Annotated in this window: 96 protein-coding genes, 1 rRNA gene and 1 riboswitch (1 of these 98 running past the window's edge); of the genes, 39 read left to right on the top strand and 58 right to left on the bottom strand. The window is 53.7% G+C overall.

Translation table 11 applies throughout. The features are described from left to right. Positions 1 to 51, top strand: the final stretch of a protein-coding gene (locus FBY13_RS11850; RefSeq protein WP_063878046.1) for a tartrate dehydrogenase. Its footprint begins 1,020 nt before the window's first position; 51 of the gene's 1,071 nt are visible here — the last part of the coding sequence; its start codon lies off the left edge, out of view; its stop codon occupies positions 49 to 51. A 1-nt stretch (position 52) separates the two neighbouring features. Here the strand turns inward: FBY13_RS11850 and FBY13_RS11845 are convergent, their stop codons facing one another. The 4 genes from FBY13_RS11845 to FBY13_RS11830 form a co-directional block, all read right to left on the bottom strand. Beyond that, positions 53 to 1,384 carry a glycoside hydrolase family 28 protein gene (locus FBY13_RS11845; protein ID WP_096011406.1) on the bottom strand — a complete coding sequence of 444 codons (1,332 nt, stop codon included), beginning with the start codon at positions 1,382 to 1,384 and terminating at the stop codon, positions 53 to 55. Between the two features lie 37 nt (positions 1,385 to 1,421). Then, positions 1,422 to 2,237 carry a carbohydrate ABC transporter permease gene (locus FBY13_RS11840; RefSeq protein ID WP_063878044.1) on the bottom strand — a complete coding sequence of 272 codons (816 nt, stop codon included), beginning with the start codon at positions 2,235 to 2,237 and terminating at the stop codon, positions 1,422 to 1,424. Beyond that, entirely contained in the window at positions 2,237 to 3,109 is an 873-nt protein-coding gene (locus tag FBY13_RS11835) for a carbohydrate ABC transporter permease (protein WP_109716749.1), read from the bottom strand. Before FBY13_RS11835 ends, FBY13_RS11840 begins: the two co-directional genes overlap by 1 nt. 86 nt (positions 3,110 to 3,195) lie before the next feature. Beyond that, positions 3,196 to 4,527 (bottom strand): extracellular solute-binding protein, encoded by a 1,332-nt coding sequence (locus tag FBY13_RS11830; RefSeq protein ID WP_096011534.1) that lies wholly within the window; start codon positions 4,525 to 4,527, stop codon positions 3,196 to 3,198. A 526-nt stretch (positions 4,528 to 5,053) separates the two neighbouring features. Between FBY13_RS11830 and FBY13_RS11825 the strand changes: the two genes are divergently transcribed. After that, positions 5,054 to 5,653 carry a GNAT family N-acetyltransferase gene (locus FBY13_RS11825; protein WP_096011405.1) on the top strand — a complete coding sequence of 200 codons (600 nt, stop codon included), beginning with the start codon at positions 5,054 to 5,056 and terminating at the stop codon, positions 5,651 to 5,653. Positions 5,654 to 5,665: 12 nt separating this feature from the next. After that, entirely contained in the window at positions 5,666 to 6,757 is a 1,092-nt protein-coding gene (locus FBY13_RS11820) for an ABC transporter ATP-binding protein (protein WP_063878041.1), read from the top strand. A gap of 22 nt (positions 6,758 to 6,779) precedes the next feature. Here FBY13_RS11820 and FBY13_RS11815 read toward each other — a convergent pair whose 3' ends face one another. Beyond that, entirely contained in the window at positions 6,780 to 7,898 is a 1,119-nt protein-coding gene (locus tag FBY13_RS11815) for an ROK family transcriptional regulator (RefSeq protein ID WP_096011404.1), read from the bottom strand. Next, positions 7,895 to 8,770 (bottom strand): BadF/BadG/BcrA/BcrD ATPase family protein, encoded by an 876-nt coding sequence (locus FBY13_RS11810; protein ID WP_145394224.1) that lies wholly within the window; start codon positions 8,768 to 8,770, stop codon positions 7,895 to 7,897. The genes FBY13_RS11815 and FBY13_RS11810 overlap by 4 nt, the downstream gene beginning before the upstream one ends. Positions 8,771 to 9,043: 273 nt before the next feature. Between FBY13_RS11810 and FBY13_RS11805 the strand changes: the two genes are divergently transcribed. The 3 genes from FBY13_RS11805 (at position 9,044) to FBY13_RS11795 (ending at position 14,031) form a co-directional block, all read left to right on the top strand. Further along, positions 9,044 to 10,204 carry a Gfo/Idh/MocA family protein gene (locus FBY13_RS11805; RefSeq protein WP_063878038.1) on the top strand — a complete coding sequence of 387 codons (1,161 nt, stop codon included), beginning with the start codon at positions 9,044 to 9,046 and terminating at the stop codon, positions 10,202 to 10,204. A gap of 564 nt (positions 10,205 to 10,768) precedes the next feature. Further along, positions 10,769 to 11,374 (top strand): hypothetical protein, encoded by a 606-nt coding sequence (locus FBY13_RS11800; RefSeq protein WP_145394223.1) that lies wholly within the window; start codon positions 10,769 to 10,771, stop codon positions 11,372 to 11,374. A gap of 266 nt (positions 11,375 to 11,640) precedes the next feature. Continuing rightward, entirely contained in the window at positions 11,641 to 14,031 is a 2,391-nt protein-coding gene (locus FBY13_RS11795; RefSeq protein WP_145394222.1) for a glucose/quinate/shikimate family membrane-bound PQQ-dependent dehydrogenase, read from the top strand. A 48-nt stretch (positions 14,032 to 14,079) separates the two neighbouring features. Here the strand turns inward: FBY13_RS11795 and FBY13_RS11790 are convergent, their stop codons facing one another. The 3 genes from FBY13_RS11790 to FBY13_RS11780 all read right to left on the bottom strand — a co-directional run bounded on the left by FBY13_RS11790 (position 14,080) and on the right by FBY13_RS11780 (position 16,861). Then, a complete protein-coding gene (locus FBY13_RS11790; RefSeq protein WP_063878035.1) occupies positions 14,080 to 15,300 on the bottom strand; it encodes an MFS transporter in 1,221 nt (406 codons plus the stop codon). A 109-nt stretch (positions 15,301 to 15,409) separates the two neighbouring features. Next, positions 15,410 to 16,306: a LysR family transcriptional regulator gene (locus tag FBY13_RS11785; protein ID WP_063878034.1), complete on the bottom strand. Its 897-nt coding sequence runs from the start codon at positions 16,304 to 16,306 to the stop codon at positions 15,410 to 15,412. 186 nt (positions 16,307 to 16,492) lie between these two features. Continuing rightward, the gene (locus FBY13_RS11780; protein WP_014606915.1) at positions 16,493 to 16,861 is read right to left on the bottom strand and encodes a helix-turn-helix domain-containing protein; all 369 of its coding nucleotides are present in this window, start codon (positions 16,859 to 16,861) and stop codon (positions 16,493 to 16,495) included. A gap of 235 nt (positions 16,862 to 17,096) precedes the next feature. Between FBY13_RS11780 and FBY13_RS11775 the strand changes: the two genes are divergently transcribed. The 3 genes from FBY13_RS11775 (at position 17,097) to FBY13_RS11765 (ending at position 20,245) form a co-directional block, all read left to right on the top strand. Then, on the top strand, positions 17,097 to 17,756 hold the full coding sequence (locus tag FBY13_RS11775) for a response regulator (RefSeq protein WP_063878033.1): 660 nt from the start codon (positions 17,097 to 17,099) through the stop codon (positions 17,754 to 17,756). Then, positions 17,753 to 19,102, top strand: coding sequence for a HAMP domain-containing sensor histidine kinase (locus FBY13_RS11770; protein WP_109716756.1), 1,350 nt, complete (start codon positions 17,753 to 17,755; stop codon positions 19,100 to 19,102). The genes FBY13_RS11775 and FBY13_RS11770 overlap by 4 nt, the downstream gene beginning before the upstream one ends. A 276-nt stretch (positions 19,103 to 19,378) precedes the next feature. Then, entirely contained in the window at positions 19,379 to 20,245 is an 867-nt protein-coding gene (locus FBY13_RS11765; RefSeq protein ID WP_063878031.1) for a nucleoside-specific channel-forming protein Tsx, read from the top strand. A 77-nt stretch (positions 20,246 to 20,322) separates the two neighbouring features. Here the strand turns inward: FBY13_RS11765 and yjdN are convergent, their stop codons facing one another. Beyond that, the gene (yjdN, locus tag FBY13_RS11760) at positions 20,323 to 20,760 is read right to left on the bottom strand and encodes a VOC family metalloprotein YjdN (RefSeq protein ID WP_063878030.1); all 438 of its coding nucleotides are present in this window, start codon (positions 20,758 to 20,760) and stop codon (positions 20,323 to 20,325) included. 564 nt (positions 20,761 to 21,324) lie between these two features. On the opposite strand from yjdN, the gene FBY13_RS11755 reads away from it, so the two are divergent. Then, positions 21,325 to 22,869, top strand: a complete 1,545-nt coding sequence (locus FBY13_RS11755; RefSeq protein ID WP_109716757.1) for a methyl-accepting chemotaxis protein — start codon at positions 21,325 to 21,327, stop codon at positions 22,867 to 22,869. A gap of 366 nt (positions 22,870 to 23,235) precedes the next feature. After that, positions 23,236 to 24,648: an MFS transporter gene (locus FBY13_RS11750; RefSeq protein WP_172897555.1), complete on the top strand. Its 1,413-nt coding sequence runs from the start codon at positions 23,236 to 23,238 to the stop codon at positions 24,646 to 24,648. A 43-nt stretch (positions 24,649 to 24,691) separates the two neighbouring features. On the opposite strand, the gene FBY13_RS11745 is transcribed toward FBY13_RS11750, so the two are convergent. The 3 genes from FBY13_RS11745 to FBY13_RS11735 are packed head-to-tail and all read right to left on the bottom strand — an operon-like array spanning position 24,692 to position 28,526. Continuing rightward, a complete protein-coding gene (locus FBY13_RS11745; protein ID WP_145394221.1) occupies positions 24,692 to 26,002 on the bottom strand; it encodes a cytochrome c in 1,311 nt (436 codons plus the stop codon). An 11-nt stretch (positions 26,003 to 26,013) separates the two neighbouring features. Continuing rightward, positions 26,014 to 27,798, bottom strand: coding sequence for a GMC family oxidoreductase (locus tag FBY13_RS11740; RefSeq protein ID WP_063878026.1), 1,785 nt, complete (start codon positions 27,796 to 27,798; stop codon positions 26,014 to 26,016). Positions 27,799 to 27,800: 2 nt separating this feature from the next. Continuing rightward, on the bottom strand, positions 27,801 to 28,526 hold the full coding sequence (locus FBY13_RS11735) for a gluconate 2-dehydrogenase subunit 3 family protein (RefSeq protein WP_096011396.1): 726 nt from the start codon (positions 28,524 to 28,526) through the stop codon (positions 27,801 to 27,803). A 273-nt stretch (positions 28,527 to 28,799) separates the two neighbouring features. Here FBY13_RS11735 and sbmA point away from each other — a divergent pair, with 273 nt between their 5' ends. After that, positions 28,800 to 30,047, top strand: coding sequence for a peptide antibiotic transporter SbmA (gene sbmA, locus FBY13_RS11730; RefSeq protein WP_145394220.1), 1,248 nt, complete (start codon positions 28,800 to 28,802; stop codon positions 30,045 to 30,047). A 585-nt stretch (positions 30,048 to 30,632) separates the two neighbouring features. Here the strand turns inward: sbmA and FBY13_RS11725 are convergent. Continuing rightward, entirely contained in the window at positions 30,633 to 30,842 is a 210-nt protein-coding gene (locus FBY13_RS11725) for a DUF1471 domain-containing protein (RefSeq protein ID WP_096011394.1), read from the bottom strand. A gap of 214 nt (positions 30,843 to 31,056) precedes the next feature. After that, positions 31,057 to 32,244 (bottom strand): MFS transporter, encoded by a 1,188-nt coding sequence (locus FBY13_RS11720; RefSeq protein WP_063878022.1) that lies wholly within the window; start codon positions 32,242 to 32,244, stop codon positions 31,057 to 31,059. A 104-nt stretch (positions 32,245 to 32,348) separates the two neighbouring features. Between FBY13_RS11720 and FBY13_RS11715 the strand changes: the two genes are divergently transcribed. After that, positions 32,349 to 33,314 (top strand): AraC family transcriptional regulator, encoded by a 966-nt coding sequence (locus FBY13_RS11715; RefSeq protein ID WP_063878021.1) that lies wholly within the window; start codon positions 32,349 to 32,351, stop codon positions 33,312 to 33,314. Here FBY13_RS11715 and FBY13_RS11710 read toward each other — a convergent pair. From FBY13_RS11710 to gltP, 4 genes are all read right to left on the bottom strand, one after another. Beyond that, positions 33,311 to 34,855: a PAS domain-containing methyl-accepting chemotaxis protein gene (locus FBY13_RS11710; RefSeq protein ID WP_145394219.1), complete on the bottom strand. Its 1,545-nt coding sequence runs from the start codon at positions 34,853 to 34,855 to the stop codon at positions 33,311 to 33,313. The genes FBY13_RS11715 and FBY13_RS11710 overlap by 4 nt on opposite strands. A gap of 323 nt (positions 34,856 to 35,178) precedes the next feature. Then, positions 35,179 to 36,612 (bottom strand): PTS N-acetylmuramic acid transporter subunit IIBC, encoded by a 1,434-nt coding sequence (gene murP / locus FBY13_RS11705; protein WP_145394218.1) that lies wholly within the window; start codon positions 36,610 to 36,612, stop codon positions 35,179 to 35,181. Further along, positions 36,612 to 37,523: an N-acetylmuramic acid 6-phosphate etherase gene (gene murQ, locus FBY13_RS11700; RefSeq protein ID WP_145394217.1), complete on the bottom strand. Its 912-nt coding sequence runs from the start codon at positions 37,521 to 37,523 to the stop codon at positions 36,612 to 36,614. Before murQ ends, murP begins: the two co-directional genes overlap by 1 nt. Positions 37,524 to 37,683: 160 nt before the next feature. Beyond that, the gene (gltP, locus tag FBY13_RS11695; RefSeq protein WP_063878018.1) at positions 37,684 to 38,985 is read right to left on the bottom strand and encodes a glutamate/aspartate:proton symporter GltP; all 1,302 of its coding nucleotides are present in this window, start codon (positions 38,983 to 38,985) and stop codon (positions 37,684 to 37,686) included. A 584-nt stretch (positions 38,986 to 39,569) separates the two neighbouring features. Between gltP and acs the strand changes: the two genes are divergently transcribed. From acs to actP, 3 genes are all read left to right on the top strand, one after another. After that, a complete protein-coding gene (acs, locus tag FBY13_RS11690) occupies positions 39,570 to 41,525 on the top strand; it encodes an acetate--CoA ligase (protein ID WP_096010459.1) in 1,956 nt (651 codons plus the stop codon). A gap of 129 nt (positions 41,526 to 41,654) precedes the next feature. Then, on the top strand, positions 41,655 to 41,984 hold the full coding sequence (locus FBY13_RS11685) for a DUF485 domain-containing protein (RefSeq protein ID WP_063878016.1): 330 nt from the start codon (positions 41,655 to 41,657) through the stop codon (positions 41,982 to 41,984). Beyond that, positions 41,981 to 43,636 carry a cation/acetate symporter ActP gene (actP, locus tag FBY13_RS11680; protein WP_096010460.1) on the top strand — a complete coding sequence of 552 codons (1,656 nt, stop codon included), beginning with the start codon at positions 41,981 to 41,983 and terminating at the stop codon, positions 43,634 to 43,636. The genes FBY13_RS11685 and actP overlap by 4 nt, the downstream gene beginning before the upstream one ends. Positions 43,637 to 43,702: 66 nt before the next feature. Here the strand turns inward: actP and FBY13_RS11675 are convergent, their stop codons facing one another. The 3 genes from FBY13_RS11675 to FBY13_RS11665 form a co-directional block, all read right to left on the bottom strand. Further along, on the bottom strand, positions 43,703 to 44,248 hold the full coding sequence (locus FBY13_RS11675) for a YfaZ family outer membrane protein (RefSeq protein ID WP_063878015.1): 546 nt from the start codon (positions 44,246 to 44,248) through the stop codon (positions 43,703 to 43,705). A gap of 185 nt (positions 44,249 to 44,433) precedes the next feature. Next, on the bottom strand, positions 44,434 to 45,129 hold the full coding sequence (locus FBY13_RS11670) for an LrgB family protein (protein WP_063878014.1): 696 nt from the start codon (positions 45,127 to 45,129) through the stop codon (positions 44,434 to 44,436). Beyond that, the gene (locus tag FBY13_RS11665; RefSeq protein ID WP_063878013.1) at positions 45,122 to 45,547 is read right to left on the bottom strand and encodes a CidA/LrgA family protein; all 426 of its coding nucleotides are present in this window, start codon (positions 45,545 to 45,547) and stop codon (positions 45,122 to 45,124) included. The genes FBY13_RS11670 and FBY13_RS11665 overlap by 8 nt, the downstream gene beginning before the upstream one ends. Before the next feature lie 100 nt (positions 45,548 to 45,647). Here FBY13_RS11665 and FBY13_RS11660 point away from each other — a divergent pair, with 100 nt between their 5' ends. After that, positions 45,648 to 46,550 carry a LysR family transcriptional regulator gene (locus tag FBY13_RS11660; RefSeq protein WP_145394216.1) on the top strand — a complete coding sequence of 301 codons (903 nt, stop codon included), beginning with the start codon at positions 45,648 to 45,650 and terminating at the stop codon, positions 46,548 to 46,550. A 66-nt stretch (positions 46,551 to 46,616) separates the two neighbouring features. On the opposite strand, the gene FBY13_RS11655 is transcribed toward FBY13_RS11660, so the two are convergent. The 4 genes from FBY13_RS11655 to soxR form a co-directional block, all read right to left on the bottom strand. Then, positions 46,617 to 48,269 (bottom strand): Na+/H+ antiporter, encoded by a 1,653-nt coding sequence (locus FBY13_RS11655; RefSeq protein ID WP_063878011.1) that lies wholly within the window; start codon positions 48,267 to 48,269, stop codon positions 46,617 to 46,619. A 144-nt stretch (positions 48,270 to 48,413) separates the two neighbouring features. Continuing rightward, on the bottom strand, positions 48,414 to 49,763 hold the full coding sequence (locus tag FBY13_RS11650) for an NCS2 family permease (RefSeq protein ID WP_145394215.1): 1,350 nt from the start codon (positions 49,761 to 49,763) through the stop codon (positions 48,414 to 48,416). Between the two features lie 360 nt (positions 49,764 to 50,123). Further along, positions 50,124 to 50,789 (bottom strand): glutathione S-transferase family protein, encoded by a 666-nt coding sequence (locus FBY13_RS11645; RefSeq protein WP_063878009.1) that lies wholly within the window; start codon positions 50,787 to 50,789, stop codon positions 50,124 to 50,126. Between the two features lie 39 nt (positions 50,790 to 50,828). Then, entirely contained in the window at positions 50,829 to 51,314 is a 486-nt protein-coding gene (gene soxR, locus FBY13_RS11640) for a redox-sensitive transcriptional activator SoxR (RefSeq protein WP_063878008.1), read from the bottom strand. 164 nt (positions 51,315 to 51,478) lie between these two features. On the opposite strand from soxR, the gene soxS reads away from it, so the two are divergent. Then, complete coding sequence (soxS, locus tag FBY13_RS11635; RefSeq protein ID WP_063878007.1) at positions 51,479 to 51,904, top strand: superoxide response transcriptional regulator SoxS; 426 nt, start codon at positions 51,479 to 51,481, stop codon at positions 51,902 to 51,904. A gap of 246 nt (positions 51,905 to 52,150) precedes the next feature. Beyond that, positions 52,151 to 52,432 (top strand): YjcB family protein, encoded by a 282-nt coding sequence (locus FBY13_RS11630; protein ID WP_063878006.1) that lies wholly within the window; start codon positions 52,151 to 52,153, stop codon positions 52,430 to 52,432. 52 nt (positions 52,433 to 52,484) lie between these two features. On the opposite strand, the gene FBY13_RS11625 is transcribed toward FBY13_RS11630, so the two are convergent. Both FBY13_RS11625 and FBY13_RS11620 read right to left on the bottom strand, forming a co-directional pair. Next, positions 52,485 to 53,435, bottom strand: a complete 951-nt coding sequence (locus tag FBY13_RS11625) for an ATP-grasp fold amidoligase family protein (RefSeq protein ID WP_096010463.1) — start codon at positions 53,433 to 53,435, stop codon at positions 52,485 to 52,487. Positions 53,436 to 53,443: 8 nt separating this feature from the next. Continuing rightward, the gene (locus FBY13_RS11620; protein WP_096010464.1) at positions 53,444 to 54,700 is read right to left on the bottom strand and encodes a polysaccharide biosynthesis C-terminal domain-containing protein; all 1,257 of its coding nucleotides are present in this window, start codon (positions 54,698 to 54,700) and stop codon (positions 53,444 to 53,446) included. Positions 54,701 to 55,224: 524 nt separating this feature from the next. Here FBY13_RS11620 and FBY13_RS11615 point away from each other — a divergent pair. Further along, positions 55,225 to 55,620 carry a transposase gene (locus tag FBY13_RS11615; protein ID WP_063878003.1) on the top strand — a complete coding sequence of 132 codons (396 nt, stop codon included), beginning with the start codon at positions 55,225 to 55,227 and terminating at the stop codon, positions 55,618 to 55,620. 912 nt (positions 55,621 to 56,532) lie between these two features. Here FBY13_RS11615 and FBY13_RS11610 read toward each other — a convergent pair. Both FBY13_RS11610 and FBY13_RS11605 read right to left on the bottom strand, forming a co-directional pair. Further along, on the bottom strand, positions 56,533 to 57,492 hold the full coding sequence (locus tag FBY13_RS11610) for a DMT family transporter (protein ID WP_063878002.1): 960 nt from the start codon (positions 57,490 to 57,492) through the stop codon (positions 56,533 to 56,535). Between the two features lie 76 nt (positions 57,493 to 57,568). Next, on the bottom strand, positions 57,569 to 58,396 hold the full coding sequence (locus tag FBY13_RS11605) for an AraC family transcriptional regulator (protein ID WP_145394214.1): 828 nt from the start codon (positions 58,394 to 58,396) through the stop codon (positions 57,569 to 57,571). Between the two features lie 126 nt (positions 58,397 to 58,522). Here FBY13_RS11605 and FBY13_RS11600 point away from each other — a divergent pair, with 126 nt between their 5' ends. Together FBY13_RS11600 and FBY13_RS11595 are read left to right on the top strand one after the other, a co-directional pair. Further along, complete coding sequence (locus FBY13_RS11600; RefSeq protein ID WP_063878000.1) at positions 58,523 to 59,041, top strand: isochorismatase family protein; 519 nt, start codon at positions 58,523 to 58,525, stop codon at positions 59,039 to 59,041. Between the two features lie 72 nt (positions 59,042 to 59,113). Continuing rightward, positions 59,114 to 59,707 carry a DUF1349 domain-containing protein gene (locus tag FBY13_RS11595; RefSeq protein WP_145394213.1) on the top strand — a complete coding sequence of 198 codons (594 nt, stop codon included), beginning with the start codon at positions 59,114 to 59,116 and terminating at the stop codon, positions 59,705 to 59,707. A gap of 90 nt (positions 59,708 to 59,797) precedes the next feature. Here FBY13_RS11595 and ssb1 read toward each other — a convergent pair whose 3' ends face one another. Then, a complete protein-coding gene (gene ssb1 / locus FBY13_RS11590) occupies positions 59,798 to 60,349 on the bottom strand; it encodes a single-stranded DNA-binding protein SSB1 (RefSeq protein ID WP_063877998.1) in 552 nt (183 codons plus the stop codon). Between the two features lie 224 nt (positions 60,350 to 60,573). On the opposite strand from ssb1, the gene uvrA reads away from it, so the two are divergent. Together uvrA and FBY13_RS11580 are read left to right on the top strand one after the other, a co-directional pair. After that, entirely contained in the window at positions 60,574 to 63,402 is a 2,829-nt protein-coding gene (gene uvrA / locus FBY13_RS11585) for an excinuclease ABC subunit UvrA (RefSeq protein ID WP_063877997.1), read from the top strand. A gap of 227 nt (positions 63,403 to 63,629) precedes the next feature. Further along, on the top strand, positions 63,630 to 64,694 hold the full coding sequence (locus FBY13_RS11580) for an NAD(P)-dependent alcohol dehydrogenase (protein ID WP_063877996.1): 1,065 nt from the start codon (positions 63,630 to 63,632) through the stop codon (positions 64,692 to 64,694). A gap of 38 nt (positions 64,695 to 64,732) precedes the next feature. Here FBY13_RS11580 and FBY13_RS11575 read toward each other — a convergent pair whose 3' ends face one another. From FBY13_RS11575 to dnaB, 6 genes are all read right to left on the bottom strand, one after another. Next, a complete protein-coding gene (locus FBY13_RS11575; protein ID WP_063877995.1) occupies positions 64,733 to 65,056 on the bottom strand; it encodes an MmcQ/YjbR family DNA-binding protein in 324 nt (107 codons plus the stop codon). Between the two features lie 2 nt (positions 65,057 to 65,058). Then, positions 65,059 to 65,475 (bottom strand): secondary thiamine-phosphate synthase enzyme YjbQ, encoded by a 417-nt coding sequence (locus FBY13_RS11570; RefSeq protein ID WP_063877994.1) that lies wholly within the window; start codon positions 65,473 to 65,475, stop codon positions 65,059 to 65,061. Positions 65,476 to 65,601: 126 nt separating this feature from the next. Continuing rightward, entirely contained in the window at positions 65,602 to 66,795 is a 1,194-nt protein-coding gene (locus FBY13_RS11565; protein WP_145394212.1) for an amino acid aminotransferase, read from the bottom strand. 41 nt (positions 66,796 to 66,836) lie between these two features. Continuing rightward, on the bottom strand, positions 66,837 to 67,451 hold the full coding sequence (locus FBY13_RS11560) for a YitT family protein (protein ID WP_145394211.1): 615 nt from the start codon (positions 67,449 to 67,451) through the stop codon (positions 66,837 to 66,839). A 185-nt stretch (positions 67,452 to 67,636) separates the two neighbouring features. Further along, complete coding sequence (locus tag FBY13_RS11555; protein ID WP_063877991.1) at positions 67,637 to 68,128, bottom strand: Lrp/AsnC family transcriptional regulator; 492 nt, start codon at positions 68,126 to 68,128, stop codon at positions 67,637 to 67,639. 126 nt (positions 68,129 to 68,254) lie between these two features. Then, entirely contained in the window at positions 68,255 to 69,661 is a 1,407-nt protein-coding gene (gene dnaB / locus FBY13_RS11550) for a replicative DNA helicase (RefSeq protein WP_063877990.1), read from the bottom strand. A 96-nt stretch (positions 69,662 to 69,757) separates the two neighbouring features. Between dnaB and FBY13_RS11545 the strand changes: the two genes are divergently transcribed. After that, positions 69,758 to 70,741 carry a quinone oxidoreductase gene (locus tag FBY13_RS11545; protein WP_063877989.1) on the top strand — a complete coding sequence of 328 codons (984 nt, stop codon included), beginning with the start codon at positions 69,758 to 69,760 and terminating at the stop codon, positions 70,739 to 70,741. A 181-nt stretch (positions 70,742 to 70,922) separates the two neighbouring features. On the opposite strand, the gene pspG is transcribed toward FBY13_RS11545, so the two are convergent. The 3 genes from pspG to traF all read right to left on the bottom strand — a co-directional run bounded on the left by pspG (position 70,923) and on the right by traF (position 73,718). Then, positions 70,923 to 71,189, bottom strand: a complete 267-nt coding sequence (pspG, locus tag FBY13_RS11540) for an envelope stress response protein PspG (RefSeq protein WP_063877988.1) — start codon at positions 71,187 to 71,189, stop codon at positions 70,923 to 70,925. 162 nt (positions 71,190 to 71,351) lie between these two features. Then, entirely contained in the window at positions 71,352 to 72,347 is a 996-nt protein-coding gene (gene dusA / locus FBY13_RS11535) for a tRNA dihydrouridine(20/20a) synthase DusA (protein ID WP_145394210.1), read from the bottom strand. Between the two features lie 99 nt (positions 72,348 to 72,446). Beyond that, complete coding sequence (traF, locus tag FBY13_RS11530; protein WP_063877986.1) at positions 72,447 to 73,718, bottom strand: conjugal transfer protein TraF; 1,272 nt, start codon at positions 73,716 to 73,718, stop codon at positions 72,447 to 72,449. Positions 73,719 to 74,156: 438 nt separating this feature from the next. Here traF and zur point away from each other — a divergent pair, with 438 nt between their 5' ends. Further along, positions 74,157 to 74,678: a zinc uptake transcriptional repressor Zur gene (zur, locus tag FBY13_RS11525; protein ID WP_063877985.1), complete on the top strand. Its 522-nt coding sequence runs from the start codon at positions 74,157 to 74,159 to the stop codon at positions 74,676 to 74,678. A gap of 106 nt (positions 74,679 to 74,784) precedes the next feature. Here the strand turns inward: zur and FBY13_RS11520 are convergent, their stop codons facing one another. The 4 genes from FBY13_RS11520 to FBY13_RS11505 form a co-directional block, all read right to left on the bottom strand. Beyond that, on the bottom strand, positions 74,785 to 74,997 hold the full coding sequence (locus FBY13_RS11520; RefSeq protein ID WP_014606944.1) for a CsbD family protein: 213 nt from the start codon (positions 74,995 to 74,997) through the stop codon (positions 74,785 to 74,787). A gap of 171 nt (positions 74,998 to 75,168) precedes the next feature. Then, positions 75,169 to 76,491 carry an MATE family efflux transporter DinF gene (gene dinF / locus FBY13_RS11515; protein WP_145394209.1) on the bottom strand — a complete coding sequence of 441 codons (1,323 nt, stop codon included), beginning with the start codon at positions 76,489 to 76,491 and terminating at the stop codon, positions 75,169 to 75,171. 110 nt (positions 76,492 to 76,601) lie between these two features. After that, a complete protein-coding gene (gene lexA / locus FBY13_RS11510) occupies positions 76,602 to 77,216 on the bottom strand; it encodes a transcriptional repressor LexA (protein WP_063877983.1) in 615 nt (204 codons plus the stop codon). A 106-nt stretch (positions 77,217 to 77,322) separates the two neighbouring features. Continuing rightward, on the bottom strand, positions 77,323 to 77,691 hold the full coding sequence (locus tag FBY13_RS11505) for a diacylglycerol kinase (RefSeq protein ID WP_063877982.1): 369 nt from the start codon (positions 77,689 to 77,691) through the stop codon (positions 77,323 to 77,325). Positions 77,692 to 77,819: 128 nt separating this feature from the next. Between FBY13_RS11505 and plsB the strand changes: the two genes are divergently transcribed. After that, a complete protein-coding gene (gene plsB / locus FBY13_RS11500) occupies positions 77,820 to 80,246 on the top strand; it encodes a glycerol-3-phosphate 1-O-acyltransferase PlsB (protein ID WP_096010471.1) in 2,427 nt (808 codons plus the stop codon). Between the two features lie 128 nt (positions 80,247 to 80,374). Here plsB and ubiA read toward each other — a convergent pair whose 3' ends face one another. The 3 genes from ubiA to psiE form a co-directional block, all read right to left on the bottom strand. After that, positions 80,375 to 81,259: a 4-hydroxybenzoate octaprenyltransferase gene (gene ubiA, locus FBY13_RS11495; RefSeq protein ID WP_145394208.1), complete on the bottom strand. Its 885-nt coding sequence runs from the start codon at positions 81,257 to 81,259 to the stop codon at positions 80,375 to 80,377. Positions 81,260 to 81,270: 11 nt separating this feature from the next. Continuing rightward, on the bottom strand, positions 81,271 to 81,783 hold the full coding sequence (gene ubiC / locus FBY13_RS11490) for a chorismate lyase (RefSeq protein WP_145394207.1): 513 nt from the start codon (positions 81,781 to 81,783) through the stop codon (positions 81,271 to 81,273). An 83-nt stretch (positions 81,784 to 81,866) separates the two neighbouring features. Then, on the bottom strand, positions 81,867 to 82,277 hold the full coding sequence (psiE, locus tag FBY13_RS11485) for a phosphate-starvation-inducible protein PsiE (RefSeq protein WP_063877978.1): 411 nt from the start codon (positions 82,275 to 82,277) through the stop codon (positions 81,867 to 81,869). 662 nt (positions 82,278 to 82,939) lie between these two features. Here psiE and FBY13_RS11480 point away from each other — a divergent pair. Both FBY13_RS11480 and FBY13_RS11475 read left to right on the top strand, forming a co-directional pair. Beyond that, entirely contained in the window at positions 82,940 to 83,752 is an 813-nt protein-coding gene (locus FBY13_RS11480; RefSeq protein ID WP_145394206.1) for an alkaline phosphatase family protein, read from the top strand. A gap of 406 nt (positions 83,753 to 84,158) precedes the next feature. After that, positions 84,159 to 85,784, top strand: a complete 1,626-nt coding sequence (locus FBY13_RS11475; protein WP_063877976.1) for a Na/Pi cotransporter family protein — start codon at positions 84,159 to 84,161, stop codon at positions 85,782 to 85,784. Between the two features lie 49 nt (positions 85,785 to 85,833). On the opposite strand, the gene panS is transcribed toward FBY13_RS11475, so the two are convergent. Together panS and lysC are read right to left on the bottom strand one after the other, a co-directional pair. Next, entirely contained in the window at positions 85,834 to 86,754 is a 921-nt protein-coding gene (panS, locus tag FBY13_RS11470; RefSeq protein ID WP_096010474.1) for a ketopantoate/pantoate/pantothenate transporter PanS, read from the bottom strand. 117 nt (positions 86,755 to 86,871) lie between these two features. Further along, a complete protein-coding gene (gene lysC / locus FBY13_RS11465) occupies positions 86,872 to 88,224 on the bottom strand; it encodes a lysine-sensitive aspartokinase 3 (RefSeq protein ID WP_145394205.1) in 1,353 nt (450 codons plus the stop codon). Positions 88,225 to 88,338: 114 nt separating this feature from the next. Beyond that, positions 88,339 to 88,531, bottom strand: a riboswitch (Lysine riboswitch). A 399-nt stretch (positions 88,532 to 88,930) separates the two neighbouring features. Here lysC and pgi point away from each other — a divergent pair. From pgi to FBY13_RS11440, 5 genes are all read left to right on the top strand, one after another. Further along, entirely contained in the window at positions 88,931 to 90,577 is a 1,647-nt protein-coding gene (pgi, locus tag FBY13_RS11460; protein WP_109716782.1) for a glucose-6-phosphate isomerase, read from the top strand. Between the two features lie 564 nt (positions 90,578 to 91,141). Further along, on the top strand, positions 91,142 to 91,390 hold the full coding sequence (gene yjbE, locus FBY13_RS11455; protein ID WP_063881076.1) for an exopolysaccharide production protein YjbE: 249 nt from the start codon (positions 91,142 to 91,144) through the stop codon (positions 91,388 to 91,390). 193 nt (positions 91,391 to 91,583) lie between these two features. Further along, on the top strand, positions 91,584 to 92,231 hold the full coding sequence (locus FBY13_RS11450) for a YjbF family lipoprotein (protein ID WP_063877971.1): 648 nt from the start codon (positions 91,584 to 91,586) through the stop codon (positions 92,229 to 92,231). Further along, positions 92,228 to 92,971, top strand: a complete 744-nt coding sequence (locus tag FBY13_RS11445) for a capsule biosynthesis GfcC family protein (RefSeq protein ID WP_145394204.1) — start codon at positions 92,228 to 92,230, stop codon at positions 92,969 to 92,971. The genes FBY13_RS11450 and FBY13_RS11445 overlap by 4 nt, the downstream gene beginning before the upstream one ends. Next, a complete protein-coding gene (locus FBY13_RS11440) occupies positions 92,971 to 95,061 on the top strand; it encodes a YjbH domain-containing protein (protein ID WP_145394203.1) in 2,091 nt (696 codons plus the stop codon). Before FBY13_RS11445 ends, FBY13_RS11440 begins: the two co-directional genes overlap by 1 nt. A 32-nt stretch (positions 95,062 to 95,093) precedes the next feature. Here the strand turns inward: FBY13_RS11440 and metH are convergent, their stop codons facing one another. Beyond that, positions 95,094 to 98,777, bottom strand: a complete 3,684-nt coding sequence (metH, locus tag FBY13_RS11435; RefSeq protein WP_145394202.1) for a methionine synthase — start codon at positions 98,775 to 98,777, stop codon at positions 95,094 to 95,096. A 192-nt stretch (positions 98,778 to 98,969) separates the two neighbouring features. On the opposite strand from metH, the gene iclR reads away from it, so the two are divergent. Next, positions 98,970 to 99,800, top strand: a complete 831-nt coding sequence (gene iclR, locus FBY13_RS11430; protein ID WP_063877967.1) for a glyoxylate bypass operon transcriptional repressor IclR — start codon at positions 98,970 to 98,972, stop codon at positions 99,798 to 99,800. 145 nt (positions 99,801 to 99,945) lie between these two features. Here iclR and FBY13_RS11425 read toward each other — a convergent pair whose 3' ends face one another. After that, positions 99,946 to 101,124 carry a serine hydrolase gene (locus FBY13_RS11425; protein ID WP_145394201.1) on the bottom strand — a complete coding sequence of 393 codons (1,179 nt, stop codon included), beginning with the start codon at positions 101,122 to 101,124 and terminating at the stop codon, positions 99,946 to 99,948. Positions 101,125 to 101,709: 585 nt separating this feature from the next. Between FBY13_RS11425 and FBY13_RS11420 the strand changes: the two genes are divergently transcribed. From FBY13_RS11420 to uxuR, 3 genes are all read left to right on the top strand, one after another. Continuing rightward, entirely contained in the window at positions 101,710 to 103,239 is a 1,530-nt protein-coding gene (locus FBY13_RS11420) for an MFS transporter (RefSeq protein WP_145394200.1), read from the top strand. A 123-nt stretch (positions 103,240 to 103,362) separates the two neighbouring features. Further along, on the top strand, positions 103,363 to 104,625 hold the full coding sequence (gene uidC, locus FBY13_RS11415; RefSeq protein WP_145394199.1) for a glucuronide uptake porin UidC: 1,263 nt from the start codon (positions 103,363 to 103,365) through the stop codon (positions 104,623 to 104,625). A gap of 209 nt (positions 104,626 to 104,834) precedes the next feature. Then, positions 104,835 to 105,605: a Uxu operon transcriptional regulator gene (gene uxuR / locus FBY13_RS11410; RefSeq protein ID WP_145394198.1), complete on the top strand. Its 771-nt coding sequence runs from the start codon at positions 104,835 to 104,837 to the stop codon at positions 105,603 to 105,605. On the opposite strand, the gene aceK is transcribed toward uxuR, so the two are convergent. From aceK to FBY13_RS11380, 6 genes are all read right to left on the bottom strand, one after another. Continuing rightward, the gene (aceK, locus tag FBY13_RS11405; protein ID WP_145394197.1) at positions 105,563 to 107,362 is read right to left on the bottom strand and encodes a bifunctional isocitrate dehydrogenase kinase/phosphatase; all 1,800 of its coding nucleotides are present in this window, start codon (positions 107,360 to 107,362) and stop codon (positions 105,563 to 105,565) included. The genes uxuR and aceK overlap by 43 nt on opposite strands. A 58-nt stretch (positions 107,363 to 107,420) precedes the next feature. Then, positions 107,421 to 108,722: an isocitrate lyase gene (gene aceA / locus FBY13_RS11400; RefSeq protein WP_063877961.1), complete on the bottom strand. Its 1,302-nt coding sequence runs from the start codon at positions 108,720 to 108,722 to the stop codon at positions 107,421 to 107,423. Between the two features lie 17 nt (positions 108,723 to 108,739). Next, a complete protein-coding gene (gene aceB / locus FBY13_RS11395; protein ID WP_145394196.1) occupies positions 108,740 to 110,338 on the bottom strand; it encodes a malate synthase A in 1,599 nt (532 codons plus the stop codon). A gap of 262 nt (positions 110,339 to 110,600) precedes the next feature. Then, positions 110,601 to 111,530, bottom strand: coding sequence for a homoserine O-succinyltransferase (gene metA, locus FBY13_RS11390; RefSeq protein ID WP_063877959.1), 930 nt, complete (start codon positions 111,528 to 111,530; stop codon positions 110,601 to 110,603). Between the two features lie 158 nt (positions 111,531 to 111,688). Then, positions 111,689 to 112,426 carry a substrate-binding domain-containing protein gene (locus FBY13_RS11385; protein WP_145394195.1) on the bottom strand — a complete coding sequence of 246 codons (738 nt, stop codon included), beginning with the start codon at positions 112,424 to 112,426 and terminating at the stop codon, positions 111,689 to 111,691. Next, positions 112,395 to 113,465, bottom strand: coding sequence for an ABC transporter substrate-binding protein (locus tag FBY13_RS11380; protein ID WP_145394194.1), 1,071 nt, complete (start codon positions 113,463 to 113,465; stop codon positions 112,395 to 112,397). The genes FBY13_RS11385 and FBY13_RS11380 overlap by 32 nt, the downstream gene beginning before the upstream one ends. A gap of 687 nt (positions 113,466 to 114,152) precedes the next feature. On the opposite strand from FBY13_RS11380, the gene FBY13_RS11375 reads away from it, so the two are divergent. Then, positions 114,153 to 114,368, top strand: coding sequence for a DUF1471 domain-containing protein (locus tag FBY13_RS11375; protein WP_063877956.1), 216 nt, complete (start codon positions 114,153 to 114,155; stop codon positions 114,366 to 114,368). 589 nt (positions 114,369 to 114,957) lie between these two features. On the opposite strand, the gene rrf is transcribed toward FBY13_RS11375, so the two are convergent. Next, positions 114,958 to 115,073: ribosomal RNA gene (gene rrf / locus FBY13_RS11370) — 5S ribosomal RNA — on the bottom strand. Positions 115,074 to 115,343: the final 270 nt, after the last annotated feature.

The following is a 115,343-nucleotide window of genomic DNA, read 5'->3' as shown; positions in this document are numbered from 1 at the left end:
GGCAGCGCCGACACGCAGCAGTTGGGTGCCGCGATCGCGGCGGCGCTGTAACTTATTCTGCCAGCAGCACGACGCTGTCCGGATGCCAGCCTGACGGCAGCGGCTCAGGCCGCTGAATCGTCAGGTTGTTCAGTTGCAGGTTCTCTACGCCTCGTGCAAACAGTCCCGGCAGGCCGCCGGGATAGCGCTCAACACCGTAAGCGTCGCCGGTGGTTTTATCCAGCCGGTAAGCGTTATCCAGCCCCATCCCCGTCGGGGAATCCGGGTTACAGGGTGGACGCACATCGTACTGTCCCTGCACACCCTGCGCGACACCTTGTCGCAGCTGTAAATGGTTGATAGTGATATCACGTATCCAGCCGGGCTGCGCCGCATGCAGGTTGATCGCGCCCTCTGCCACACCGCTGAGATGAGTAAACTGGATCTGTTCAACGATCCCAGGCGGCACCAGCGGATCGCGGGTGCGCACCGAGATAAACAGCGGATCGGCTTTGCCCCAGTGGCAGGCGGCAACATGGTGACAGTTAAAGGTGATAGCGCTGAACAGCACGCGCCGAATCGCCCCACCATCGCGTGACACAATGCCGATACCGCGGTTGGAATCAAACAGGGTACAGCCTGAAACGGTAATATCTTCAATATCGTCCCAGGTTTCCGTACCAATCTTAAAGGCACAACTGTCGCTGCGTAGCAGGCAGTTGCTGACCGCTATCCGTCGGGCCGGTCGGCGCAGGCCTGCAGGCTTAAAGGTGGTTTTGATGCAAATCGCGTCATCGGCGGCACTGAAGTAGCTGTTGCTGATAAAAACCGCCTCGCAGCTGTCGATATCCAGTGCATCGGTGTTGGGCAGCGTCATGGCGTTATCGATGGTCAAATGGTCAATGTGCACATGGCGGCAACTGACAAGATGCACCGTCCACATCGGCGCATGGATAACGCTGATGTCCTTCAGCGTGACCTGCTCGCAATCTTCAAACACAATCATGCGCGGCCTGTCGGGTTTTGGCACCCGGTAGCCCTGTTCGTCAGGGTCCACCGCAAACCACGCTTCGGCGTCCCCTTCAATACGGCCTTTACCACTCACCGTCAGGTTACGCTGCCCCAGGGCATACAGCAGGACATTGTGGGATTTTTCTGCACAGCTGAGCGTTTTGCACTGTTGATAGTCAGCCAGATGACGGCTGGCAATCAGGACCGCACCGGCTTCAAGGTGCAGGTCGAAATCAGAAGGAAGGTGCAGACTGCCGCTGCGATAACGGCCAGGCGGCAGCGTAAGTCGCCCACCGCCAGCCGCAGCAATCTGATCAATCGCCCGTTGCAGAACACGCGTATCCGGGGTTTCACCGTCCGCTACGGGGTGAAAGTCGGCAAGGGAAAGATGCATCATCCAGCCTTAGTTAAAGAGGAATTACCGGGTGGGTTTACTTCACCGCACCTTCCGTTACGCCGCTGATAAACTTACGCTGGAAAAACAGGAAGACCACGATAAGCGGCATAATGACGATCATCGCGCCTGCCATCAGTACCGGAATATCAATGGTGTTTTTGTTCTGAAAAAACATCATGCCAATGGGCAGGGTTCTCAGCTCATCTTTGTTAACCAGAATCAGCGGAATCAGGAATTCGTTCCACGTCCAGATAAACAGCAGCAGCGCCAGCGTCGAGATCGTAGGCCAAATCGCCGGGACTAAAATACCCCAGAGGATTTTGACACGCGGCGCGCCATCCATCACCGCGGCTTCCACCAGCTCTTTGGGGACCTGCTGAAAAGCGCTGGCAATCATCAACGTGGTAAACGGCAACGACAGCGCGATTTGCGGCAGAATCAGGGCCAGATAGGTATTGGTCAGCCCCATCCAGTGCAGTTCGTGATAGAGCGGAATAATAAAGGCTTCACTCGGCAGCACCATGCCCAGCGCCAGCATGCCCGCCACCACTTTTTTGCCGGGAATCTTCAGTAGGGCAAAGCCAAATCCGGCCAGAATGCCCAGTAAAATACTGCACAGCACCACCGGGAACACCACCAGCACCGAGTTCATGAAGTAAACGTTAAAGTGCCCCTGCTGCCAGGCGGTGATGTAGTTTTTCACATTCAGTGAGGCGGGCAAATGAAAGACGCCCTGAAACAGCTCCATCTGGGTTTTAAACGAGGTCATAAACGCCATCAGAAACGGCATGATGGTCATCAGCGCCACTATCCAGATCAGCGCACGGGAAAGGATCGGGGTGCTTTTCATCAGTAACGTTCCTTCAATGCCAGATGAATCAGGTAGTTAATCCCTAACACAATCACCATACTGAACACGGCAACCGATGAGGCATAGCCGAAGTAGTGCAGATCAAAACCCTGCTTGTACATAAAGATGTTGGTCACCATGGTGGATGTGCCGGGACCGCCCTGCGTCATGACATACACCAGATCGAAGGCCTTCAGACTGGCGATCACCGTCAGCAACAGCGCGATGCGCAACTCAGGGCGCAGTCCCGGCAGCGTAATGCGCATAAACTTCTGACGACGCGAGGAACCATCCAGATCGGCCGCTTCAAGCAGGGACGGGTCCATGCGTTGCAGGCCCGCCATAAACAGCACCAGACAGAAACCAAAAAAGTACCAGGTGGCGACCATGCCAACGGCCGGCAGTGCCCAGGTAAAATCACCGAGCCAGGACATCGCCAGCTGCGGCAATCCAACGGCACGCAGGAACTGATCGATGGGGCCAAAGGCCGGGTTATACAACCAGCGCCAGACCACGCCCAGAACCGCCATCGGCATGATATAGGGCAGGAAGAACAGGATGCGCAGTACGCTGCGTTCGGTATTGTTACGCGTGTCATACAGAAAGCTGCACAGCAGCAGCCCCACGCTGATGGGCAGCAGCGTATAAAACAGCATCAGGATGGCGTTATTACCAAGGGCAATCCAGAAGACCGGATCGCTGAACATGCGCAGGTAGTTACTGACGCCCGCGAAAACCGGCAGGGAGGTTCCATCCCACTCGGTAAAGCTGATCCCCAGTGAAGCCAGCAGTGGCAACAGCAGAAACAGCCCATAAACCAGCACTGCGGGAAGAAGATAGAGAAAATTACGCCAACTGCTTTGATTCAACATAACCGTACTCGTCGTAGTGAGATCGACATTCAGGCCCGGCAGGTTCGCTGCCGGGCGACCGGCAGGTTCGCTGCCGGGCGACCGGCTTAGTGTTTCAGGGTTTTCATATAACGCTGGTAGTTGTTATCGAAGTTAATAACCATCTGCTCTGCCGTCTGTCGGCCCGCCAGTAACAGCTGAACGTTTTGATTCAGTTCGGCGTTCATGGTTGGGGTTGCCCAGTCGACGTAGTGGCCCAGGCCATCATAGGCATTGAGCGCCAGCCACACCTGCCAGGCTTCGCCCAACAGTGGGTTATCCGCCGGAATTTTTGCGTTTTTATTGGTGCTGGCTGGCAGGAAACCGACGTTCAGCCACCGGTTTGCCATGCTGTCTGACACCATATAGTTGATAAATTTGGCGGCGGCATCCTGCTGCGCTTTGCTTTTCGCCATGCTGGTCATCGAGAAGGCCAAATCGGTACCGCCGACCATTAACGGCTGTTTAACGCCGTCACCGGCTGGCATCGCGGCAAAATGGATATCTTTGTTGTCTTTGAACTGACCCAGATACCAGGTTCCACTGACCAGGAACGCAGACTGTCCGTTCTGGAACAGCGTCGCGGCATCATCATGGCCAATGCCCTGATAGCCCGGGAACAGATAACCTTTGTCAGCCCAGCTTTTCATCATCGTGGCGGCTTTCGTCAGTTTTTCATCTTTGAAAGTGCCGCCTACGTCGTAAATCAAATCATCCAGTTTTTTGCGGTCACTGCTTTCAATTTGTGCTTCCCACAGTGTACTGAGCAGCTGCTGTCCCATATTGCCGTCTAACAAACCCAGCATCATCGGCGCAGTGCCTTGCTGTTTGAGTTTTGCCATCGCGGCGTCCAGTTCGCTCAGGGTTTTCGGTACTGCAATACCGGCTTTATCCAGCAGCGCCTTGTTGTAGTACAGGCCGACCATCTCACCAAGGCTGGCCACACCGTACAGCTTGCCACTACCAAACTGGCCACTGTCAGACCAGCGGTTGCGTTTGAGAATCGAGTCCGGGAATTTTTGGGTCCAGCCATATTCGGCTGCATAGCTGTCCAGCGGCAACAGCAGTTTGTCTTTGACCAGCGAACCCATATCGCCGCCGCCCTGATTCACCTGGGCAATCTGCGGACCTTCACCGGCGGTCAGGGCCAGCTTCAACGGAATGCGCGTGTCTTCAAAGGAGTGCACGGACCGGTTGATGACGATGCCGGGGTTTTGCTGGGAAAAGGCTTTAATACCTTCGTCAACTGCCGCCGTTTGCTGAGGATAACTGTAGATATCCCACTCATTAAGAGTGACGGTGCTGTCGGCATGAGCAACGCTGCCCATCAGCAAGCCCGCCGCCAACAGGCTACGAACCGAGGTGCGAAAACGGAACGAACGAACTGAGGAATCAGACATCATGCTCACTTTCTCCAATACAGGATGGACATCCTTTCTTCACAGGGTCTGCAATCCTGCAGACTGTAGCCGCATAAATCACCTTCTCACTCATAGTTACTTTAATAAAAAAATAAAGTCAAACATCCCACGGAGTGAATTACCAGGTTGTGAGCCTGCGCAAAAAAACACAATGGCGGGCCTGCAGTCAGCATAAGCACGGGCTAATCAAGGTGGATTTAGCGCATTATCCGTGCCCGTTCGCCTCCAGGCAGCAGGATAAACCACGCCTAAAGTGGCGTAATAACTTGCTGATAAAAAATATGAAAATCCTATGACGCTCACATTTTTAACTTTTTATTTACCCTGCCAATTCCTGACAGGCAGGCTGCTGCCCGCCACAGAAGCCCACAGAGACTGGTCTGGTCAGCCATTAATGCCAACGCCGATGCCGGTTTGGGATAACAGGGTAATTATTCCATCTTGAAAACTAAGTCAGCTTTCATTACCGTGAGGTTGTTCAACTACTGACCTGTGAGAGATGACGATGGCGAATCAAGGTGTCATTCGTCCGGCCACCGAGTCGGACTATCCAGCGCTTTACCGCATCTGTCTGGAAACCGCCAATGCCGGTAAGGATGCCCGTAACCACTATTCCGATCCCGAGTATCCCGGGCAGCGTTTTGCGGTGCCCTATGCCCGTTTTGCGCCGGATTTTGCTTTTGTGCTGGAGGTAGAGGGTGAGGTGATGGGCTATGTCGTCGCCGCGCCAGATACCCGCGCCTTTGAAGCGCAGCTTGAGCACCACTGGTGGCCTCAGCTTCAGGATAAATACCGCGATCGCACAGCCAGCGCCCCTTATGACAGCAAAATTCTCGACAGCATTCGTCAACCCGATCGTGCCGATGCGCAGTTAGTGGCGCAGTGGCCCGCCCATTTGCATATCAATCTGCTGCCGCCGGTACAACAGGGCGGCTGGGGCCGCAAGATGATCGCGCATGAACTGGCTGCGCTGCGGCAAGCCGGCGTAAAAGGCGTCCATCTTGGCGTCAGCCTGCAAAATGAACAGGTTTGCGCTTTTTATCAACGCATGGGATTCAGCCACATCCTGCGCAGCAACGCCATTTATATGGGCCAGTTACTTTGAGTGAGGGAGTTTATGACCAGCCTGCGCTTGCAGAATGTTAAGAAGTCCTATGACCATATCGATGTGATTCACGGCGTCGATTTGACGATAAACAGCGGCGAATTTGTGGTGTTCGTGGGGCCATCCGGCTGCGGTAAATCGACCCTGCTGCGGATGATCGCCGGGCTGGAAGAAATCACTGACGGAAAATTGTTGATAGAAGACAAAGACATGACCCAGCAGCCCGCGACCGAACGCGGTATCGCCATGGTCTTTCAGTCTTATGCGCTTTATCCCAACATGACGGTGCGTGGCAATCTGGCTTACCCGCTTGAGGTCATGAAAAAGTCCAAAGCAGAGATTGCTCAGGCCATCGAACACACCGCGGCGCGGTTACATCTGACCGAACTGTTGGATCGCCTGCCGCGTGCGCTTTCCGGTGGTCAACGCCAGCGCGTGGCGATTGGTCGGGCCATTATCCGCCATCCGCGCATCTTTCTGTTTGATGAGCCGCTCTCCAACCTGGATGCCGAGCTTCGTCTGCAAATGCGCATCGAGATAGCCCGCCTGCACGCCTCGCTGGGCAACACCATGATTTATGTTACCCATGACCAGTCAGAGGCGATGACGCTTGCCGATCGGATCGTGGTCCTGCGTAAAGGGCGAATCGAACAGGTTGGCGCGCCGTTAGACCTCTACAGCGATCCGGACAACCTGTTTGTGGCCGGTTTTATTGGCTCGCCGAAGATGAATTTCCTCCATGCCGAGGTCACCGCCACCGGTCAGGGTGAAGTCCAGCTACGTGTGCCGGACCTGAAGATGTCGCAACTGGTGCTGAAGATTGCTGCGCCCTGCCGTGAAGGCCAGCGCGTAACCCTGGGCATTCGCCCGGAGCACATGCAGCCCGCCGCCAGTACGCCGCCAGCGCTGCAGTTTAGCGGTACGCTGTCCTTTGCCGAAATGCTGGGGCATACCAATTATCTTTATCTGGATGTGGGCATTGAGCAGATGTTGGTTGTCGAGGCGCGCGAGGCACAACGGCGGGATTTAGGCGTGGAGGTCAGGCTGGGACTGTCGGCAGACCACTGCCTGCTGTTTGATGAGCAGGGGCAGCGTCTGCGTTAAACCGGATGGCGCTTCGGCGCCTTCAGGTCACGGGTTCTTCATCTGCCTGAGCCGCCAGCAGATCGAGCAGCATATTGACGGCAAAGCCTGCCGCGCCCAGCGCCCACATGCGGTTTGATTCCGTCAGAAACTGTAGCGGTGTCATATGGGGAGTGAGCTTCAGGCGGTAAGCCTGAAAACTCTGGGTGATGTGGTCCAGCAGAATACGCGAAGCCATATGCGGCTCCATCGCCAGATACACCACATCGGGATCGTAGGCCACCGACAGGTTGGCCAGCGAAATACCCAGTTCACGTCCGGCCTCCTCGAGGGCGGTCAGCACCTCGGCTGTGGGCCGCTGATCCAGCGCCCGCAAGGTTAATGGGCCGTCCGCATCATCCTGGGAGACACGCTGCAAGATAGCCTGGGACGATGCCACATCTTCAAGCAGCCGCAGCGACCCATCACCGACCAGACCGTTACCGATCTCACCGGCTTTGCCATGCCGCCCGCGATAGAGCCGACGGTTAAGAATAATGCCTGCGCCGATGCCTTTACCGTAGGTGGCGATGACCGCCGACTGTGCGTTGCCCAACTGGCCAAACACCAGCGTCGCCATCGCCATGGCGTTGGCATCATTTTCGATAAACACCGGCAGGGAAAAGCGCGTTTCCAGCATCTGCGCGATAGGGACATTCTCCCAGTCCAGCACCTTGGAACGAATACAGTAGCCGTTTTCGGCATCGACTAAACCGGATAAGGCCAGGCCGATCGCCCCCACGTGCTTCTCTTCAACGCCGCGTAAAAATTTGGCCAGCGCATCGCCCAGCTGACGTGGCGTGATCGCGCCGGAAGGCATCTGCTGTTCACCCAGCAAATTGCCGCTGAGGTCTGTCATCACAATCAGGTTACGTTCGGCGTTAAGCTGAATACCAATGACGCTGGCGCGGTCAGGATTGAGCCCCAGCAGGGTTTTAGGCCGCCCCATCGACACCCGGCGCAATCCCAGTTCCTGCACGATTCCCTGCGCCAGCAGGCGATTAGTCGCCTGAGAAACGGTCGACATGCTTAGCCCGCTCCGGACCTTCAGGTCGGACTGGCTAACAGGCGCATGTTCCACAATCAGTCTCAGAATGCGCGCGGTGACGTTTGGAGCGATCATAAAGTCCTCAGATTTGACCGTGCCATCATTAATGCCCCGTCCAGGGCATCGTATTGCGCGGCGACCAGCCGGGCCTGAATATCCCTTGTCAGCCAGGGCTGAATCGGTGCCGCCAGGCCACCCATGAGGGCCACCCGGCCCTGGCTAATCGCGGAGAGGCGACTCACCATTAAGCCAATATCGTTAGCAGTTTGACGCAGTAAATCAATAGCATGCCGATCGTCCGCCTGCGCGGCGGCAAAAATCTCAGGCACCACGCGCGCCCAGTCGGCAGGCATGGCATCTCGCGTCCACAACAACATGGTTTCCGGGCTATGGTTAAACTGCGCCATCAGGCTATGGGTGAAGTCCGTGCTGTCGATAATCGCTTCATGAGCCAGCAATGCCAGCCGTAGCGCCCGTCGCCCCAGTTCTGCCCCTGAGCCTTGATCGGACAGTGCGAACCCCCAGCCACCCAGCAGCGTGAAGTGCTCGCCGTCCCACGCAGCGCCCTGGCTACCGGTGCCGATAATAAAGACCGCGCCGGGGGCCGCCGCATGCGCACCGGCACAGGCGATCTCGACATCGCTGACCACCTGACATGCCGCGCAGGCGGGCTGCCATTGCGTCAGGCGCGCCTTAACCGAGGCCACATTCGCCCCCGCTAACCCTGCCACCAGCGAGGTCTGCGTCAGCGCCTGTGACGCCAGCCCCGCCTGAGACAGCACTGCGGCAATGAGCTGTTCAACGCAATTCAGAGCAGCATCAAACTGTGACCAGACGTTGGCGGGGCCGCCAACGGCCTGCGCCAGCACGTTGCCATGACTGTCGGTCAAGCGGGCGCGACACTGCGTGCCGCCGCCATCAATGCCAAGGAGATAGTGTGATTGCACGCGCTTCCTCCCGCCGTAACTCATCTCGATTCTGTAATCTGCGAACGATAGGTGAAAAAAACTTAAATCGCAATAACAAATAAATATAGGGAAAAAACAATAACTATTTATTATTTAAAATCAATGAAATAAACAAAAATACGCACGCAAATCACACAACCCGTTATTGACATTAGTTTTTCCGTCGTAATAAGTTGGTAGCCAGTCTTTCAATCATTACGTCCCGTCAGCGGCGTACTCACCGTTGTCAGAATTCAGGATCAGGGGTTTACCATGAAAGTAGGCATTATTGGTCTCGGCTTTCGTCTTTCTCATGTTGTTAAAGAGTTTCACAAAGCTGATACCGAATTTTCGCTGGTAGGGTATTACGATCCAGCACCGGCCGGTTTGCCGAATCTGCACAGTTTCGGTATCGATCCCGGCAACGCATTCGATTCCGTTGAGGCGCTGCTGCAACACGGTGGCTTTGATTTGCTGCTGGTTGGCTCGCCTAACTTTATGCATCTTGAGCATGTCACACAGGCGCTGGCAGCAGGCTATACTGTGTTTACTGAAAAGCCTGTCGTGATTAACGAAGAACAAACGATGGCGATGGCAAAACTGGTTCAGCAATATGGCGAAGACCGTATTCTGGTTGGACTGGTGCTGCGTTACTCACCGCTTTATCACGACCTGCTGGCTGCACGTGACGATCGTCGCCTGGGTGAAATCACCTCGATTGAAGCGACAGAACATATCAAGCCTTATCATGGCGCGTTCTTCCAGCGCGACTGGCGCAGACTCGAAAAATATGCCGGTCCTTATATTCTGGAAAAATGCTGTCACGACATCGATCTCTACCAGGGATTAATGCAGGAGCGCCCCGTTCGGGTGGCCAGCTTTGGCGGACGCAAATCCTTTACGCCTCAGCATGCACCGCAAGGGGCGATAACCGAGCAGTCTGAGATTTACCACACTAAGCCCAGCGGCTGGTCGAGTACCGACGCGGTATTTAGCAGCGATGCAGATATTGTCGATTACCAGACCGCCCTGATTGAATATGCCAGTGGCGCAACGCTCTCTTTTCACGCCAACCTTAATGTACCGGACGAATTCCGCCGGTTCTGCGTGATAGGCACTGACGGCATGGCGGAAGGTGATTTTGTACGTAACTATTTTCGCGTGCACAACGCACGCACCGGTGAAAAAGAGGTGGAAACCGCTTACAGCGGCAATGCCTACGACGGCCATTACGGTGCCGATGCCTTGATGGCAGAAGAGATCGTTAAGCACATCAAGCAGGGAACGCCGCTAAAAGTCTCCGTCGTTGACGCACTGGAAGCCGGCCTGACGGCCATTAAGATTGATGAAGCGCGTAAAACCCGCAGCGTCGTTGATCTGACCGAAAGCTGGAAACGTTTTGACGCCAACCTGGGAAAAACGGGAACGCACTAGTTCCCTCCTGATATCTCACTCCCCCGAGACCATCAGGTTATTCATAGCTCGACTGACTGGCACCTTACTTAAACCGGCCTCAGGCCGGTTTTTTTATTCCTTCTTTTTACCCCGCCTTCCGCCTTGATGACCGCCGTTCCCCCTGCATCAGGTGCGCTACACCGGCTTCTTTTCATGATGATGACGGCGTGGGGGCGTATTAAAAAAACCGTCAGCTCTGCTGATAAGTTTACTCAGGATAAGATAAAGCCGTAAACGAAACGGTAAATGAAGCAGAAAAATGGCCGTTTCTGCTGGTCATCTTGTCGCGTTTATTACAGGTTTTTAGCAGAAACATCCTGTGTGATTAATTAACAGTTCCATCGGGTAATCACGTTAGAAAAGACCATTCAACGTTATCATTAGAGTACATATAAATTTAAATAAGGGGGAGAGAAAAAAGCGCTGATTAATATATAAAAAACGTGTATTGCCAGGAGAATCGCGTATATTAATCGCCGGACTTTCCTCTGGTTATGCAAAAAATATAAATCACAGCAAACGTTAAATAGTTTCGATGAGATAATGAAAAATAGCTTATATAACCCCTATATTACTGAGCCTATTCACCACGTCACGAGTCAGGTGGCCGGTATTTGCTACCATCTTCCTAATTCTGACTACCCGCAGCCTGCGCAATGGATACTTAACGATGACAACATTATTTCATTACACAACCACCTTGCGACTGAAGCGGCATTAATCATTATTCCCCTTTGGGATTCACAGTTAGAAGAATGGATTTATCACCCCGAGCGTTATTTACATTTGCAGGATGCGCGGGTGCGTATCGGTATTAATTATCGCAACCTGAAGACCCATCAGGAAAAATTACTGGAATTAACTAACGCTTATCGTTTCTGGCTTTTTGATTTTGCACCACCTGGCGCAGACTGTCATTTGGTGGAATCCTTTCCTTTTTCTGCAATTGTCTTAAGTCATACATTCTTTAATGACAACTATCGGAAATTCACCTTTCCTTTTTTTATTGAATCATTACGTGGAAAAGGTGCCAGGATAATCGTGCGGGGATATGAACCGACGTTAACAGCAGAACAACTCGCGGCATTAAACATTTGTGGCTGGCAATTACAACGCGCATCAGGCGATCTCATTCCTTTTACGCTTTAACCTTTCTTATCCCCTGGTACTATTGAATCATATCGGCAAGAACCATTAACTCCGTCTAAAGTGTTGCCTGAGGTCTCTTGTTAAGAGCTTTAAGCCAAAAAAATCAAAACTCATACCAGTTTTGCTATAACATTTAACAGATATGGATCATCAAGCGTCACGGAAGAGCGAAATAAGCATACCTTTCATCTTTTGTACTTTATGACTGATAACAATCTATCTGATTGTTTTCTTGTGTTTTATGGCAACGAAATGAGGTCAACATTATGGGGAAAAACTCCTCATCCTTTAGCGTGGTCCGTTTTTTAACGGTGCTGTTCGCCGTGCTAACGGGTGCGTTCATGTTAATTGGTGGTATCTGGTTAGCCACGATCGGTGGTTCCTGGTACTACATCATTGGCGGTGCAGCCATGCTGCTTACCGCTTTTCTGCTCTGGCGACGTAACAGTGCTGCCCTGCTGGTGTATGCACTTTTACTGCTGGCAACGCTGGCGTGGAGCGTGTGGGAAGTCGGTACCGATTTCTGGGCGCTGGCACCGCGTACCGATGTCCTGGTGATCTTTGGTGTCTGGTTAGTCTTGCCCTTTGTCTATCGGAGCTTATATAGCCCAGGTAAAGGTGCGTTGGGTGCCATGGGCATCGCCCTGATTGCCAGTGCAGCCGTGCTAACCTATGCCGTCTTTAATGACCCGCAAGTGGTGAATGGTGCAGTGCCTGCGACGGCCGATAATGCCCCTCAGGCCCAGCCGCTGAGCAACATTGCCGATGCTGACTGGCCGGCTTATGCGCGCGATCAGCAAGGTACGCGCTACTCGCCGCTCAAGCAGATCAATCATGACAATGTGAAAGAATTGCAGGTGGCCTGGCAGTTCCAGACCGGCGATCTGAAAAAACCTAGCGATCCGGGTGAAATCACCGATGAAGTGACGCCAATCAAGATTCGCGACACGCTTTATCTTTGCTCACCGCACCAGATTTTGTTCGCGCTGGATGCGGCAACCGGTAAGCAAAAATGGAAGTTTGATCCCGGCCTGAAAACCAATCCCACCTTCCAGCATGTAACCTGTCGTGGTGTGTCCTATCACGAGTTCCCGGCAGCGAAGGATGCGTCCAATACTCAGCCAGCGCTGTGCTCGCGTCGCATCTATTTGCCTGTCAATGATGGTCGTCTGTTTGCGCTGGACGCGGACACCGGTGAACGCTGCCCGGCCTTTGGCAATAACGGTGAGCTGGATCTTCAGCATCAGCAGCCGGTCACTACGCCAGGCCAGTATGAGCCAACCTCGCCGCCGGTTATCACCGACACCACCATTGTGATGGCCGGTGCCGTCACCGACAACTACTCGACCCGTGAACCCTCAGGCGCTATCCGTGGCTTTGATGTGAACACCGGTAAGCTGCTGTGGGTGTTCGATCCGGGCGCGAAAGATCCTAATGCGATTCCGGCGGATGAGCATACGTTCACCATGAACTCACCTAACTCATGGGCACCTGCGGTCTACGATCCGAAGCTGGATATTGTTTACCTGCCAATGGGTGTGACTACGCCCGATATCTGGGGCGGCAACCGCACCCCAGAGCAGGAACGCTATGCCAGCAGCGTGCTGGCGCTGAACGCGACCACCGGTAAGCTGGTCTGGTCGTATCAGACCGTCCACCACGACCTGTGGGATATGGATCTGCCCTCGCAGCCGACGCTGGCCGACATTACCGATAAAGACGGTAAAACGGTTCCGGTTATCTATGCTCCCGCCAAAACAGGGAACATTTTTGTTCTGGATCGCCGTACGGGTAAAACCGTGGTGCCCGCCCCGGAAACCCCTGTACCCCAGGGTGCCGCTAAAGGCGACCATGTAGCCGCGACTCAGCCTTACTCTGAACTGACCTTCCGTCCGAAGCAAAACCTGACGGACAAGGACATGTGGGGCGCGACAATGTATGACCAGCTGGTGTGCCGCGTGATCTTTAAGCGTCTGCGCTATGAAGGTCCGTTCACCCCACCGTCTGAACAGGGCACCCTGGTTTTCCCAGGCAACCTGGGCATGTTTGAGTGGGGCGGCATTTCAGTTGATCCACATCGTCAGATTGCGATTGCAAACCCAATGGCGCTGCCGTTCGTGTCGAAGCTGATTCCACGCGGTCCGGGTAATCCAGAAGAGCCACAAGAGGGCGCTTCTGGCGGTTCAGGTACTGAAACCGGTATTCAACCGCAGTACGGCGTGCCCTATGGCGTTGAACTGAATCCGTTCCTGTCACCGTTCGGTCTGCCGTGTAAACAGCCTGCCTGGGGTTATGTTTCGGCGGTTGACCTGAAAACGAACGAAGTGGTCTGGAAGCAACGTATTGGTACCGTTCGTGACAGCTCGCCGCTGCCGCTGCCATTTAAAATGGGCATGCCAATGCTGGGCGGTCCGGTCGCCACAGCGGGTAAAGTGTTCTTTATTGGCGCAACCGCGGATAACTACCTGCGTGCCTACAGCACTGATACCGGTGAGCTTCTGTGGCAGGCGCGCCTGCCAGCCGGTGGTCAGGCAACACCGATGACGTATGAAGTCAACGGCAAGCAATACGTGGTGATTGCTGCCGGTGGTCATGGTTCATTTGGTACCAAGCTGGGCGATTACGTGATTGCCTATGCGCTGCCCGACCAGAAGTAACTAACCCCTGAACAGAGGCGGACTCCGGTCCGCCTTTTTTTATGCCTGCTATCCACCTGCCCCTTTTCCTTTTGCCTGTCGCTGGTTCAGCCAGGCGCATAACCCCATCACCACACAGGTCGCCAGAAACACGGGCCGCATTCCCCATGCCCCGCCGATGATCCCACCAAACAGCGGACCACTCACCTGCCCGATATACTGCGCCGATGTCGAATAGCCGAGCATGCGCCCCACCTGGGTGGCGGGAACATGGTGGCGGATAATAGCGGTAATGCAGGGCATCAGACCGCCTAACGCGATCCCCATCAGGAAGCGCAGCGGCAGGAGTTGCCAGGCATCGGTAATAAAAGCCTGAGGGATCAGTAACAGCGCGCAGCCAAGCAGACCCGCGCGTAATACCCGCCAGTGCCCAATGCGGTCAGCCAGCTTACCGGTATAAGGTGCCGAAATAATGCTGCCCAGTGCCGCCGCGGCCATCACCAGGCCCGACATCAGCGTGATGGCATGATCCTGATGTAAAAACTGACCGATATACAAGGTAATCACCGGCTCGATCGACATGTTGGCAAACACCAGCAGCATGGCGGTGAGCCACATCAGCCTGACCACCGTCCGGTTAAAGGGGGCAAGGGCTACGACCGGTTGGGAACGGGCGCTGTCTACTTTGCGCGTCGGTGCCGGTTCTTTAAGTAAAAACGTGGTGGCGAGAAAAGCCACGAAAATGACCGCACCGGTAAGCCAGAACGTGGCCCGAATACCGATCAGCGGCGGCAGTACGCCCCCCAGCAACGGGCCAATCACGTTACCGGCCATCATGCCGGATGCCAGCATGCCCAACGCCCATCCGGTATGAGATTTAGGCGTTTGCGCGGCAATCAGGATGGTGGAACCGGATGAGTAGCCCCCGAGTAATCCTGCCAGTAAACGTAACGCCACCAGCTGCCATACGGTGGTTACCATGCCAATCAGTGCCATCGCAACCGCCATTCCCAGGCTCGCCCGGATCAGCATCAGCTTGCGCCCATAGCGATCGCCCAACCTGCCCCACAGCGGGGCGGTCAACGCCGCGCTGAGAAAAGTGGCACCATAGGCAACGCCGGACCAGCGCGCCATGGCCGCCGGTTCCTGTACCCCCAGTTGTTGCACATACAAAGGTAAAAAAGGTAACAGTAAGGTCATGGCGACAAGGGTCGTAAAAGAGCCAAAGACGCAAACCCATACGTTACGTTTCCAGTGGCGAAAAGCAGGTGCCTCAGACGTCATTTCCATGCGATATCCCCATCGAGTTCAGGGACTCAGGCTAACAATGGTGACGAGGCAACAACAGTCGGCGCGTGATATTTGCTGACTGGCATAGTTTGTTGCTGTACTGCAACAATCAGCGTCCGCCCAGTTGATCGATCAGGATGTCGCACAGCAGGCTAACGGGCGAGGCAGGCGCGATGTCCTGATGCATCAGCAGATAACTTTGTAAGCGATCCATCTGCCACTCAGGCAGAACCTGAACAATCTGCCCCTGGGTCAGCGCCTCCTGCACCATGTAGGAGGGCAGATAAGCAATCCCGTTTCCCGCCAGCGCCGCATTCAGCAGCGCCATGCTGTTATTGGCCCGAAAACGGCTACGCACGTCCACCGCCAGGCGCAGCTTGTCGCGACGAAACGGCAGCGCGGCAGTATGCGCCGGGCCGTGAAACATCAATAAATCATGACGAGGTAACAGACGGGGATGCGAGATGGCAGGATGCTGAGCCAGATAAACCGGTGCGGCATACAGCCCCCAGTGGATATCGCTTAATAGCCGAAAGTTGCCCTGGCGGGGCGCATGGGCGCGAATAACAATCGCCACATCCACCCCGTCGCCAATCGTCTCGTCGTTATTATCCGTCAGGCTGAGATCGACATTGATGTGCAGATGACGGCGCAGAAAGCGATTAAGCAGCGGCACAATACACTGGCAGCCAAAGGTGACGGGCGCCTGTAAACGCACATTCCCGACGGGATTTTGGTGCGCCTGTTGCACAAAATCCTCGGCCTGATGCAGTTCATCCAGCATACGTACACAAAACGGATAGTAAGCCTGGCCCAGTTCCGTCAGCGTCATCCTGCGGGTGGTTCGCTGCAGCAGCCGAATGCCCAACCGTTGTTCCAGCCCGGCGATTTCCCGACTGATATGGGACTTCGATACGCCGAGCACGCGCGCGGCTTCCGTAAAGCTTTTAAGCTCGACCACGCGCGCAAACAACATCATGGCGATCAGGTTATCGCTGTTATTCATCGGTTTCCTACGGGCCAGAACGGCGGCTGCGGGTTATGGCACAGCAATGACGCCATGCATCTGGCAGTAAGAATAAAGCAACGGCGGGAAGGCTAACAGCGTCAGTAGCGGAAAAGGCGTGCGGGACAGCCCTGGCGATGCATGGACATTCCCACAGGCTAGCGGATGGGAATGTCCATACAGTGACTAACTTGCCATAGCATAGGGAAATAATAAACGATCGGGCTCCACCCGGCGCTGGCGGCGCAGCTGGCCTGGCGTCACCATAAAATAGTTTTTAAACGTCCGCGTATAGGCCTGCTGGGTATCAAACCCATAGCTCATCGCCACCTGTAAAATCGCCTCGTTACTGTTGAGCAGCGTTAAGGCCGACTCGGTCAAACGACGCTGACGAATATACTCGGCCAGTGAGAAGCCGGTGTGCTGGCGAAATAAACGCTGCAGATGCCAACGGGAATAGCCCGCCCGGCGCGCCACTTCGTCCAGATGCAGATCGTGTCCTAAATTGCTTTCTATCCATTCCAGCAAACTACGAATAAACTCGCGCTGATTCATGGTGTTCTCCTGGTTAAAGCAGATGTGCAGGGAACACACTTTAGCGCGCTAAATTTATCCCTTAATTAGCGAAAACTTAGCGCAGAATTAGCAAAGCGGTAAAATCGTCCGTTTCAGGGTGCATTATCACCCTCTGACCGGGCGCGCAACGGCATTTTGCTGCACTCGCCATGCCAATAATTCTGCGCTAATAATCCAGCGCTACACTGTTGCCATTTTTCGGGGGGCGTCATCCATGCGCGTGTTGTTGGTCGAAGATGATGAAATGATCGGCGCAAATCTGCAGCAGGCGCTGGAAGCGGCAGGCTGGTCAGTCGACTGGGTGCGCGATGGCGTTTACGCGCAAAACGCCTGGAGCGAAGGTGGCTACAGCTGCGTACTGCTCGATCTCGGCTTACCCCGCGACGACGGTTTGCAGGTGCTGCGGCGCGCGCGGGCGCGCGGCGATGCCACGCCGGTTTTAATTCTTACCGCCCGTGATACGGTCGCCCAGCGGGTGCAGGGCCTGGATTACGGTGCGGATGACTATCTGCTTAAGCCTTTTGATCTGCAGGAAGTGATGGCCCGAATGCGGGCAATTACCCGCCGCCATCATGGCTCTGCCGATTCGCTGCTGGGCAGCGGTGATGTTCAACTGGATATGCTGACACGCGAAGTGCTGTACAAAGGGCAACGTGAGCAGTTAACCGCGCGTGAATATGCCCTGCTCTATGCGCTGCTGGAACGGCCCGGTGCCATCCTGTCACGCGAGCAGTTGGAAAACCGTATTTATGGCTGGGGTGAAGAAGTCAGCAGTAATGCAGTGGATGTCTTAATCCACGGGATGCGGCGCAAGCTGGATAATGATGTGATCCGCAATGTGCGCGGACTGGGTTGGCGGGTACCGGCAATATGAAAATTTTTATGCGATCGTTACGTAATAAATTACTCAGTACGTTACTGGTGATTCATTTGCTGATGATTGGCGGCGTGGCCTGGTACTTTTTCAGCTGCTACGGTGAAATGGTTGGCGTCATCAAGGATGAGCAGTTAGCCAAGCTGGCTGATGCCTGGTCAGTGAACCGCGAAATCCCCCCGCTGATGCCGCTTATTGCGCCCGCACACAAGATTAAAAGCGCCTTCGTGATTCAGCTATGGGACGCCAAAGGCCAGTTACGCTCCAGCTCCTGGCCTGAACTGCATGCGCCGCTGCAGGCTGAAAACGGCTATAAAGATGTGCAGATTGGCGGTTGCCACGACTGCGAATGGCGCATTTACACCCGCTCCGGCCAGCCGGGCAGCGAGATAAAAACCATTCAGGTGATGCTCAATCTCAGCTACATGAAAGAAATGATGGTGAGACGGGCGCTGTCAGCCATTATTCCGCTGATTTTAATGATGCCGCTGTCGTTGCTGGTGATCTGGCTGGTGGTACGCAAAATCACCCGGGATTTGCGTGTTGCCTCGCGTGAAATTGCCGCGCAGGACGCTCATCACCCACACAGCGTTTCCCCTGAAAGCCTCCCGGACGAAATTCAGCCGCTGGTCGCCGCCTATAACTCTTTGCTGGATAAGCTACGTGCCGCCTGGTCTTCACAGCGTCAGTTTATGGAAGATGCTGCTCACGAACTGCGGACGCCGGTCACGGCGGTCACGCTGCAGCTGGAAAACCTGCGTCAGCACATTCAGCCTGGCGAGGCCAGCCGCCAGTTTGCGCAACTGGAATCCGGCGTCACCCGTACACGTCACCTGGTCACCCAGTTGCTGAATATGTCGCGCTGGGAAGATCAGTCCGTCGTTGCCAGCGTGGAAAATATCGCGCTGGAAGATGTGCTGAAAGAGAGCATTGAGCAGCTCATGGTCGTGGCCGATAAGCGCGGTATCGATATCGGCTTTAGCGGAACCACGCACTACCATTTGCAGGCCGGACGTTCAGAGCTGCGGAGCCTGTTTGACAACCTGATCGGCAACGCCATGTTGCATACGCCCGAAGGCAGCCTGGTGGATGTCCTGCTGCATCGGGTGGCGGGACAAACCGTGGTGGATATCGTTGATAACGGCCCGGGTATGCCTGAGTCCTTTATCGAACGCGCGTTTGACCGTTTTGCCCGCTCACCCGATGTAAAAGCACAGGGGAGCGGTTTAGGTTTGTCGATTGTGCGCAGTGTTGCGCAGAAACATCAGATCCACGTTGCCCTGTCCAACTGCCTGACTCCGCAAGGTGACCGCTGCGGTTTTCAGGTGCGCGTCACCTTTCCTTAATCCCCGTCGTTCGAACCGGAACCCGACAACGTAAACGGTTGCCTGGTTCCGTTCGCCCCCAGCAATATTGTGATTCAAGTCACAATATTGCTGAATTGTTATGCAACACATTTTGACAAATGTGATCAAAAGCTATTTTCTATCTCATTGTAAAAGGCACGCTATGCTAACTAAAAAAATGCGGCCCAGATACTTCACCGCCCAACCTTTGGGATTGATTTCCAAACAGCGCGCAAACGATTGTCTTGCGCATAAGAAACCAGTGGTCAAAATACAATGAAATTTAAAACGTTAATGGCAGGTGCCCTGCTGGCAGGCTCCTTAAACGGTGCAGTGCAGGCTGCAGAAAACGATCCCCAGTACGTTTCCGACTGGTGGCATCAAAGCGTCAACGTGGTGGGCAGCTACCACACCCGTTTCGGACCGCAGTTCAATAACGATGTGTATCTGGAATACGAAGCTTTCGCGAAAAAAGACTGGTTTGATTTTTACGGCTACGTTGATCTGCCAAACTTCTTTGGCGCGGGCAACAGCAATGCTAACGGCATTTTCGACCACGGTTCGCCGCTGTTCATGGAAATTGAGCCACGTTTCTCGATTGATAAACTGACCGGCACCAGCCTGGCCTTTGGTCCGTTTAAAGAGTGGTATTTTGCGAACAACTATATCTACGATATGGGCCGTAACAGCGCTAACCGTCAAAATACCTGGTATATGGGTTTGGGCACAGATATCGATACGCACAGCGATATCGGCCTGTCACTTAACGTCTATGCCAAATACCAGTGGGAAAACTACGGTGCGGCGAATGAAAACAGCTGGGATGGCTATCGCTTCAAAGTGAAATACTTTGTGCCGATCACGACCCTGTGGGGCGGTAATCTTGGCTATGTTGGCTTTACCAACTTCGACTGGGGTTCAGACTTACGCGATAAGTCGGGCCCGATTCGCACCAGCAACGCTATCGCCTCCAGCCATATCTTGTCACTGGGTTACGCTCACTGGCACTTCTCAGCCGTTGCACGTTATTTCCATAACGGCGGTCAGTGGGGAGCCGGTCAGGAGTTAGGATTTGGTGACAGCGCGTCTGAAATCAAGTCTACGGGCTGGGGTTACTACCTGGTTGCTGGCTATAACTTCTGATTGCTGGCACGACCCTAAAAAAACGTTGAGGCCTTCCTGAAGAAGGCCTCTCGTCTTTTCAGGCTTCATGCCGTGCATTACGCGTCGGATTTCACCACGTTGATGCGCCATGGGATATTGAATTTATCAATAAACATAGCAAAGCCGTTTGACCAGAAGGTTTCCTGCCACGGCGTGGTGACTTTCCCGCCCGCAGACAGCTTCTCAAACCAGGCTTTACCCTGCTCTGCATCGTCTGTGGCCAGACTCACGGCATAGCCCGCATGTTCTGAGGCCGGTGGCTGGTACGGATTACCGTCACTCATCATCAGCTCGCCCTGACCAATACGCAGATGGGCATGCATAATCTTTTCAGGTGGCAGCGGCGGTGCGGATCGATCGCCGACCTGTTCGCCCTGCTCCGGATTATCGCCAAAGGTCATTTTTTGCAGCAGTTGTCCACCCGTTGCCTGCAAATAGAATTCCATCGCTTCTTCACAGCGACCATAGAGAAACAAATAGGGACATACTTGCATTATTACCTCGATACCGGTGAGTAAAGTCTTTCTTATACAGAGATAATAAGTGTAGACGACAGGTCGGGGATAACGATGATAACCGGGAAAATCTTCATCATTCGGATTATTTACCTGGCAGATAAAAGCGTTTCCCCCTGATATTTTTACAACCAGAACAGGGCCAGAAAAAAAGAATAGTTTGTCTTGAATAACCTTTCGGTATTGTTTTATTCGCAATAATCACTATTTATTACTTCTGATAAAGCCTTTATTTATAGCCAGTTAAAGAAAAAACCGTTCGCCAGAATAACGAACTTCGCCAGAGCTGTTCCATTTAAACCGTTTTTCTTACTTCAGGCACCAGCCTGGCTGGCCCTGAAATTTTCAGACTCAGTAACGTCATACGCTAAATAAGCGAAGCGGTAAGACAGACAGCTGCTTAATTATATTGAATCAGCTGGTTCATTATTTTGCTCATGTTTTATACACATTATTCTTTATTCCTTTCAGTACCTTCCTGCTAAATATTTACCACCCAAGTGCCGATAACTGTGTTCTTAATTCATTATTCGGAACTGTGTAATGTCGTTAAAAAAATCTTCACTCCTGGTTCTCTCGTTCCTGTTGATTCTTTTCCTTATCAGTATATCGGTCAGCATCTGGTTACTGGCTCGCAGTAACGCATCATTGAATGCCGTGAATAAAGAAATCCGTGTGGTGCTATCGGTTATCGATCCCATCAATCACAGCCGCACGTTACGCGTACGCCTGATGGAGTACATGAAGGAGATTGAGAGTGACGGCCCTCAGGCCACCTCGTCGCTGGACAGCGTGAAAAGCGTGGCCGCAAAAGCCGATGCGGCCTTCCAGGCTTATCTGAGTGCGCCGCGTATTCCCGGTGAAGAGGCCGACGCCGACCGCTATCGCCAGGCCTATTTGGCTTACCGCAATCAGGGAATTCAGCCTTTAATTGAAGCCGCCGAAGCCCGCGATCAGACGCGCTTTAAAAACCAGATCGCCAACGTAGTGCGCCTTGACCGGCAGTATGAAATTGTCCTGGACCAGGTGCTGGCCCAGCATGAGGCTTACGCGAAGAAACTGAACACGGATGCCCAAAGTAACTTTTCATCCGGGATCACACTGCTCATGGTATTTGGCCTGTTATTCCTTGCCATCATCATTGCGATACTGATCTTTGTGAGACGCTATATCTTATCGCCGCTGAATAACGCAAAAGCGCACTGCAGCGAGATTGCGGCAGGCGTGCTCGATCATCCGGTGCCGGTCAACGTCGGCTCACGGAGCGAGATTCAGCAACTGATGGGTTCAATGGAGCAGATGCGGACGTCCCTGACGGACATCATTATCCGGGTACGTCACTCTACCCACGCGGTGTCCTGTGCTTCCCAGGAAATTGCCAGCGGAAATATCGATCTGGCGTCCCGTACCGAACAGCAGGCCGCAGCGCTAACCGAAACGGCGGCCAGTATGGAGCAGTTGGGGGCAACGGTTAAACAGAACACGGACAACGTGTTTGAAGCCTGCCGTCTGGCCAATGAAGCGGTACAGAATGCGGAAACCGGCGAGAACGTTTCTCAGCAGGTGATCGTGTCCATGGCAAAAATCAACGAAAGCTCGAAAAAGATCGAGGACATTACCAGCGTCATTAACAGCATTGCCTTTCAGACCAATATTCTGGCGCTGAACGCGGCAGTCGAAGCGGCGCGCGCCGGTGAGCAAGGCCGAGGGTTTGCGGTGGTCGCCGGGGAAGTACGCAATCTCGCGCAGCGCAGCGCCGTGGCCGCCAAAGAAATTGAAGGCCTGATTGCCGAATCGGTCGCAACGATACGCGTCGGGTCTGATCAGGTCAGCCGCACCGGCGAAGCGATGAATGCCATTATCGCCTCGGTCAGCCGGGTTAACGAACTGATGGACCACATATCCACCGCGTCCGATGAGCAGCATCACGGTATCAGCCAGATTGAAAAGGCGGTAACCGAGATGGATGGCGTCACTCAGCAAAACGCCGCGCTGGTCCAGGAATCGGCTGCCGCTGCCGCCTCGCTGGAAGAGCAGGCGCAGCATCTTACCCACGCCGTTTCTGCTTTCCGCCTGTCGGGCGCGTAAAACGGGCTCCCGCTCTGGTGATAATGCCAGGGCGGGAAACAGCTGTGTTGCCGGGCGGGGTAAGGCACTGAATGACCCGGCTGACGTCTGCCTTTACCGCTGCGCCCGTCAAGATACCTGCTGACTGCGCTTTTTGCCCTCACCGGCTCGTGCGCCGTTGATATCTGCAGTCTTGCCGTCTGCCTGAAAAGCCGTGCCAGTCAACCTTGCAATATGCGTTGCTAAAAATTCATCACTATTCCTGTCGGCAAGAATCAGGTAATTGATTATTCTGCTGCTTCACGGCTCGCTAATGGGCAATTATTTCAAAACACATCACGGCCTGTAGTGGGAATGGCAATCATCCTGATATGAGGTTCACCTTACATGACATCCGCCTTCATCACAGGGATGGCACCGTCGCCGGCATCGTCGACCGCCAACACCAGCTTAGCTGAGCGCATTGATGCGCTACCTTCCTCTGCCGGCTTATGGCGCTTTATCTCGCTCCTGGCGCTGGGAGGCTTCTTTGAACTCTACGATCTGTTTGAAACCGGTTATATCAGTACGGGCTTGCTGGCAGCCGGTATTTTCCATGCGGGCAGCGCCGGAATACTAGGCATCACCGATCAGGCGGCATTTGCCTCGGCTACCTTTCTCGGGCTGTTTGTCGGTGCCAGCCTGCTCACGCCGTTTGCCGATCGCTTTGGCCGTCGGCTGACCTTTATCTGTGCCCTGGCCTGGTACGGTGTGTTCTCACTGATCATGGCTTTTCAGCACAGTGCTGAGATGGTGATCCTGTGCCGCTTTTTAGTGGGGATTGGGTTGGGCGTGGAGCTGGTGACCATCGATACCTATCTGAGTGAATGGGTGCCCACTCACTTGCGTAACCGGGCGTTTGCCTTCTCGTTTTTTATCCAGTTTTTATCGGTGCCCGCCGTGGCGTTAATGTCATGGTGGCTGGTGCCGCAAAACATTCTTGGGCTGGAAGGCTGGCGCTGGGTGGTGATTGCCGGTGCGGTCTGCTCACTGGTTATCTGGCTTGTTCGCAAAAATCTGCCGGAATCGGCACGCTGGCTGGTGCAGCAGGGACGCCTTGATGACGCTCATCAGGTGATGTCAAAAATGGAAAAACGTTGCGGCATCGCCCCAGGCCTGCCGCTGACGACGTTAACGGGCGCGGCAAGCCGACAGGAAAAGAGTCGTTTTCGTGAGATTTGGTCATCCCGCTATCGTAAGCGCACGCTCATGCTGGTGGTAATGAACTTCTTTCAGGCGATTGGTTTTTATGGTTTTGGTAACTGGCTGCCGGCGCTGCTGTCAGGCCAGGGGACATCCATCACCCACAGCCTGCTGTATGCGTTTTTTATTACGCTGGCCTATCCGATTGGATCGCTGATTTGTGGCAGCTTTACCAGCCAGCTTGAAAACAAATGGCAAATCGTTCTCTCTTCGCTGATGACGGTGGTGTTTGGGACGCTGTTTGCCCTGCAAACCAACCCGGTATTGCTGATTATTTGCGGTTTCCTGATCACCTTCTCGAATGCCTGGCTGACCTGCAGCTATCATGCCTATCAGACTGAGATTTTCCCCACGCACATCCGCGCCCGCGCGGTGGGGTTCTGCTACTCATTCAGCCGGTTGTCGACCGCGTTCAGCAGTATTTTAATCGGTGTGATTTTGCAGTATGCGGGAACACATGGGGTTATCGTGTTTATCGTCCTGAGTATGCTGATGGTTATGCTGTCGGTGGGCCTTTTCGGTCCGAAGACGCGCGGTATCAGGCTGGAAAACATCTGAATATTCAGCCTTCCCCCTGCGGGGAAGGCTGAAACACTGCGGTTTACTTCCCTTCTAACACCTTGATGTCCGCATTACCCTGACGATCTTTGACGTCTTCACGCAGTTCGGCCACCTGCTTCGCCGTCACGTTATCCGTGGCATTATTGCCCCAGCTGCGGCGAATAAAGTTCACCACGTCCGCGACCTGCTGATCGTTCAGACGCCAGCCAAATGCTGGCATGGTAATGGTCGAAGGCGCGCCGTTGACGCCACGTAATTCCCCCCCGACCAGCACGATGTGAATCAGCGAGGTGGGATCGTCCGCCATCACCACAGGATTGCCCCGCAGCGCAGGATAAAACCGTTTGTAGCCGCTGCCATCGGTTTTATGGCAGGCTGCACAGCTGTCCACATACGTCGCGGCACCCGTCTGGCTGTCATCGCCCTTCCACAGGGCTTTGGCGGCGGCGTCATCCGTGCTAAACGCGACCTGATGCGGATCTTTCGCGCCCAGCGACTTCAGATAACGGGCAATTGCCGTGATGTCTTCCTCTGTCAGGTGCTGCAGGCTGTGATCGACAACGTCCACCATGCCGCCAAATGCCGCGGTATGATCGTTACGGCCATAGCGCAGGAACTGGCGTAAATCCTCTTCACTCCAGCGGCCCAGGCCATCGCGGTTATCCCCGCGCAGATTGCTCGCCGTCCAGCCGTCAACCGGCGCACTGCTGCCCGCCAGATAATCGGTGCCCTCGGTGTTATTTAATGCTTTTTCCTGCATGGTGACGCTACGCGGCGTATGGCAGGCACCGCAGTGGCCCAGACCTTCCACCAGATAACGGCCACGCGCCAGCGTCGGGTCCTCCTGCGCGGCTGGCTGGAACGCCTTCACGTCCGGTGCAAACAGGCTGCGCCAGATTGCCAGCGGCCAGCGCATGGACAACGGCCAGGGGATATCACTCTCTTTGTTGGCCTGACTGACAGGTGCGACGCCGTGCATGAAGTACGCATACAGCGCCTTCATGTCCTCATCGCTGACCACCGCATAAGAGGGATAAGGCATGGCGGGATAAAGCGTATCGCCGTTTTTTGCCACGCCGTGCCGCACCGCTTTCTGAAAGTCGTCGTAGCTGTAGTCACCAATTCCGGTCGCTTTATCCGGCGTGATATTGGTGGAGTAGATAGTGCCAATCGGCGTCGCCATCGGCAATCCACCCGCAAAGGGCTTGCCGCCGTCACTGCTGTGGCAGGCGACGCAGTCACCCGCGCGGGCCAGATACTCGCCGCGTTTTATCAGATCGCCAGTAGGCTCATCGGCCAGGGCAACAAAGGTAATACCGCCCAGAATCAGGGCTAAAATGCCGTTTTTCATCGCCATCTTCCTTATGCCTGTACCAGTGGGCCTGGGTTTTTCAGGTACTGTTCGCGAATCGCTTTCGCTGACCAGTAGGTCAACGCCGCCACCATACCGGTGGGGTTATATCCCAGCCCCTGCGGAAACGCCGACGCGCCAGGCACAAAGACATTCGGCACATCCCAGCTTTGCAGATAGCGGTTGACCGCGCTGGTCTCAGGAGACTCGCCCATAATCGCCCCGCCGCTGATGTGCGTGGTCTGATACACGGTGGTGTCGAAATGCGTGCCGGGTTTTTTGGCCCCGCCAATGATCATTTTGGGGTTCATGGCTTCGGCGATCTTATGCATTTTCCCCACCATAAACTGCGCCATCTTGATGTCGTTGTCCTGCCAGTCGAACGTCATACGAAGCAGCGGCTGGCCGTAGGCATCTTTGTAATTTGGGTCCAGGTCCAGATAATTCGCGCGGTAAGACTGGTGCGCACCATGTGCATCCATCGAAAGATGGTGCGTGTAGGTATCAGCAACGGCGGCTTTCCACTGACTGCCCCAGTTTGGCGTGCCGGTTGGCGTGGGCAGACCCGATATCGGTTTGGTGCCCGCCTGGTTCACCCAGAACGGCGACCCGCCGACAAACCCGTGTGGACCGTGATCAAAATTATCGGCATTGAAATCATCCACGGCGACACCGGCCCCGCCCGCCCCAATAAAGGGATTGGTGGTGGTGTTTTTATCGAACAGCGCTTTAAGCGTCGAGAGGTTCTGATAGGCGAAGTTGCGCCCTACCGTGCCTTCGTTGGTGATCGGGTTGTAAGGTTTGCCGATGCCGGACAACAGCATCAAATGGACGTTATGGAACTGGAAAGCAGACAGGATGACCAGATCCGCCGGTTGCACCTGCTCGCGCCCCTGCGCGTCCACATAGGTAACGCCGGTCGCGCGCTGCTTATCTTCCGTGAGGTTGACGCGCAGCACGTAAGAATTGTTGCGCAGCTCAAACTTTGGCTCCTGACGCAGTGCAGGCAAAATATTCACATTGGGCGATGCCTTGGAATACATATAACAGGCGTAACCGCTGCAGTAGCCACAGAAATTGCATGGCCCCATCTGAGCGCCGTACGTGTTGGTATAGGGGCCAGAGGTGTTCGCCGACGGCAGATCGTAAGGGTGATAACCTACGGACTCGGCGGCCTGTGCAAACAGCTGAGCCGACCAGGTGCGCTTTTGCGCGGGCAGCGGAAAGTTGTCAGAGCGGTCGGGAGCAAACGGGTTACCGCCTTTGTCTTTGCCGACGACCTTGCCCTGAATACTCCAGGCACTACCGGAGGTGCCAAACACTTTTTCAGCTTTATCAAAAAACGGCTCCAGCTCCTGGTAGTCGACGCCAAAGTCCTGAATCGTCATGCCTTCAGGAATAAAGTTTTTGCCGTAGCGCGCCTCATAGTGGCTACGCAGCTTCAGCTCTACGGGATCAACCCGGAAATGGACACCTGACCAGTGCAGGCCTGCGCCACCGGTTCCGGTGCCGGGCAAAAAGGCCGCCAGCTGGCGATAAGGTACTGCGGTCTGCGAGGCATCGTGACGAATCGTAACGGTGCTTTTAGACAGATCCTGGAACAGCTTTTTGCGAACGTTGTAGGTCAGTTCATCAATAGACTGTGGGTAAGAACCATCGGGATAGGTGTCACGATGCGGGCCGCGCTCCAGCGCCAGCACGTTCAGGCCCGCCTCGGTCAGCTCTTTAGCCATAATGGCGCCCGCCCAGCCAAAACCCACAATCACGGCATCGACTTTGTTTAATGCATTCGCCATGCTCAGCTTCTCTCCCCACGAATTGACACCGACGGGAACGGATAACGTTCACCGCGCTCTACCCAGTCCATAAAGTCGGCGCGTGCGCCAGGGAAGTTGATCAGCTTCCAGCCCACCATGCCCTGATTACCGCCGTGGATGGGATCGCTAAAGAAACCTTCGCGGGTGTTCTGAAGTAAATAAGAAAAAAACACGTTGGCGGGCAGCTGACTGAAGTTGGCTTTACCGCTCTCCATGTTTTGTAACAACGCGTCCTGCTGCCCGGCATCGAGTTGGGCAAATACTTTAGCGTGCTGCTGCTTGCTGTACTGGTCCGCATCAGCCAGGCCAAGACGGTAAATCTGTTGCGGCACCAGCGGCAGTTGATAACCCATTTCTTTGGGTAAGTCGGGATTAAACGGGCCCTGCATATACCAGTTCGCGCCGGTGGCATAAGGTGTATTCATCTGGCGATCGATAAACTCAGGCACGCCAGCTTCCAGCGCGCCGGGGCCTCGTTCATCGGCAGGAATCAGACGCGCAACCGCAGCCTTAATAAAGGCAAATTCTTCGGCGGTAAACCAGGTGGGCTGATAATCGCGAGCAGACGGAGTTTCGGCGGGTGCGGCCGCCTGAGCGGGTGCAGAAAATGCACCGAATGCGCTACTGCCTACCGCCACTGCGGGCGCCAGGGTGATGGTCTTCAGCAAAAAATCCCTGCGTGAATGACCCTTTTTCTGGTCTGACATGACATTGCCTCATCACCGCATCAACTGCGGTACGAAAAAGAGAAGTGAGTGCGTTGTAGTGGTTTTTATCTGCGGATTTCGGGTACAACCAACTGTTACCGGTAACAGTTGGCGCAAGTGTAACACCATTACCAATAAACATTTAGTTTAAGGAAACAAAAAAGCACAATTCCATTAACATATATTTTGTCGATGTCATGTTCAGAAACAACAGGCTACAGACAGATAGCCGTTTAAACGTTATAAAAGCGATTACACAACAGCGGAGTACCTATGTTTAAGTCTTTCTTCCCGCGACCGGGGCTGTTTTTCAGCACGGCCGCCATTTGGAGTTTGCTGGCCATTTTTGCCTGGTTTGGCTTCGCCAGCGAGTTACCTGGGCATTTTTGGCCTGCTTTTCAGGCGGCAATGAAGCAGCCATTACCCACGACGGTGATGCGTTTTATTGCACCGAGTGAATTGTGGTTTTATGCCTATTACTGGCTGATGGTCGCGATCTTCGCGGTCGCCTGGCGGCTGGCTGATAACCATCCCTGGCAGCGCTGGTCGGTATGGGGTTCGGCACTGATTATTTTTGTTACCTGGTTTGGGGTGCAGGTCGGTGTTGCAATTAACGCCTGGTATCAGCCCTTTTACGACCTGATCCAAAAGGCATTAACAAAACCAGGCGCAGTACCGATTAGCCAGCTCTATTCTGAAGTTGTGGGCGTAGCAGGCATTGTTATGGTGGCTGTGGCAATTGGCGTAATTAATGCCTTCTTCATCAGCCACTGGGTATTTCGCTGGCGTACTGCCATGAACAATTACTATATGCATCACTGGCAGCGCTTACGTCATATTGAAGGCGCAGCCCAGCGTGTGCAGGAAGATACCATGCGCTTTGCGGGTACTCTCGAGGGCTGGGGCGTCAGTTTTATTCAGGCTATCATGACGCTCATCGCCTTTTTACCCATACTGGTTCAGTTGTCGCATCATGTAAAAAGCGTACCGATTCTTGGCTCCATACCTTATGCACTGGTCATTGCCGCCGTTGTCTGGTCTGTACTGGGAACAGGACTATTAGCATTAGTCGGATTAAAGTTACCAGGCCTGGAGTTTCGTAATCAGCGGGTAGAAGCCGCTTATCGTAAAGAACTGGTTTACGGTGAAGACCATGCCGATCGCGCCACGCCGCCGACGGTAAAAGTGCTTTTCGACAATGTCAGGTTGAATTACTTCCGACTCTACTTTCATTATCTGTATTTCAATATTGCCAGGATGTTCTATTTGCAGATAGACAATGTCTTTGGCCTGATTATGTTGTTTCCCTCAATCGCCGCCGGAACCATAACGCTGGGTCTGCTAAACCAAATCAGCAACGTTTTCGATCAGGTGCGCAGCTCGTTCCAGTACCTCATCACCTCGTGGTCAACATTGGTTGAACTGATGTCTATCTATAAACGTCTGCGCAGCTTTGAGCAGATTCTGGATGACGTGCCGCACGGTGAGATGATGCGTGACGCCTCTGAAGACGTGTCATAACCTGAGATCTTCGCCTGCGGCGGATTAGCGCAGCAGGCGAATCATCATGCGTTCAGCGTCATGCACAGGATGCTGCCAGGCCATGCTGGCAGCGCTTTGCGCCATTCCGGCGGTTTGACGCTGACAAACCGTGCTTTTCCGTTGACAGCGATCGCCAGACTGGGAGCCGTCTTAGCGGCCTTCCGGGTGATGCTGATACGTTTTCGCCTTTATCCCCCTGACCTGAGTCACGCTCTCCTCACCTAAATCGGTGATGTCCTCTCACATCCCCTGGCGCCTGACAGGGCTACGGCAGCCTTACCGTTTCACGCGTTGACGACCGTTCGGGGTAAGCGTGTTTATCACCTTGCTGCTACTGGCAGCAAAACGTTTCCCGCATGACGCCGTTACCGGTGCAGCAAGCGCGTTAGTGTGTTTGAAATTCAGGCAAGCGCCTGATGCAGGCTGAAATGATTATTGCGTGCTTAAAAAGGTGAACGTCTGGCAGGGAAACAAGGATGGGAAAGGATAAGACGGAAACGGATATGCACCCACAAACGCCGCCAGGACGCCCAAAGGCGTCCTGTCAGCACACAACTTCCAGCATTATTTCAGCAGTTCAGCCGTCATATGTACGCCGTTGTTGGTGTTGGCTTCGGTGATTTTATAGGAAGCACCAGCTTCTTGCGCCTGCGCAGCAATTTTCGCTTCGGTGCTGTCCAGAGTAGAACCGGTCGCGGTCACAGTTTGCGCGAAGCCTGCAACAGGAAGTACGGCAAGGGCGATAACAGCAGCAAAAGTTTTGATAGCTTTCATGATTAATTCCTCGGTCTTTTTCAGTTTAATTAAGGCGTTCTGCCTTGTGTGAAAACATAATAGGCCGAATCTTGATCAGAAAAAAGCAGAGGGTTTTGCTTAAGTTGTTCAATAAAACTGAAAGTAAAGAGCACGTTTAGCTTGGTTAAAACACAAAAGGTTAAAAAACCAGGATAAAATAGAAAGGCAGCATATATTGCTGCCATAGGTCCACTCAACCGTGATGCCTGACGCGCGTATATATCGTGAGCGCCGCCACCAGCATCAGCGCGCTGCTGGCAAGAAACACACCGCCCGCGCCGCGAAAATCGAACATCCAGCCTCCTGCAGCCGCGCCCACCGTGATGGCCAGCTGTATGGTCGCCACCAGTAAACCGCCGCCGGATTCGGCATCGTCAGGCACCGCTCGTGAAATCCATGTCGACCAGCCCGTCGGCATCGAACCAAAGGCCAGGCCCCAGAGCGCAACGCCCACGGCGACCAGCCCACCCACATGACCAAACCCTACCAACAGTGAGGCTGTGATGCCCATCAGCAAGGCCATTCCGCTCAGCGTCAGTGACACACTACGTGTCACCAGATAACCAGCCAGATAGGTGCCCAAAAAGTTGGCGATGCCGAATGCCAGCAGCACCAGAGAGAGCTGGCTAAGGTTCAAGCGTGCCACGCTTTCCAGGAACGGACGCAGATAAGTGAAAAAAGCAAAGTGGGCGGTAAACATGATGATCACCGCCAGCATTCCCCAGCGCATGACATTAATCCGTAGCAATGACAGCACGCCGCCGCTGCGCGTGTTGCCTTCCACCGGCATGGCGGGAAGCGTGAAAAACTGCCACAGCAGGGAAGTCGCCCCCAGGCCCGCCGTAAACAGAAAGATAGCGCGCCAGCCGACCAGCCCACCCAGATAACTGCCCAGCGGCGTCGCTATGATGGTCGCCAGTGAAATACCACTAAAGACGATGGAGAGGGCGCGCGGCACCTGATCGGCGGGCACCAGCCGCATGGTAATGGCGGTCGACAGCGTCCAAAAACCGCCGATTGCCACGCCAAGCAGGACGCGCGCCAGCAAAATGACGGTCAGATTGGCGGCAAAGGCCACCATCAATGCCGAGACGATGAGGAGTAGTGAGAATGCCAGCATCATCACCCGGCGATCGATACGTCCTGCCACGCTGCCTACGGTCAGGCTGGTAAAGAGTGCAATCAGGGCCGTGACGGTAACGGTTTGCCCTGCCAGCCCTTCTGAGACATTAAGGCTGTGTGCTATCGGCGTCAGCAGGCTGATCGGTAAAAACTCTGCGGTGATCAGGCTAAACACGCCAAACGCCATCGCAAAGACGGCCCCCCACGCAGGACGCGTGGATAAGGAAACCTCATCAGCCACGTCGGTGTTCAGACTCATGTTGCTTCTCCGGATAAAAAAAGTAGTGCTGAGCATAGAGGGGAAGAGCAAGACGATCTATGATGGTTACACCGTTATTTTTGATAATTCGTCTGGATTCTGCCATGAGCCGTTACGATGAGTTAACCAGTGAGTTGCTAATGGGCATGCGCCTGTACGGCGTTAACTACCAACGTATTGCCGTCAGCGCCCCGTTTGGCTTGCGCTTTAACGCCTCGCCGGGACGTGCCCAGTTTCATTTCGTGGGCCGCGGTACGCTGTTGGTGCGAGGTGCATCCGGCGCACTCTTCACGCTCAACAGTGGCGATGCCCTGCTCATCCCACACGGTAAACCGCACAGCCTGCTTTCCAGTGAGGAGGCGGACTGTCAGTGTATTGACTCCCTGGCAAGCAAACCGATCTGCGACAGCATCTGCGCCATTACCGCGCCCGCGGATGCCTGTGAAGATGACCACAGCGTCTTGTTATTCAGCGCCAGCATGGCGTTTGAACTGGGCGGTATGCAGCCTTTAATCAACACCATGCCGGACGTCATGCTGGTCAGTACGCTGCTGTCGCAATATCCGGAGATTCGCCCAATGCTGGAAGCGATGGAACGAGAGTCCCGCACCCGACATGCGGGCCATGCGGGCATCCTTTCGCGTCTGGCGGATGTGGTCGCTGCGCTGGTGGTGCGTGGCTGGGTGGAGAATGGCTGCGGGCAAAGTAGCGGACTGGTACAGGCGATGCGCGATCCGCGCCTGAGTCAGGCCATTGCGGCCATGCACCGTTCGCCAGGCGAGAACTGGACGGTAGAACGTCTGGCGCGCGAAGCCGGAAGTTCACGCTCGGTGTTTGCCGAACGCTTTCTTCATGCCACCGGTATGACGCCGCTGCGCTACCTGACCGAATTACGTATGCGACTGGCCGTCAAGCGCATCGTCAATCATGGCGAAGCGCTGGAAACGGTAGCCTTCGATTTGGGGTACGGTTCGCTGGCCGCTTTTAGCCGCGCGTTCAAACGGATTATCGGACGGTCGCCGGGTGCGCTGCGTGCCGAGTACGTGAGCACGCAGGCAGCCGTGTCTTAGCGAAATACGCTTATCGCTTCCACCAGCCGGTTAGCCTGGTGAGTCATGCGACCCGAGGCTTCCGCGCTTTCCTGTACACGGGCGGCATTTTGATGGGTGATATCATCCAGATCTTCCACCGCCGTGCTCACTTCACTCAGCGCGGTGGACTGTTCGGCGGTCGCGGCACTGATTTGCGCAATCAGAGAAGTGACATTCTGGACCTGCTGCACAATGTCCTGCATGGTATGGCCTGCTGCGCCCGCATGCTCATTGCCTGAACTGACCCGGCTGGCACTGGTTTCAACCAGCGCTTTGATCTCGCTGGCGGCTTTTGCACTGCGCTGCGCCAGACTGCGCACCTCACCGGCGACGACGGCGAATCCTTTACCCTGCTCGCCCGCTCTGGCAGCTTCGACTGCGGCGTTCAGTGCCAGAATATTGGTCTGAAAGGCAATGCTGTCGATCACGCTGGTAATACTGGCAATGCGCTGTGAGCTGTCAGCAATTTCCGCCATCATTCCCATCATTTCTTTCATTACGTCACCGCCTTTAATGGCAGCTTCGCTGGTGTTAACCGAGAGCGAATTCACTTCCTGGGCGGTCTGCGTATTGCTTTTCACCGTGGCGGTCATTTCGTTCATGGTCGCGGCCGTTTGCTGCACGTTGGCTGCCGCCTGTTCGGTACGCCGGCTCAGTTCGTTATTACTGCGGGCAATGGCATCACTGGCACTCAGCACATTAATGGCCTGGCCGCTGACATCATCCACTAACCAGCGAAACATCAAACCCAGCTGTCCAATGGCTCGAAGCGTCATGCCCACTTCGTCGATGCGATCCATCTGCTCAACCTGGTGACTGGCACCGGTTGCCACCCGCAGCGCCTGCTTACACATGCGCTCAATGGGACGGGAAATCTGCTGTTCGAGCCACAGGCTGACCAGCAACAGCAGGCAGGCCATCCCACCAGCAAATCCGCTCAGCGCCAGCGGCGAGACGCCCATTGCCCACACACCGGCTACTGACAGCGGCAATACAGCCAGTAAGGCGGTACGGATGCGCCAGCGCAGCGGCAGCGTTTTCAATATCGACCCCAGACGACGCCAGCCGCTGCGGACAATCAGCCCTTTATGAAACTGGCGACCTTTCGCGCGTCCTTCGCGGAAATCGCGATAAAGCGCTTCACACTGCTTCACTTCCTGCGCTGAAGGCTTGGTGCGCACCGACATATATCCCTGAACGTTGCCATCACGCACGACCGGAATGGCATTCGCCCGCACCCAGTAATGGTCACCGTTTTTACGTCTGTTTTTCACCAGCGCCGTCCAGGGCTCGCCCTGTTTTAAGGTTTCCCACATGTCTGCAAACGCTTCTGGCGGCATATCCGGGTGGCGCACCATATTGTGCGGCTGCCCTTTTACCTCATCAGATGAAAATCCACTGGCCTCAATAAAAGCGTCATTGGCATAGGTGATATAACTGTTGAGGTCGGTGGTAGACATCAGCGTTGCATGATCGTCATAGACATATTCACGCTGAGAAACAGGTTGGTTGTTACGCATAGGCGTCCTTGTTAGTACCAGTCAGACTTGCACCAGAAGCATTAATGAGTGAATGTTAAAAGGTAAAGATTACCTTTTTTTATGTTTTCGGCACTTGCGTAATGACTCTTTAGTGCTACACGTAAATTTGTTGCATTAAAAAAGCCGCTTTATCGCGGCTTTCTCTGTTTTTAGGGGATCGGATACATCACGTCGGCTGAGCTTACTTTGCGGCTACTGGTTAGCACACAGCAGGTTTACTGGGGTTTTGCGCTAAAAGGCACGCCAAATCCATTCACTTTCAGGCGTGCCAATGCGGTTTTCATCATTTACTGCTTATGAATTCAGCTCAGATCGATATTGCGCATACCGAACCACCACGTCAGTAAAAAGCCGCTTATCCAGGCGACGATCAATCCTCCCAGATAAACCGCCATGCCGGCAAAAATACCCTGATGGGAGGTCATCAACGGCAGCGTGACCAACCCAGAGGGGCCAAATACCGTATTCATGCCCACCGGCAATCCCAGCCACGCCACTGAGCCAATGAAAAATCCGCCGATGGCCCCACCGCCGCAGGCCGTGATAAAGGGTTTAAGGCGCGGCAGCGTCACACCATATATGAGCGGTTCACCGACGCCGAGTAAGCCCGGTACGATGGCACCTTTTATCTGGGCACGCAGCAGTGCACCTTTTTCTGCTTTGCACCAGAGCGCCAGCGAGGCCCCGACCTGACCTGCACCAGCCATGGCCAGAATCGGGAACAGTGAATTAAAGCCCTGGGTTTCCATCAGGGCAAAATAGACCGGAATAAAGCCCTGATGGATGCCAAACATTACGGCAATTAAAAACAGTCCGGCCAGCAGTGCGCAACCAAACGGATTGTTATTGAGATGGATAAACAGCCACGACATGCCCTTAAACAACTCGCCGCCTAACGGCATGATCAGCAAGTATGTCAGCGCGCCGGTGATCAATAAGGTCAACAGCGACGTAAGAATCATGTCCAGATTGTCCGGGATGACCTTGCGCAGTTGTCTTTCCAGCCAGCCGCCAAACATGGCCGCCAGCAGGACGCCGATAATATTGCCGCGCGGATCGATCGCCACGCCAAAAAAGCTGTCCATGCCGCTGTAGTAGCCGACTTTCGCATCGGGCACGTAGCCCAGAATAAACAGTGACGCGATGATGGCCCCGTTTACACCCGTGCCGCCAAAGGCTTTTTGCGCATTGTAGCCAATCAGAATGCTGAGAAAGGTGAACAGCCCTTTGCCAAACACTTTCATATAGGCCACGCCCTGAATTAACCAGGCAGGATGATCGCCAGGCGTGCTGAGGTGAAGACTTTGCTCAATCAGCGTGGCAAACCCCAGCAGCAAACCTGCGGCGATGAACCCAGGGATGAGCGGGGTAAAAATGGTGGCGAAGCGCGCCAGAAACTGCTGCAGCGCGCCGGTCTGTCTGGCTTTTATTTGCTGTTTTTGTTGCGCGGCGACCTGCTGCAAAACCGGTGACTCGCCCGGCGCCTGCGCCAGTATTGTCAGCATTCGTTCTGCCGCCGTCTGCGCTTTACCGGGACCGAGCACTATCTGTAACTGATTATCGCTGTCGATGACGCCCAGCACACCAGGCAGGCTTTTCAGCCGGGCAATATCGGCCTGGTTGTGTTTCAGCGTCAGTCGTAAACGGGTCATGCAGTTGCCGCATACGGCGATATTTTCCGCCCCGCCAACCGCCTGCACGATAGCGTGCAGAAGTGCATCGGTCATTTTTGCCATCAGCGTGCTCCCGCATCCTGTAAAGCCTGGCGGATAAAGCCTTTGTGCTGAGCAAGCAGCGCGATCGCCTCGTCGGCAGTTAATCCTGCCAGCACCATCAGAATGGCGGTTTTACAGTGTCCGCCACAGGCCGACAGCGCCGAGCGGGCGCTGGCTTCATCGCAGTCGGTGGCCTGCATAACAATGTTCACCTGACGCTGTACCAGCTTCTGATTGGTGGCCTCAACATCGACCATCAAATTGCCGTAAACCTTGCCGCTGCGAATCATCGCCCCTGTGGTGAGCATATTCAGCACCAGCTTCTGTGCAGTCCCGGCCTTCATGCGTGATGAACCCGTGACCACTTCTGGCCCCACCACTGGCGTCAGCGCAATATCGGCGACCTGCGCCATCTTGCTGTGGGGATTGCAGGTCAGCGCCACCGTGGGAGCAGCGCATTGCCGGGCATAGTCCAGTGCGCCTAACACGTAGGGCGTCCGTCCGCTGGCGGCGATGCCAACCAGCACATCGTCGCGGCTGAACTGGATATCTTTCAGATCCTGAGCGCCTTGTTCCACATTGTCTTCCGCGTTTTCCACCGCCTGTAGAATGGCCTGATATCCCCCGGCAATCAGGCCAATAACCTGCTCGCGTGGGGTTCCGAATGTTGGTGGGCATTCACTTGCATCAAGAATTCCCAGCCGCCCGGAGGTCCCGGCACCACAGTAAATCAGACGGCCACCCGCGCGGAATGCGGCGCAGATAACATCCACCGCGCGCGCAATCGCCGGCACAATGGCCTCCACGGCCAGGGCGACTTTTTTATCTTCATCGTTGATCACCCGCAGCATCGCCTCGGTGCTCATTTCATCAATATGCTGGCTGGCTGGATTACGCCCTTCAGTGATCATCTGACTGAGATCGATTTTCACGATCGTCCTCCACAGGAATAATTTATTCTGAATATTTTTAACACAACGAATGAATAATTCATCCTTTGCAGACGTTTTTTTCTTTCATCGTTAGCGGGAATGAAAACAGGGGCAAAAAAAAGGCCCAACCACCGTTGAGCCTTTGTGTGATAAACCGCGATTAACTGGCGGTTTGCGTCCGTAATTGTAATTCGTACGCCCTGGCCTGTTCTACATCGAACTGGTTTTCCCAACGGGCAATCACCAGCACGGCCAGCGCGTTCCCGACTACGTTCAGCGCGGTACGGGCCATATCCATAATGCGGTCCACGCCCGCAATAAACGCCAGCCCTTCCAGCGGGATACCGACGCTGCCCAGGGTGGCTAACAGCACCACAAAGGATACGCCGGGCACACCCGCGATGCCTTTAGAGGTCACCATCAGCGTCAGGACCAGAATAATTTCGTCCGTCAGCGACAGATCGATGCCGTACAGCTGGGCAATAAAAATAGCGGCGATACTCTGGTACAGCGTTGATCCATCGAGGTTAAATGAATAACCGGTCGGGACCACAAAGCTGGTTATCGCTTTGGGCGCGCCATAGGCTTCCATCTTCTCCATGATGCGCGGCAGCACGGTTTCTGAACTGGAGGTCGAGTAAGACAGGATGAGCTCATCTTTTAAAATGCGCATCAGCGTCGTAATGCGTAGCTTACAGAAACGCGCCACCGCCCCCAGCACCACAAAGGCGAAGAACAGGATCGCGACATACACCAGCAGCACCAGCTTAGCGAGCGGCCAGAGTGAGGCGAAACCAAAGTTAGCAATGGTGACGGCAATCAAGGCAAACACGCCCACTGGCGCGTAGCGCATGATCATATGCGTTACCTTGAACATGGTTTCTGACACGCCACGGAACAGGTTTACCAGCGGATCACGCTGTTCTGACGGCAGAGCGGAAAGGCCCAGGCCAAACAGTACCGAGAAAAAGATAATCGGCAGCATTTCACCTTTCGCCATCGAGGCAAAGATGTTCTGCGGGATCAGCGACAGGATGGTTGCCACCAGGCTGTGGGTGCCTTCCTGCACCTGGGCGGTCGTGGCTTCATATTTAGAGATGTCCACCGTTGCCAGCGTAGACATATCAATGCCGGTGCCGGGCTGAAACACGTTGGCCAGGGTAATACCGACAACAATGGCAACGGTGGTAATCACTTCAAAGTACAAAATCGTTTTGAAACCAATACGGCCCAGCTTTTTCGCATCCCCGACACCTGCAATGCCGACAATCAGGGATGAAATCACGATGGGCACGACAATCATCTTTATCAGATGAATAAAGATATCGCCCGCCGGGCTGAGAATATTATTGACTAACCATTCACGATCTTCTGGCTGATTATGCAACACGGCACCGACGATGATGCCAAGTACAAGTGCGATCAGAATCTGCCAGGCAAGGCTGATTTTAAAACCTTTCATAACGCATAATTTCCTCAGTCAAAACCCGTTTCTCTCTACTGCGAAGGTGCAGAAGACAATACACACAGGGAAGTGAGCAAAAAGCCCGGTAAATTAGAGGGTGTTTGTAGACGGCGTCCCGCATTTAAATGCGATGATTTCCATACCCATTTTCAGACGCGGTCTGAGTTGATACCTGATTATCAGGGGCGGATAAGTACCATTTTCACTGCAGTAAATGCAACCCTTGGTGGCTTCGATTAAAACTTCACCATCTGGTCAGCATAAAATGCTGGCGCAGACGTTAATCCCTAACTTGCTGTTATGAAAAGTAATACTTCGATAAGTTTTCGCATAGCTATTCAGACTATGCTCAATGTGTGTGCGGTTCGTTTGCTGATTTTTTAAACAGCAGCATACACAAAATGTTGCAACTTAAATCCCCATTCTCCGCAGGGAGTTAGCGTTTATTTCCTCTGTTTACGACGTTTTTATGTCAGCAAGGTTAACGCGTGATCTATGGCGCAAAAAAGAAACAAAACCGGCTGTCGGGCTTCACTTAACCATTGATTGACATATGATTAACATCTTCAAGGAGATTCGCCATGAGCCAAAATCATAACTATCCTGTTCCAGAAAATATTGCAGCAAACGCGCTGATTACTGCCGAACAGTATCAGGCGATGTACCAACAATCCGTTACCGACCCAGAAACGTTCTGGGGAGAGCAAGGTAAAATCCTTGACTGGATAAAGCCTTACAGCAAAGTTAAAAACACCTCTTTTGCGCCAGGCAATATTTCTATTCGTTGGTACGAGGACGGCACGCTCAATCTGGCAGCGAACTGTCTGGATCGTCATCTGGCCACCCGAGGCGATCATCCTGCCATCATCTGGGAAGGCGATGATGCCAACGAAAGCAAAACCCTTACCTTTCGTCAGCTTCATGCTGATGTCTGTCGCTTTGCCAACGTACTGGAACTGCTCGGTGTTAAAAAAGGCGACGTCGTCGCGATTTATATGCCCATGGTGCCGGAAGCGGCAGTCGCTATGCTGGCCTGCGCACGAATTGGGGCCGTACATTCGGTGATCTTTGGCGGCTTTTCACCCGAAGCCGTGGCCGGTCGTGTTATCGACTCCAGTGCCGCATTAATTGTGACGGCCGATGAAGGCGTGCGTGCTGGCCGTACCATCCCACTGAAGAAAAACGTGGATGATGCGTTAAAAAATCCCAATGTAAACAGCGTGAAAAACGTCGTGGTCTTTCAACGTACCGGCAAAGATGTCGGTTGGGTGGAAGGGCGCGACCAGCACTGGCATGAGCTGATGCAGAACGCCAGCACTAACCACTCTGCGGCCGAGATGCAGGCAGAAGATCCGCTGTTTATCCTGTATACCTCAGGTTCAACCGGCAAGCCAAAAGGCGTGCTACATACCACCGGCGGCTATCTGGTTTACGCCGCCACCACCTTTAAATTTGTTTTTGACTACCATCAGGACGACATTTACTGGTGTACGGCTGATGTGGGCTGGGTAACCGGCCACAGTTATCTGTTATATGGCCCACTGGCCTGCGGGGCCACGACGCTGATGTTTGAAGGCGTGCCTAACTGGCCAACCCCGGCCCGTATGGCGCAGGTGGTGGATAAGCATAAAGTCACCCTGCTCTATACTGCCCCCACGGCTATTCGTGCGCTGATGGCAGAAGGCGATAGAGCGATTGAAGGAACGGATCGTAGCAGCCTGCGTATTATGGGATCGGTGGGAGAGCCGATTAACCCGGAAGCCTGGGAGTGGTACCACAAGAAGATTGGCAACGGCAAATGTCCGATAGTCGATACCTGGTGGCAGACCGAAACCGGGGGCTTTATGATCGCCCCGCTGCCCGGCGCGACCCTGCTCAAGGCCGGTTCCGCGACCACGCCTTTCTTCGGCGTACAGCCCGCGCTGGTGGATAACGAAGGCCATCCTCAGGAAGGTGCCTGCGAAGGTAACCTGGTGATCACAGACTCCTGGCCCGGTCAGGCCCGCACGCTGTTCGGTGACCACGATCGTTTCGAACAAACTTACTTCTCTACCTTCAAAAATGCCTACTTCAGCGGCGACGGTGCGCGACGGGATGAGGACGGTTATTACTGGATTACCGGCCGCGTGGACGATGTGCTGAATGTGTCAGGCCACCGCCTGGGCACAGCCGAAATCGAGTCAGCGCTGGTTTCCCATCCTAAAATCGCCGAAGCGGCTGTCGTCGGGTTCCCGCACAGCATCAAGGGCCAGGCCATTTACGCCTATATCACCCTGAATCACGGCGAGGAGCCGTCACCTGAGCTTTATACCGAGGTACGTAACTGGGTACGCAAGGAAATTGGCCCGATTGCCACACCCGATGTGCTGCACTGGACCGACTCTCTGCCGAAAACCCGCTCCGGCAAAATTATGCGCCGTATCCTGCGCAAAATCGCCGCAGGCGATACCAGTAATTTAGGCGATACCTCGACGCTTGCCGATCCTGGCGTCGTCGAGAAATTACTTGAAGAGAAACAGTCCATCACCATGCCGTAATCATCCGGCGGAAAGCATCAGGCTTTCCGCCACCACTTCCCTACGTAGTGTGTTTCTGTAGTCACAAAAATATAACTAATTCACGCGCTTGCGTGAGGTCCACGCCTGCATGCTTCTGGAGATAATGTGATGAATGATGCCCTGCCCGAACAGGAAAGGATCTACCAACAAATTGAAAGTAATCCTCGCTTTCAGGAATTGGTACACAAGCGCCAGTCCTTTGCCCTGCTGCTGTCGATAATCATGCTGGTGCTGTATATCGGCTTTATTCTGCTTATTGCTTTTGCCCCTGGCTGGCTGGGTACGCCCCTGTATGCCGGTACCAATGTGACGCGCGGCATCCCGCTCGGGGTGGGGTTGATCGTCATCTCTTTTTTACTCACAGGCGTTTACGTCTGGCGCGCAAATGGCGAGTTTGATCGCCTGACTAAAGCCATCCTCAGCGAGGTGAAACTATGATTCGTCTTATGCTGTGGATGCTGGCAGCGCTGCTGCCCTTTTCTGCTCTGGCTGCCGATGCCATCACCGGTGCGGTGCAGAAACAGCCCGTCAATTATCAGGCGATCGTCATGTTTGTGATTTTCGTCGGTGCCACGTTAAGTATTACGTACTGGGCGTCGAAGCGAACCCGCTCACGTAGCGATTACTATACCGCTGGCGGCAACATCACCGGCTTTCAGAATGGCCTGGCCATGGCGGGTGACTTCATGTCCGCAGCCTCCTTTCTGGGTATTTCGGCCCTGGTGTATACCTCGGGTTATGACGGCTTAATCTATTCGCTGGGCTTCCTTGTGGGCTGGCCGATGATTCTGTTCCTGATTGCCGAGCGCTTGCGTAATCTGGGTCGCTATACTTTCGCCGATGTCGCCTCTTATCGCCTGAAGCAAAAACCGATTCGTACTTTGTCGGCTTGCGGCTCACTGGTCGTCGTCGCGTTGTACCTGATTGCGCAGATGGTCGGTGCAGGTAAGCTGATCCAGCTCCTGTTTGGCCTGAATTATCACGTTGCCGTTATCCTGGTGGGCATTCTGATGGTGATGTACGTGCTGTTTGGCGGCATGCTGGCGACCACCTGGGTACAGATCATCAAAGCCGTTCTGCTGCTGTTTGGTGCCACGTTTATGGCCATTATGGTCATGAAAAGCGCCGGGTTTAGCTTCAATACCTTGTTTACCGAGGCGATGGCGGTACATCCGAAAGGCGCAGCCATTATGCAGCCTGGCGGGTTGGTGAAAGATCCGATTTCCGCCCTGTCGCTGGGGCTGGGACTGATGTTCGGCACAGCGGGATTGCCGCATATCCTGATGCGCTTCTTTACCGTTGCCGACGCCAAAGAGGCGCGTAAAAGCGTGTTTTGGGCCACCGGTTTTATGGGTTACTTCTACTTCCTGACCTTTATTATCGGTTTCGGTGCCATTCTGCTGGTAGGGGCTAATCCGGCCTTCAAAGATGCCTCCGGCGCACTGATCGGCGGTACCAATATGGCGGCGGTGCACCTGGCGGATGCAGTCGGTGGCAGCACCTTCCTGGGCTTTATTTCAGCAGTGGCATTCGCCACCATTCTGGCGGTGGTTGCCGGTCTGACGCTGGCGGGTGCCTCGGCGGTTTCTCATGATTTGTACGCCAGCGTCTACCGTAAAGGACAGGCCAGCGAGCGCGACGAGCTGCGGGTTTCAAAAATTACGGTGCTGGTGTTGGGGGTTGTGGCTATCGCCCTTGGCATTCTGTTCGAAAAGCAGAACATCGCCTTTATGGTCGGGCTGGCATTCTCGATTGCGGCCAGCTGTAACTTCCCGATCATCCTGCTGTCCATGTACTGGTCAAAACTGACCACGCGCGGCGCAATGGTCGGCGGCTGGTTAGGGCTGATCACCGCCGTGGTGCTGATGATTCTTGGCCCAACCGTCTGGGTGCAGGTGCTGGGACATGCGTCGCCCATTTATCCTTATGAGTATCCGGCCCTGTTCTCTATCACTATCGCCTTTGTGGGCACCTGGCTGTTTTCTGTTACTGACCATTCGCAACAGGGTGCAGAAGAGCGATCACGCTTCCGGGCGCAGTTTATTCGCTCCCAGACCGGTGCCGGTATTGAGAAAGGCAAAGCGCACTAACCGCGTTGACTGAGCATAAAAAAGGGCAGTGACCGCAAGGTCACTGCCCTTTTTCTCAAGCCGACATCAGAAGCGCAGTGACGCGCCTACGTACGGACCATCAACGAGTACGTTATCTTTACGACCGCCTTTGTTATTCAGCTCAATATACTGATAACCCACGCGCAGGTTCAGCAGAGAGATCGGCGTGAAGCTCACACCACCGCTCGCTTCCTGGTAGCTGTCGAGATGATCGGTAAGGCCTTCCGGCGCATAATAATACTGACCGTACAGACCCCACATGCTGTTGAAGCTGTACTGTGCGCTACCGCCCAGCGCCACCGCAAATCCGTCTTTCCCGTCTTCAGGATGGGTAAAAATCGCCTTTGCGGTTGGCGCCAGTCGCAGATCGCCGACATCAACGTTGTAACCCAGACCCGCACCATAGGTGCTGCCGTCATGATCGCTACGCAACCAGTTGCCGTTCAGGAACAGGCCCGGCGACGTCGTGCCCAAACCGAGATTAAGGTTGGTGCTGTGCTCGCCAACATCAACGCTGCCTTCGATGGCCTGCGCGGCGCCGCTCAGCATAATGAAGCTCAGAGCGCTTCCAGTGACAAGTTGCTTAAACATGATTCTACTCCATGAAGGGTCAAATAATTCCGCATCAAGGGTAGCAGTCTGAAATGAGGTGACAACTAAATTTGGAAAGCTTTACGTAAAAAGAGATGTCATTTTGTGCCAAAAAGGACAAGTCGCTGTGAATTACGCAGAGAACAGTCGTTATCTGGGTCAACCGTATCCGGCGCAGACTTACCTTAGTGCGCCCACATCAGGTGCCCGATAAACGGAGCCAGTATGACGGTAACGACGCCAGACAACATCATCACCAGGCTTGAAACCACGCCTTCCTGCGGCCCCAACTGGTAGGCGCGTGCCGTACCGGCACCGTGCGAGGCGGCGCCCAGCCCAGCGCCTTTCGCCACGCCCTGTTTGATCGCGATGCGCAGGAACAGTACATCCCCTACCGCCATGCCAAATACGCCGGTCACAACCACAAACAGCGCCACCAGATCGGGCTGCGCGCCCATAGGCTTTGCCGCCGCCAGCGCGAAAGGTGTGGTAATGGATCGCACGGCGAGACTGCGCTGAATGGTTTCCGGTAAATTCAGTAAACGCGCCAGCCATACGGAACTGCATATCGACACCGTTGTGGCAGTTAACACGCCCGCACTCAGCGATAACCAGTGGCGTTTAATCACGTCCAGATTTTCGTAGACCGGCACCGCAAAGGCTAACGTCGCGGGGCCGAGTAACCACAGCAGCCAGTGGCTTTCCGCAATATAGTTTTGCCAGCTGATATGGGTCAGCAACAGCAGCGTCACCAGAATGAGCGGTGTCATGACCAGCGGCATCAGTAACAGCGTTGTCCAGCGACGATACAGCCGTTTATTCAGGTAATAAATTACCAGCGTGACGGCGGCACATAACAGACTGATGAGCAGATTATGCATTATTGCCCTGCTTACGCGCCGCGCGCGTGACTTCAAAACGGTACAGGCGATCGACCACCAGGGCCGTCGCCGCCAGCACCAGTAGCGTACTGACCGCAATCACCACCAAAATCCGCCAGCCTTCCATCTGCAGCAGGTCAGCGTAATTCACCACCGCCACCACCGCCGGGATAAAAAACAGCAGCATCTCTGCCAGCAACCAGCTTGCACCGGCTTTCACCCAGCGCAGCGGTAAAATGCGTAACGCAATCAGCATCAACATCAGCAGCATACCGACAATGTTGGCAGGCAGTGGCAGGTGCAGCCAGTTCACCAGTTGCTCGCTGGCGATAAAAACCGAGATAAACAGCACCAGCTGTAAAGGTAAGCTGAGCCGTTGCAGCCTGCCGACGTTCAGGCGGCGCAATGCCAGTGCCATCGTTTTTCTCCCATCAAGTTAATGCGCTCAGTATAGAATCACGAGGTACTGTGAAAAAAATGAATTAAAATTATTCAAATCATGCCAGAAAGGAATAGTTATGGACGTTCGCGCGTTGCGTTACTTTACCGAAGTGGTACGTCAGCAAAGTTTTACCCGTGCTGCACAAAAGCTGTTCGTGACACAGCCTACGATCAGCAAAATGGTGCGCCAGCTGGAAGAGGAGCTGGACTGCGCACTGCTCATTCGTGATGGGCGACGTCTGCACCTGACGGATAGCGGGCAAGCGGTCTATCAGCGCGGGCTGGCTATTCTGCAAGAGTTTCATCAGCTTGAGGCCGAGATAGGCGATATCAATCAGCTGAAAACCGGCAAGCTGCGGTTGGGCATTCCCCCGATGGTGGGCATGCAGATTGCCGGATCGGTTTCGGCGTTTCGCCGTCGCTATCCGGGTGTGGAACTCAGTATTGCTGAGTTTGGCGGCTTAACGGTTCAGGAAGCGGTGCTGGCGGGCACGCTGGATATTGCCCTGACGGCGCTCCCCGTTGATGCCGAGTTGCCCCTCGAAACCTTATCGCTTATGCAGCATCCGCTGTGTGTGCTACTGCCACGTCAGGCACCCTGGCTGCAGCGCACGCAGCTTGGCCTGAGCGATTTGGCCTCTCATCCTTTGCTGATCTTTAATGAAGAGTTTTCGCTGAACCGCCAGTTGATGAAAGCGTTTCAGCGTCAGGGGATCACGCCTGAGATTGCAGTACGCAGCGGGCAATGGGATTTTCTGGCGACCATGGTGCAGGCGGAGATGGGCCTGGCGATACTGCCGGAGCCCATTTGCCAGCGGTTAGATAAGCAGTCGTTATTGTGGCTTCCGCTGGAGTCCGAGCTGCAGTGGCATCTGGGGCTGATCTGGCGTGAAGGCAGCTACCTGTCACGCAGCGCGCGGGCCTGGATAGCGTGTTGCCGGGAACACTGGCCTGATAATGCGCCGCGTCTTTCCGTCTAGCGCCCCAGACCGCCCGATAATCGCAGAGCGCAGGTTACGGGCGAACGGGAGCGCATAACAAGAAGATTACTCTTCTTTCTCAATCAGCAGCGCTTCCAGCAGGTCCAGATCGTGCAACAGTTTTTGCATCGTCTCGTTTGATATCTGCTGAGTCGCACGCAGGTGATAGACCTCTGCACGCTCGGCACGTAACGCGTTCAGACGAAAACGACGTTCCAGATTTTCGGCAAACAGCGCGTGCTCAAGATCGTTTTTCCCTTCCGCGCGACGCCGCAGATTACCGATTACCCGCAGGCTGACCTCTTTCAGTAACTCAGGGTCGATGTTTTCTTCGGTTTCCTTTTCAAGCCGCGCCTCCATCTTATGCAGACTCTCGATAGCGACACCGGCCATCACCGCTCTTGCATGCTGCAGTTCGTGCCGATGGGCGCTTTTATCGATCGTCTCTACACCGCGCAGCAGCATCGGCAGAACGATGACGCCAACCAGCAGCGAGAACAGAATCACACCGGTTGCGATAAACACCAGCTCATAACGCGCCGGGAAAGGATGGCCGTTGGTCAGGAACAGGGGAATAGACAGCACACCCGCCAGGGTAATGGCACCGCGTACGCCCGCAAAAGAGGCAATCAGCAGTTCACGCAACGAGTAGCTGGAGAACACTAACGGTTTCTTTTTTAACCAGCGTTTGCTGAAACGCTGCATGATCCACAACCAGCCGAAACGCACCACCATTAACGCCGCATAGACCAGGACGATGTCCGCAAAAATCATCCAGATATCCACATTGGGATCGGCTGTTGCCTGGTCAATCGAGTTTTGCAGAATAGAGGGCAACTGCAGGCCCAGCATCAGGAACACCATGCCGTTAAACACAAACTCCAGCATGTGCCAGACGCTGTTGGCGCGCAGTCGCATGGTCAGCGGCGCCTGGCGGATAATACCGGAGCGCGTGATGGTCATCCCGGCCGCGACGGCGGCTAAAATCCCGGAAACGCCCAGGTGTTCTGCAATCAGATAAGAGGCAAAAGGCAGCAGCAGCAGCAGGACAATCTGTGTGGCAGCATCGTCCCCGCCGCTCCAGCGGTTCAGGACGCGCAGCGATTTACCGTAGAGCCAGCATACCGCGACACCGGCGATCAGGCCGCCCACGGCCACTTTCAGGAACTCGACGCTGGCTCCGCCCCAACTAAACACCATGGTGCCCATCGCCACTGCGACCGCAAATTTCAGTGAAACCAGGCCAGAAGCATCGTTCATCAAGGCTTCGCCTTGCAGTATTCCCATAATTTTCTTCGGAATACGACCTTCGCCGACAATGCCTGACAGCGCCACGGCATCGGTAGGTGATAACACGGCCGCCAGGGCGAAAGCGGGAATGAGGGGAATCCCGGGCACCGTCCAGTAAATCAGATAGCCAATACCGACAACGGTAATCAGCACCAGCACCAGCGCCAGGCCAAGGATTTCCCGCCCGTAATGCAGGAACTCGCTGACCGGTGTTTTCCAGCCGTCAGCAAATAACAGCGGCGGAATGAATAAGACGAGGAAGAGTTCCGGGTCGAAATCCACGTGCAGCCCGAAGGTCGGCCAGGCCAGCAGCGCACCGACGGCGATCTGCACCAGAGGAAGGGGAATCTGAAAAGGCAGAATACGGGCAGCCACCCCGGAGAGCGAGACCACCAGCGTCATAATCAAAATAGTAAAAAAGATTTCCATGCTTTCCTTAGGCGGTAGTTATCTTCGAATCAACATTAGGTTAAAAGTGTAAAACAAACTGGCGAGGGCGGGAAAAGCTACGCGTGCTTCAACGAGCAAAAAGCGGATAATTCCGGACATGCCGCGGCACGTCCGGTTGAACAGTCAGATCGCCCAGCCTCCGGCATAAAAAGCGACTAACACGACGGCGATCACCACCGTGCCCACGTTTAGCCTGCGCCACTCACCCGCAAACAGACGGCCCACCACCAGGGTCGCGAAACCGATCATGATGCCGGTAACGATGTTACAGGTCAGCACGATGATCACCGCCGTGAGCAGACCAGACATGGCATCAACGAAGTCACCGAAGTCGATCTTTGCCACGTTACTCAGCATCAGCAGGCCAACGTACATCAACGCAGGCGCGGTGGCGTACGCCGGCACCAGATAAGCCAGCGGAGACATAAACAGAATGAGCAAAAACAGGAGGCCAACAACAATGGCCGTCAGGCCGGTTTTGCCCCCTGCCGCCGTCCCGGCGGCAGACTCGATGTACACGGCCGCCGGTGAGGCACCCACAAGGCCGGCAAACAGGCTACTGACGGAATCCGTGGTCAGCGCCCGGCCGCCGTTAATGATTTGCCCGTCTTTATCCAGCAGGTTAGCCTGACCCGCCACCGCGCGGATCGTGCCGGTGGCATCAAAGACCGCCGTCATCACTAACGCCAGCACGCTGGGCAAGACCGCAGGCTGCAAAGCGCCCATGATGTCGAGGCTGAATAACAGTGACTCGCCCTGCGCATCACGCAGGCTGGGCAAGGCAAACAGTCCCTGCCAGCGCACGGACGGATCGAACGCCAGCCCCAGCGCAGAAATTGCAATAACGGTGAGTAAAATGCCGCCCGGGACACGGCGTTTTTCCAGGCCGAAAATCGCAGCCAGCCCCAGCAAAGACATCATGACGGGGAACGACGTAAAATGGCCCAGCGCAACGGGTAAACCTGAGGCCGGGTTTCTGACGACCAGCCCAACGTTGTCTGCCGCAATCAGCAGCAGAAACAGGCCAATCCCAATGCCGGTGCCGTGGGCGACGCCCATCGGCAGATTACGTAAGATCCAGGCGCGAATCCCGGTGGTGGAAATCAGGGTAAAAAGCAGGCCCATCAGGAACACGGCCCCCAGCGCGACCGGAACGCTAATGTGTTGACCCAGGACGAGGCTAAAGGCCGTAAAAGCCGTCAGTGAAATGGCACAGCCAATGGCCAGGGGTAAATTGGCCCACAGCCCCATGATGATCGATCCAACGCTCGCCACCAGGCAGGTAGCCACAAACACCGCCGAAGGTGAAAACCCCGCTTTACCGAGCATGCCAGGCACCACGATCACCGAATAAACCATGGCGAGAAAGGTGGTCAGCCCGGCGACAATTTCCTGCCGCACGCTACTGCCTCGGGCCGAAATGGCGAACCAGGCATCCAGTTTTCCACTGGCGGGGCGTGATTCAATTGACATAGTTGAGCCTCAAAAATTTTTGTTGTTGGATCGCGCGGTAACCGCCCTGACTTCCCTGAAAGCTGTCATCGCCAACAGGCTGCCGACAAAAAGGCAAACGTTTACTTAGCCGCACAGAACGGGGCATCGTACATCCCCCGTTTAAAGGGGGCCGATTATCCGGCGTTTTCCCGCCGCTTTTCAACCGCTCTGTGAGGATTCCTGGCTATAAAGATCAGGTCGATAACATCGGGGATGCTCTTGATACTATCGTGTAACATTCTGTGCGTCAGGATGCGGTGATGATTACGCCGCATTATCGAGAAAGCAGACGAAGATGACGCCGGGCGGCGTCATCCGATAGGACAGGATAGTGCGCGATCAGCCCGAAAGATGAATTTCACCGCCTTGCTGAATGGCCCGTTGCCAGGCCGCACGCTGTTGCACGGTCGTTAACCATTTTTGCGTGGCGGGGGCATCCTTCAGTCCGGCGCGCTGGCTCAGCGCCAGAATCGGAAAGCTCATCTGCACATCAGCAATGCTGAAACGCTGACCGGCAAACCACGGATGCACCGAGAGGTGATCTTCAATCACCTGCTTATGCAAGGTAAGTTGTTTATCCAGCCAGGCTTTCTGAACGCCTTTGCCGAGCGCCGCACCGATGGGACGCAGCAACCACGGCACAGGCGCGCTACCGAGGCGGCCAAAAACCAGTTTCATGACCAGCAGCGGCATCAGTGAACCTTCGGCGTAATGTAGCCAGTAACGCGCCTGCAGCCGTGCCTCTTCGTCGGTGATCTGCAGCCGCCTTTCGCTGTCGTACTTCTCTTCCAGATACTCAAGGATCGCCCCGGACTCGGCCACCACGCGATTGCCATCGGTGATAACCGGCGACTTTCCTAACGGATGCACTTTTTTTAACGCGTCCGGCGCCAGCATCGTGGGTTCACGCTGATAGCGTTTGACCTGGTAAGGCACTTCCAGCTCTTCCAGCATCCACAGCACCCGGTGAGAGCGCGATTGTTCAAGATGGTGAACGGTGATCATCATGATTCCCTGTCAGTGAATATGCAGCAAGTATAGACGTCACCTTGTCTTATGCAGTGCACCATCCTGTTCAGGATCAAGCAGTACCGCGCCCGACCCCTGCTGCCCCAGCCGATCGCCGGGATTGCGCAGCGGACAGTCACGCATCGATAAACATCCACAGCCAATGCAACCATCCAAATCGTTACGCAGGCGCGTTAGCGTTTCGATGCGCTTATCCAGTTCGTCGCGCCAGTGCTGGGTCAGATTGCCCCAGTCCTGAGCCGACATACGTTTATCCGCCGGCATGTTTTCAAGGCTGTCGCTGACGCTGGCAAGCGGAATCCCAATGCGCTGTGCAATTTTAATAATGGCGACCCGTCGCAGAACATCACGGCTGTAGCGTCGCTGATTTCCGTTATTGCGGGTGCTAAAGATGAGCCCTTTGCTTTCATAAAAATGCAGCGCAGAGACGGCCACGCCGCTGCGGCGCGCTACTTCACCCGGCGTCAGCACCGGTTTTGGGTAATTGCGATCTTTTTTCATTTGGCACTTTACCTCAAGTTAACTTGAGGAATTATACTCTTTTCCCATCAGAACGACACGCTCCCTCACGACGTCATTCGCCAGCAAACGGGCGCGATTTTCATCGCGACTCGCGCGCAAAGGCAGCATGAACGCACGGGGAAATTCACCAGAAGGATGAGGCCATGATACAAGAAGAGATCATTCATTCACTGACACACTGGATTGACCAAAACCTGGATAAGAGCCTGTCAATTGATGAAGTGGCCGCGAAATCAGGCTATTCGAAATGGCATCTGCAACGTATGTTCCGTAGCGTGACGAAACAAACGTTGGGTGGTTATATTCGTGAACGCCGTCTGACTCTGGCCGCAGAAGCGCTGCGGCAAACTCAGCGCCCGGTATTCGATATTGCGATGCAATATGGTTATGACTCGCAGCAGACCTTCTCCAGGGTGTTTCGCCGCCAGTTTTCCCAAACGCCCACGGCTTATCGCCATGCTATGCGCCGCCAGACGATTCAGCGTCCGCGCCTGATGAGTTTTGACTGCAGCGACAATATGACCAGCTTTACCCAGCGCACCATGGGCGAGTGCTGTCCGGTTAGCTGAATATCACCGTGCGCCTGGCTGGGCGCACACCGCTTTTCTCAGGTTTCCTTCCCCTGCACCCGCCACCCACTTCTGCTGAAAAACCAGACAAATTTTGTACAAAATTGGAAAATCGAATGCTATAGTGTGATCCACATCACATTATGACATTTGTTGCCGACGAAAGAGCCCGACCTGACAGACTTTTCCGCCGACGTGATGCTCGCAGACAGTCAGGCGTAATCTCCGATTTTGAGGTCAAAATTGATGGCTACCTTAACCACCAGTTTTCTTGTTATGCGCTGGGAATTGTTGAGCGCTGTAATGATGTTCTTTGCCAGCACGTTAAAAACCCGACTTCGCCAGGATAGCCATCACGTGATGGCATTTATCTGTGGCAGCGTTGGCGTGGGAATGTCGTGCTGGTTTGTGACGGGCTTGATGGGCATCACGCTGAGTATGGAAAACGTACACCATTTTTTCAGCGTCTCTAAAGACGTCTTTATTGACGTAATGAGTCATGCGCCAGCTAACTGGCAAATGCCCTGATTGACCAATAAAAAACCCCGCAACGCGGGGTTTTTTATATTGCTGTGTAACGTCAAATTTTCTTCAACATGACAGGAATCGCAATATCCTGCACTTCTACGTCCGGCCTCTGCGTTCCGCGACGATCCTGAATCCACATGTCACCCATCATCTGATCTAATCCGCTATCCAGCCCCGTCACCATGCCTGCGCCTGGCGTAAACGTAAGCTCGCCGAAGTAAATGTGTTGGTCATGGATATACCAGTCCACGCGCACATAGTCGAAGTCGCTGGCCAGCGTTTTGCTTAATGCCAGTGCCTGCTCTAACGAAGGCATAACCGTTGAAACGTCGAGCCCGGTATCACGAATTTTATGAAACACCTCGCTCAGGTTGTTCACATAAAAGTTCATCGAAAGCTGAGGCTGGCCGCGGTTGTAAATGACCTGAAGCACATACTCAAAGTTGCCATCACGCTTATTGAACATGTGAAACTTGTAATCAACCGGTGCCTGTTTGCCATCACCAATGTACTGCTCCACCAAAATGCGTGGCTTGATGTAGCGATAGTGGATCTCGCGAGCTTCGCTGGCAAAATCCGTTTTTAACCACGTGTAGCAGTTATGAATGATTTGCTGCTTGCGAAGGGCACTCGGTTCCTCCAGCACGATCTCTACCATGTTTGAAGCATGGTTCGGTTTAATCACCGTTCCCTTCCAGCGCGTCAGGTTGTTGAGCGTGGTGGGATCGGTGGTGTCGTGCAGCAAGGGAATCAGGTACGCACTACCGATTTTCTCAGCAATAAATTCACGCACCGAAAACTTGTCGGACAGGCGTGCATACAGCTGATAATCGCCATGGATGAACTTGCGATACAGCACTTTTTCATTGAAGACCTTTGGCTCATGCAGGTTGGGAAGCCTTCTGAACTTGCGGAAGTAATAAATCCGATCCTGATAAGTCCAGGGCATCTTCTTGATAAAGTACTGCAAACTTCTTCTAAGCTCTTGTTTTAACTTGAGCATATTTGACCTCATTTGTAGGTTTTGTAGTTCAGTGAGGAAACCTGGATTTTTTGAATAACGCCGTGTTTAAAAAAATAATTCATGACGGTCAGGGACAGGAGCTCTGAAAGAAAAACGCTCCATGCGGCTCCCGTAATGCCGTAGTCCTGAATTAGCCACCAGGAAAGCGGCATGCTGATGATCACCAGACAAATGATTTTCTTCAGTAAATAATCAAAGCCCCCTTCTTTCACCATGTAGCGATACGCGACGGTTCCCAGTGCCGAAAAGCTGGTCGCTATCGACAGCAGGGTGATGAGCTGGCCCGACTGCCTGAACGCCGGGCCATACAACGCCGTGATGATCTGTTCGCCAAACAACGCAACGATAAGCAGCATCAGCAGGGACACGGCCATCACGTAGCCATTGAGCCGCGCCGTCAGCCTGATCGCTTCATCACCGCGCGCCCGAAAAATTTCGCTGAAGCACGAGGTAATCAGCGCGACCGGGATAAAAATCCATGAAGCGGCGATGGTATTGGCTGCGGCAAACAAGCCCAGTTCTTGTGCAGACGCGATGCCTGCCAAAAACATCTGCGCGGCTTTTACCTGTATAGAAATAAAGATGCTGGAAATCGCCAGCGGCAATCCGGCATACATCAGGTAACGCAAATACAGCGTGCGCGTCGCCGGCGGCGGGAGCCGATCCTGATGCGCCTGGTAAAAGGCGTAGCGTTTGATGGCGTAGGGCACTAACGTCACCGTGACCACTGACAGCGTTAGCCACAGTGGGTTAAGGCGTAGCCAGGCAATGATAAAGCTCAGGGCAAAGCTCATCAGCATGCCAGCCGCATTCGCAACGGCGTTGAGCTTTGAAGCTAAACGCGCGTTGTTGTAGACGCTAAAGGTGTCCTGCGTGACAAAAACAGACGCCACAAATGAGGCCAGCGCAAATGCCAGGAAATTTTCCTGCATGTTGTACCAAACCCAAATTAATACCGGCACCGAGGTAAGAAGTAATAAACCCATACGCAACGTGCGTGCAATGCGCATTAAACGTAAAGCTTTTGTCGCATTTTTACTGACACGTTTAAACAAAATAGTTTCAGTGCCAAATATGGCTATGGTTTGCACCATGGCAAATAATGACGTTGAAAACGCCATCTGACCAAATAGGGTCGGACCAAAGGATTTGGCCACATAAGACGTCACGAAAATGACGCCAAAAACGGAGATAATCTTTTCAGACATCATCCAGGCGGCATTAGCCATTACGCTCAATTTCATCAACTATTCCTTAGTATTACTCTACCTCTACCGCTTCGGCATCCCCATCCCTGGGGCGAAGTAATAAGCGCTTAAATTTCAAAGCGAAATTATAAACATCAAGCCAGTCCGGCTCGGAAATGAGAATCGGGTCTTATTTTATCGAGTGAATTCAGGAGAATTCTGATTATACCTGGCCCGAATACCGCCTATTGGAAACGATTTCAAAGTGAAATCAATAATGTTTCCAAAAACCACCCTTCCATAATAAAACAGGTCAAGGAATGTTGAATATCAAATTTACAGTCGTTTTTTATCTTTGGGATGCGATGAATTTATATCAAAAACCGCATGCCAGGAAGGCGCGGCATCCCGATCAGAATAAAATAAGATTTATCCCATGATGATATTTATTCTAAATATCTTAATTTAACCCTCGCAATTTAACGTGCGTATTTAAATACGGCACTCAATGAAATCATACAGTACCAAAGGTTAATAAAGTAATTCTCATCCATTAATTGATAAGAAAGGTAAGAGCATTTATGAGAAAGTCACGATATAGCGAAGATCAAATCACAAATGCCATTAAAGCTTCTGAATCGGGCGTTAAAGTTAAAGAGATTTGTGAGGAGCTTGGCATCTCTGAGGCAACCTTCTACAGCTGGAAGAAGAAGTTCTCTGGGTTATCTTCAGAAGAAGGCAGAAAAATCAAAGAACTGGAAGAACAAGTTCAGTCTCTGACGCGCGAACTGCATGCGCTCAACTCGGATAAGGAAATGCTACAAAGCGTCCTGAAGAACTTCTTCACCACGAATGACAAACGTCAGGCGGTCAACTTCTTACAGAGCACTTTTGATGTTGGAACCCGGCGCAGCTGCCGTTTACTGGATATAAGCCGTAGCGTTTATCATTACCCAGCCGGTTCTGATAACCGCTAATAGTGAGATTACGGCTTTTAATGGCCACATCGCTGCGATTTGTTCTTACCAGAAGAGATGAAGAGCATTTAACAGGACATTTATGGTGGTGCGCTTCGCCCAGTCCGTAATTAATGAATGGATTGGCGGTTACGCTTCTTTTTTTGCGGTAAAATTGATTCACAACAGCAAAAGTCTCGCTATCTACGCCACTTTTATCCGCCCAATCTCATTTCGGTGAGATTGGCGTCTCTCTTTTTTTTCATTAGCATCCCTAAAAGAACCTATATCCCCTGTGCTTTTATGTTCAGTGCTGGTAATGATATCCAGGCCAACATGCTGTTTTTTTCAGCCCAGGCTGGCCCTGAGAAATTTTTTGCCGATCGCGGAATGATTTCCAACAGCATAAAAAGGTAAAAAAAGCCCAGAATAATCCCAGAAAAATAGTTTATTGCTACTTATCACTTTCTTCAGCAAATACCGCTTGTGGGGTGCTATTGATGCCCATTGTTAAACATTAAATAAAAGCGAAGCGTGGTGAAATCCCGATTTAATTAGGGATAGCTGGAGTAAAAGGGGGGCTTTTATAAGGAATTATCTTAACCAAACGGCCTGGCAGCCCGGTTTTCGGGCGTTAAATTCGCTTCCAGGATACACATCGCCCCCCGATAAATGCCCTTTGAAGGTTAATCGTGGTCGCAATCCGGACAGAATTGCCTATTTTTTGCTCAAAATAAGGCTTTGCACGGTGGTAAATGGACAGGTGAGATCGCATTTTGCCGGGAACAGTGCGTGGCATTTAACTGTTAAGAGCCGATTTCCGTCGTGCCAGCGGTCGATTTCGGCATTATTTCGCTGATGCTGAGTGAGGCATTATCTGAAAAAGCGTGAATATCACCCCTGGTAATAATCAATCACAAGCGGTAATTATTATCAGGGATCGATGGCGGTCACCCGGGGTTGAGGTTTAATCCGCATGGCCCCTACCACGCCCAGGATCAGACAAGTAATACCAGCGGAAGTTAAGGCCGGTGGCCAGCTTTGATACCAGACAAAAGTCCATAACAGCCCAAACAGAATTTCAAATACGATGAGCGGCCCCATTAAAACCGTGGGTAAGCGTTGGCTGGCCGCGTTCCAGCATAAGGTCCCCACCCATGAGCAGAGCAGCCCGATGATCAACATTAATGAGACGAACACCTGCGGTCGGGGGCCAAATGGCAGGGCAAAGTCGGGCCGTTGCCACGCCAGTTGCGCACTCACCAACGCGTACATCATCAGGGCCAGCGGCAGAGTCACTAATCCCTGAGCTGTCGCCCATGTGGCGGGTTTAAGTTGGGGATGGGTTCGTAACCAGCGCGCATTACGCAGCGGATACCAGGTCCAGCAGATGACTGCCATCACCGCCAGGCCAATCCCCGTCAGATAACGGCGGCCATCAAGCGACGCGCCTTGCGACTGCAACTCTGCTGCATTGACACAGACGAGGCCGGCTCCTGTTACCATCAATGCCGGGATCAGCCGCCGCCAGGACAGCCGTCCTTCAAGATGGCCGTAACACAGGTTGGCGGTGACGGCGATAACGATGGGTAAGGTGCCAATAATCATGGTGGAAACCGGCGCGCCCGTTCGCTGGATAGCATTGGCGAGAAACGCGTAATAAAACAGGTTGCCGATCAGCGACAGCTTCAAGGCTTCCCGCCAGTGAGCGGACGTAAGCTGACGCAGTCGATGACGATCGTGCCAGGCCAGCGGCAGGGCTATCAGCCCAAAGGCCACATAACGTCCCGCCGACTGTAAGGTGCCCGGGTAATCCGGGACCAGGATCGGTCCGACAAAAATCAGCCCCCACATCATGCCCGCGGCAAGGGCAAACAGTATCCCCATCAACATCGTTTTTTCCTGTCTGAGTTTTAACATCAGTGTGACCAAATCAGGCAAGAAAGGCTTGTAGCAAATTGCGCTCAGGCTATCGCGAGGTTATCTGTTTTTGATAACGCCCTGGGGTAATGCCATAACGGTTAGCAAAGGCGCGCGTGAGATGCGCCTGGTCGGTCAAGCCCACCGCAGCGGCCACGCTGGCGATCGCTTCGCCCTGCGCCAGCCTCTCTTTGGCCTCATACAGTCGGTACGCCATTAACATTTGCTGAGGTGTCACGTGGAAACGATCGCGGAAAGCCCGTAAAAAATGCCAGGGCGATAATGAGACTAAGGCTGCCAGCGTCTCCAGCCTGACCGGTTCAGCCAGATTCGCACGCAGGTAGTCGCGCACCTTGTCGAAGCGATGCCTGGCTTCCGCTTTGCGGGGAGAGGACATGCGCGCCAGCGGGCGCAATTGAAGCAGCAGTTCTGATAACAAACTGTAACGTGCCAGCGCCGTTTCGGCGTGCCACAACGTCGAGAGAACCTGCGATAGCGGTTGTGCCAGACGGATATCCGTCCTGAGCGCGTCGTTAAACCACCAGCCGCGGTCACCGCTGAGTTCATCCATCAGCTGCGGCTGGATGTAAATCATTTGATAACGCCAGCCCTCTTCGCAGGCCGATTCGCCGGTGTGCAGCTCATCTGGATTCATCATCACCAGCGAATGCGCCGGTGCGGTGTACTGCGTACCGCGATAGCGAAAACGTTGCGCGCCCGCCTCAATCGTCCCAATGCCAAACGCTTCATGCGTATGTGGTTCAAATGCGTAACGAGAGATATGTGCCTGATAAAGCTCCACGCCGGGCAGTTCAGGCGATTGCTTAAACTGCGCGCGATCTTTTTCACAGGGGAAAACTGCAGGAATGCCCTCCACGTCACCTCTCCTTTTATATGCGACACCGTCTTTTATATTGCCCGCAAAGCACGACGACAGGCAAAGATTGTCATCCCCGTTTGAATACGCAACACTGCTTAACAGGCATCCTGACAAGGAACGATCATGCAGCGTGTAGTAATGGTAGTTGATATGCAAAATGGTGTGTTTGCATCGCCGCGTTTCGATCGCGCAGGGCGAGTCGCCCAGATCAACCGGCTGATCAGACAGGCTGACATTACCCTGTTTATTCAGCATCGCGAAGGAAACATGACGGAAGGCAGCCATGCGTTTGCCCTGTTACCTGATATTGAACAACCCCAGAATGCGCATTACATCACCAAAACCGCGTGCGACAGCTTCTGGCAAACGCCCCTGGCATCGCTGCTGACCACTTTATCGGTTACCGACTTCGTGATTTGTGGCTGTGCCACCGACTACTGTGTTGATACCACCATTAAAGTGGGCGCGAGTTTAGGTTATCGCATCACCGTGGCAGCCGATGCGCACACCACCGCCGACCGCACTTACGTCAGCGCGGAGCAATTAATTGGTCAGCATAATGAAGTGTGGGCAGGGTTTGGTCTGCCGGGTAACGTGCCGCGCGTCGTCAATACCGAAACCCTGCTGGCTGAATGGCGGTAGCGGCGACCAACCAAAAGGCACCTGAGCCTATACTTTATGCTCTGACTACTCTTAACGGTAAGGCTATGACTTATGACGCATTTTGGAGGCGCCGTGTTCGAATCCTTTTCCTGGATCAATGAACCTGCACAGTGGCGGTATCATGACGGCACGTTGCAGGTCGTCACCGATGAAAAAACGGATTTCTGGCATAAGACCTGGTATGGATTTGAACGTTTTTCCGGGCATATCTTTGCCACGGAAGTGCAGGAGGATTTTACTTTCCAGGTCAAAATTTGTGCGGATTTTACCACGCTGTACGATCAGGCCGGACTGATGCTGATGCGCGATGCGCAGCACTGGTTGAAAGCGGGCATTGAATATAATGATGGTGCGCCCGCCATCGGCAGCGTATTGACGCTTGGCCAGTCTGACTGGGCCACGGGCATCTTTCCCGGCGATGCGCGGGCATTCTGGCTCAGGTTGACGCGCAAAGGGGACAGCCTGAGACTGCAGTATTCAACCGATGGTCAATGCTGGCCGTTACTGCGTTTGTGCCCTTTCCCGGCAGGCAGCGTTAACGTCGGTGTCATGTGCTGCACACCAGAACGCGCTGGCCTGAGCGTGGCATTTCAGGACCTGTCTTTGACCCCGCCGCTGGATAAGGCCCTGCATGACCTGAGCTGAAGGGAATCGCGTCACGCCAGAACACATGCAGAAAAACAAAAAGCCCCTGTAGGGGCTTTTGCAATACGGAACAACGACGCAATGTCTTAATCAGAACGGAATGTCGTCGTCGAAATCCATTGGTGGTTCATTGTTGTTGCTGGCCGGTGCGCCTGGCTGCTGCTGAGGACGAGACTGCGCGCCGCCACTGAACTGGTTATTGTTCGCCTGCTGCGGCTGTGGCTGCTGAGGCTGGCCCCAACCGTTGTTGCTGCCCTGACCGCCGCCTGCTGCTGGTGCGTTACCGCCCTGCTGACGTCCACCCAACATTTGCATGGTGCCGCCAACGTTCACTACCACTTCCGTGGTGTAACGTTCCTGGCCACCCTGGTCCTGCCACTTACGGGTGCGCAACTGGCCTTCAATATAGACCTGAGAACCTTTACGCAGATATTCGCCGGCAACTTCAGCCAGCTTGCCAAACAGCACGACACGGTGCCATTCGGTGATTTCTTTGTTTTCACCGGTCTGTTTATCACGCCAGCTTTCCGAGGTAGCCAGCGTAATGTTGGCGACAGCGCCACCATTTGGCATGTAACGTACTTCCGGATCCTGACCCAGATTCCCGACAAGAATCACTTTGTTAACGCCACGACTGGCCATGTTGCTGTCTCCCGATGAATTTTTACGTAAACTCTAAACGATCAATTCTAACACGTCCCGCGCCTGGTTTCCCAGTTTAGAGAGGTGTTCCATTTTTAATCATCCGCCTTAAAAAAGCAAAAAACTACTGGATATTTGTTCAGTCTATTTTTTGTGCCATAATGATGCGTTTATTCTGGCCGTGTCGTATGGCGCGGTGAGTGCTGCTAATCCGGGAAAGGTGAATGGATAAGATCGAAGTTCGTGGTGCCCGCACCCATAATTTGAAAAACATCAACCTGACGATTCCTCGCGACAAACTCATTGTGGTTACTGGCCTGTCAGGGTCCGGTAAGTCATCTCTGGCGTTTGATACGCTGTATGCGGAAGGTCAGCGCCGCTATGTGGAGTCGCTCTCTGCTTATGCGCGCCAGTTTCTTTCATTGATGGAGAAACCGGACGTCGATCATATCGAGGGTTTGTCGCCGGCTATCTCCATTGAGCAAAAGTCCACCTCGCATAACCCGCGTTCTACGGTGGGGACGATCACCGAGATCCACGATTACCTGCGCCTGCTGTTTGCCCGCGTGGGTGAACCTCGCTGCCCGGATCACGACGTGCCGCTGGCGGCACAAACGGTCAGCCAGATGGTTGACCAGGTTCTTGAGCAGCCTGAAGGCCGTCGTCTGATGCTGCTGGCACCGGTGGTGAAAGATCGTAAAGGTGAACATACCAAAACGCTGGAGAATCTGGCTACGCAGGGCTATATCCGCGCCAGGATCGATGGCGAGGTGTGCGATCTTTCCGATCCACCCAAGCTGGAGCTGCAGAAAAAACACACCATTGAAGTGGTTATCGATCGCTTTAAAGTGCGCGATGACTTAGCGACGCGCCTTGCCGAGTCGTTCGAAACCACGCTGGAACTGTCTGGTGGTACGGCGATTGTCGCCGATATGGACGATGATGCCGCCGAAGAGCTGCTGTTCTCCGCTAACTTTGCCTGCCCGATCTGCGGATACAGCATGAGTGAGCTGGAGCCGCGCCTGTTCTCGTTCAACAACCCTGCCGGTGCCTGCCCAACCTGTGATGGTCTGGGCGTGCAGCAGTATTTCGATCCCGATCGCGTGGTGCAAAACGTGGAGCTGTCGCTGGCCGGTGGCGCAATCCGCGGCTGGGATCGCCGCAATTTTTATTACTTCCAGATGCTGCGCTCGCTGGCTGAGCACCTCAAGTTTGATATCGAAGCGCCCTTTAGCAGCCTGCCGGACAACGTGCGTAACGTCATCCTGTATGGTTCTGGTAAAGAGAGCATTGAGTTTAAATATATCAATGACCGTGGTGATACCTCGGTGCGCCGTCATCCGTTCGAGGGCGTGCTGAACAATATGGAACGCCGTTATAAAGAGACGGAGTCATCGGCGGTGCGTGAAGAGCTGGCGAAGTTCATCAGCAATCGTGCCTGCACCAGCTGTGAAGGAACGCGTCTGCGGCGTGAAGCGCGCCACGTCTACGTGGAAAATACCACGCTGCCCACCATCTCAGAAATGAGTATTGGGCACGCCATGTCGTTTTTTGAAAACCTGAAGCTGAGTGGTCAGCGGGCTAAAATCGCCGAGAAAGTGCTGAAAGAGATTGGCGATCGCCTGAGCTTTCTGGTCAACGTTGGCCTGAATTACCTGTCGATGTCGCGCTCCGCTGAAACCCTCTCGGGCGGTGAAGCACAACGTATTCGCCTGGCCAGTCAGATCGGTGCTGGCCTGGTCGGTGTCATGTATGTGCTGGATGAGCCTTCCATCGGCCTGCATCAGCGTGATAACGAGCGCCTGCTTGGTACGCTGATTCACCTTCGCGATCTGGGCAACACGGTGATTGTGGTGGAGCATGATGAGGATGCGATTCGTGCCGCCGACCACGTGATTGATATCGGTCCCGGCGCAGGGGTACACGGTGGATCGATTGTCGCGGAAGGGACCGTCGACCAGATCATGGCCGAAGAAGCCTCCCTGACCGGTCAGTTCCTCAGTGGAAAACGCGAAATCGCCTTGCCAAAAGCGCGGGTGAAAGGCGATCCGTCTAAGGTGCTGAAAATCACCGGCGCACGGGGCAACAACCTTAAGGATGTGACGTTAACGCTGCCTGTTGGCCTGTTTACCTGCATCACCGGTGTCTCCGGTTCAGGGAAGTCGACGCTCATCAACGATACGCTGTTCCCGATTGCACAGCGCGCCCTGAATGGCGCGACGATTGCCGAACCGGCCCCCTACCGTGAGGTAGTCGGACTGGAGCATTTCGATAAAGTTATCGATATCGATCAGAGCCCTATTGGCCGGACGCCGCGCTCAAACCCGGCAACCTATACCGGTATTTTTACGCCGGTACGTGAGCTGTTTGCCGGCGTCCCCGAATCCCGTTCACGCGGTTACAATCCTGGCCGGTTCAGCTTTAACGTCCGTGGCGGACGCTGTGAAGCCTGTCAGGGTGATGGCGTACTGAAAGTTGAGATGCACTTTTTGCCGGACATCTATGTGCCGTGCGATCAGTGCAAAGGCAAACGCTATAACCGTGAAACGCTTGAGATTAAATACAAAGGCAAAAGCATTCACGAAGTGCTGGAAATGACCATCGAAGAGGCACGCGAGTTCTTTGATGCCGTACCGGCGCTGGCGCGTAAGCTGCAAACGCTGATGGACGTGGGTTTGTCCTATATCCGCCTGGGTCAGTCGGCAACGACACTCTCCGGCGGTGAAGCTCAGCGTGTGAAACTGGCGCGTGAGCTGTCAAAACGCGGTACCGGTCAAACCCTGTATATTCTGGATGAGCCGACCACCGGGTTACACTTTGCTGATATCCAGCAGTTGCTGGAAGTGCTGCATCAGCTGCGCGATCAAGGCAACACCATTGTGGTGATTGAGCACAATCTGGACGTGATTAAAACGGCGGACTGGATTGTCGACCTGGGGCCAGAAGGCGGCAGCGGCGGCGGTGAAATCCTGGTGTCGGGTACGCCGGAAACGGTGGCGGAGTGCGAGAAATCCCATACCGCGCGTTTCCTCAAGCCCTTGTTGAAAAAATAAATTGTCATGCCCGCCTCTGGCGGGCTTTTTTTTCAGAACTGCTCTGTTTAACCGGATAAATGCAGAATCAGGCAAGATTCAGACACGTATAGGCATATACGCTTTTCGATCCCCTGACTATCCTTAATCCGTTCCTCTTTGGTACGCCCCTGGCGTCACCTTCTTGCTGCGCGCTTTATGCTGCGGCGTTGATTCAAAAATCACGACACACCTTAACTGGAGACTCCATGAACATTACCCATGCGTATGCTGCTCAGGATGCAAAATCCAAACTGGCACCGTTTGATTTCAAACCGCGTGAGCTTCGTGCTCATGACGTACAGCTTGAAGTGCTGTTCTGTGGCGTTTGTCACTCTGACTTACATCAGGCGCGCAATGAGTGGAAAAACACGATTTTCCCAGTGGTACCGGGGCACGAAATTGTCGGTCGCGTTACCGCTGTTGGCCCGGATACGCAAAAATACAAAGTGGGCGATCTGGTCGGCGTTGGCTGTATGGTGGATTCCTGCCGTAGCTGTCCAAGCTGCCAGGAAGGGCTGGAGCAGTACTGTGAAAACGGTTTTGTCGGCACCTACAACGGTGAAGATCGCGTAACAGGTGCTATTACCTATGGCGGCTACTCGACCTCGATGGTTGTGGATGAAAGCTTTGTGCTGCGTATTCCCGAAAATCTTGAGCTGGCAGGCGTTGCACCGCTGCTGTGTGCCGGTATCACTACCTATTCACCGCTGCGTCACTGGAACGTCGGTCCGGGTAAAAAAGTCGGCATCGTTGGCCTGGGCGGTCTGGGTCACATGGGCGTGAAAATTGCACATGCGATGGGCGCGCATGTGGTGTTGTTTACCACCTCACCGTCAAAAATCGAAGATGGTAAACGCCTGGGTGCGGACGAAGTCGTAATCTCTAAAGATGCCGACCAGATGGCCCAGCATACCAACAGCTTTGACTTCATCCTGAACACCGTCGCAGCCCAGCACGATCTTAACCCTTTTATCACCCTGCTGAAGCGTGACGGCAATATGACCCTGGTGGGCGCGCCTGAGCATGATCACCCGGCACCGCAGGTGTTTAACCTGATCTTTAAACGTCGTAGTGTTGCCGGTTCGCTGATCGGCGGCATCGCTGAAACCCAGGAAATGCTGGATTTCTGTGGCGAGCATGGCATTACCTCAGATATCGAGCTGATTGCTATGGATCAGATTAACGACGCCTACGAACGTATGCTGAAAAGCGATGTAAAATACCGCTTTGTTATTGATATCAATACGCTGCGTAACGAATCTGCGGCATAACGCTGCCGTTCGCCCTCTCCCGCCTCGGGAGAGGGGCTTTATCGTCCGGCGTCAGCCTGCTGAAAAGAGGCATCCACCAGATAGTAGATTTGCGAATCTTTTAGCGTGCCATCCAGAAACAGCGTGTTCCAGTGGGATTTATTCAGGTGTTCACTGGGGAACACATCGCTGTGCTCATCCCGCATCAGTTCAGCCAGCGCAGGCGTGGATTTTAACGACACCGCCGGTCGACCTTTCACTTCATGAACCATGGCAAACAGCACGCCGTTGCTCTTAATCTGTGTGGCCTTCCAGTCGCTGTGAACGCTTTGCTCAGCGCCAGGTTTGCTCATGCAATAGGTCAGTAACTCTGAGTTATTCATCATCATTCCCCTTGTAGGGTGGCAACGATACGTCGGGCACCACCGTGAATGCGATGCTCACCCAACCAAATACCCTGCCAGGTTCCCAATACCAACTGGCCACGCTGCACAGGCAACGTCAACGATACGCCAAGACTGGACGACTTAATGTGCGCGGGCATATCGTCACGGCCTTCATAATCATGTTGATAAGGTGCGTCTTCCGGGACATGACGCATAAAGTGCTGTTCCATATCACGTCGTACCGTCGGATCGCAGTTTTCATTCAGCGTCAGTGAGGCTGAAGTGTGTTGCAACAGCAAATGCACCAGTCCGATCCTGATATCACGTAACCCTGTCAGCTGTTGCACGATTTCGTCAGTGACCAGATGAAAACCGCGTGATTTCGCGCTTAAGGTCAAGGTTTGTTGATGCCACATACATTTTTTTCCTGAATCTGTCAGACCATTTAAGTGTGCAGAATGTGGCGCAAAGGTAAACCCGAACCGTAAAAATAAAAAAGCCGCCAGACAATGCTGGCGGCCAGAACCTGCGACGGCTGAGAATTACATTACCGCAGCAAAGGCTTCTGCTACCTGATGGACATTTTTACTGTTGAGGCCCGCCACGCACATACGACCGCTGCCAACCAGATAAACGCCAAACTCTTCTCGCAGGCGATCCACCTGCTGCGCGCTCAGGCCGGTGTAGCTGAACATTCCGCGCTGCTTTAACAGGTAGTCAAAGCTTTTACCCGGCAACGCCGTACTCATCACCTGCACCAGCGCCTGACGCATGTCGATAATACGCAGGCGCATCGCTTCCACTTCTGCCAGCCAGTTCGCCTTTAAGGCAGGATCGTTTAACACGCGTGCCACCACCTGCGCGCCGAAATTTGGCGGGCTGGAATAGTTACGACGCACGGTCGCTTTTAACTGGCCCAGAACACGGCTGGACTCTTCAGCGCTGTCGCACACGATGGAAAGTCCACCGACGCGCTCGCCATAGAGCGAGAAAATTTTTGAGAATGAATTGCTGACCAGCGCAGGCAAGCCCGCCGCGGCAACCGCACGCATCGCGTAAGCATCTTCTTCCATACCAGCACCAAAGCCCTGATAGGCGATGTCGAGAAACGGAATCAGTTCCTGTGCTTTCAGCACCGCGACGGTTTCGTCCCACTGCGCATTCGTCAGGTCAGCACCGGTCGGGTTATGACAGCACGGATGCAGCAGCACGATGCTCTGGCTGGGCAATGTTTTCAGCTTGCTGAGGAAAGCGTCAAACCGCACGCCGTTGCTTTCCGGGTCATACCAGGGATAGGTATTAACCTCGAAACCTGCCCCGCTAAAAATGGCGACATGGTTTTCCCAAGTCGGATCGCTGACCCAAACGTTTGACTGTGGAAAATAGCGCTTGAGGAAATCCGCACCCACCTTGAGCGCACCCGAACCGCCTAATGTCTGGATGGATGCAACATGGCCCGCTTTCAGTACCGGATGCCCGGCCCCAAACAACAAGGGCGCAATCGCGTTGCGGTAGCTGCTTAACCCTTCCATCGGAAGATAGAGAGAAGCCTGCTGCGGCTCGGCACGCAACTGTTCTTCAGCATCGGCAACGGCCTGTAGCTGAGGAATGATGCCTTGCTCATTGTAATAAAGCCCAATACTCAGGTTCACTTTATGCTCGCGCGGGTCCTGTTTAAAGGCTTCCATCAGCGACAAAATAGGGTCGCCAGCATAGGCATCAACGTTTTGGAACACGGTGCAGATCTCCATGGTTGGTCTTGAAATAAAAAGGGCCACTAAACCCTGTAACGCCCGGGACGATGGTTCATTGCGATAATCAAATTAAGCACCACTGCGCCGGCGACAGACGCAACCAACATCGGCAGGCTGACGACAAACAGCGACGCCAACACCACACAGGTATCCACTGCCATTTGCAGTTTACCGGCGCGAATGCCGAAACGGTCCTGTAACCAGAGCGCCAGAATATTGATTCCACCCAGGCTGGCTTTGTGACGAAACAACACTATAAACCCAATGCCCATGATGACGTTACCGAACAATGCCGCATAAAAAGGATTCAGCGTGGAAAAATGCATAAATAACGGGTGCAGGTGGGTAAAAAGTGATACCAGGCCCACGGCACTGAAGGTTTTCAGGGTAAATTCCCAGCCCATACGCTTTACGGCCAGCCAGTAAAACGGGATGTTAATCAGAAAGAAGGCACTGCCAAAAGAGACGGGCGACAGGTAGCTGATTAAAAATGCGATGCCTGCCGTACTGCCGGTCAGGGCACCCGCTTGCTTCAGCATGATCACGCCAAACGAGACCATTAAGGTGCCGAGCAGAATAGCCAGCGCGTCTTCAAGGCGAGAATGGGGAATATCAACGGGTTGTACAAGGTTATCCATAATACTGTCTCAGTGCGAAGGAATGACGCACTGATGCAATAACTACGCCAGCCTTAGTGTGCGGAAAACGCGGTTGTCTTCATCCGCCTGTGTCATCGGCTCTGACAGGGCGAATCGTGCATAGTCGATTTATGTGGCGCACAAAAAACGCATAGATTGACGATTCATCGCACCACATTTGCACATCATGCGCTTTTTTGGCGCACAGCGGGCTCCGCACTCATCATCAGACCATTCTCTTTAAGCCTGCCCAGCACAACCGACGTTTTGACATGGGAAACGCTTTGGTGCCCGGCTAACAACTGGCTGATTAACGCACTGAGTGAGGCTAAATCGGCCACCGCCACTTTTAGCAGGTAGTCGGCATCCCCGGTGGTTTTATAAGCATCAACAATGGCCTCTTCCTGCGCCACCATCTGATGAAAACTCTCGACATACTCAGCGGTGTGGTTGATAAGACGCACTTCGATCAACCCGACCATGCCAAGACCTACCGCATCCGGCGACAGGCGGGCGTGATAGCCAAGAATCAGGTTTGCCTGTTCAAGATTGATACGACGACGTGAGCATTGCGACGCAGAAAGACCCACTAAATCACTGAGTTCCTGATTGGTAAGGCGGCCGTTGGATTGTAACAGAGTGAGGATTTTTAGATCGTAATCGTCTACATGAGTCATGCTGTTTCCATCGCGTAGGAGTGTCGCTTTGCTACAGATAACCCGATTATCTGCGGGATTGTCCAACACTATTTCGTACGGTGGTAAGCGACATGCACAGATCGTGCATGTCGGCGCATAACAGGATTACTCGTCGTCGTATTGCGGTCCGGCGTAGTTATCGAAACGTGACCACTGACCGTTAAAGGTGAGGCGCACGGTTCCGATGGGGCCGTTACGCTGCTTGCCCAGAATGATCTCGGCAATCCCTTTAAGATCGCTGTTTTCGTGATAAACCTCATCGCGATAAATAAACATGATCAAGTCAGCATCCTGCTCGATCGACCCGGATTCACGCAGATCCGAGTTAACCGGGCGTTTATCGGCACGTTGTTCCAGAGAGCGGTTCAACTGGGACAGGGCCACCACGGGCACATTCAGCTCTTTTGCCAGCGCTTTTAACGAACGGGAAATCTCCGCGATCTCCAGGGTACGGTTATCCGACAAGGCAGGTACGCGCATCAACTGCAGGTAGTCGATCATGATCATGCTCAGTCCACCGTTTTCACGGTAGATACGCCGCGCGCGAGAACGCACTTCGGTCGGCGTCAGGCCAGAAGAATCATCGATATACATATTCTTCTTTTCCAGCAAGATCCCCATCGTTCCCGAAATGCGCGCCCAGTCTTCATCGTCGAGCTGACCGGTACGAATGCGCGTCTGATCGACCCGCGACAACGAGGCCAGCATACGCATCATGATCTGTTCGCTGGGCATCTCCAGGCTGAAAATCAGCACCGGTTTGTCCTGTAGCATGGCGGCGTTTTCGCACAGGTTCATGGCAAAGGTGGTTTTACCCATCGACGGACGGGCGGCCACAATAATCAGGTCTGATCGCTGCAGACCCGCCGTTTTCTTATTCAGGTCCTGGTAACCGGTATCCACCCCGGTAACACCATCATGCGGCGTCTGATACAGCGATTCGATGCGTGAAACGGTGGCTTCAAGAATCTGCTCAATATTCTTTGGACCATCATCTTTATTCGCCCGCGCCTCAGCAATCTTGAATACGTTCGACTCGGCAAAATCCAGCAGATCTTCACTGCTGCGTCCCTGGGGATCGTAACCGGCATCGGCAATTTGATTTGCCACGGCGATCATTTCACGTACTACCGCGCGTTCGCGTACGATATCCGCATAGGCGCCGATGTTCGCAGCACTGGGCGTATTTTTTGCCAGCTCTGCCAGGTAAGCGAAGCCGCCTGCCATGTCCAGTTCGCCGCGCGTTTCGAGCGATTCAGACAGGGTGATCAGGTCTATTGGCTTGCTGTTTTCCAGCAGGCGCTGCATCTCGGAAAAGATCAGACGGTGCGAGCGATTGAAAAAATCATTAGCCACGACGCGTTCGGACACGTTGTCCCAGCGCTCGTTATCCAGCATTAACCCACCCAGCACCGACTGTTCCGCTTCCAGCGAATGCGGGGGCATTTTCACGCCTTCCAACTGGCGATCCTGCGTTTCGTTCGATTTGTTGGTGGGTTTATTTCCTGCCATAGTGAATGCATTACCGATCTTCTGTGGGGACGCGCAAGTATACCTCAGTTAAGGGGCGCGCCTCACCCTCATGATGAAACAATCACAGGAGTAAGAATGGCAAAGCGTATTCAGTTCAACGCACACGGCGGTCCCGAGGTTTTAAGCTGGGTCGATTTTGAGCTTGCCGATCCCACTGAGCATGAAATCCAGGTAGAAAATCGTGCGATTGGCATCAACTATATTGATACCTACATTCGCAGCGGGCTTTATCCAGCCAGTCATTTCCCGTCAGGCCTGGGCACCGAGGCGGCTGGCGTGGTGACGCGTGTCGGTTCGGCTGTGACACGGTTTAAGCCCGGCGATCGCGTTGTGTATTGCCAGGCGGCACTGGGTGCTTACAGTGAACAGCATAATGTGGCGGAAGAGCGCCTGATGCTGTTACCGGATGCCATTAGCTTTGAGCAGGCGGCCGCCAGTTTCCTGAAAGGGCTGACTACTCAGTATCTGCTACGTCAGACCTACAAGGTGAAACCAGATGAAATCTTCCTGTTTCATGCGGCTGCCGGTGGCGTCGGGTTGATTGCCTGTCAGTGGGCGAAAGCGCTGGGTGCGCACCTGATTGGCACCGTCGGCTCCCCCGAAAAAGCGACGCTGGCAAAAAATGCCGGCGCCTGGGCCACGATTAATTATCAGCAAGACGATATTGCTCAGCGCGTCATGGAACTGACCGGGGGCGAAAAGGTTGGCGTGGTCTATGACTCGGTAGGTAAAGCCACCTGGGAAGCCTCGCTGGACTGTCTGCGTCGTCAGGGGCTGATGGTGAGTTTTGGTAATGCTTCGGGGCCGGTGACCAATATCGATCTCAGTATTTTGAACAAGAAAGGATCGCTGTTCGTTACCCGACCTTCCCTGTTCGGATACATCACCAATCGTCAGGAACTGGAAACGGCCAGTGCCGAGCTGTTTTCGTTGCTGGCCAGTGGCGCGATTAAGGTCGATGTGCCTGAGCAGCAAAAATTTGCCCTTAAAGAGGCCAGTAAAGCGCATCAGGCTCTGGAGAGCCGGGCCACGCATGGCTCCAGCCTGTTAATTCCCTGAAATAAAAAGGGCTTCCCGCAGGAAGCCCTTTTTTTATTTTTCATTCGCACTGATGTAGGGTCAGAAGCGATGAATATGTTATGAAACAACGCGACTTATCCTGACAGAAAACATAAGTAAAAAGTATGGCCACCGGCCATTATCTTACCGGCAATGTCACACCCTGTGATCCCGGACACATTTAGTACCAGCCGTCTTTTTCCAGCCGGCTAAAGCGGCGTTTAAGCCTGTTGCGTCGGCGCGTCTCTTCGTCTGTAAAAAAGCGGCGATAAAGCCATACCGCTGCCACCGCCAGGATTAACCAGGGCAGAACCTTCACAATCAGTGCCAGCATGCCACCTACAAACATCACCACCGTGGCGACGATCAGGGCAGCAATCACGCCTAACAGGGACACGCCGGTCAGTAACAGCATCAGGAAAAAACCCAACACAAAAAGAATATCCATTTTGGAGCTCCTCGTTATCAATACACTGACTATTACAAGAAACGTGCCAAAGGTTAACTTTTTGATTTTAATAGAAATAGCAGAAAAAACGAAACCCACAATTGATGAAATTAACCAACTATTGGTGTTAAAAAAACCAGCCGGATGGCTGGTTTTGCAGGATTATGCTTCCTGAGGAATTTTGTCGGCGACCAGGGCTAGCGCCGCCTCCAGTACACGGACATCGGCACCGGGTTTGTGGGCGTTTTCACTAAGGTGACGTCGCCACTGACGTGCGCCAGGAATCCCCTGGAACAGGCCCAACATATGGCGCGTAACATGGCCAAGGTAAGTTCCTTTGGTGAGTTCCGCTTCAATATAAGGATACATAGCCCGCACCACCGCGACCGGATCGACCGCAGGACGATCGCGGCCAAATAACTCACGATCCACCTGCCCCAGGATACCGGGGTTTTGATAGGCTTCACGGCCCATCATCACGCCGTCCAGATGCTGAAGGTGCATTTTTGCCTCTTCCAGCGTTTTTACGCCACCGTTGATCGCAATCGTCAACTGCGGAAAATCGCGCTTTAACTGGTAAACCCGCGGATAATCCAGCGGCGGGATCTCACGGTTCTCTTTGGGGCTGAGGCCAGAAAGCCAGGCTTTACGGGCATGGATAATAAAGGTGTCACAGCCACCGCGCTCTGCCACGGTGCCGATAAAGTCGGTAAGGAAAGCATAGCTGTCCTGATCGTCAATGCCGATACGGGTTTTAACCGTTACCGGGATATCCACCACATCGCGCATCGCGTTGATACCCTCTGCCACCAGGCCTGCTTCCGCCATCAGGCAGGCACCAAAGCGACCATTCTGTACCCGATCTGATGGGCAACCCACATTGAGGTTCACTTCATCGTAGCCGCGCTGTTCCGCCAGCGCCGCACACTGTGCCAGGGCGGCGGGATCGCTTCCGCCCAGTTGCAACGCGACCAGATGCTCCTGTTCGCTGTATGCCAGATAATCGCCTTTGCCGTGAATGATTGCGCCCGTCGTTACCATTTCGGTATACAGCAGCGTGTCCGCAGTGAGCTGACGATGAAAGTAGCGACAGTGACGATCGGTCCAGTCGAGCATGGGGGCAACAGAAAAGCGTTGGGATGAAAAAGTATCGGTCATGAAGCGCAGTCGATCCGGTAGTTAACAGTGATGATATTCTGCGCAAGGATAGCATAAGGGCGGACGACAAGGTATCGCCCGCCCGTTAATGGCAAGGGATTAGAAATTAAATCCAAGCTGTGCCATTGCACCCCAGGTATTGTTTTGGCCCACTGAGCCAGCCAGATCCAGATGCACAGAGTTGTTGAACGGTGACACACCGAAACCGGCTGTGGCCACGTTTTCATCAGTAGAACGCATGTCCGCGCGGTAACCGGCACGTAACTGCAACCACTCCAGCACGCGGTATTCCGCACCTACGCCAGCGTACTGGCTGTTTTCCTGCGATTTAAAGCGGTGGGTTTCGGTCAGATCAACATCACCGGTCAGGGTAACGGGGCCTTTATCCCATGCTAAGCCCGCCGTCACTAATGGACGGATTTCGTAAGTATCGCGATAGCCGTTCACTTCTTTCGTTTGCAGATCGCGGGAAACCAGGTTTTGTCCGGTCACGCCCAGCGTCCAGTTTTCGGCGAAGACCGTCGCCACACCGGCATCGATGTTAAAACCGCTTTCGGTGCTGCGGTAACGACCGTCGCGCAAATCGTTTTTGTCGTAGTTATAGACGCTGGCGGAGTAATTATACAGCCAGGTTTTTTGCAGTTTTGGCGTAATACCGATTGAGACAGGTTGTCCGGCAATCGTGAACTCATGGGCAACGGAAATACCGTAATCCGTATTCAACGCCGCCAGGCCATTCGCGCTGGAGCCCAGCAGGTTTTGAACGTTCGCCAGGCCAAAGGCACCGCCAGGAATACCTGCAAAGGTGCCATCAGCAACGCCCTGCAGAATAACGATGTCACCTTCTTTCACATTCGCGCGAACGTGCGCCGTACCGTAAGCCTTGGTGATAAAGGCAAAAGGCAGTGTTTCATTGGGAATGGTTACGGCTATTGCCGCACCCGCTGTGGCATTGGCTTTATTACCGCGTAAATCCCTGAGCGTATTCGCTAAGTCGCCGGAGGCAGCCTGGATTTGCGGGATACGGCGTAACAGCTCAAATCCTGTGGCGTTGCCGAACAGATCCTGATAGCGATTTACCGTATCCGTGATGGTATCGATCTTATCGACCATCTTGTCTTTGTCCGTGATTTGCACACCGGCACTGGGAATAATAATGCTGACGTTATCGTCAGGCCTGGCTTTGGTCATTAACGCCGGGTTAGCCAACACAGCCGAACCGTAGTTTGAGGACGCCACGCCCGTTCCGCCCATGGCGTCGTTGCGGGCATCATACCAGGTTCCGGCGGCCAGCGCGGAAGATGAAAAAACCAGGGCATTGAATACTGCAGGAAAAACCAGAACGGAACGTGGAACGGTTAATTTTGCCATTTGCTTATCATCACCTGAAATATTGCCGTTAATACATTAACGACTGAATAGTTTGTTAGCTCCATTGTGGAGGATTGCTAACGCTTTATTGCTGTGAATTCAGAGTAAATAGTGGCGCAATTCCGTGGATTGATTATTTTTCGATCCGATATGTGAGGTTCCCGCCGAAAATGCTTCAGGCAAATCCAGTCTGGGCCAGCACTTTATTAAGAACATTTAAACATTAGTTCTTAACTCAGTGAGATGTAAAGTAAAAGTAAAAAATATCTATAAACATTCTGAAACAGACTGGTACGAAGCCAGCTGTCATCAAAGGATAAGCGAACGTAAGGGAAGAAACAGAAGCGTGTAAGCGGGCGCTGTCTGGCTGGCGGCAAGGTTCAACGTCATAACAATTATTGTGATAAGATAACATCACCTGTCTAGCGGAGAAACGCCATGTCAACCATGACGCCAGAGCAAATTATGACCCAGGCTGAGAAGCTGTGTTTACAGCGCGGTGTACGCCTGACGACCCAGCGAGCAGAAGTGCTACGGTTGATGGCCGGACAGCCAGGCTCTATCAGTGCTTATGACCTGCTTGATCAGTTGCGGGTTAGCGAGCCGCAGGCTAAGCCGCCTACCGTTTATCGTGCGCTGGATTTCTTGCTCGAACAGGGTTTTATTCATCGGGTTGAATCGAATAACAGCTATGTCATGTGTCATCACTTCGAAGCGCCTGCGCATACGTCGGTTATGCTGGTTTGCGATCGCTGTGCTGGGGTGACAGAGAAGCAGGCTCAAGGCGCAGAGCAGATCATCGCGTCTTTGGCTCAGGAGGCACACTTTGTGCTACGCCATAGCGTGATTGAAGCTCATGGTTTATGTGAGAACTGTGCTGAAGTTGAGGCTTGTGAACATCATGAACATTGTGATCACGACCATCAGACTGAAGGGAAAAAGCGCGGTAAACGGGGTTAACAGGGTTGGGGTTACAGGGTTGGGGTTACAGGGTTAATGTGCACATCCTTGTGCGGTGGCCGGCATGAGCGTACCGACCCGGGTAGGAGCGTCCCTGAAAGCGTGATTACCAGCGGTAATCTTTGTTGGAACCCTCCCAAGCCGTTACTTCTTTCTCCGCTTCTTCTTTCGCGTAGCCGTAACGTTCCTGAATTTTCCCGACCAGCTGATCGCGTTTACCTTCAATGACTTGCATATCATCGTCGGTCAGCTTGCCCCATTTCTCTTTCATCTTTCCTTTGAACTGTTTCCAGTTACCACTCGCTTCGTCTTTATTCATTGCAGACCTCCACGTCATCCTTCGGTTTCGTTTTATTTTGCAGTTAAACAAAATCACGATATAAAGCGCTACTTAACAGCGCCATTCAAAGTTAATTGTAGTAGGCAATTTCAGGTTTGCCGGAAAAAATGAAAATAATATGTATCCTGCGTCATAATTCCGGTTCAGCGATCAGGCAGTGAACCAGGTGCCATTGCGCCAGTGTTTACGCCAGACCAGCCACAAGGATAAGCCACGCAGGGCAAGGAAGACCGCTATCGCCAGCCACAAACCATGGTTGCCGAGCAGGGGCACCGTAGAGAGCGTCAGGAAATAGCCTAAGGCAGCCACCGCCATGCTGTTACGCATTTCTCTTCCCTTTGTCGCACCAATAAACATGCCATCCAGCAGATAGCACCAGACGCCGATTAGCGGCATGACAATCTGCCAGATCAGAAAGCTGTCGGCGGCCTGTTGCAGCGCACGGATAGAGGTGAGGAATGCCACTATCTGATAGCCAAACAGGGCATAGACGAGTGAGAAAAACAGCGCCACCACCAGCGCCTGACGACAGGCAGATAGCCATACCTGCTGCAGCCGGGTGCCGTTTTTTGCCCCGTGCGCTTCACCGGCAAAGGCTTCTACGGCGTAGGCAAGCCCATCCAGCGCGTAGGCGGTGAACGTAATGAACATTAACAGGATGGCATTGACCGCGACGACGTCAGGGCCAATGCGGGCGCCGAGCACGGTAAGAGAGGCAAAGCAGAGCTGCAACAGCAAGGTGCGCAGTAAAATATCGCGATTAAGGCGAAGAAGGCGGTGGATATCGCCGCGCCAGCTGTGAGTGAGCATCTCCAAGGTGATACCCCGCAGCTTTAGTACGCGCCACACCATCACCGCACCGACCAGTAACGTTGCGTATTCTGCCAGCGCAGTGGCGCTAGCGGCACCCGCCACGCCCCAGTGCAAACCCAGCACGAGCCAGAGATCCAACAGGATATTAATGACGTTACCTACCACCAACAAGATGACCGGTGCCCTGGCATACTGAACGCCCAGCAGCCAGCCCAGGATGACTAAATTAGCCAGCGTTGCGGGCGCACTGAGCCAGCGAATATGGATAAACAGGGCTGCCTGTTCCAATACCGCGGGGTCCCCACCAATAAAGCGGGTGGCTAACGTCGTAACGGGATAGCGAAGGAAGATAAATAAGAGGCCCGCGACCAGCGCGATGAGCAGTGGCTGAGTCAGCGCTCGCGCCAGAGCGGTCTTATCACCCGCACCCAATGCCTGAGCTGTTAAGCCAGTGGTACTCATACGCAGAAAAAGCAGCAACATGAAGATGAAGCTGGTGATGGTCGTACCGACAGCCACACCACCCAGATAAACCGGGCTGTCAAGATGGCCGATCACGGCCGTGTCGACCAGACCGAGCAGAGGAACCGTGATATTTGACAGGATCATGGGCAGCGCTAACCGCCACAGGTTTTTATCGGTAGCTGTCAGAAAGCGCATTCTTGAATCCGTGCGATAAACCGCCGGGGCCAGAGATAAACCCACAGCGGCAAAGTAAGGGCAGACTGGAGAACGTTAAGATTGACGCGTGCCAATAACCTTAACGGGTTTTACAACCACTCACCGTTACGGACAATGCCGACAGCCAGACCTTCAACGGTGAGCGACTGAGCACGCGTGTCAACAATGATAGGCTCGAAATCGTTGTTTTCAGGTAAGAGATGCACCACAGAACCCTGTTTCTTCCAGCGTTTTACCGTGACTTCATCATCAATACGCGCAACCACAACCTGACCATTACGCACTTCCTGCGTTTTGTGAACCGCCAGCAAATCACCATCCATAATGCCGATATCTTTCATCGACATTCCGCTCACGCGCAACAGGAAATCCGCTGCAGGCTTGAACATGTCAGGATCTACTTTGTAATGCGTTTCAATGTGTTCCTGGGCCAGTAATGGCTCACCGGCGGCGACGCGACCAATCAACGGCAGGCCGTCTGATGGCTCTTCTTCCATTAACAAACGGATACCGCGGGACGCACCAGAGACGATTTCAATCACGCCTTTACGCGCCAGTGCTTTCAGGTGTTCTTCGGCTGCATTTGGCGAACGAAAACCAAGCTGTGCGGCGATTTCTGCACGCGTTGGCGGCATGCCTGTTTGATTAATGTGGTCGCGAATCAAGTCGTAGACCTGTTGCTGCCTGCTGGTTAATGCTTTCATCCCGCCCCCTGGTTGTTTATACAGTCGCTGTGAGTATATACAGGTATTGGTGAAATGGAAACCAAAACTCAGGCCAAAATCAGTTATTTGACGCGAGATGGAACGCTTATCGCAAATGCGACCAAAGCAGCGTTCCCCAGACAAAAAGGGCCAGTAATATTGCGATGAAAACGGCGGCGGAGCCCATGTCTTTTGCACGTCCAGCAAGAGGATGCCGCTCCTGACCGGTGCGGTCTACCACCGCTTCTATGGCACTGTTCAGGACTTCAACAATAATCACCAGTACGACAGAGCCAATCATCAGGATGCGCGAAACGCTATCGACATCCAGCCAGCAGGCCAGGATAATCGCTACCAGTGCGGTAACCGCTTCCTGACGGAAAGCAGCTTCATGCTGCCAGGCAGCACGAAGACCTTGCCATGAATAGCCCGCAGCTTTCACAATTCGGTTAAGGCCGGTGACATTATTTGTCATAATAAAGGAACTCTTTTCAAAGGATTGACGTCAATATTGGGCAGCGCACAATTGTCGCTGTCACAGATTTTTGCTGCGCTTTCTGATAAGCTTGCGCCGCTTTGCTAACAAGAGGCTTCATGTTGTCTATGTCAGGTTGGCGTATACTTTTTTATAAATTACTGAATTTACCCCTGTCGTTTTTGGTAAAGAGTAAGGCCATTCCGGCCGATCCCGTATCCGAACATGGGCTGGACCCAACCCGGCCTATTATGTATGTCCTGCCTTATGATTCAAAGGCCGATCTCCTGACTTTGCGCGCGCAGTGCATCAGGCACGAGCTGCCCGATCCGCTTTCGCCGCTGGAGATTGACGGGGCCTTGCTGCCGCGTCATGTCTTTATCCACGATGGCCCACGCGTGTTTCCCTATTTCGTGCCCAGCGTCGAGTCGGTAAAAATCTTCCACGAGTATCTCGATCTGCACCGCAGTAACCCTGAGCTTGATATCCAGATGTTACCGGTTTCCGTCATGTTCGGCCGCGCACCCGGCCGGGAAGTGCAGGGAGAAGATAATCCGCCTCATTTACGTTTGTTAAATGGGGTACAAAAATTCTTTGCTGTGCTCTGGCATGGTCGCGACAGTTTTGTGCGCTTCTCGCCAACCGTTTCCCTGCGTCGTATGGCGACTGAACACGGTACGGATAAATCAATTGCGCAAAAGCTGGCCCGGGTCGCTCGTATCCACTTTGCCCGTCAGCGTCTGGCGGCGGTCGGTCCGCGCCTGCCTGCGCGTCAGGATTTGTTCAATCGCCTGCTGCAATCGAAAGCGATAGAAAAAGCGGTAGAAGACGAAGCCCGCAGCAAGAAGGTTTCGCATGAAAAGGCCCAGCAAAACGCCGTTGAAATGATGGAGGAGATTGCCGCCAACTTCTCCTACGAAGCAATTCGCGTCACGGATCGCGTGATGGGTTGGCTCTGGAGTCGACTTTATCAGGGCATCAACGTCAACGGCGGTGAGCGCGTTCGTCAGCTGGCTCAGGACGGTCATGAAATTGTTTATGTGCCCTGCCACCGCAGCCATATGGATTACCTGTTGCTGTCTTACGTACTGTATCACCAGGGGCTGGTTCCGCCGCACATCGCCGCCGGTATTAACCTGAACTTCTGGCCTGCCGGGCCGATTTTCCGCCGTCTGGGTGCTTTCTTTATTCGCCGGACCTTTAAAGGCAACAAGCTCTATGCCACCGTCTTCCGTGAATACCTGGGTGAACTCTTTACCCGTGGCTATTCCGTGGAGTACTTCGTGGAAGGGGGCCGTTCACGTACCGGCCGGCTGTTAGATCCGAAAACCGGCACGCTGTCCATGACGCTGCAGGCCATGCTACGCGGCGGCACGCGCCCTATCACGTTAGTGCCTATATACATCGGTTACGAACATGTCATGGAAGTGGGCACCTATGCGAAAGAGCTTCGCGGTGCCACGAAAGAGAAAGAAGGCTTCATGCAGATGGTGCGCGGCTTACGTAAGCTGCGCAATCTCGGTCAGGGTTACGTGAACTTTGGCGAGCCGCTACCGCTGATAAATTATTTGAATAAGCACGTTCCTGAATGGCGCGATGCTATCGATCCTATTGAAGCACAGCGTCCCGGCTGGTTGACCCCGGCGGCGAACGATATCGCGGCCACCATCATGGTGCGTATTAACGAAGCTGGCGCGGCGAATGCCATGAACCTGTGCGTTACCGCTCTGCTTGCTTCGCGTCAGCGCTCTTTGACCCGCGAGCAGTTGATTGAGCAACTGGAGTGCTATACCCAGTTGCTGCGCAACGTGCCCTACTCGCCGGATGCCACCTTGCCCGACATGTCTGCCGAAGCCCTGCTGGATCATGCGCTCAGCATGAACAAATTCGAGAGTGAAAAAGACAGTATTGGTGACATTATTATTCTGCCGCGCGAGCAGGCGGTACTGATGACCTACTACCGTAATAACATTCATCATATGCTGGTCATGCCGTCGCTGATTGCGGCGATTGTGCAGCAGCACCGCAACCTGAGCGAAGCCGAACTGCTGCGTCAGGTCAGCCTGATCTATCCCATGCTGAAGAGCGAGCTGTTCCTGCGCTGGAGCCATGATCAACTGCCGCAGTTACTGACTAACTTATGTCAGGAACTGACGCGTCAGGGGCTGATTACCGTTGAGGCAGGTCTGTTGTCGTTTAACACCGCGCGTTACCGTACGCTTCAACTGCTGGCCGCCGGTGTGCGTGAGACGCTGCAGCGTTACGCCATCACCTTCTCGATTCTTAGCGCCAAGCCCACCATTAACCGGGGCACGCTGGAAAAAGAGAGCCGTACCCTGGCGCAGCGCCTGAGCGTGTTGCACGGGATCAATGCGCCGGAGTTCTTTGATAAAGCGGTGTTCTCCTCACTGGTGCTCACGCTGCGTGATGAAGGTTATATCAGCGACAGCGGTGATGCCGACGTGGCGCAGACGCTGGCGACCTGGCACATCCTGGCTGACCTGGTCACCAGCGATGTACGCATGACCATCGAAAGCGCCGTGGCGCACGATTAGCGGATCAGTGAAGACGAAAAAGGCGACCTTGCAGGTCGCCTTTTTTATTCGCGTTTTAACATCATCCTCAAACCTGCATTGACGCATCCTTCCGTCTGCAGGCTGGCAGGCGTGGCTCGCCGCAGCTGTTACAGCAGTTGTAAGAACGGCGGCGTATTCATCAGCACGCCCAGAAACAGAACCAGTCCCACATAGTTGTTATTCAGGAAGGCGCGGAAACAGGCCTGACGATCGCGCTGCGCAATCAGCTTTTGCTGATAAACAAATAACCCACCAGCCAGTAATAGCGTCCAGTAAAACGCGCCGTTCAGATCCAGCATCGTCCCCACCAGCGCCATCAACACCAACGTAGACAACTGCAGCAAACCAATAATCAATTTGTCGTAGCGACCAAACAGTATCGCCGTGGACTTAACGCCTATCTTCAGGTCATCCTCGCGATCAACCATGGCATATTGCGTATCGTAGGCCACCGTCCAGCAAATGTTTGCCAGGAATACCAGCCAACAGACCAGAGGTAAGGACTCACTAACTGCCGCCCACGCCATGGGGATCGCCCAGCCAAAGGCTGCGCCTAACACCACCTGAGGCAGATGCGTATATCGCTTCATAAACGGATAGACCCAGGCCAGCGCCAGGCCCACGACCGAGAGCATAATGGTCATCAGGTTCATGCTCAGTACCAGGGCAAACGCAATCAGCCCCAACACCACAAACAGCATTTTGGCTTCTTTCGCCGTCACGGCACCGCTTGCCAGCGGCCGGTGCCTGGTGCGCTCAACGTGCCCGTCTACCTTACGGTCGGCATAATCATTGATCACACAGCCCGCAGCGCGCATCACAAAGACACCGGCGACAAACACCGCCAGTGTCGGCAGCGGTGGGACAGTCATCTTTGCCAGCCAGAGCGCCCACAGCGTTGGCCACAACAGCAGTAAAGCGCCGATCGGTTTATCGATTCGCATCAGGCGGCTGTAAGCCTGCCATTTCGTCATTTTTTGTGTGTTTTGCACAGGTCAAACCCTTAACCTTGATCACGATAGACCGGCGATGCCGGTAAAAACAGTTCCGTTAACAGTAGCGGCTTACCCGACAGCCGCAGCCGGGACCGGCGTCCCCAGAGCGTTTCAACGCTGCCAGGCTCAATAAAGTCGCGGGTAAGTGTTGAAGAGGAGAACAGGTAACGTCCCAGAGGTCGCGTACCGAGTTGCTGTAACATGGTTTCCGGGCCGTTGAGGGTACTTTCAGGCACCAGCGTGCGTCCCGCCAGCCACGGCTGCTCATCTCCGTAGAGAATCACTTCACGCAGCCAGAAACGCTGGTCTGCAGGTAATAACGCGCCGTCGTCGCCTAATTCGTCAGCATCGATAAAGCCTTCGCGTACAGGTTCCACCCTGACCTTCTGGCAATGCTGTTCGAAACGTCGCGTCATGGAGTCCTCCTCCATCAGCCAGTCACGAAGCGGTTGCGTAAATGCGGCATCGTCCAGCGCCAGCCAGGTGAGTGAACGTAATAAACGGAGCGGGTCTTGCGTCATGGCACTTTCCCCCAAAAATTTTCAGAGAGGTAGTTTAGCGCAGAGCGATACGAGGAACACCGTCCTGAATGCTGACGGCTTCGTTACTCGCGTTTAAGCCGGTTACTGTTTGCCAGCCACAGGGTGATAACCAGCACCAGGATGGCCGCGGAATAACATAACGTATCAATGGGATTTTTATGGTCGACGATAATCAGCCTGATGATGGCGGTAATCCCGATGTACACAAAGTAGCGTAAAGGGAAATGGTAGCCCGACTGGAAGTACTTCACGATGAGTGCAATAAATTCGAAGTAGAGAAAATAAATCACAATGCCGTCAATCAGCAGGTAGGACGACGCCTGCTCACCGGTGCTAAACAGGACATTGGCTAAGTGGACTGTCTCTTTGCCCAAAAACACCATCAAAATCACCGCCAGGATCAGCAGTCCCGCGTTCAGTACCCACTGCATCAGGCGCGCAATCTTCTGTGCTACCGGGTTTTTGTCACTCATCTCACGCCTCAAAAATTAAATGGGGTTTTATTGGCGCTATCATGCGTGAGTGTGACCTAAATCACAATATAGCCGTCAGGCTTACCGCACCCGCAGCCTTTCCGCCTCCCAATGTGACATGAGCAAGGCTTATCAATGAACGCCATAACCCCAGAAAGATCAAGATCATAAAGCAAGAACAGCGCGGGTGAGGATGGATGTTTTCACGCACATCGCGTGCCAACTGCGGCCGTTGCTACGCCTGACGCCGGTTATCCCCTTATGACTGCCTGGTTGATTCCACCTGTTGGTAAAGCCTGTCATCCCTTTTTCACATGTGAGGGCTACATTGACTCGGTTTTGGCGACCGAATGATCCAGACCCGGTTTTAGCCCGACACCGTTCAGCTCTACGCATTCACTGCCTTATGTAGCGGTATTGCCTGTATCGACTGGCAGCTAATCAGACGAAGCGCCAGCGCATAAGACGCGATGCGGCCGGGAAAAGGCATTTAACCCACTCCGTTTTCGCAGAAAAGTTTGTGTGTACTTACAATCAAAAAAGCTATTGATAAACCAGAGTATTTCACGATGAGCGAAACAATAACGCTGCATCAGACAACCCAATAGTGCCCTGTTAAGAGTACCGACGCGCACAACCTAAGCCACAGTAAGGAGAACAGCATGAAAACGATTCTGGTGATTCTGGACGGCCTGAGTCATCACGTGGCACAACACGCTATGGGCTACCTGCATGCAGAATGTGCCCATGGCAAAGGCCATTACTACAGCCTGACCTGTGCGCTGCCTTCGTTGTCACGTCCGCTGTATGAGTGCATTCTGACCGGCGTCGCACCGGTGGAAAGCGGGATTATTCATAACGATGTCAACCGCATGAGCCACGAACGCAGTGTGTTTCACTATGCGCGTGACGCCGGGCTGACCACCGCCGCCGCCGCTTACCACTGGATAAGCGAACTGTATAACCGCACGCCCTTCGTACCGGCCCGCGATCGTCACACGGACGCCCCGACGCTGCCTGTTCAGTTTGGGCACTTTTACTCCGACGACGGCTATCCCGATTCCCATCTGTTTGAAGATGCCGAAAGCCTGCGGTTACGTTACAACCCGGACTTCCTGCTGATTCATCCGATGAATATCGATCATGCCGGTCATCAGCATGGCCTGTCTTCTGCCGCGTACCGCAACAGGGCGCGCATGGCAGATGGTTATCTGTCACAGTGGATGCCAGGCTGGCTGGCGGAAGGCTATCAGGTCATGGTTACCGCCGACCACGGCATGAACGATGACCGTTCGCATGGTGGCATGTTGCCAGAAGAAACGACCGTTCCCCTGTTTGTATTTGGTGAAGGTTTCTCGCGAAAGGCCGGGCTGGCCCCGCAACAAACCGAACTCTGCGGCACCCTGTGTTCGCTGCTCGGCGTCACACATGATAAGCCGGTCCATCGCGCCTTGCTGGCGGGTTCAGCGTCCTGACGTTAACGCGCTGAAGACCAGGCAGAGAACGTACAGATTTCCACATTCCCGCCGCGCGGGATCATCATGAGCCGCAGCGGCACCTCACCCTGGACTGACGGCGGCCGTCTTCCCCTTCAGCACTGTCAAAACGGGCGGCCTCGTCTTGTCTGTAGCCAGTCTTTCCACCGTAGATATTCGTTCAGTCCTGTTTCAGGCGTGCACAATCAGGAAGGTGAGCGACGTGCGCCGGGTTGGATTTGTCCATGCAGATCAGTAGAGTAGTCTACATTTAAAGATATCGACATTGCGCAGGTTGCTTAAAACACTGAAAAAAATTGCGCAGCGTCCGGTAGCCACGTTCTCAGATTGCGCTTTCCATCAGGCTGGCAATCTGCACCGCCTGATGGTTGAGGAGCGACTATACGTGTTAACCCTGCTTAACTTACTCTCTGCCGTTGCGCTTCTGGTATGGGGCACACATATTACCCGCTCCGGGATTATGCGCGTGTATGGTGCCGATTTGCGCCGGGTACTCAGCCGCAGCGTGGAAAAGAAACCCATGGCGTTTCTTGCCGGCGTTGGCGTCACCATGCTGGTGCAAAGCAGCAATGCCACCACGTTGCTGGTGACGTCGTTCGTTGCTCAAAACCTGGTGAGCCTGACGCCTGCGCTGGTGGTGATATTGGGTGCAGATGTCGGCACGGCCATTATGGCGCGCATCCTGACGTTTGATCTCTCCTGGCTTTCACCGCTATTTATCTTTTTCGGCGTGGTCTTTTTCATCAGCCGCAAGCAAACCCGGGCCGGACAGCTCGGCCGCACCAGCATTGGTCTGGGACTCATCCTGCTGGCACTGCAACTGATTGTCGAAGCCGCCAAACCTATCACTCAGGCATCCGGCGTACAGGTACTGTTCTCCAGCTTAACCGGTGACGTGATGCTGGACGCCCTGCTCGGGGCCGTCTTTGCCATTATCAGCTACTCAAGCCTGGCGGCGGTGCTGATTACGGCCACGCTCACCGCAACCGGCGTAATCGCCTTTAAGGTAGCGCTGTGTCTGGTGATTGGCGCTAACCTTGGCAGCGGTCTACTGGCCGTCATCAATGGCAGTGGTTCCAACGCAGCCGGTAAACGCGTGGCGATGGGCAGCCTGCTGTTCAAGTTGATTGGCTGCGTGATTATTCTGCCCTTTGTCGATCCGCTGGCAGTGTGGCTGGATAAGCTGCCGGTAAATGACGAAGAGCTGGTGATCTTCTTTCATGTCTTCTACAACCTGATTCGCTGTGTGGTGATGGTGCCGTTTGCCGACGCCATGGCGCGCCTGTGTTGCCGACTGATCGCTGACGATGCCGAAAGCGAGACGACGCTGAAGCCCAGGCATCTCGACAGCAGCGCGCTGGATACGCCAGCACTGGCGCTGGTCAATGCTGCGCGTGAGGTGTTGCGCATGGGGGATGTGCTGGAGCAGATGCTGGATACGTTTCTGCAAGTGGTGCGTGGAGAAGCCCGGGCGGAACGCAGGGTACGGCGGCTGGATGATGACGTGGATGTGCTGTATACCGCCATCAAGCTTTATCTGGCGCGCATGCCCAAAGAGGATTTATCCGAGCAGGATTCCCGCCGCTGGGGGGAAATCATTGAAATGTCGCTGAACCTGGAACAGGCAGGCGATATCATCGAGCGCATGAGCGGCGATGTGGCCGACAAATCCCTTGCCGCGCGACGCACCTTTTCGCCCGAGGGGCTGAAAGAGCTGGAAGCATTACATGAACAGCTGATTGATAGCCTGCGGCTGAGCCTGTCGGTTTTTCTCTCCCACGACGTCACCAGCGCGAAGCGGCTGCGCCGCGCCAAGCACCGTTTCCGCCTGAAAATACGCCGCAATTCCCACTCCCATGTTAACCGCCTGCATCAGCAGAACGTGCAGAGCATTGAAACCAGTTCGCTGCATCTGGGGTTGCTGGGTGATATGAAGCGGCTGAACTCGCTGTTTAGCGCGGTGGCCTACACGGTACTGGAGCAGCCTGATGATGAGCGGGACGACGATTAACATGCGGGGGCCGTTTGGCCCCCGCGAGGTCAGTTTCGCCCGCACTGCGTTACTTTTTTTTCTCGACCGGTTTGCCCGACCAGTAACCCGCAAGCAGCGAACCGGACAGGTTATGCCAGACGGAGAACAGGGCACCCGGCAGCGCAGCCAGTGGGGAAAAGTAGAGTTTGCCCAGCGTTGCAGCCAGTCCGGAGTTTTGCATGCCGACTTCCAGCGCCAGCGTGCGGCAGGTGGACTCATCGAAGCCAAACAGTTTCCCGCCCCAGTAACCTCCCAGCAGACCAATGGCATTGTGCAAGATGACCGCAGCAATCACCATCGCCCCGACTGATCCAATAAAGCTCTGGCTGCCCGCCACCACGGCGCTGATGATCAACAGAATACAGATCATGGAAAAGGCCGGAAGATAAGGCTCGATCCGGCGTACCACGCTGTTCATGGTGTGATGGATGATCAAGCCTAACCCGATAGGGATCACGACGATCTTCACGATGCTCATTAACATCCCCGCGACATCAACCTGAATGTGCGTATCCACATAAAGGCGCGTCAGTAACGGCGTGGCAAACACGCCTACCAGCGCCGACACGGAAGAGATCGTGACGGAAAGCGCCACATCGCCCTTAGCCAGATAAATCATCACGTTAGAGGCGGTGCCGCTGGCAACGCTGCCAACCAGAATCATGCCTGCAGAGAGATCGGGCGGCATATGAAACAGCTTAGCCAGTGCCCAGGCCGCCAGTGGCATCACCAGATAGTGTAAAAAGGTCCCGGCGATTACCGGCGCCGGGCGCGTCAGTACGCGTTTAAAATCGTCAATATTCAGCGTCACGCCCATGCCAAACATAATCAGCATCAGCAGATACACCACCCACGGACCGATGCCAAGAAAGGTCGTAGGTGAGTAGTAGGCAGCCGCAGATAACAGGACGGCCCACAGAGGAAACAAGCGAGTTAAGGTGGCGAGCATGAACAGACATCCTTATAAGCAAGTGAGGGATTACTGTGAAAGAACGCGTTGCCGTTCAGCAGCTGGTCATTAAAAAGCCGGACAATGTCCGGCTTCAAACTTATCCTGGCGATGCGCTTATTCAAACAGATTGTGATGCAACGTACGCACCACGCTTTCAGCATCATTGCCCGGCACCAGGAAGCAGAGGTTATAGCTGCTGGCACCGTAACAGATCATCCGCAGGTTGAAAGGTTCGAGCACGCCGAAGACCTCTTTCCCAACCCCGCAGGCTTTTGACAGCTCGTTGCCGATAATCGCCACCAGCGCCAGGTTTTCTTCCACCTCGACGCGACACAGTGACGACAGTTCCGTCAGCAGCGCCTGGCTCAGCAGATTGTCGCCCGTTGAGGTTGAACCGGTGGTATCCAGCGTTAACGCAACGCTAACTTCAGACGTGGTGATGAGATCCACTGACACGTTGTGACGCACCAGAATATTGAACACTTCAGACAGGAAGCCTGGCGTGTGTAACATATTCAGGCTGTGCAGCGTCACCAGGGTTTGCTTGCGACGCAGGGCCAGCGCACGGAACAGCGGGGGATTGGCTGTCTCATTGCAGACGCGCGTGCCGCCCGCTGCCGGATCTTTGCTGGAGCCGACAAACACCGGGATGTCGCTACGAACGGCAGGCAGCAGAGTTGCAGGATGCAGCACTTTGGCCCCAAAGGTGGCCATTTCTGCCGCTTCCTCAAAGGTAATTTCATCAATACGTTTAGCCGCAGGCACCACGCGCGGGTCAGTGGTATAGATGCCCGGTACGTCAGTCCAGATATCCACGCGCGACGCTTTTAACGCTTCACCCAGCAGGGCCGCCGTGTAATCACTGCCGCCGCGACCGAGCGTAGTGGTGCGCCCTTTTTCTTCGCTGCCGATAAAGCCCTGGGTCACCACCAATGACGCCGCAATACGCGGCTGCAACTGCGCGCTGACCTGTTCCGCCAGAACGGCCACATCCGGCTCAGCACGGCCAAAACGGTCATTCGTGCGCATCACATTGCGAACATCGAACCATTCAGCATTCACCTGGCGTTCACGCAGGATCTCGACGAACAGTAAGGTCGACATCAGTTCGCCATGGCTGACCAGTTCGTCGGTTAAGGCGTTAGAGGTGGCCAGCGCGGCCGCGTCTGACAGCATGCCGATGTTGTCGATCATTCGGTCGATTTCGTCGCGAATAACGTCAGGATGTTGCAGGCGATCGATGATGGCATATTGAATGCGGCGGATGTCATCAAGTTGAGCCGCACGCTGCGATGTCTCCTGACCTTCTGCAAGGGAGACCAGCAGATTCGTGATGCCGGCAGAGGCAGAGAGCACCACCAGCCGGGTATTGCTGTCCTGCAATACCACATCGGCGCTACGGTTCATGGCATCGAAATCGGCAACGCTGGTACCGCCAAATTTCGCTACATTCAGATTCAGAGACATTGTATGACCTCGTGTCAGGGTACGTTGCCCTCACCCGTTGACGGATGAGAAACAGTAATTCAGCCTAAGCACAAGGAAAGAGCAGAAACGGGCAGACAAGATCGAATAGACGAGTCACCCAGAAGCGCTCCACCTTGCAAAACGTCCGACTGTGGACGTTTCTGGTGACAACCCAGAGGATTCAGCCCCTGTAGCCGACAGGCAACACACCGTGTGTTGACCACCTCGGCGTCGCTCCCCCTGATGTGTTATCTCCGGATACGGTTCCTCCAACACACTGCCTGGGCGACGCGCCTCTTCTGGCTTGCGCACAGGTGCGCAAGTAGCGCGCATAGATTTATCGATTTCTGCCCCTGCTGTCAATCACAGTCGTGGGACAATTTTTCATGCAGAGCGCACCGGATAACAAATTTCGCCTTATCGCAGCGACTACAGTGCTTAATGGCTTCAGCAAGGCCACCACTTTCTGATGCGGCACAAAGTATGCGGGCCGCCAATGCGCCATACTTTTCAGCCTTTCTCCCATGGGATCAGACTGAAATTTAGCGGCATTATCCACCGTGAAACAGACGGTTTTCATTACCGTGCCATTATGGCGCAGACAAAATTTTCCTTTCAGTTGCAACTGTGGTCATACTGAAATGCTAACCGGGTACGATGCGACCCCGATGGAATGACGGTTCTTAATATCAACAAGAGTGTTGCCATGAAAAATATCAATCCGACCCAAACCGCAGCCTGGAAAGCGCTGCAAGAGCACTATGAACAGATGAAAACGGCGAAAATTGCCGACCTGTTTGCCCAGGATGCCGATCGTTTTGCTAAATTCTCAGCCACCTTTGACGACCAGATGCTGGTGGATTTTTCCAAAAACCGCATTACCCAGGAAACCCTCGATAAGCTTCAGGCACTGGCAAAAGAAACCGATTTAAGTGGTGCGATTAAATCCATGTTCTCCGGTGAGAAGATTAACCGCACTGAGGATCGCGCCGTGTTGCACGTCGCGCTGCGCAACCGCAGTAATACGCCGATTATTGTTGATGGCAAAGATGTGATGCCTGAAGTCAACGCCGTGCTGGAAAAAATGAAAGGCTTTTCAGAACGCATTATCGGCGGTGACTGGAAAGGCTATACCGGAAAACCCATCACGGATGTCGTTAACATCGGTATCGGTGGCTCCGACCTCGGCCCGTTTATGGTCACTGAAGCGCTGCGTCCGTATAAAAACCACCTGAATATGCATTTTGTGTCCAACGTTGACGGCACGCACATCGCGGAAACGCTGAAAGATCTCAGCCCTGAAACCACGCTGTTCCTGGTCGCCTCTAAGACCTTTACCACGCAGGAAACCATGACTAACGCGCACAGCGCACGTGACTGGTTCCTGAAAACCGCCGGCGATCAACAGCACGTTGCTAAGCACTTCGCGGCGCTTTCCACCAACGCCAAAGCGGTAGGTGAATTTGGTATTGATACGGACAACATGTTCGAATTCTGGGACTGGGTTGGCGGTCGCTATTCACTGTGGTCAGCAATCGGCCTGTCGATTATCCTCTCCATTGGCTTCGATAATTTTGAGCAGTTGCTGAGTGGCGCCCACGCCATGGACAAGCACTTCTCAACGACGCCCGCAGAACAGAATATTCCGGTACTGCTGGCGTTGATCGGAATCTGGTACAACAACTTCTTCGGGGCTGAAACAGAAGCCATCCTGCCATATGACCAATATATGCATCGCTTTGCGGCCTATTTCCAGCAGGGAAATATGGAGTCGAACGGTAAATACGTTGACCGTGCAGGTCAGCCTGTCACCTACCAGACAGGCCCGATTATCTGGGGCGAACCGGGCACGAACGGCCAGCACGCGTTCTACCAGTTGATTCATCAGGGAACCAAACTGGTGCCGTGCGACTTTATCGCACCGGCAGTGAGTCACAATGCGCTTGCCGATCATCACCCTAAACTGCTCTCTAACTTCTTTGCCCAGACCGAAGCGCTGGCTTTTGGTAAATCGCGTGACGTGGTGCAGAAAGAATTTACCGATGCCGGCAAATCTGCGGAATCGGTGGCGCACATCGTGCCGTTTAAGGTTTTTGAAGGTAACCGGCCGACTAACTCCATTTTGTTACGCGAAATCACCCCATTTAGCCTGGGTGCCCTGATTGCCCTGTATGAGCATAAAATCTTCACCCAGGGTGCCATCCTGAATATCTTTACCTTTGACCAGTGGGGCGTTGAACTGGGTAAACAGCTGGCGAACCGTATTCTGCCAGAGCTGGAAAATGACAGTAATATTACCAGTCATGACAGCTCCACTAATGCCTTAATTAATCGCTACAAGAGCTGGCGTTAAATTTCCACAAGCACAAAAAGGCGGCTATTTAGTCGCCTTTTTCATTGCATGGCGCTGAGTGCAACCCGCTTTTAATCTGAAAAGCCCGCAAACGGATTGGATAATTCTTAAAATAGGCTGAGGCAAATCTGAAGATGACAGGTGTTTGAATATGACAATCTTATTAAAAATGGACCTAAATCAGCACACAGAACATTCTTACCTGTTGTTTTATAATGCTATTTAATTTATTCATGCGTGAGGAAATTCCGATTATTCTTATTCCGTACCAAACAATACTAAATAAGTAGAAACCGCTTTGCTTTCTCCCTGTTCGCAGACAAATATTCGGCCTTTTAAGACAAACTCACGGCTTTAAAATAAGTTAACGCTAAATTTACTTAATTTAGCCCGTTTTTTGCCCTGCATTTCGACAGGTTTTTACGTTACTGAACTCTGGTATTTTGTTGCCCTATACTGGACGCGCCCGTAATGGGTCTGTCCTTCGACTTTGTGGCAACGGTTCATTCTGTTGTGCAGAATTGTCGGATAGCAATCCTTCATTCACTCAATGTAGGTGTTGTTATGAAAAAACGCATGATTGCCGGTCTGGCATTACTCATCGTAGCCGTCTCTTCCAGTGCGTTTGCCGCGCCGGAAGAAGCAGGTGCTGCAGCGGGCGCACAAGCGGGCACCATGTCCGCAGGTACGACTACCGCTGTGGGTATCGGCGTGCTTGGCGCGTTAGTAGGACTCGGTGTTGCCGCTTCTGGCGGTGGTGACGGGGCAAATACTGGTACAACAACCACAACCACAACGGGCACCACACGTTGATGGGTACCCTGCTCCTTCGGGCTGTAGCAAGGCTGCGAACGCGCATATCACGATTCATTTGCGCAAGTTAATGAGTCGCCATCAGGACGCCACTGCGTCGGCGGCCTGAAAGAGTAAGGGTACGGGAGCTTTAAACATAACCACACTTTCGTGTGGTTATTTTTACTTTGGCATCATTTATCAGGGACACACTGTGCGCCAACTTCCTCTGCTGCTCGTTTGCCTGCTGCTGCAGGCCTGTACACAAACGCAAAAAGGACTCGAACAAACCGTGATGATGGCCATTGAAGGGCCAGATGACGTCACCGTTACGCCTCAGCAGATTGATAATCTGCCCTATGCCAGCCTGTATGCCCGAATCAATGACGGTCCACGCATTTTTGTCGTGTTGGGTTATAACGAAAACGGTCAGCAAAAGTGGGTGACGCGCGATCAGTCCATGCTGGTCACCGCACACGGCAGACTGATTAAAACCCTGGGCTTGCCTGATAACCTGACAAGCGTCAGCAATCTCCAGCAAGACCCGCTGGCAAAAGGCCTGCACATTAGCAATGGCCAGCGCTGGACGCGGATTGTTCAGTGGACCGTTCAGGGCAACGTTCATAGCGGTACCCTGAGCTCAACCTTTGAGCGTGGCGACGATGAGGTGCTGAATATTGCGGGAAACCGCATTGCCTGTCGCGTCTGGCATGAGCAGCTGCATATCGACAGCCTTAACCGCGAGTGGCAAAACACGTTCTGGATCGACAACAGCAGTGGTCAGGTGGTGCAATCCCGACAGATGCTGGCTGCCGATACTTTCCCTGTTGATATCACCATTCTGAAGCCGGCAAAATCATGAAAAAAATAACACTATTGTTGGCAGGAGTGAGCCTGCTCACCAGTCTGGGTGCGCAGGCCGCAGGCCAGGTCACCGTGCATGCGCCCCATGATACGAACAGCGTCCAGGTCAATCAGGTAGCGAACCTGGCCCAGTTGGTGACTCAGCCTGCACTGATGGCACAAACAGACTGGCGTCGCGCCGTCATTGCCGAATACGGCGCGACGGCAATAGCACAACAACAGTATCAGCAGACACTGGCGCAGCTACGTGCCTGGCGTGCTGACAGCAGCGGAGAACAAGCCGCCGCCATTGATGCTGTGATACGTCAGTTAAGCAGCATCAAGGTGACCGGGCGGCAGTTCACGTCACTGGACCCCGACTGGATTCGCCTGCACCCAATGGATAACCGCCGCCTGGAAGGCCGTTACGATCTCTATCTGACCCAGCCCAGCACCAGCGTCCTGCTGTTTGGCCCCATCGCGGGGGCCGGTGCTGTGAGCTGGCAACCGGGTAAATCAGTGCGGGATTACCTGAGCGATCACCCGCTCCTGTCTGGTGCAGAACGCAACATCGCGATTGTGATTGCGCCGGATGGTACGACGCAGGAAGCGCCCGTGGCTTACTGGAATCACCGCCACGTCGAACCCGAACCCGGCAGCATCATTATGACGGGCTTTTCGTCATGGAGCCTGCCTGGCGCGTATGAAGACCTGAATAGCCGCCTCGTTTCTGTTCTGACTCACCGGATACCAGACTGATGAAAAAACGTTATCTTCTCAGCCTGTTGGCTGTTTCTGTGGCAAGCGCCTGCCAGGCACATGCGGAAATGTATGCGGCCCCGGTAACGCCTTCGCAGTCTGATTTTGGCGGTGTGGGCCTGATGCAGGTGCCTACCGCGCGTATGGCGAAAGAGGGCGAATTCAGCCTGAATTTCCGTGATAATGACCAGTACCGCTACTATTCGGCTTCGTTACAGCTGTTCCCCTGGCTGGAAACCACCGTGCGTTATACCGACGTGCGGACCCGGCGTTACAGTGCGGTGGAAAGCTTCAGCGGCAATCAAAGCTATAAAGATAAGGCCTTCGACCTGAAGCTGCGACTGTGGCAGGAAGGTTACTGGTTGCCGGAGGTGTCATTTGGTACCCGCGATCTGGGCGGTACCGGTTTGTTTGACAGTGAATATCTGGTCGCCACCAAAGCCTGGGGCCCCTTCGACTTTACGTTGGGGATGGGCTGGGGCTATCTGGGCAACAGCGGCACCGTCAAAAACCCCTTCTGTTCCTACAGCGACAGCTACTGTCAGCGTCCTGGCGTCGGTCAGGCGGGATCGATCAACGGCTCGCAGATGTTCCATGGCCCTTCCGACGTGTTCGGCGGGATCGAATACCAGACGCCGTGGCAGCCGCTGCGCCTGAAGGTGGAATACGAAGGTAACGATTACAAGGATGATTTTGCGGGACGCCTGCCGCAACGCAGCAAGGTCAACGTGGGCGCGATCTATCGCCTGACGGACTGGGCAGATATCAATGCCAGCTATGAACGCGGCAACACCTTTATGTTCGGCTTTACCATCCGCACTAATTTCAACGATATGCATCAGGATCATATCGACAGTCCGAAGCCTGCTTACCAGCCGAATCCGCAGCCTAAACTGCTGGAGACCACGGTCACCGGTAGCCAGCTGTCTGAACTGAAGTCTAACGCTGGCCTGGCAGGGCCAAAAATTCAGACCAAGGGCAGCACGTTATACGTCTCGGGCGAGCAAACCAAATACCGCGATACGCGCGAAGGCGTGGATCGCGCAAATCGTATCATCATGAATAATCTGCCGGATGGTATTGAAACCATTAACGTGACGGAGTCGCGTTACAATATGCCGCAGGTCACCACGGAAACCTCTGTTGCCAGCCTGCGCAATGAACTGGGTGGTTATCCGTTAGGGCATGAGCAGCCGTTACAACAGGTCCGCAAAAATCCTGTTGATCCGGACCCTACTGAGCAGGGCATGTTTATTCGTAAAGAGCGCCTGAGTTACAGCCTGTCGCCGGTACTGAACCAGTCGGTGGGCGGCCCGGAAAGTTTCTATCTGTACCAGGTCGGCGTGATGGGCAACGTCGATTACTGGCTCACCGATCATTTTCTGGTCAGCGGTAGCCTGTTTGCTAACGTGGCGAATAACTACAACAAGTTTAACTACAACGGCGCGCCTGCGGATTCAACGCTGCCGCGTGTGCGTACGCACATTCGCGACTACGTTGAGAACAATGTTTACGTCAACGATCTGCAAGCCAACTACATGGATTATCTGGGCAATGGCTTCTATGGTCAGGTTTATGGCGGCTATCTGGAAACCATGTATGGCGGCGTAGGTGGGGAAGTGCTCTATCGTCCGGTTGACAGCAACTGGGCCGTTGGGGTGGACGCCAACTATGTGCGTCAGCGTGACTGGGATGACATGATGAGATTCACCCGTTACGAGGCACCTACCGGTAACCTCACGGGCTACTGGCGTCCCTGGTTTATGCAGGATGTCCTGGTCAAAGCCAGCGTCGGGCAGTATCTGGCGAAGGATAAAGGCGTCACCATTGATGTGTCCAAACGCTTCGACAGTGGCGTGATGGTGGGCGTTTATGCCACTAAAACCAACGTGTCATCGCAACAGTATGGTGAAGGCGACTTTACCAAAGGCTTCTACATCTCTGTTCCAATGGATCTGTTTACCGTTACGCCAACCCGTGGCCGTGCGCAGATTAACTGGGTGCCGCTCACCCGTGACGGTGGTCAGATGCTGGGACGTAAGTACCAGCTCTACGATATGACCTCGGACCGTGACGCCCGGTTTAACTAACAAAAAGGCAGCCTTCTGGCTGCCTTGCTTTTTTAGTCTGCGTCGTAACCCAGGTTTGGCGCCAGCCAGCGTTCCACTTCGCTGACGGAAATGCCTTTGCGTGCCGCATAGTCTTCAACCTGATCGCGCTGAATTTGCGCCACGGCGAAGTAGCGGCTGTCAGGGTGACTGAAATACCAGCCTGACACCGAAGCGCCTGGCCACATGGCAAAAGACTCCGTGAGTTTCATGCCGGTATGGGCTTCCACATCCAGCAGCGCCCAAATAGCCGCTTTCTCGGTATGTTCCGGGCAGGCGGGATAACCCGGAGCCGGACGAATCCCCTGATAATTCTCGCGGATCAGTGCCTCATTGCTCAGGCTTTCGTCGGGGGCAAACCCCCAAATCGTTTTACGCACCTGTTCGTGCAGATATTCTGCGAAGGCTTCGGCTAAGCGGTCAGCAATGGCTTTGACCATAATCTTGTTATAGTCGTCGTGTTGCTTATCGTAAGCCTCAGCCAGCACATCCTCCTCCAGGCCGCCCGTAACCGCAAAGGCACCCAGGTAATCCGCTTTACCGCTGGTTTTCGGTGCCACGAAATCGGCCAGGCAGTAATTGGCAAAATCTGTTTTTTCCGTTTGCTGCCGCAGATGATGGCTGACATTCAGCACGGTATCGCGCTGCTCATCGGTGAAGATATGGATATCGTCACCCACGCGGTTAGCCGGGAATATGCCCACCACGCCGCGTGGCGTCAGCGCCTTTTCTGCGCTCAGCTTATCCAGCATGGCGTTGGCATCGGCAAACAGCCGTTTCGCTTCATCGCCCACTACCTCATCTTCAAGGATGCGCGGGTATTTACCTGCCAGCGACCAGGTCATAAAGAACGGCGTCCAGTCAATGTAATTGCGCAGTACATCAATGTCGGCTTCCACGCGCCTCACGCCCCTGTGCTTCGCCACCGGTGGTGTATAACTCTCCCAGTCAATTTTCGTGGCATTATCGCGCGCCACGCTGAGTGACACCGGCGGTGTGCGGGGTTTTTTACGCGCATGCTGAATCCGCACGGTTTCATATTCTTTTCGCGTACGGGCGACAAAGTCATCCCTGAGCGTGTCGGAGAGCAGGGATGACACAACACCGACCGTGCGCGAAGCGTTTTGCACATACACGGTGGGTCCACTGTAGTTCTGTTCGATTTTCACGGCCGTATGGGCTTTAGAGGTGGTTGCGCCACCAATTAACAGCGGCAACGTGAAGCCCTGACGCTCCATCTCTTTCGCCATGTTGACCATTTCATCCAGCGAGGGCGTAATTAAGCCCGAAAGACCAATGATGTCAGCATTCACTTCACGCGCGGTTTTCAGGATTTTCTCGCCTGGCACCATCACGCCGAGATCGATAATTTCATAGTTATTGCACTGTAACACCACGCCAACGATGTTTTTGCCGATGTCGTGGACGTCACCTTTTACCGTCGCCAGCACAATCTTGCCGTTGCTGCGCCCGGCTTCTTTACTGGCCTGAATATAGGGTTCCAGCCAGGCGACGGCCTGCTTCATCACGCGGGCAGATTTGACGACCTGCGGCAGGAACATTTTGCCTTCACCAAACAGATCGCCGACCACATTCATACCGGCCATCAGCGGCCCTTCAATCACGTCAATCGGACGTGCGGCCAGCTGACGGGCTTCTTCCGTGTCCAGCTCAATAAATTCCGTGATGCCTTTTACCAGCGAGTATTCCAGCCTTTTCACCACGTCCCAGCCGCGCCATTCGGCTTGCTGTTTTTCATCCGCACCGTCACTTTTACTGCTGCGATATTTTTCCGCCAGCGCCAGTAACCGTTCGGTGCCGTCGGCACGTCGGTTAAGCACCACGTCCTCAACCGCCTCACGCAGTTCGTCGGACAGGTCGTCATAAATGGCTAGCTGTCCGGCGTTAACGATCCCCATGTCCATACCGTTACGAATGGCGTAGTAGAGAAATACCGCGTGAATCGCCTCACGTACCGGATCGTTGCCCCGGAAAGAGAACGAGACGTTAGACACACCGCCCGAGATCATGGCATGAGGCAGCTCGCGCTTGATGTCTTCGCACGCCCCGATAAAATCCATCGCGTAGTTGTTATGCTCTTCAATACCGGTCGCAACGGCAAAAATATTGGGATCGAAAATGATGTCTTCCGGCGGGAAACCCACCTGTTGCGTCAGGATCTGGTAGGCGCGACGGCAGATCTCAATCTTCCGCTCACGGGTATCGGCCTGTCCCACTTCATCAAATGCCATCACCACCATGGCAGCCCCGTAGCGGCGGACAAGCCGGGCATGATGGATAAATGCGGCTTCGCCCTCTTTCATTGAGACAGAGTTAACGATGCCTTTTCCCTGTATGCACTGCAGCCCCTTTTCGATGACCGCCCATTTTGAGGAGTCGATCATAATGGGTACGCGGGCAATATCGGGTTCACCGGCAATCAGATTGAGGAAACGCACCATCGCCGCTTCAGCGTCCAGCATTCCTTCATCCATGTTGATATCAATAATCTGGGCACCGCTCTCAACCTGCTGTAACGCGACTTCCAGCGCCTCGTTGTATTTATCTTCTTTTATCAGGCGTTTAAACCTGGCGGAGCCGGTAACGTTGGTACGTTCGCCCACGTTCACAAACAGCGACCCGGCGCTGATATTCAGTGGTTCAAGACCCGAGAGTCGGCAGGCAACCGGCAACGTGGGACGCTTACGCGGCGCAACGCCTTCTACCGCCGCCGCCATCGCGGCGATGTGCTGTGGCGTCGTGCCGCAGCAGCCGCCAATAATATTCAGAAAGCCAGCGTTGGCCCATTCGCCAATCTGCTGTGCCATTACGTCTGCGTCGAGATCGTATTCACCAAAGGCGTTGGGCAAACCGGCATTAGGATGAGCCGTGACATAGCCTTCCGCGATGCGCGACAGTTCGGCGACATACTGGCGTAATTCATCCGGGCCCAGCGCGCAGTTCAGGCCAAAGGATAAGGGCTCAGCGTGGCGCAACGCATTATAAAAGGCTTCGGTAGTTTGTCCGGAAAGCGTGCGGCCTGAAGCATCGGTGATGGTTCCGGAGATCATCAACGGCAGCGCCACGCCCAGGGCTTCCATTTCCGTTTTGACCGCAAAGATGGCCGCTTTGGCGTTGAGCGTATCGAACACCGTTTCAATCATAATGATGTGACAACCGCCTTCCACCAGCGCCCGAGTGGATTCACGGTAGGCGTCCACCAACTGATTAAAGGTGACATTACGGAAAGCAGGATCGTTAACATCAGGTGAGATCGAACAGGTGCGGTTAGTTGGGCCGAGTACACCTGCCACGTAGCGCGGTTTATCTGGCGTTTTCGCCGTCCACGCATCGGCACTGGCGCGTGCCAGCTTCGCGGCCGCGAAGTTGATTTCCGCCGACAGGGCTTCCATCTGGTAGTCCGCCATCGCAATGGGGGTGGCGTTAAAGGTATTGGTTTCAAGAATGTCAGCACCGGCGGCCAGATACGCTTCATGGATCTCGCGGATCACCTCTGGCTTCGTTAACACCAGCAGATCGTTATTGCCTTTGAGATCGCAGGGCCAGTCAGCAAAACGGCTGCCACGAAAATCGTGCTCGTCCAGTTTATAGCTCTGGATCATGGTGCCCATGCCACCGTCTAATAGCATAATGCGTTGGGCAAGTTGCTGATGCAGCGCGTCGGTTAGATTGCTCACTGTTGTCTCATCCACGTCAATCCGCTGGTGAAATACCAGCCAGTCATTCTTGCATAAGGTCGTTATGGCTCAAAGTAACCTTAGTTGAGATTTTCAGCAGAAGCCGCTATCAGGTCTGACCAGCGCGTCAGCGTTTGCAATTGATGAGATTAAAACGAAAATGGTTTCCACTATGTGAAAAGGAGAGACAATATGGCAACGCCTGTCCCCGCAAAACGCGGTAAAAAACCCCGTGGCACCCCTGCCCCTTCAGCGCCCGTGGGCGGTCAGGTTCAGTCACTGACCCGGGGATTAACGCTGTTGGCGTTAATCGCCAATTCACATGGCAGCGTAGCCCTGACCGAACTGGCACAGCAGGCGGGCCTGCCTAATTCCACCACCCACCGCTTGCTGACCACGATGCAACAGCAGGGTTTCGTGCGGCAGGAAGGCGATTTGGGCTACTGGACCATTGGCGCACAGGCATTTGTCATCGGCAGCAGTTTTTTGCAGAGCCGGAATCTGCTGGCGTTGGTCCACCCGGTGCTACGCACGCTGATGGAACATTCCGGTGAAACAGTCAACCTGGCGGTGCTGGATCTTAGCGATTTTCAGGCCGTTATTATCGATCAGGTGCAGTGCACGCAACTGATGCGCATGTCCGCGCCGATCGGCGGTAAACTGCCAATGCATGCATCCGGAGCCGGTAAAGCCTTTCTGGCCCACCTCAGCGACGAACAGGTCACCGCACTGCTGCATCAGAAAGGCTTACATTACTACACGCCAAAGACACTGATGTCGCCACAAAGTCTGAAAACGAACCTGGCCCAGATTCGCACGCGGGGGTTTTCTTTCGATGATGAAGAACATGCGCTCGGTTTGCGTTGTGTGGCTGCCCCTCTTTATGACGAACATGGCGAACCTTTCGCTGCACTTTCGATTTCAGGCCCTATCGCCCGCATGACTGACGATCGCATTACCGAACTGGGTGCGCTGGTCATCCGTGAAGCGCGTCAGGTGACCCTGGCCTACAGTGGTCGCTAAGTCACGGCTGACCGCCCGATAGCACTGGCGCAGCCGCCCTCATACGTTATAAACCACGGTCTTTATCAGCAACAGCCTGTACCACAGCCAACCTACGGGCTGGCCAGCGCCTCAAAAAGAGGCGCCAGCCGTCAGCGCCTTCCCGTCACCGCGCCTGTAACCCTTTATACACGGCATCGCGCAGCATGATGGGGAACTGACCATTGACCCCTTCCGGTGTCGTGTTCGTCATGGCGACCACGCACAATTCGTTTTTGCGATCGACGAACCAGGTATGGCCGTAAGCACCACTCCACGAGAGCGTCCCTGCTGACTGAGGCGATCTGGCCGCATCAGGGTCCACCAGCAATGCCCATCCCACGCCAAATCCCCATCCTGGCCCCTGGGTCGCATATTTCGCCGCCACCTGTTCCTGCGTCATATAGTCAAAACTGTCTTGTGAGATGAGTGGCGATCCCTGCCGCCGGAGGGTTTCCAGCAATTGCATAAAGTCTGGTGCCGTCCCTGCCATGCCACCCCCACCGCAGGGCCAGGCGTCGGGTTTAAGAATACGATCAGGGCAGAAAATAGCGGCACCTTCACCGAAAGGTATCCGCTGGTTATCACTCATCGCCGTGGGCGCCGGACTGTCGTCGGTATACACCGTGGTTAAACGCTCCCTGTCCCTGACGGTAAACAGCGTATCTTTCATCCCGAGTAGGGTTGTTACGTGATGACTCACCAGCTCCGGTAAGCTTTTCCCCGTCGCCCGCACCATGATTTCGCCAAGGACATCAATGCCCAGAGAATAACGCCAGCCGGTTCCGGGCCTGAACTGTAACCGGGTGCCTGCAAGGCGCTGCAGATTCTCCTCGAGGGTCAATCCCGGTTGGTAATCGATCCCGTCAGACACATTCAGCGTGTGGTAAAGAGAATCCGCCGGAGCGGAATAGCGGTAGCGTAAACCGGAGGTGTGGCTCAGAAGGTGCCGCACCAGGATGGTCGCAGGCTGACCGTCTTCCAGACAGGGACGAAAATCGGGAAGCCAGCGGGTAATATCGTCATCAAGACGCATGTCGCCTTGTTCAATCAGGTGCATTGCCGTCAGGCTCACTATGGGCTTAGTCAGCGAGGCAAGGCGGAAAATAGCGTCCGGCGTCATGCTTTTCTTTTGCTCTCGGTCAGCCAGCCCTGCCGCCCGCTGATAAATTAATTCACCCGCTTTTGCCACCATCACCGTGCACCCAACAACGCGCTGTATATCTATTGCATAATCAATAGCCGCATCTATTGCGGCTTCAAGCTTCGCAGAGGATTTAACCAGTCCTGATGTAAAATAAAGCATTATCGATTCCTTGAATAAATTGGAAAAATGAAAGGCATTATCGTTATGCATTCTTTGCATTACGCATTAAATTCACTTTATATATATTTTATTAACCATCCTACTTAACAATCACTCCAAATAATAAACACACCAAATAACATCCGCCTGTCGCAAAAAACACCTCACTTATTTAATTGGTCAACCAAAAATTGAATTTAAGTCTAACTGATGGACATCCAGGGGATTTGTGATCAACCTCTTTTTTTTAAAAGAGCAGAGTGATTACTATTCCCTCGCACCACTTTTATAAAAACAGACTGAAAAACAATAAAAACAAACTGACTTCTTATCTCTACCGCGCTTAATACTGGTCAACCAAAATAAACCAAACATTAATACACAGCTTGCTTTACTTATTTAAAACAGCCAGATCAGAAAATAATAAAAACAACAAAGGAGGATCATCATTTAAACAAAACTCCGATTAAACATAACTATTTATCTAATTAAAAATCAAACAGAAAATATTTCTTCATCTTCACGAACGCATAACCACCGGAAGATGTTTTATGACTGTCACACTGAGTTAATCAAGGGAAAACCATGATGACAACAACAATACCGCCACGCAGGAAGGTGGGGACGGGCACCGCAATAGGCTATGGCATTACCGATATTTTTGGCGGCGGTTCCATGGCGCTAATCGGTACATGGCTACTGTTTTTCTATACGACGTTTTGTGGACTTTCCATGCTGGAGGCGAGCTCGATTTTTGCTATTGCCCGCATCATTGACGCCATTCTCAGCCCAATAATGGGCTATATCACCGATAAATTTGGCAGCACCCGATTGGGTAAACGTTTTGGTCGACGCCGCTTCTTTCTGCTGATCAGCGCCCCGATGATGTTTATCTATGCGCTGGTCTGGGTCAGTGATATGGGCTACTGGTACTATCTTGGCACCTATCTCGCCGTCGAGTTACTGGTGGCTATGGTGCTGGTGCCCTGGGAAACCCTGGCGGCAGAGATGACCAATGATTTTGGTGAGCGAACCCGGATGGCGGCAGTCCGTCTGACGTTTTCGCAGGTGGGTGTGTTTCTCACCGCCTCAGTACCGGGCATTATGATCCAGTATTTGGGCCAGGATTCAGCGCTGACCTTTACCTATACCGGCATCCTGTTTTCAGGTCTGTTTTTTATTGTGGTGCTGATCACCTGGTACTGTACCTGGGAATCAAAAGATATGAATCCCGAAGCGTTTGAGCGGCTCAACTCTGGGCCGGGTATGGGGCTTTTAGCCCACCTGAAAAATATGTTCATCGAGCTGGCCACGACGTTCAAGATAAAAATATTCAGACAGCACCTGATTATCTATATTTCATCATTCACGGCACTGGATATTTTCATTGCGGTTTTTGTTTATTTCGTGGTTTATGGTCTGAACCTGGATGCGGCAAACGCATCCGCCTACCTTTCGATTGCCACCTCCGTTTCCATTCCCGCAACGCTGCTTTTTATGTTTATGCTGGACAAGCTGAATATCCGGCCCGCGCTTGCCATGCGTATTTCTTATCTGTGTGTTTTTGTTGTACTGGGCTATCTCATTTTGATGTATATCGGCCATAGCGCGGTTTCTTCATGGTGGCTGACCACACTGGTCTTTGTCCTGTTGGGCTTTGGTCGCGCGGGACTTTATTTTATCCCCTGGAATATTTACAGCTTTATTCCTGATGTGGATGAAATGGTCACGCGTCAGCGGCGTGAAGGTGTTTTTGCCGGTGTCATGACGCTGATGCGTAAAAGTACCGTCGCCATCGCCATTATGGCGGTCGGTACCGTACTGGAACACAGTAATTTCGTTAAAGGCCAGCTAATCCAGCCTGAAAGTGCTCTGAATGCGATTACCGGCCTGCTGGTCTTTGGCACCGGCGGTTTATTACTCATCAGCTTATATATGACCTTCAAATTTAAGCTCACCCGCGAAACACATCGGGTTCTGGTGAAAGAAATTGATCGTCTGAAGGCGGGCGGGAATAAAGCCGACTGTACACCCGAGACGAAAGTCGTGGTGAAGGCCCTGACCGGCTATGACTATGAGCAGGTGTGGCAGCAGGAGAATAACGCGCGTCCTTAATTCAACCAGGCCTGTTTTGCAGTGGGTTGCCCGTTACGCATGGCTTATCCAGCCGGATAGCAGCCCACTCTGCTTTCGCCTGAATGTCATGAAAAAAATAATAAATACGCTATGGGTTCCTTTATGAAAACACACTTTTTTCGCTACATGGCTATCGCGTTGCTGCTTTGCCCCGCGCTGCCGTACGCCGCCGCCATTAATGACAATGAAGACAGTTTAAGAATTCGTTTAAAAAATGATTTCAGACGGGCAGATAAGCCCAGTGCTGGCACGGGGCGAGATATTTACGCCTGGGTGCAAGGCGGACTTATTGACGTGAATACCCGCTACTACGCTGACTTTATCGGCGTTAGCGCAGGTGCGTACTATGTTTACAAGCTGGGCGCCAAAGACAGCTGGAGCACGCGCTACTATCTGGACGGGCACGACAGTTTTGGTGTGGCTATCGGCGCACTCAAACTTAAACCGGCTGATAATCTTTACTTAACCCTGGGCCGATTTGGGACTGACTATGGTTACGGTAGTTTGCCGTACCGCATCCCATTGATTGCCGATAATTCGTCGCGCACGATACAGACCCTTTCTGAAGGTGTGCTGGCCCGCTTTGAGGCAACAGAAAACCTGACGTTGTGGTCAATGTGGCGTAAGCGCGCCTTTTACTATGTTGATTCGGCTACCGGTATACGTGATGAAGGGGTGATTGACACCGCAACGGGCAACTATTATCCCCGTCGGGCACGCACCTATCTGGCCGGTTCCTGGCACGATGCCTCTTCACGCTATTCGGTTGGTGCCTCTTACCAGCCAGATGTTTCAACGCAGATCCAAAGCATTTTCGAAAAAACCCACACCTTTGATGATAATCGCTCGCTGAAATGGGAGTTGATGGGGTTTTACGGTCAGGTTGAGGGAATGAGTAAACCCCTCAGCTACCATCATGACACCGCGCTGGTTTCAGGTCGTTTAACCTACTCGTTTGACAATGCGCGCCTGTTTGGCGCTATCGGTAAACTGACACATGACATTGATGGTCGCATTATTTATACCGACATCGGTTATCCCGATTCACTGAGTATCGATCGCAATAAAGAAAACATGCTGTCGGTTCAGCTTGGCGGGCAATATTTCTTTAACCAGAACCTCGGTGTGATGCTGGGGCCGGTGATCACCCGAGGTTATGAAGACAAGCAGCGCAATACCAGGATCAAAGGGCTGGGGCTGATGGGCGGCGTGATGTACAACGTCACAGAGGGATCGTTCAAAGGACTCAACATGTATGTGGCGGCTGACCGCGCCAGAGAGAAACGGCCTGGCAGCGCACTGGGTGACACTCTCTATTACTGGGATGTGAAAGCCGGCATACAATACGACTTTATGCTTAAGTGACCGTTTCCCCTTGCACGTCACAAAGATGTTTCAAAAGCGGCACTTGTTAGCGCCGCTTTTTAATGATTATTTAAATACTTGTTACGCAAAGAATAAATCCCCTACCCATCTGGTTGACCTGTTTATCCTGTCGTGCGTAGAACCCTGTTGCCGCAGGATTTAGGTGGTATAGTTTTTGCCGGTAGCGCGTGTCCGACAGGAGCATCATCATGAAATCTGCCTCTCAACAGAGGCCCTATCAGCAGGTGGCTGCAAAAATTCGGCAGCTTGTTCTGGAAACCCCTTACCGCTGTGGTCAGCGTTTGCCGCCAGAGCGCGAAATGGCTGAGAGGCTTGACGTCAGCCGGACCGTGGTGCGCGAAGCTTTAATTATGCTGGAAATAGAGGGGTTGATTGAAGTCAGACGCGGTGCGGGTATTTATGTCGTTGAGTCTCAAACGCCGCTGCACATGAACAATGTGAACACTGGCTTTTGCAATGATGCGGGCCCGTTTGAGCAGCTCCAGGCACGGCAGCTGCTGGAAAGTAATATCGCCGAGTTTGCTGCACTTCAGGCCACCCGCCAGGATATCATCAAGATGCGCCAGGCCCTGCTGTTAGAGGAGCGCGAACTGGTCTCCTGCTCGCTGGAAAACTCAGAGAGCGGTGACATGCATTTCCATCTTGCCATCGCCGAAGCGACGCATAACAGCATGCTGGTCGAACTGTTTCGTCAGTCATGGCAGTGGCGTGAAAATAATCCCATGTGGATTCAATTGCATAGCCATCTTGGTGATACGCTTTATCGCAAAGCATGGTTAGGGGATCACCGGCAAATTCTTGCTGCACTCATCAAAAAAGATGCTCGCGCTGCCAAGCGGGCAATGTGGCAACATCTGGAAAATGTTAAACAGCGCCTGCTGGAGTTTTCCAATGTGGATGACCTCGACTTTGATGGTTATCTGTTTGACTCATGGCCGCTGGCAAATACTGACGCCTGAACGCCTGTCACGGCAGGCGCACCGGGCGGCAACGCGCTGCCGTAACGGATGCTGAAACGCTGAGCATGTTGCCAGGCCATCACATCCTCAATATGTCCCTGGGCGATACGCTGCTGTTGCGCCCGCCACCAGCCCGCCTCAAAAATTTCCGGATGTCGCTTTTGTAGCAGCGCACCTGTCGCTGGCTCGCTGCATAATGCATAACGGAAGGTTTCAGGGAAAACGTCATCCGGCCCCACGCTGTACCAGGGTTCTGCACAGAGTTCATCTTCTTCATAACGCGCCTGTGGCACATCGCGAAAAGTGAGTTCGTGCATAGGCCGAATTTCATCATAATCATAAAACACGACGCGCCCATGTCGGGTGATACCAAAGTTTTTAAACAGCATATCGCCGGGGAAAATGTTGGCGGCAGCCAGCTGCTTGATCGCATTGCCGTACTCTTCAATGGCATGCTGGCGCTGGCTTTCACTGGCCTGCGCCAGATAGAGATTAAGCGGCTGCATACGGCGCTCCAGCCAGAGATGACTGATGATCAGGCGATCGCCTTCGATGCGTAGTTTCCCGGAAATCGTCTGTTGGAACTCCAGCAGCAGCGCCGGCGCAATGCGCGCGAGCGGCAGCGCAAACTGTTCGAAAGCCTGTGTATCGGCCATGCGTCCCACACGGTCATGCTCTTTGACCTGTTGATAGCAGGCCCTCACCTGCATTTCGGTGACCTCTTTTTGCGGGGCGAACCGATCTTTGATGACTTTAAATACCCGGTCAAAGCCCGGTAACGTGAAGACCAGCATCACCATGCCACGTATGCCCGGTGCAATCTCAAACGCGGCATCGGATTGCGCCAGCGCCTGCAGATATTCCCGGTAGCTTTCCGTCTTGCCATGTTTCTGGCAACCGATGGCCATGTAACGTTCTGCCAGCGTTTTCCCTGGCAATATGGGCTTGAGCCAGGCCACCAGCGCCGCAGGTAGCGGGGCGTAAACCATAAAATAGGCGCGGGCAAAGCCAAACACGATGCTGGCATCGTTCACGTCCGTCAGGCAAGTATCAATCCACAGCTCGCCCTTATCGCTACGTTGAATCGGCAACAGACAGGGGAAAATACCGTCAGACAGATGCAGCCGGGCAACAAGCCAGGCCGTTTTATTACGAAAAAACAGTTCACTGCAAACGTCCAGCCAGCCGTTATCCAACTGAGATGCGGAAAATTGCTCATGCAAATGCCGTAAAATCCACGCTTCATCGCGCTCCCGATCCTGCCATGGCAACGTTAACGGCACGTCGCGCAGTACCTGATCGAGCAGCACTTGCCAGCCCTGATGTGGCAGATAGGTTCGCGCCAGCGGGCGCGCAGAGTGCGTGGGTGCCGAGGCCGGCTGTGAGCTGAAAATGAACAGACGTTCCGGCTGCAGCGCGTGATGTCCATGCAACCGGCAGTAAACCGAATTAAAGAAGCTCTCGGCAATTTCATAGCGCGGATAGTCGGGTAACAAGGTTTCATAATGGCTTTTGATCGCCAGCCAAAATGCATCGTCCCAGTGTGCCGCCCCGTTCAGTGCCCGTAGCTGATCGGCGACCAGAGCTACGTGATGATCATAAAGATGAATACGCGCCTTCATCGCCTGCTGTACCGCTTGCCATTCGGCCTGTTCAAAACGCTGTTGTGCGCCCGCAGTAATGTCGAGAAAACGGCCATACTGCGCGTCGAACCCCTGCAGAATGGTATGCGCAATCAGTGATTCGCGTGGCGGCATGATTCCCTCCTGAAAAAGCCCGCCCGTTAATACCGGGCGGGAAAGACACAGACTCAACTCAAAACTGGTGCTCCTCGGTGGAGCCAGTCAGGGCCGTCACTGATGACTTACCGCCCTGAATCGTAGTGGTCACCCGATCGAAATAGCCGGTACCAACCTCTTGCTGATGCGAGGAGAAGCTGTAACCCCGTTCGCGGGCAGCAAACTCCGGCTGCTGTACTTTTTCCACATAGTGACGCATGCCTTCGCCCTGGGCGTAGGCGTGCGCAAGGTCGAACATGTTGAACCACATGCTGTGAATACCGGCCAGCGTAATGAACTGGAAGCGATAACCCATGTCACTGAGCGCCTGCTGAAAGGCTGCGATGGTTTTATCATCGAGATTCTTTTTCCAGTTAAACGAGGGCGAACAGTTGTAAGCCAGTAGCTTGCCTGGATAGCGGGCGTGGATGGCATCGGCAAAACGCTGGGCCATTGCCAAATCTGGCGTGGCGGTTTCGCACCACAAGACATCGGCATAAGGGGCATAAGCCAGCCCCCGGCTGATGGCCTGCTCAATACCGGCGTTGGTACGGAAAAAGCCTTCCGCCGTGCGGTCGCCGCGGATAAACGGCCGATCGTATTCATCACAGTCAGAGGTAATCAGATCGGCGGCATCCGCATCGGTGCGCGCCAGCAGAATAGTGGGCACGCCCATCACATCGGCGGCCAGGCGCGCCGCCACCAGTTTCTGCACGGCTTCCTGGGTTGGCACCAACACCTTTCCGCCCATATGGCCGCATTTCTTCACGGCCGCCAGTTGGTCCTCAAAGTGCACGGCCGCCGCGCCTGCGCTGATCATTGACTTCATCAACTCAAACGCATTCAGCACGCCACCAAAACCGGCTTCTGCATCGGCCACGATGGGCAGGAAATAGTCGACAAAGCGGCTGTCCCCCGGTTCGATACCGTTGGCCCACTGAATCTGGTCGGCGCGCTGGAACGTCTGGTTAATGCGGGTGACCACCTCAGGCACAGAGTTGACCGGATAGAGCGACTGATCGGGATACATCTGCCCTGCCACGTTGGCATCGGCAGCGACCTGCCAGCCAGAGAGGTATATCGCTTCTATACCGGCTTTTGCCTGTTGCAACGCCTGACCGCCTGTGAGTGCCCCCAGGCTGTTGATATAGCCTTTTCTGGCATCACCGTTGAGCAGCGACCAGAGTTTCACCGCCCCGCGCTCTGCCAGAGTGCAGGCTGGCAGTACCGAACCGCGTAGATTAACGACTTCTTCTGCGCTGTAGGGGCGGGTAATGCCCTGCCAGCGCGTGTCCTGCCAGTATTTTTCGAGTTGCTGGATGTGTTGAGTACGTGTCATGGCAACGGCTCCTTGAGTCAGGGAAGCAGGCGGTAGCCTGGCAGAGTAAGAAAAGAAACCAGTTCGTCCTGGGTTGTGATCTGCGCCATCAAGCGCGCCGCTTCCTCATAACGACCTGAACTGAAAGACTTATCACCCAGATGCATCTGTAACGTTTGCAACTCATCATTCAGTAGCTGCTGAAACAGTTCTGCCGTCACCGGCTGTCCATCCTGCAGGGATTTATGATGGCGTATCCATTGCCAGATAGAGGTACGGGCAATTTCTGCGGTTGCGGCATCTTCCATCAGGCCATCAATGGGGACACAACCATTGCCGCTAATCCAGGCTTCCAGATACTGTAACGCCACCCGAATATTGGCGCGCATGCCCGCTTCCGTTCGATCGCCTTCACAGGGTGCCAGAAGCTGTTCAGCCGTTATCGGGCGGTCATCCTGCCGCAGAATGTTGAGCTGATTGGGGCGTTCACCCAGTACATGGTTGAAGACTGACATCGCCGTGTCTGCCAGGCCGGGATGCGCAATCCAGGTGCCGTCATGTCCGTTGTTGGCTTCACGCTGTTTATCTTCTGTAACGCGCTGCAGTACCCATTCATTTCGCGCGCTGTCTTTGCTGGGAATGAGCGCTGACATGCCGCCCATGGCGAAAGCGCCACGTCGATGACAGGTTCGAATCAGTAATCGTGAGTAAGCATCCAGAAATGGCTGAGCCATGGTTACAGACTGGCGATCGGGCAGAACCCGATCCGCATGTTCGCGCAGCGTTTTGATATAGCTGAAAATATAATCCCAGCGGCCGCAGTTCAGTCCCACGATATGATCCCGCAGATTCCACAGGATCTCATCCATCTGGAAAACAGCCGGTAGCGTTTCGATCAACACGGTGGCTTTGATGGTACCGCACGCCAGATCAAAACGATCCTCGGCAAAGCTGAAAATGTCCCGCCACCATGCCACCTCCTGCCAGCTCTCGGTTTTTGGCAGGTAAAAATAGGGGCCACTGCCTTTTGCCAGTAAGGCTTCGACGTTATGAAAAAAGTAGAGTGCGAAGTCAAACAGACCGCCGGGAATCGCATTGCCCTGCCAGCTAACATGTTTTTCAGACAGATGCAGGCCACGAACCCGACACATCAATACCGCAGGATCGGCTCGTAGCTGATAGATTTTGCCGTTATCGCTGGTATAACGCAGCGTGCCGGCAACGGCTTCGCGTAGGGTTTGCTGCCCATCAATCAGTTTTTCCCAAGTGGGTGCCAGAGAGTCCTCAAAATCTGCCATAAACACGTTTACGTTGGCATTCAGGGCGTTAATCACCATTTTGCGATCGGGCGGGCCGGTGATCTCCACTCGACGATCCTGTAAATCGGTTGGGATGCCGCGAATAGTCCATTCACGATCTCTTATGGAAACAGTTTCCATATCGAAACCAGGTAGCTGGCCGGAATCATACTGCTTCTGCCTTACCTGACGTGCGGTTAACAGTGCCTCACGCTGTGGCGCAAAACGCGTCACCAGCGCCTGCAAGAAAGCGATGGCATCTGCGGTAAGCAGCTGTTTTTCAGCGTCATTAAAGGGCTTGCTGAACAGTAATTCACTGTTGATAACGGAGTCTGTCATGTTTGCTCTCTCCTGTTTTCAGGCGGATCAAAACGGGTGATCCGCATATAGGGTAATTATTGAGCTACAGGATCAGAGCATATTCATTTTAATTTTAAAATCAAAAACTATTTCCATTTTTAATAAAAAAACAACTTATCACCATGATTAATAAATGATTTATTTTATTTTTTAACAGGTAATACTTTTCACTCACGTTTTACAGACGAAAAAAAACCGTGCTGCCAGCGGCTAACACGGTTCAGTTGTAGCTAAAAAAGAATTATTCCAGCGTGGGATTCATATGGCGCAGATCAAACGGCGTAATCTGGTAGACGTAATAATTCAGCCAGTTTGAAAACAGCAGGTTTCCATGGCTACGCCAGGTGGCGCGCGGTGTAAGCTGGGGATTATCCTGTGGGAAATAGTTATAGGGTACTTCAGGATTTAGCCCGGCTTCATAGTCGCGTTGAAACTCTCCCGCCAGCGTCAGTGCATCGTACTCCGGGTGCCCGGTCACAAACGCCAGCCTTTTGTCTTTGCTCGCCATAAGGTAGGCACCGGTTTGTTCCGATTCAGCAAATAATTCGAGGTCAGTGTAATCCGTGATTAACTGGGTAGGGAAATCGGCATAACGGGAATGAGGCGCCAGAAAATTATCATCAAAACCCCGGGTCAATAACGAGTGGGGATGCAGTATCTGATGTTCAAAGACGCCTGCCAGTTTAGTCTGCCGGGTTTGTTTAGGAATGCCGTATAAAATGTTTAATGCCGCCTGCACCGCCCAACAGACAAACAGGGTTGAGGTGACATGGTTTTTAGCCCATTCCAGAACCTGTTTTATCTGCGGCCAGTACGCCACATCGTTAAATTCGACCAGCCCGAGCGGCGCACCTGTAACGATTAAGCCGTCGTAGTTATCGTGCTGAATATCGTTAAAGTTACAGTAGAAATTGTTGAGATGATCGCTGGGTGTATTGCGCGATTCCCGGCTGTCGATGCGCAGCAGTTGAATATCAATCTGTAACGGAGAGTTTGAGAGCAACCGCAGAAACTGATTTTCAGTCTCAATTTTTTTCGGCATCAGATTAAGAACCAGCACTTTAAGCGGACGGATCTCCTGAACACTGGCACGTGACGACGTCATCACGAAGACGTTTTCGTTACGTAAAAAATTTACTGCCGGTAATTCATCGGGGACCCTGATTGGCATGGCTTAATCACCTCTCATAACCATATATACGTTTAGACATCCAGACAGCCAAAGATAACCAGTTAAACGCTAAATGTCGAGCCTGCATATCGACAGGTGAAAAAGTTTCAAGGCGCGGGGAGGCCTTCCCTTCAGCACAGGTTTGAGGCGAACAGAAATTAAAGAGGCATTTTAAAACCGAGGGGCAGAAAACCGTGCTGCCGCAAAATACGTTGCGCCTCGTCGGAGCGCAGGAAGGCGGCAAGCGGCCTGGCGGCAGCTGACAGCGTGGCCCAGCCATACTTCGCCTGCACGTTGTAATCGGGAGGGATAGTCAGGACAAGGCATTGTGAATGAGGGTTCAGGCGAGGCGCATAGCTGGCGTAGCCGATAAAAAGGTCAGCACGTCCTGTATCGACTAACCACTTTGCCGCCAGTTCGCCATCTGGAATCGGCAAGCTATCCGGGCCCCCCACCATCGCGATTGCTCTGCGCTTGAGAAAATCGCCACAACCGGGATGGCGCTGTTCAATATTGTCGAACAGCTGCCAGGCATAATCACCGGAGGGATCACAATGTGGGGTTGAGATCGCCAGCCGTAAATCATTACGCCGCAGCAGCGACAGCCAGTCGTCCCCGGCTCGGACACAATCACGTTTCACCGTCAGGCAGAGCGTATTATTTGTAAAATGACCGGTATCTTGTGCAAGGCCTTGCAACAGCAACCTGGCAGGATGCTGCAGGTTGGCCGAAACAAACAGGTCGCACACGTCACCCTGCTCAATACGCTGGCGCAGTAAACCGGCAGGGCCATACTGCGTGTCTGCCATTAAGCCGGACTGGATGTTAAAGGTTGCGATTAGCGCCTTCCACACATCACGCAGGCTACCTGCTGCCAGAACGTGTAACGTTTTCATGGTACGAGGTCCGGTAAAAACGGTGATACCAGCGGTCAGCCTGCTGCTGCATATCAATGTCGCGAAATTTATCAGGATAGAGCTTCTTCGCCATCCACAGTTCGCCTAAACCTATCGCTTCCGGCATCGGATAACCCCATGCCTTGGCATACTCAGGCATTAGCCATACCTGATGATGTTTCACTGCATCAAGGGTTCGCCAAAGCGGATTTTGCTGAATCTCCTGTACCACCTGTGGATAACGATGCTGAACGAAAATCACCTGCGGGTTCCATACTACCACCTGTTCCATACTGACCTGCCTGAAGCCCTGAATGGTCGAGGCTGCAACGTTGAGAGCACCTGCATGAGCCATCATCAGGCCGGTATATTTCCCTGCGCCATAGGTAGTGAGATCGGGATTGGCCATATAAGCGCGGACACGCTGCTGTTCAGGTTTGTTTTTGAGACGGTCAGTCACTATCTTTCGACCGGCAAATGCCGCTGAAAGTAATGCTCTGGCCTGTTGCTGCCTGTTCACCACCTCACCAATCAGCGTAATGCCTTCTTTGATACCCAGATCGTACGCCTGATCTTCGTTTTGCATATTGGGGTTAATCTCACCCTGCTGCCCGGCATCATCGTGACGCAACGAGATTGCCAACACCGGAATGCCCAGTGCAGTGATTTGGTCAATCATCTCTTTCGGCGCATAGTTGGTAACAAATACCACCTGTGGATGCAGCGCGACCAGTTTTTCCAAATCTACGTGGGTCAAATCACCTAGCAGTGCTTTATGCGTCAGTTCAGGTACCAGGGTTGCGTAATCGTCCCCGAGCTGCTGTTTCCAGTTAGCGAGAATTCCCACGATTTTATCTGTCGCATTTAACTGCACGAGGAGATTGAGCGTTTGATGCTGAAGCACGACCACGCGATTAACCTGATCTGGAATCGTGACGGTGCGGCCAATTTGATCGGTCACAACACGACTGGCGTAGCTGTTTGAGGCGGTCAACGTCAGCAGGCCAGCAAGGACCAGGCGAGTCAGTATTGTTTTCAATGAAGCGTCTCCAAAGCGTAATGCAATGGATTATATAGCGCTTATCTGCGGCAAGGTAGCCTGTTGATGCTCAACGCCTGGCACGTGTCGCAATGGAACAGTAGCGAACGGCTCGCCTGCGGCCATTAAGCTCATCGGGAATTGGCGGATTGAGGATTGAGGCCAGAGAAGGAGAGGAGCAAGCCTGTTCAGCCTAAGTGATTTTACGGGCCAGGCTGAGCCTTTTGCCTGGATCATACTGGCGGCGAACATTGAGACATACTTATGCCCTTGGAAGGATCATGATGAACGGCATTCTCGTACCCAATTCAGATAACAGTTTGACCCGGTACGATTGAAGGCCAGACAGAATCGTTGTGTGAGTTGCATAAAACTGGCAGGAGAGTTTTGAGGTTTTTAGCCAACGCCTTTATCTGCCTGGCGTCGGAGGGCTATTACTTATTATTCGCCTATTAACTAAAAAAGTCGGGCGGAAATTACACCTCATCTGTGTAATTCTATAATTTCAGTATTAAATCCCTACACATTTAACTCACTGATATTCTCTTTTACACTCTGACAATAATGCTATCAGCTTGATATTAATTAGAGCACACGGCGTTAATTTTAGACTGCATACATTTTGCTAACTTGATTTTAACGGAGCCATACAGACTCCTTCATCAACCGGAATCAAGGGGTAATGTTATGAAAATCAATAAAGTAACGTCAGCTGCGGCTGCTGTAGCCTTTTCACTGATGTCTTTTGGTTGTTTCGCACAAACTGTCTCTGCCACCTCATTAACGCTGGATGGCGCGGTTTCTAAAATCGCCCGACAGGCTAAACAACAAGGTGACCATTTTAAAGTTATCAGTGCAGACACGAATAATTACGCCCATGTAACGGCTGAATTATACAAATAATGCCAGCGCTTAAAAAGCAAAAGGGCCGGCTGTTTTTATATAACGGATATCCGTTTTATAAAGCAGCTGGCCTTTTTTAGGTATTTTATCATTAAGTCTGCCAGTAATACCGCCGCACAGATTTCAACATTGGAAAGGGTTCTGAAGCGCGTCTTTCCAAAAGCCCCATCTGCCAATAAACGCAAATATAGCTGGAGCCTGTCTGGCTTGAGCCGGATAGCGCTGGCGACCTTTACTCATCCTGCCGTTTAGTCGACAACCATTCACGACCTTTAGTGCTGTTGCGAGTTAATGCAGGGCGGCGCTGTGCTGGTCTAAAACACAGAGGGAATTTGGCGGTTGCGGGCAGGCATTCGCGGCGTTTGTTGTATCCGGATGATCAGGCGGTTCGCCGTCTTCGGTCAGGGCCGCAGGTACATGACGCCAGGTGCGGAATTCCATCCGGCTTTCTCACGCGCCGTTTTATCCCGGCCCGGCGGTTTTAATGACGCAGGCCGCGCAGGACAGCCGGCCTGACGCCCCGCTTTTCACCGGTTACGGACGTAAAAAAGCCCTGAACTTTCGTTCAGGGCTTCTTCACTTGTTTGATGCCTGGCAGTTCCCTACTCTCGCATGGGGAGACCCCACACTACCATCGGCGCTACGGCGTTTCACTTCTGAGTTCGGCATGGGGTCAGGTGGGACCACCGCGCTACAGCCGCCAGGCAAATTCTTTGTGCCCGAAACGACTCTTTTACGCCATGAACGCGTTGCATTCGCTCTGCCGCACCGGTCACATACTTCAGTATGCTCCCGCTGACGTCATCACTCTGCGCCTTCTCATGCCGCAAAATCTGTCGTTTCCGCAAATTTTTCCGGTAAACAATGCTGAAAATTCAATTCGTCTCTCAACCAAAACGCCTCTGGCGTTGTAAGGTTAAGCCTCACGGGTCATTAGTACCGGTAAGCTCAACGCATCGCTGCGCTTACACACCC

This window comes from Pantoea sp. SJZ147 (genome assembly GCF_007828605.1).
In the GTDB taxonomy this organism is placed as follows: domain Bacteria; phylum Pseudomonadota; class Gammaproteobacteria; order Enterobacterales; family Enterobacteriaceae; genus Pantoea; species Pantoea allii.
Note: the sequence above shows the minus strand (reverse complement) of the source record. Positions and strands in the feature narration are given on the sequence as shown.

Bases quoted from the DNA above. Each gene is read 5' to 3' on its own strand.
- aceK (WP_145394197.1), bottom strand. From the start codon at position 107,362: ATGCCGCCACGCGAATCACTGATTGCGCATACCATTCTGCAGGGGTTC.
- FBY13_RS11770 (WP_109716756.1), top strand. From the start codon at position 17,753: ATGAAAATTTTTATGCGATCGTTACGTAATAAATTACTCAGTACGTTA.
- traF (WP_063877986.1), bottom strand. From the start codon at position 73,718: ATGGCAAAATTAACCGTTCCACGTTCCGTTCTGGTTTTTCCTGCAGTA.
- FBY13_RS11480 (WP_145394206.1), top strand. From the start codon at position 82,940: ATGAAAACGATTCTGGTGATTCTGGACGGCCTGAGTCATCACGTGGCA.
- FBY13_RS11615 (WP_063878003.1), top strand. From the start codon at position 55,225: ATGAGAAAGTCACGATATAGCGAAGATCAAATCACAAATGCCATTAAA.
- FBY13_RS11595 (WP_145394213.1), top strand. From the start codon at position 59,114: ATGACGCATTTTGGAGGCGCCGTGTTCGAATCCTTTTCCTGGATCAAT.
- lexA (WP_063877983.1), bottom strand. From the start codon at position 77,216: ATGAAAGCATTAACCAGCAGGCAGCAACAGGTCTACGACTTGATTCGC.
- FBY13_RS11715 (WP_063878021.1), top strand. From the start codon at position 32,349: ATGAGCCGTTACGATGAGTTAACCAGTGAGTTGCTAATGGGCATGCGC.
- FBY13_RS11745 (WP_145394221.1), bottom strand. From the start codon at position 26,002: ATGAAAAACGGCATTTTAGCCCTGATTCTGGGCGGTATTACCTTTGTT.
- FBY13_RS11440 (WP_145394203.1), top strand. From the start codon at position 92,971: ATGAAAAAACGTTATCTTCTCAGCCTGTTGGCTGTTTCTGTGGCAAGC.
- FBY13_RS11375 (WP_063877956.1), top strand. From the start codon at position 114,153: ATGAAAATCAATAAAGTAACGTCAGCTGCGGCTGCTGTAGCCTTTTCA.
- FBY13_RS11755 (WP_109716757.1), top strand. From the start codon at position 21,325: ATGTCGTTAAAAAAATCTTCACTCCTGGTTCTCTCGTTCCTGTTGATT.
- FBY13_RS11720 (WP_063878022.1), bottom strand. From the start codon at position 32,244: ATGAGTCTGAACACCGACGTGGCTGATGAGGTTTCCTTATCCACGCGT.
- FBY13_RS11425 (WP_145394201.1), bottom strand. From the start codon at position 101,124: ATGCTTTATTTTACATCAGGACTGGTTAAATCCTCTGCGAAGCTTGAA.
- FBY13_RS11665 (WP_063878013.1), bottom strand. From the start codon at position 45,547: ATGGCACTGGCATTGCGCCGCCTGAACGTCGGCAGGCTGCAACGGCTC.
- FBY13_RS11670 (WP_063878014.1), bottom strand. From the start codon at position 45,129: ATGCATAATCTGCTCATCAGTCTGTTATGTGCCGCCGTCACGCTGGTA.
- FBY13_RS11660 (WP_145394216.1), top strand. From the start codon at position 45,648: ATGGACGTTCGCGCGTTGCGTTACTTTACCGAAGTGGTACGTCAGCAA.
- FBY13_RS11830 (WP_096011534.1), bottom strand. From the start codon at position 4,527: ATGTCTGATTCCTCAGTTCGTTCGTTCCGTTTTCGCACCTCGGTTCGT.
- FBY13_RS11735 (WP_096011396.1), bottom strand. From the start codon at position 28,526: ATGTCAGACCAGAAAAAGGGTCATTCACGCAGGGATTTTTTGCTGAAG.
- psiE (WP_063877978.1), bottom strand. From the start codon at position 82,277: ATGAGTGACAAAAACCCGGTAGCACAGAAGATTGCGCGCCTGATGCAG.
- FBY13_RS11445 (WP_145394204.1), top strand. From the start codon at position 92,228: ATGAAAAAAATAACACTATTGTTGGCAGGAGTGAGCCTGCTCACCAGT.
- pgi (WP_109716782.1), top strand. From the start codon at position 88,931: ATGAAAAATATCAATCCGACCCAAACCGCAGCCTGGAAAGCGCTGCAA.
- FBY13_RS11820 (WP_063878041.1), top strand. From the start codon at position 5,666: ATGACCAGCCTGCGCTTGCAGAATGTTAAGAAGTCCTATGACCATATC.
- ubiC (WP_145394207.1), bottom strand. From the start codon at position 81,783: ATGACGCAAGACCCGCTCCGTTTATTACGTTCACTCACCTGGCTGGCG.
- aceB (WP_145394196.1), bottom strand. From the start codon at position 110,338: ATGACAGACTCCGTTATCAACAGTGAATTACTGTTCAGCAAGCCCTTT.
- FBY13_RS11560 (WP_145394211.1), bottom strand. From the start codon at position 67,451: ATGGATAACCTTGTACAACCCGTTGATATTCCCCATTCTCGCCTTGAA.
- aceA (WP_063877961.1), bottom strand. From the start codon at position 108,722: ATGACACGTACTCAACACATCCAGCAACTCGAAAAATACTGGCAGGAC.
- FBY13_RS11780 (WP_014606915.1), bottom strand. From the start codon at position 16,861: ATGAATCAGCGCGAGTTTATTCGTAGTTTGCTGGAATGGATAGAAAGC.
- FBY13_RS11800 (WP_145394223.1), top strand. From the start codon at position 10,769: ATGAAAAATAGCTTATATAACCCCTATATTACTGAGCCTATTCACCAC.
- FBY13_RS11575 (WP_063877995.1), bottom strand. From the start codon at position 65,056: ATGAATAACTCAGAGTTACTGACCTATTGCATGAGCAAACCTGGCGCT.
- FBY13_RS11790 (WP_063878035.1), bottom strand. From the start codon at position 15,300: ATGGAAATGACGTCTGAGGCACCTGCTTTTCGCCACTGGAAACGTAAC.
- FBY13_RS11750 (WP_172897555.1), top strand. From the start codon at position 23,236: ATGACATCCGCCTTCATCACAGGGATGGCACCGTCGCCGGCATCGTCG.
- FBY13_RS11600 (WP_063878000.1), top strand. From the start codon at position 58,523: ATGCAGCGTGTAGTAATGGTAGTTGATATGCAAAATGGTGTGTTTGCA.
- metA (WP_063877959.1), bottom strand. From the start codon at position 111,530: ATGCCAATCAGGGTCCCCGATGAATTACCGGCAGTAAATTTTTTACGT.
- FBY13_RS11825 (WP_096011405.1), top strand. From the start codon at position 5,054: ATGGCGAATCAAGGTGTCATTCGTCCGGCCACCGAGTCGGACTATCCA.
- FBY13_RS11835 (WP_109716749.1), bottom strand. From the start codon at position 3,109: ATGTTGAATCAAAGCAGTTGGCGTAATTTTCTCTATCTTCTTCCCGCA.
- FBY13_RS11555 (WP_063877991.1), bottom strand. From the start codon at position 68,128: ATGACTCATGTAGACGATTACGATCTAAAAATCCTCACTCTGTTACAA.
- FBY13_RS11805 (WP_063878038.1), top strand. From the start codon at position 9,044: ATGAAAGTAGGCATTATTGGTCTCGGCTTTCGTCTTTCTCATGTTGTT.
- lysC (WP_145394205.1), bottom strand. From the start codon at position 88,224: ATGTCTCTGAATCTGAATGTAGCGAAATTTGGCGGTACCAGCGTTGCC.
- pspG (WP_063877988.1), bottom strand. From the start codon at position 71,189: ATGGATATTCTTTTTGTGTTGGGTTTTTTCCTGATGCTGTTACTGACC.
- dnaB (WP_063877990.1), bottom strand. From the start codon at position 69,661: ATGGCAGGAAATAAACCCACCAACAAATCGAACGAAACGCAGGATCGC.
- FBY13_RS11740 (WP_063878026.1), bottom strand. From the start codon at position 27,798: ATGGCGAATGCATTAAACAAAGTCGATGCCGTGATTGTGGGTTTTGGC.
- uxuR (WP_145394198.1), top strand. From the start codon at position 104,835: ATGAAATCTGCCTCTCAACAGAGGCCCTATCAGCAGGTGGCTGCAAAA.
- sbmA (WP_145394220.1), top strand. From the start codon at position 28,800: ATGTTTAAGTCTTTCTTCCCGCGACCGGGGCTGTTTTTCAGCACGGCC.
- yjdN (WP_063878030.1), bottom strand. From the start codon at position 20,760: ATGCAAGTATGTCCCTATTTGTTTCTCTATGGTCGCTGTGAAGAAGCG.
- FBY13_RS11840 (WP_063878044.1), bottom strand. From the start codon at position 2,237: ATGAAAAGCACCCCGATCCTTTCCCGTGCGCTGATCTGGATAGTGGCG.
- FBY13_RS11795 (WP_145394222.1), top strand. From the start codon at position 11,641: ATGGGGAAAAACTCCTCATCCTTTAGCGTGGTCCGTTTTTTAACGGTG.
- plsB (WP_096010471.1), top strand. From the start codon at position 77,820: ATGTCAGGTTGGCGTATACTTTTTTATAAATTACTGAATTTACCCCTG.
- dinF (WP_145394209.1), bottom strand. From the start codon at position 76,491: ATGCGCTTTCTGACAGCTACCGATAAAAACCTGTGGCGGTTAGCGCTG.
- acs (WP_096010459.1), top strand. From the start codon at position 39,570: ATGAGCCAAAATCATAACTATCCTGTTCCAGAAAATATTGCAGCAAAC.
- FBY13_RS11620 (WP_096010464.1), bottom strand. From the start codon at position 54,700: ATGAAATTGAGCGTAATGGCTAATGCCGCCTGGATGATGTCTGAAAAG.
- FBY13_RS11685 (WP_063878016.1), top strand. From the start codon at position 41,655: ATGAATGATGCCCTGCCCGAACAGGAAAGGATCTACCAACAAATTGAA.
- FBY13_RS11505 (WP_063877982.1), bottom strand. From the start codon at position 77,691: ATGACAAATAATGTCACCGGCCTTAACCGAATTGTGAAAGCTGCGGGC.
- FBY13_RS11645 (WP_063878009.1), bottom strand. From the start codon at position 50,789: ATGATCACCGTTCACCATCTTGAACAATCGCGCTCTCACCGGGTGCTG.
- iclR (WP_063877967.1), top strand. From the start codon at position 98,970: ATGGCAACGCCTGTCCCCGCAAAACGCGGTAAAAAACCCCGTGGCACC.
- actP (WP_096010460.1), top strand. From the start codon at position 41,981: ATGATTCGTCTTATGCTGTGGATGCTGGCAGCGCTGCTGCCCTTTTCT.
- soxS (WP_063878007.1), top strand. From the start codon at position 51,479: ATGATACAAGAAGAGATCATTCATTCACTGACACACTGGATTGACCAA.
- FBY13_RS11420 (WP_145394200.1), top strand. From the start codon at position 101,710: ATGATGACAACAACAATACCGCCACGCAGGAAGGTGGGGACGGGCACC.
- FBY13_RS11385 (WP_145394195.1), bottom strand. From the start codon at position 112,426: ATGAAAACGTTACACGTTCTGGCAGCAGGTAGCCTGCGTGATGTGTGG.
- uidC (WP_145394199.1), top strand. From the start codon at position 103,363: ATGAAAACACACTTTTTTCGCTACATGGCTATCGCGTTGCTGCTTTGC.
- yjbE (WP_063881076.1), top strand. From the start codon at position 91,142: ATGAAAAAACGCATGATTGCCGGTCTGGCATTACTCATCGTAGCCGTC.
- soxR (WP_063878008.1), bottom strand. From the start codon at position 51,314: ATGAAAAAAGATCGCAATTACCCAAAACCGGTGCTGACGCCGGGTGAA.
- FBY13_RS11815 (WP_096011404.1), bottom strand. From the start codon at position 7,898: ATGATCGCTCCAAACGTCACCGCGCGCATTCTGAGACTGATTGTGGAA.
- FBY13_RS11710 (WP_145394219.1), bottom strand. From the start codon at position 34,855: ATGCGTAACAACCAACCTGTTTCTCAGCGTGAATATGTCTATGACGAT.
- FBY13_RS11545 (WP_063877989.1), top strand. From the start codon at position 69,758: ATGGCAAAGCGTATTCAGTTCAACGCACACGGCGGTCCCGAGGTTTTA.
- zur (WP_063877985.1), top strand. From the start codon at position 74,157: ATGTCAACCATGACGCCAGAGCAAATTATGACCCAGGCTGAGAAGCTG.
- FBY13_RS11655 (WP_063878011.1), bottom strand. From the start codon at position 48,269: ATGGAAATCTTTTTTACTATTTTGATTATGACGCTGGTGGTCTCGCTC.
- FBY13_RS11570 (WP_063877994.1), bottom strand. From the start codon at position 65,475: ATGTGGCATCAACAAACCTTGACCTTAAGCGCGAAATCACGCGGTTTT.
- FBY13_RS11610 (WP_063878002.1), bottom strand. From the start codon at position 57,492: ATGTTGATGGGGATACTGTTTGCCCTTGCCGCGGGCATGATGTGGGGG.
- ssb1 (WP_063877998.1), bottom strand. From the start codon at position 60,349: ATGGCCAGTCGTGGCGTTAACAAAGTGATTCTTGTCGGGAATCTGGGT.
- FBY13_RS11775 (WP_063878033.1), top strand. From the start codon at position 17,097: ATGCGCGTGTTGTTGGTCGAAGATGATGAAATGATCGGCGCAAATCTG.
- FBY13_RS11675 (WP_063878015.1), bottom strand. From the start codon at position 44,248: ATGTTTAAGCAACTTGTCACTGGAAGCGCTCTGAGCTTCATTATGCTG.
- panS (WP_096010474.1), bottom strand. From the start codon at position 86,754: ATGCTCGCCACCTTAACTCGCTTGTTTCCTCTGTGGGCCGTCCTGTTA.
- uvrA (WP_063877997.1), top strand. From the start codon at position 60,574: ATGGATAAGATCGAAGTTCGTGGTGCCCGCACCCATAATTTGAAAAAC.
- FBY13_RS11630 (WP_063878006.1), top strand. From the start codon at position 52,151: ATGGCTACCTTAACCACCAGTTTTCTTGTTATGCGCTGGGAATTGTTG.
- FBY13_RS11785 (WP_063878034.1), bottom strand. From the start codon at position 16,306: ATGAATAACAGCGATAACCTGATCGCCATGATGTTGTTTGCGCGCGTG.
- gltP (WP_063878018.1), bottom strand. From the start codon at position 38,985: ATGAAAGGTTTTAAAATCAGCCTTGCCTGGCAGATTCTGATCGCACTT.
- FBY13_RS11625 (WP_096010463.1), bottom strand. From the start codon at position 53,435: ATGCTCAAGTTAAAACAAGAGCTTAGAAGAAGTTTGCAGTACTTTATC.
- dusA (WP_145394210.1), bottom strand. From the start codon at position 72,347: ATGACCGATACTTTTTCATCCCAACGCTTTTCTGTTGCCCCCATGCTC.
- FBY13_RS11765 (WP_063878031.1), top strand. From the start codon at position 19,379: ATGAAATTTAAAACGTTAATGGCAGGTGCCCTGCTGGCAGGCTCCTTA.
- FBY13_RS11650 (WP_145394215.1), bottom strand. From the start codon at position 49,763: ATGTCAATTGAATCACGCCCCGCCAGTGGAAAACTGGATGCCTGGTTC.
- murP (WP_145394218.1), bottom strand. From the start codon at position 36,612: ATGGCAAAAATGACCGATGCACTTCTGCACGCTATCGTGCAGGCGGTT.
- FBY13_RS11580 (WP_063877996.1), top strand. From the start codon at position 63,630: ATGAACATTACCCATGCGTATGCTGCTCAGGATGCAAAATCCAAACTG.
- FBY13_RS11520 (WP_014606944.1), bottom strand. From the start codon at position 74,997: ATGAATAAAGACGAAGCGAGTGGTAACTGGAAACAGTTCAAAGGAAAG.
- FBY13_RS11845 (WP_096011406.1), bottom strand. From the start codon at position 1,384: ATGCATCTTTCCCTTGCCGACTTTCACCCCGTAGCGGACGGTGAAACC.
- FBY13_RS11725 (WP_096011394.1), bottom strand. From the start codon at position 30,842: ATGAAAGCTATCAAAACTTTTGCTGCTGTTATCGCCCTTGCCGTACTT.